Genomic DNA, 111,459 nt, shown 5'->3' with positions numbered 1-111,459 from the left:
CCGGCAGTGCGCGGGCGGGAGCGGTCACTCCAGGTGACTTTCTGACGTCACCTTTCGTCGCGAATATCCCTAACCTGGGGAGATGGGTGAGGACAGACGCCTCGCGGCCGTGGTGGGCCTGGCGCAGGGGATGGCGGCGGCGCGGACGCCCCGGGAGTCGTGGCGGGCCGCGGCGCTCGGCGCGTGCCGGGCGCTGGCCGGCGGCTTCGCCGCGCTCTCCGTGTGGGAGCGCGACCTGGGCCGGCTGCGGGTGCTGGTGAACGTGGGCGACCGCGCGGCCGACGAGGACGAGTTCCCCGAGGCCGAGGCTTATCCGGTGCACCAGTTCCCCGAGATCACCGAGTTCCTGCACGAACGCTGGGCGTCCGGGGGCGAGCCCAACGCCTGGGTGGAGACGGCGCGGGGGCCCGCCGCCGGACAGCCCGGCTCCTGCCATCTGGGGGCACCTCCCGGCGTCAGCTGGGGGAGGGTCGCCGCGCTGCGCCGCCGGGGCCGCGGCTCCTGCGTGGTCGCGCCGATCGTGCTGCACGGCCGCGCCTGGGGTGAGCTGTACGTGGCTCGCTCGGCCGGCACGCCCGTCTTCGATCGCGCCGACGCCGACTTCGCCACCGTCCTGGCCGCCGTCGTCGCCGCCGGGCTCGCCCAGACCGAGCGGCTGGAGGAGGCCCGGCGGCTGGCCTTCACCGACGCCCTCACCGGTCTCGCCAACCGTCGCGCCGTCGACGTGGGCCTGGAGGAGGCGATCGAGCGGCACCGGGCCGACGGGACGGCGGTCAGTCTCGTCGTCTGTGACATCAACGGGCTGAAGCGGGTCAACGACACCCGCGGGCACGCCGTCGGAGACCGGCTGCTGGAGCGGTTCGGCTCGGTGCTGTCCCTGTGCGGGGCGATGCTGCCGGGGGCGCTGGCCGCGCGGCTCGGCGGGGACGAGTTCTGTCTGCTGGCGGTCGGTCCGCCGGCGGACGACGTGGTGAAGGTGGCCGGCGACCTCTGCCGCCGCGCCGCCGAGCTGGAGCTGGGCGAGGGCGTGGCCTGCGGGGTCGCGTCCACCGAGGACCCGATCGGGCCGGTCCGCTCGGCCCGCCGGCTCTTCCGGCTGGCCGACGCGGCCCAGTACCGTGCCAAGGCCGTACGGGCCGCCCGGCCGGTCGTCGCGGGCCGGGAGGGGCCCGACGACCCCGTCGTGCGCCTCGCCGACGAGCCGTCCCGGGAGGGGACCGCCGAGCGCCGCCGCTTCCGTGGCCGGCCCTGAGGGTGTGACGTATTCGGTAAGGGGCGAACCGGGTCCCCACTGGTGACATCTCCGTCTTCACTGCGTACGCTCCTGAATATGGATATGCACACTGTGGTGGATGGGGAAGGCGCGAAGCGCGGCCTTGAAAGGGTGGTGGTGGGCGACGGGCGGGCGTCCGGGGTGACCGCGTCCGACGTGCTCGCCGTGGCGCGTGGCGGGGCCCGCGTCGAGCTGTCCGGGGAGGCAGTGGCGGCGCTCGCCGCGGCCCGCGGGATCGTGGACGCGCTCGCGGCCAAGCCCGACCCGGTCTACGGCGTCTCCACCGGATTCGGCGCCCTCGCCACCCGGCACATCAGCCAGGAACTGCGCACCCAGCTCCAGCGCAACATCGTCCGCTCGCACGCCGCCGGCATGGGCCCGCGCGTCGAGCGGGAGGTCGTCCGCGCGCTGATGTTCCTGCGGCTCAAGACCGTCTGCTCCGGACACACCGGCGTACGGCCCGAGGTCGCGCAGACCATGGCCGACATCCTGAACGCCGGCATCACCCCCGTCGTCCACGAGTACGGCTCCCTCGGCTGCTCGGGCGACCTCGCCCCGCTCTCCCACTGCGCCCTCACCCTGATGGGCGAAGGCGACGCGGAGGGCCCCGACGGCGTCGTACGGCCCGCCGGCGAGCTGCTCGCCGCGCACGGCATCGACCCCGTCGAGCTGCGCGAGAAGGAGGGCCTGGCCCTGCTCAACGGCACCGACGGCATGCTCGGCATGCTGGTCATGGCCCTCGCCGACCTGGACCGGCTCTACAAGTCCGCCGACATCACCGCGGCCCTCTCCCTGGAGGCCCTGCTCGGCACCGACAAGGTCCTCGCCCCCGAACTGCACGCCATCCGCCCGCACCCCGGGCAGGGCGACTCCGCCGCCAACATGCTGGCCGTGCTCGCCGGTTCCGAGCTGACCGGCCATCACCAGGACGACGCGCCCCGCGTCCAGGACGCCTACTCGGTGCGCTGCGCCCCGCAGGTCGCCGGCGCCGGCCGCGACACGATGGCCCACGCCCGGCTGGTCGCCGAGCGCGAACTGGCCGCGGCCGTCGACAACCCGGTGGTGCTGCCCGACGGGCGTGTCGAGTCCAACGGCAACTTCCACGGCGCCCCCGTCGCCTACGTCCTCGACTTCCTCGCGATCGCCGTCGCCGACCTCGCCTCCATCGCCGAGCGGCGCACCGACCGGCTGCTGGACAAGAACCGCAGCCACGGTCTGCCGCCGTTCCTCGCGGACGACGCCGGTGTCGACTCCGGCCTGATGATCGCCCAGTACACGCAGGCCGCGCTGGTCAGCGAGCTGAAGCGGCTCGCCGTACCGGCCTCCGCGGACTCCATCCCGTCCTCCGCGATGCAGGAGGACCACGTCTCCATGGGCTGGTCGGCGGCGCGCAAGCTGCGTACGGCCGTCGACAACCTCACGCGCGTGATCGCCGTCGAGCTGTACGCCGCCACCCGCGGCGTCGAACTGCGCGAGGGCCTCACCCCGGCGCCCGCGACCCGGGCGGTCATCGCGGCCGCCCGCGAGGCGGGCGTCCAGGGCCCCGGCCCAGACCGCTTCCTCGCGCCGGACCTCGCGGCGGCGGACGCCTTCGTGCGCGACGGCCGTCTCGTCGCGGCGGCGGAGACGGTCACCGGACCGCTCCGCTAGAACGAGCGGGGCCGACCGGAGAACAAAACGAGCGGGGCCGACCGGAGAACAACCGGTCGGCCCCGAACGTCTGTTGCGTGCCCTACTTGAGCTTGGCGACCTGCGCCTGGACCACGGCGGCCGGGATCTCCGTGGCCCCGCCGGTGCCGAACGAGGCGAAGTTCACCGAGTAGAACGTGGCGATGGTGTTGCCCTTGCGGACCACCTCGGTGTTGAAGGTGGCCGTGCCCTCGCCGTCCATGTCGACGTCCTCGGAGAACGCGACCGACTCGTCGCCGCCGCCGGTGGCCTTGATCGAGGCGACCTTGGTGACCTTCGAGGTCTCGCCGTCGGCCTTGAGGCCGTAGCCGCCCGAGCAGGCCGTCACGCCGTCGGAGACGGCCTTCATGGCCTTCTCCGCGCCGTCGCCGTCGTACGAGGACAGGCCCACGAACGTCAGGCTGACGTCGAAGGCGTCCGCGATGTCCGCCTCGCTGACGTCGTCCAGCGCGGTGGGGGCGTCCGACGCCTTGTCCTCCGCCACGGAGTTGCTGGCGTTCGCGTCCGTGTCACCCGGGGCGAGGCCGGCCGTCGCCCAGGCCAGCGGGTCGCACTCCGCCTTGTCCGTCTTCACCTGGGTCTTGGACTTCGGGAGCGTGTCGTCACCCGAGTCGACCTTGTACCCCTTGACCTCGCCCTGGGCGAGCAGCAGCTTCTCCAGCTCGGCCGCGGTCAGCGCCTTCGCGTCCGACGCGGTGTCCGACGAGGAGGAGGAACCCTTCGAGCCCCCGGAGTCCTTCGACCCCTCGTCCGACGATCCACACCCCGTTATGAGCGCGAGCGACAGCGCGCCCACCGCGGCAGTGGCGCACAGCCGCGCCCCCGATGATCTCTTCATGAGCGGACTATGAGGTCCCTGTCAAGGAAGAGTCAAGTCAATTCAAAAATCGAGACGTTCCCGGCGAACGGAATAGACCACGAACCCCGCGCCCAGGGCGAGCAGCGTGGTTCCGCCCACGACGTACGGGGTGGTGTCGAAACTTCCGGTGTCGGCGAGCCGGACGCCGTCGTCCGCCGTCGTGCCGGCGTCCTCGGCGGCCGTCGTGTCGGCTGCCGCGTCGGCCCTTGCCCCGGTAGGGGTGTCGTTCGTGGTGGAGGTCTTCGAGGTCGTGGACGCGGCTCGCGCCTGCGTCGTGACCTGCGTCGTCGTCTCCGTTCTGACCGAGGTGTCCTGGGACGCGTTGGCGGACGGGACGAACCACAGGGCACCCAGCAGGGTCCCCGCGGCGGTGGCGGTCAGCAACGGGCGGCGAGCGGATGACACGGAATATCGATCCCCTTGTGGCGCTGGCGAATTGGCCGTGTGGCCCGATGCTAATGAAAGTCGCGGGTCGCGGGAAAGTTGCAGGAGCTGTGAGCCGTACGCTCCGGGCATGAGTACTGAAGAGACATCACGTTTTGTCCGGCTTCGAGTGGAGCTCGTGCTGGAAATTCATGACGGCGACGCCGTGACGAAGACCGCGCTGCGCCGCATCGCCGACGACCCGGAGACCCCGGAGTCCGAGCGCGCCCACGCCGAGAGCGCCGTGACGGAGGACGCCGCCGAGGCCCTCGCCTGTCTCGTCGACCCGTTCGACCTGGTCAGTGAGGTGCCGGGGGTGGAGCTCCAGCAGGCGTCCTGGTCCAGCGAGCAGATCGACTACGACCCCGATTCGCCGGACTGGGACGTGGACGACGATGATGTCGAGGAAGATGAAGAAGACGGGCGCGACGGTGGCACCGGCTGATCGTCTTGGGGAAATCGTGACCCCGGACGGCAACCACCGCCCGGGGTTCCGTCGTCTCAAGGGGCGCACTGGACGACACCCGCGCCCCCCGTCCCGAGCGGCTCACCGCCCTCGCGAACGTGGCGTGCCCCACACATGGGGAAAATATGGAACGGGGCGAACCGGTCGTAGCGTTGATGTTCTTAACGGGGACTCTCGGTGTTCTGTGAAATCGGCAACGATGGAGAAGCGTGTGATGACGGACAGTAGGCGGCGCCGAGGTCTGATGACCGCGTCCGCACTGCTCGGCGGTGTTCTGGTGCTCTCTGCGTGTTCCGGCGGTGACAGCAGCGCGTCGGACGGCGGCAACAGCTCTTCGCAGGCCAGGGCCGACGAGGCGGCGGCGAAGAAGTCCTCCGAGGCACAGATCAAGATCACGCCTGCGGACGGCTCCAACAACGCCTCCATCAACAACTCCACCGTCACGGTGAGCAAGGGCACGCTCACCGAGGTGAAGATGACCACCGCGGACGGCACCGCCGTCGAGGGCGCGCTCTCCGCCGACAAGACCAGTTGGAAGCCCAGCGCCCAGCTGGAGCGCTCGACCACCTACAAGGTCGCCGCCACCGCGAAGGACTCCAAGGGCCTGGAGGCCCACGAGAACGCCTCCTTCACCACGGTCTCCCCGGACAACAGCTTCATAGGCAACTTCACGCCCGAGGACGGCTCGACCGTCGGTGTGGGCATGCCCGTGTCGATCAACTTCAACAAGGAGATCACCAACAAGGAGGCCGTCCAGAAGGGCATCACGGTCACCACCACCGGCGGTCAGGAGGTCGTCTGCCACTGGTTCTCCACGGTGCGCATGGACTGCCGTCCGGACGACTACTGGAAGGAGGACTCGACCGTCACCCTGAAGCTCGCGCTCGACGGCGTCGAGGGCGCCGACGGGGTCTACGGCGTGCAGCAGAAGACGGTCACCTTCAAGATCGGCCGCAACCAGGTCACCTACGTCGACGCGAAGACCAAGCAGATGAAGGTCACGCAGGACGGCAAGACCGTGCGGACGATCCCGATCTCCGCCGGCTCGCCCGACAACAAGACGTACGAAGGCCAGATGGTGATCTCCGAGAAGTTCAAGGAGACCCGGATGAACGGCGCGACGGTCGGCTTCACCGACGACGACGGCAAGGGCGAGTACGACATCAAGGACGTCCCGCACGCCATGCGCCTGACCACCTCCGGCACCTTCGTGCACGGCAACTACTGGGGCGCGAAGTCCATCTTCGGCGCGGTGAACACCAGCCACGGCTGTGTCGGCCTGTCCGACACCAAGGGCGCCAACGACCCGAACACGCCGGGCTCGTGGTTCTACGACAACTCCATCGTCGGTGACGTCGTGGTCGTCCAGAACACCGGCGACAAGACGGTGTCCCCGGACAACGGCCTCAACGGCTGGAACATGGACTGGGCCCAGTGGAAGGCCGGTTCGGCCGTCTGACCCTCGGTCGACTCACAGCTTCACGGTGCCGCCCCCAGGGGCGGCACCGGCATTTCCGGGCTCCGTCACAGCCTTCTCATCATTCTCTTATTTCAGCCTTATCGAGTCATCACACGCCGTACCTACCTTGCGGCGCATGTTCTTCACCTACCTGAGGCGCGAACTGCGCCGCCGCAGAAAAGCGGCCCTCGTCGTCGCCTCCGGACTCGCGCTGGGTATCGCGCTGGTCATCGTGGTCTCCTCCGTGTCCTCCGGCATGGGGAAGGCCCAGGACAAGGTCCTCCAGTCCCTCTACGGCCTGGGCACGGACATGACGGTCACCAAGGCCGCCTCGCCCACCGCGAGCGCCTCCGACCGTCCGCGCTTCCAGTTCGACGCGCAGGACGACGACTCCGACGAGGAGCAGAGCACCGACCGCGTGATGGTCCAGGGCTTCCAGACCCTGTCCACCTCGACCGTCACCAAGGTCGGCAAGCAGACCGGGGTCTCCGACGCGGTCGGCGGACTGAGCCTCCAGGTCATCAAGGTCAGCGGCCAGTTCACCCGCGGCCAGTTCCAGCAGGACGGCAGCGGCAACGGCGGCGGCCAGGGCGGCCCCGGGGGCGGCGGCAGCGGCCGGCCGCAGGGCGAAGTGCAGGGCGGCGGCGCCAACTTCGACGTCAACAACTACTCCGTCTTCGGCACCGACGTCACCCAGCCCGAGCTGGGCCCGCTGACCTCCTCAAAGATCACCAGCGGTCGTACGTTCACGTCCACCGAGACCAGCGGCAAGGTCGCCGTGCTCGACTCGGCGTACGCCAAGGAGAAGGAACTCAAGGTCGGTTCGACCGTCACCATCAAGAGCGTCAAGTTCAAGGTGATCGGCATCGCCACGGCCGACAGCGGCGACTCCGCCGCCAACGTCTACATCCCGCTGGCCCAAGCGCAGACCCTCAGCGACTCGAAGAACAAGGTCACCACGATCTACGTCAAGGCGACCGACTCCCAGAAGATCGACAGCGTCAAGTCGACCATCCAGAAGAACGTCTCCGGTACGACGGTGACAACCTCCGCCGACCTCGCGGACACCGTCTCCGGCTCCCTCTCCACGGCCTCCTCCCTCGCCACCAACGTCGGCAAGTGGCTGTCCATCGCGGTCCTCGTCGCCGCGTTCCTCGTCGCCGGTCTGCTGACCTCCTCGGCGGTCTCCCGCCGGGTGCGCGAGTTCGGCACGCTGAAGGCGCTGGGCTGGAAGTCCCGCCGGGTCACGGGGCAGGTGATCGGCGAGGCCATGGTCAACGGCCTCCTCGGCGGCGCCCTGGGCATCGCGCTCGGCCTCGCGGGCGCCTACGCCGTGACCGCCGTCAGCCCCACCCTGGAGGCCTCGCTGGGCGGCGGCGGTGGCGGCGGTGCCCAGGCCGGTCCCGGCGGCGGCTTCGGCGGCGGCCCCGGCCGACAGGCGGCCGCCAAGACGCTCGACGTGGCGCTGACCGCGCCGGTGAGCGTCACGACGGTGGCCATGGCGGTCGGCCTCGCCGTCGCCGGCGGTCTGATCGCGGGGGCGTTCGGCGGCTGGCGCGCCTCCCGGCTGCGCCCGGCCGACGCGCTGCGGCGCGTCGAGTAGCCAACCCCCTCACCTACTTCAGGAGTTGTTCTCCCCATGTACGAACTCAGAGGCGTCACCAAGCGCTACACCCGCGGCAAGGACACCGTCCACGCGCTCGACGGCGTCGACCTGACCATCGCGGACGGCGACCGGCTCGTCATCCAGGGCCCCACGGGCGGCGGCAAGTCCACCCTCCTGCAGATGCTCGGCGGCCTCGACCGGCCCTCCGAGGGCGAGGTCGTCCTCGACGGCACCGACCTGGCCAAGCTGTCCGAGGCCAAGCTGACCAAGGTGCGCAGCGAGAACATCGGCTTCGTCTTCCAGTCGTTCAACCTGATCCCGACCCTCACCGCGCAGGAGAACGTGGAGACGGCGCTCGTCCCGCTCGGCGTCAAGGTCAAGGAGCGGCGCGCACGGGCCGCCGAGGCGCTGCGGTCCGTCGGCCTCGGCGAGCGGCTCGGGCATCTGCCGTCCGAGATGTCCGGCGGCCAGCAGCAGCGCGTCGCCATCGCCCGCGCGCTGGTGAAGCAGCCGAAGGTGCTGCTCGCCGACGAGCCCACCGGCAACCTCGACGAGGGCATGCGCGACGAGATCATGGAGGTGCTGGAGAGCCTGTGGAAGGAGCACGGGCTGACCTTCATCATGGTCACCCACGACTCGTCGATCGCGAAGAAGGCCCCGCGGGTCGCCACGATCCGCAAGGGGAAGATCACGGTGAAGGAGAACGCCGCGTCCTCCTGATCACTCTCAAGTACCCCCCGGCGTGACGTACTTCTGACGTATTGAGGCGTAGGAACACCCCCCGGCATACTTCCCGTTCCGGGGGGTTTGCGCATGTCTGCGCGGGGACCGCCGCCCGGGTGCGACAAGGGGGGAACGTGCTCACACGAGTGAAGTGTGTCCGCGCGGCGGCCGTTGCCACAGCGGTCGTCGCCGCGCTCACCACGGGCTCGACGGAACCGGCGGCCGCCGGGCCCGGGAACGGTACGGCGGCCGGGGCCGCGGGCGAGACGTGGGTGGCCGGGGCCACGGGCGAAGCGTCGGCGGCCGGGCCCGGGCGCGGCACCGTCGCGACGGCCACCGGCCGGGTGGTGGCGATCTGGTGGTTCCGCTCCGCCCGCCCCTCCGGCGACGGCACCGTACGGCTCCCCGCGTCCACCGTCCGCTTCGGCGCGGCCACCGGCGCGGACAGCCGGGTCGAGGCGGGCCGGACGGTGTCCTTCCCGGTCACCGTGGAGGGCACCGCCCGGGGCGCGAACCTGCGCTCACTGGCGGTGCGGGTGTCGTACGACCACGGCAGGACCTGGCGCAAGATTCCGGTCACCGGCGGCCGTGTCACGGTCGTGAACCCGGCGGCGGGCCGGTCCGTCTCCTTCTCGGCCACGGTCGTCGACCGCACGGGCGACAAGGCGTCGATCACGGTGTACGACGCGTACCACGGCAGGTGAGAGCGGGGTTCGCTGAGCGCTGAGCGGACGGCCCGCCGGAAGAGCAGCTTCCGGAGAGCCGTCCGTGCTTGCCTGGCCCCATGACGGCACCCGAGACAGCCACACCCCGCACCACGGTGGAGTACGTCCGCTACCGCGTCCCCGAGGAGAGGGCGGCCGATTTCCTCGCCGCCTACACCCGCGCCGCGGTCCCGCTCGCGGCGTCACCGCACTGCGTCGACTACGAACTCACCCGCTGCGAGGAGGACTCCGCCCACTTCGTCCTGCGCATCACCTGGACCTCCACCGAGGACCACCTCAAGGGCTTCCGTGCCTCCGACCTGTTCCCGCCCTTCCTCGCCGAGATCCGGCCCTACGTCGGGGACATCGAGGAGATGCGGCACTACAAGGCCACCCCGGTGCGCGGGACGGGCTCCGCCGTGCCCACGCTGTACTCCTGGGCGGGCGGGGAGAAGGCCTTCGCCCGGCTGACCGAGGCGTTCTACGCCAAGGTCGTCGAGGACGACCTGCTGGCCCCCGTCTTCGCGGGCCTCGCCCCCGAGCACGCCGAGCATGTCGCCCTCTGGCTCGCGGAGGTCTTCGGCGGCCCGGAGGCCTACTCCGCGACCCAGGGCGGCCACAGCCACATGGTCGCCAAGCACTTCGGCCGCCGCATCACCGAGCCCCAGCGCCGCCGCTGGGTCAACCTCATCCAGGACGCGGCCGACGAGGCGGGCCTGCCGACCGACGCGGAGTTCCGCTCGGCGTTCCTGGCGTACGTGGAGTGGGGGACGCGGCTGGCCGTGTACTTCTCGGGCCCGGACGCGCAGCCGCCGGCGGAGCAGCCGGTGCCGAAGTGGGGCTGGGGGGCGGCGCCGCCCTATCAGGGCTGAGCGGCCCTTCCCACCGGCACACGGAACAGGTCAGGCGGACGGCACGGGGCAGCCGGAGGGCACGGGTCAGGCGGAGGGCACGGGGCAGGCGGACCGCACGGGTCAGGCGGACGGCGCCTGTGACCCCGCCCCCGCCCGTGTCGCATCCGCACCCCAGCTCGCCAGCAACCGCAGCGCCTCCGCCGAGGGCGAGCCCGGGTCCGCGTGGTAGGTCACCATCGTCTGGTCGCCGTCGCCCGCCAGCCGGAACCCCTCGAAGTTCAGGGAGAGATCGCCCACCAGCGGATGCCGCAGCCGCTTCACGCCGTGGCTCTTCTCCTTGACGTCGTGGGTCGCCCACAGCCGCCGGAAGTCCTCGCTCTTGACGGACAGCTCCCCGACGAGCGCGGACAGCCGCGGGTCGTCGGGGTAGCAGCCGGCGTCCATGCGCAGGACGCAGACGATGTCGATCGCCTTCTGCTCCCAGTCGACGAACAGCTCGCGGTACTCGGGTTTCAGGAAGACCAGTCGCGCCCAGTTCCGCTCGGCCGCGGGCAGCTCCGCCCAGTCGCCGAAGACCGCCGCCGCCATCCGGTTCCAGGCGAGGATCTCCGAGCGCCGCCCCACGATGTACGCGGGGACGCCGTCCATCGTGTCCAGCAGCTGCCGCAGCGCCACCCGCACCTGCTGCGGGCGCGCGGTCTGCTTCTTCTTGTGCTTCGGCTTCGCCAGATGCGTGAGGTGCGCGTGCTCGGCGTCGGTCAGCCTGAGCGCCCGCGCGATCGAGTCCAGCACCTCCGCCGACACGTTCCGCCCGTTGCCCTGCTCCAGGCGCGTGTAGTACGCCACCGATACCCCGGCCAGCTGCGCCAGCTCCTCGCGCCGCAGCCCGGGGACCCGCCGGTGCCGGCCGAAGTCCGGCAGGCCCACGTCCTCCGGCTTCAGCCGCGCCCGCCGGGTGCGCAGAAACTCGCTCAGCTCGGCCCGCCGGTCCAGGGGCGCGCCGGAGAGTCCGGGCTGTTCGTCCATACGTCCAGTATTCACGGTGGTACGACGGTGAGCCTGACCCCGCCAGTGGTAGGCACGCCAGTCGTACGAAAAGGCGTGACCTGGGTGAGTCGCGCGCCGCGGGGCAGGCTGGACGCCGTACCCGGTCCGAAGGCAGACCGGGCCACGAACCCCCCGCTGAGGAGACCCCGGCATGACCACCGTTGCCGCGTACGCCGCACCCGCAGCCAAGGCTCCGCTGGAGCGCACGACGATCGAGCGTCGCGCGGTCCGCGAGTTCGACGTCCTGATCGACATCAAGTTCGCCGGCATCTGCCACTCCGACATCCACCAGGCCCGCGAGGGCTGGGGCGAGGCCATCTTCCCGATGGTCCCCGGCCACGAGATCGCGGGCATCGTCTCCGAGGTCGGCCCCGGCGTCACGAGGTTCGCCGTCGGCGACCGGGTGGGCGTCGGCTGTCTCGTCGACTCCTGCCGTGAGTGCGACAACTGCAAGGCCGGCCTGGAGCAGTACTGCACCGGCGGCAATGTCGGCACGTACAACGCGGTCGGCAAGGACGGCGAGCCCACCTACGGCGGCTACGCCGAGAAGATCGTCGTCGACGAGAACTTCGTCGTCCGCATCCCCGACGCCCTGCCGCTCGACGTGGCCGCGCCGCTGCTCTGCGCCGGCATCACCACGTACTCCCCGCTCAGGCACTGGAACGCCGGCCCCGGCAAGAAGGTCGCGATCGTCGGCATGGGCGGCCTCGGCCACATGGGCGTGAAGATCGCGCACGCGCTCGGCGCCGAGGTGACGGTGCTGTCCCAGTCGCTGCGCAAGAAGGACGACGGCCTGAAGCTGGGCGCCGACCACTACTACGCCACCAGCGACGAGCAGACCTTCCAGGAGCTGCGGGGCACCTTCGACCTGATCCTGTCGACGGTCTCGGCCCCGCTGAACCTGGACGCCTACCTGTCCCTGCTGACGACGGACGGCGCGTTCGTGAACGTCGGCGCCCCCGAGGAGCCCGTCGCGCTCAACCTGTTCTCGGTGATCGCCGGCCGCAAGACCCTGGCCGGCTCCGGCATCGGCGGCATCCAGGAGACCCAGGAGATGCTGGACTTCTGCGCCGAGCACGGCCTGGGCGCCGAGATCGAGCTGATCGGCGCGCAGGAGATCAACGACGCGTACGAGCGGGTGCTGGCGAGCGACGTCCGGTACCGGTTCGTGATCGACACGGCGACGATCTGATCGTCGTATGCGCGAGTCCTATGTGTGAGTTGTACGTCTGAGTGGTACGTCTGAGCCGGACTCTGAGTGGTACGTCTGAGTGGTACGTCTGGGTCGGACGTCTGAGTCGTACATCCGAGTCGCGCGTGTGAGGGCCCCCGGTGTCTGCCGGGGGGCCCTTTCCCGGTTATGACCGTCAGGCCGCGCGCCGCGCCCCGCCGGGTTCCCGGCCCAGCAGCCACAGCAGATACGGCCCGCCGACCAGCGCGGTCAGCGCGCCCACCGGGATCTCCAGCGGCGGCAGCAGCGTACGGGCCGTCAGGTCGGCCCCGACGAGGACGACCGCCCCGGTCAACGCGCTGGCCATCAGCGGGAGTTGCGGAGCGCGGGTGAGGCGGCGGGCCAGTTGGGGCGCGGTGAGGGCGACGAACCCGATCGGACCGGCCGCCCCGGTCGCCGTCGCGGCCAGCACCACCCCGAGCACGGTCAGCGCGAGCCGCACCCGGTCCACCCGCACGCCCAGCGCGGCCGCGGTGTCCGCGTCCAGCCCGAGCGGCCGCAGCGCCCGGCTCGCCCACACCAGCGCGGGCAGGGAGCACAGCAGGACGACGGCCAGCGGCACCGCCTGCTCCCAGCCCCGCCCGTTGAGGCTCCCGGTCAGCCACAGCTTGACCTGCTCGGCGGCCTCCAGCTCGCTGTCGGCGATGTACAGCTGGACGATCGCGGAGAGCGCGACACCGATCCCCACACCGGTGAGCACGAAACGGTTCGGCTGCATCCCGCGCCGCCAGGCGAGCGCGTACACGACCGCCGCGGCCCCGAGCCCGCCCACGACCGACACGGCGGGCATCGCCCCCGGTGAGGCGACGGCCCCGGTGGCGAGCGCGACCACGGTCGCGGCGGCGGCCCCGTGCCCGACGCCGATCACATCAGGGCTGGCGAGCGGATTGCGCGTCACACTCTGCACCAGCGCCCCGGCCAGCCCGAGCGCGCCACCGACGAGCGCTCCGAGCACGATCCGGGGGACGCGCAGTTCGTTGACGATCAGGTCGTAGGGCCCCGCATCGCCCCGCACGGTGCGCCAGACCTCGCCGGGAGGGACGTGGATCTGCCCGAGACAGGCGGAGAGGATCATGACGGCGGCGAGCAGGAGCGCGAGGAGAGCGACGACGCAGAGGGATCGCCGGTGGAGGAGGAGGGAGGTGCGCGGGGTGGGCCGTAGCACGGTGAGCCCCGTCGGTCCGGGGGCACGCCTCATGAAGCGGCCCCTTTCCGCCGTACGAGAACGATCAGCACCGGCACCCCCACCAACGCCGTCATCACCCCGGCCGGCACCTCCGCGGGAGCCCGTACCACCCGCCCCGCCACATCGGCGAGCACCAGCAACGCGGCCCCGAGCAGCGCGGACAGCGGCAGCACCACCCGATGGGCGGCACTGCGGGTGATCCGCCGGGCGAGGTGGGGAACGGCCAGTCCGACAAAGGCGATCGGTCCCGCCGCGGCCACCGCGGAAGCGGTCAGCAGGGTCGCCCCGAGCGCCGCACATCCCCGTACCGTGTGCACCCGATGCCCCAGCGCCCGCGCCGTCTCGTCCCCGAGCGCCAGCGCGTCCAGCCCCCGCGCGCACGCGAGCACCAGCACCGCCCCCACCGCCAGAAACGGCAGCATCCGTACGACGGTGCCGGCGTCCCGTCCGCTGAGCGCGCCCACCTGCCAGAACCGGAACTGGTCGAGCGTGGCCGAACTCGAGGTCAGGACGACGGTCGTGGCGCCGGCGGTCATCGCGGACAGGGCCGTACCGGCCAGCGCCAGCTTCACCGGCGAGGCCCCGCCCCGGCCCCGGGCGGCGATGGCGTACACCAGGCACGCGGCGGCGACGGCGCCGGCGAAGGCGTACCAGACATAGCCGCCGAAGCCGTTCGCGAGCCCGAACGCGAGGGCGAGGACGACGCCGGCGGCCGCGCCCTGGCTGAGGCCGAGGATGCCGGGGTCGGCGAGCGGGTTGCGGGTGACCGCCTGGAGGGCCGCGCCGGCCAGCCCGAGCGCGGCGCCGGCCGTCAGCCCGATCTCGGTGCGCGGCAGCCGCAGGGACCGTACGACGAGGGCGTCCGGTGAGCCGCCGCCGTGCAGCAGGGCGTCGAGCACGGCGGACGGCGGGACGGCCCGGGTGCCGACGGCGAGGCTGAGCACGGCCGCGGCGGCCACCGCGAGGGCGGCCGCCGGCCAGGCGAGGTGCCTCACGTGCCGAGGTGTTCCGACAGCTCGGTGACGACCAGACGCGCGGCGGTCGGACCGGCGTTGAGGTACCACGGGTCGTCGTCGACCTCGACGGCCTGCCCGGCCTCGACCGCGCCCATCCCCTTCCACAGCGGCCCCGCCACCACGGCGGCCGCCTCCGTCTTCCCGGCGTCGCCCTGCACGGAGTAGAAGATCCAGTCACCGTCGGCGGTGTCGATCTTCTCGGCGCTGATGTCCTCCGAAATGGCGTTGAACCGCTGCGACTCGGGGCGGGACAGCCCCATGTCGACGGCGATCGACCCGGTGAAGGAGGAGACGCCGAACATCCGGGTGCGGTCGGGCGTGAACCGCACCATGGAGACGCTCGGATCGCCGCCGACGGCCTTCCCCGCGGCCTGCGCGTCGGAGACGATCCCGTCGAGCAGCTTCTGCGCGGCCCGACCCTTGCCGACGGCCTCCCCGACGAGCAGCAGGTCCCGCTTCCAGTTGATGCCCTGGCCGGCGGTGACCACGGTCGGCGCGATCTTCGAGAGCTTGGGATAGAGGTCGCCGAGCGAGTCGTTGACCAGGATGAGGTCGGGCTGGGCGGCGGCGAGCGATTCGAGGCTGGGTGCCTGGCGGGTGCCCGCGTCGGTCATCGCGGCGAGCTTCGCCTTGTCCCGCGGGAAGGCGTCCGCGAGGTAGTCGGGCACGAGGCCGGCGTTGTCGGCGCGGGTCGAGGCGGTCGGGACGACACCCAGGGTGAGCAGGTCGTCGAGCTGGCCGGTGCTGAGCACGGCGATCTTCTTCGGCTCGGCCTCGATCGTCGTACTGCCCTGGAAGTGCTTGACGGTCCGCGGGAAGTGACCGTCGGTGTCGGTGTCCGCGCCCATGCCGTCGGCGAGGGTGCTGGGGGCGGCCGAGGGGCCCTCGGAGGCGCCGGCGACGAGGTTGCGGTCGCCGTCCTTCTTCCCGGAGTTCGCGGCAGAGGTGTTGGCATCGTTGTCAGAGCCGGTGGAGCATCCCGCCAGCAGCCCTCCGACCACGACTGCCGCACCCAGGGCCGACTTCCACTTCGCCGTACGTACGTCATGACTCCCGATCACTTACTAAGGCGAGCCTTACCTTAACCCGTCGGGAGTATGTTGGTGACGAGGAGGCACCACGATGACCGTTCAGCTGAACCACACCATCGTCGCCGCACACGACAAGCAGGCCTCGGCCCGCTTCCTCGCCGACATCCTCGGCCTGGCGGTGAGCGACCCCTACGGCCCCTTCGTCCCCGTCGCGATCCCCAACGGTGTGACCCTCGACTACCTTGACGCGCAAGGGGAGATCACCCCGCAGCACTACGCGTTCCTGGTCTCCGAGGACGAGTTCGACACGATCTTCGCCCGCGTCCGCACCGCCGGCCTGCCCTACTGGGCCGACCCCTTCCACCACCACCCCGGTGAGATCAACCACAACGATGGCGGCCGGGGCGCGTACTTCGACGACCCGAACGGCCACCGCCTGGAAATCCTGACCCGGCCTTATGGAAGCGGGGGCGACTGAACCGAGGGGGGCCTGTCCTCGGCGCCCGGCTGTATTCCGGTGGGCGTCGGTGGTGCGGCTGCCGCAGACTGTGCGGGTGATCGTCGTGCGTCCCGTTCTGGAAGTTCAGCCCCGAGACGGCTTCTCCCTCTGGGAGCTGGACGGTTCGGAGACCTGGTCCTTTCTGCCCTTGCACGGGGGGATGGGCGAGGGGGAGATCGGGACGGCGGTGATGTCGATCGCCGCGTGCAACGGGGGCGAGGCGGAGACGGGGGCTGATGGTGAGGATCCGCTCGGCGGGTTTCTCCATGGTCTGCTCACCGGTGAGGACGTCATCGCATCCGGTGGTCTGCGGGTCACGGACACCGCGAGGGGTGTCACCTTCCGGCCCGGTTGCTGTGACGGCCTGGAGGAGTGGCGGGACTGGTGGGACCTTGTCGACGAGAACGGCACCGCCGCCACCACGGCCACCGTCTCCTTCGGTCACGACCCTTCTCCCTACGCCGAACGCCTCGGTGCCGTCGTGCGTCTGACGGTGGACGCGGAACGGGCCGACAGCCCGGTCATCCATGTGCCGGTCGCCGACCTCCGCGGGCACCTCGCAGGCGCGGAACAGGACCTGGCCGACTTCCTCGTGTCCGTCGGCGACTGGGCGGCACGGCGGTGGCCCGACCGGGGACCGGCGGTCACGGCGGCTGTCGCGCGGGCGGTGGCGATGGCGGGCGGCCGGTGACGGTCGCGGTGGTTCCACTTCATCACCTCGCCGGGAAACACGTTTGCGGTCGCTGGCCGCCTCCTGGTTCAGTCGAGGTGGGCGAGGCCTCGCAGGCGGCTCGCCGGAGGGGGCGGGGAACGTGCGTGAGCATCAGATCATCCTCAACCAGCTGGCCCAGGGCCTTCGGCCGACTCCCGACGGCGTGGACTGGTTCACCGGTCTCCCGGAGGACGAACAGCGGCTGATGCTTAAGGAGTTGGTGCAGTTCTGCGTGCAGGCGCGGGCGGTGGAGTCGGATGCCGAGGAGGCCATCGCGCTGTCCGGTCTGCGTCCCACGTACACACCGGCCGTGATGCTGACCCGGTGGCGGCTGAACATGACCCATCTCCCGCCCTACGACCGGGTCCGGGCGTTCCGTGTGCTGCTCGCCCTGTTCACCGTCGCCGACACCCGCCGACGCGAGCGGTACTGCGCCGACGGCTGCGGCCATGAGTGGCACAACATGGCCGCCGCCCCGTGAGAGCGCCGGTGGGTGCGCTGATGGGAGCGCCCCGCGGCGGCGGCCCGTCGGTCGGCGACCTCGGCCCGCCGCCTCAGGCGCGCAGACCCGTGAGCCCGTCCTGGGCGGCCATCACCAGTTCCAGCCCTCGGGTGTCCTCCGCCGGTTCGCGCATCTGGTTCGTCACGTAGGCCACGGCCATACGGCTGTCGGGCTCGATCATCACGAGGGAGCCGCCCCAGCCGCCCCAGCCGAGGGCGTTGCCGAACAGCCCGTAGCCGAGGCCGTACCGGGTGGGCATGCCCAGGATGCGGTCCTCGCCGCTGAACTGCTCCTCCCGCGCACGGTCGCAGCCCGCCCGCGACAGCAGCCGCGTGCCGCGCACCGCGCCCCCGCAGGCGATGGCCGACTGCACGAGCGCGACCGAACGGGCGTTGCCGAACCCGCTCGCCGCGGGGATCTCGGCGCGACGCCAGGCCACGCCGTTGCCGTCCCGGACGCGCACGGCGGTGCCGGCGGGGTCGGTGCTGACGCCGGACGCGCTCGCGGAGTAGTCCTCGTCCCGGGACGGCGGCGGCACCGAGAGCGCCACCCGGTGGTCGTGCTCGGCGGGCAGCCCGATGTGGAAGTCGGCGCCCAGCGGGCCGGCCACCTCCTCCGCGAAGAACTCGCCCAGGCTCCGGCCGGTGATCCGGCGGACGACCTCGCCCACGAGGAACCCCTGGGTGAGGGAGTGATAGCCGGCCGCGGTCCCCGGCTCCCATCGCGGAGCCCGCGCGGCCAGGCGCGCCGTGGCGGACGGCCAGTCGTAGAGGCCCTCGATCGGCCCGTCCCAGTCGGGCAGGCCGGCGGTGTGCGCGAGCAGGTGCCGTACCAGCACCTTCTCCTTGCCCGCCGCGGCGAACTCGGGCCAGTACCGGTCGACCGGCGCGTCCGGGTCCAGTGCGCCGCGGTCGGCCAGGACCAGCGCGGACAGCGCCGTCATCGTCTTGGTGACGGACCAGACGTTGGTGATCGTGTCCCGCTCCCACGGCACCGTACGCCCGGCGTCGGCGAACCCGCCCCAGACGTCGACGACCGGCTCGCCGTCCACGAACACGGCGACGGAACCGCCGACGTCCCCCTCGTCCAGCAGCGCGGCCAGCGCCTGGGGGACCGCCACGAACAGATCATCGTATGTGCCCTGGATATCGGCCATATACGGTATTCAGCGCGTCCGGCCCGACCGGAGGCAACCGAATTTCCGGCTCAGGCGGCGCGGCCCTCGACCGCCGCGGCGACCTCGTCGAGATCCTTGGCGATGCCCTTGCGTACCGCCCGTTCGCCCACGCCGCCCAGAATCTTGGCGAGCAGACCGCTGACGCCACCGGTCGGGGTGGCCGAGAAGGTCATCCGCACGGTCGTCGCCGAAGGCCCCTCCGCCAGCAGGTCCCACTCCGAGACGTAGTGGGACCCGTGCGACTCGGCCTCCACCACATACCGCTCGGGCGGCACGCTGGCCGTCACCCACATCTCCTCGGTGGCCTCCTTGCCGAACATCCGCCGCGTCTCGCGCCACCGCGTGCCCACCCCGAAGCCCCCTTCGGTGAGCACCTCGACCCCGGTGACCCCGCTGAGCACCCGTTGCATCCCGCGAAGATCGGTCAGCGCCTCCCATACGGCCCCCTGCCCGGCCCTGACCCGCCGCTCGACCACGACACTCCTGCTGCCCATACCCCCATGAAAGCACCGGCCACTGACAGTCGCCGCCGGAGCCTGGCCGGCCGGTCAGCCGGTCAGCGCCGTCAGCCGGTCGGCGCCGTCAGCCGGTCAGCGCCGTCAGCCGGTCAGCCGGCCAGAGGCAGGGCGGCCGCTATCTCGTTCCGCTCCTTGCGGCCGAGCAGCGGGAAGACGATCCTCAGGCCCTGCTCGCTGCCCGCCGACGAGACGACGAAGGACGAGTTGAGCACCCGCTCCTTGATCTCCGAGCGGACCAGACCCGCGCGCGGGATCGTCATCAGGTGTTCTTCCGGCCGGGCGAACGTCGGGTTGGCCCGGAAGATGAAGATGCGGCGGTCGGTCATCGCCAGATACATGGGGGTCGGCACCGGAACCACGGCCATCGCACCCCCGCTCAGGATCGCCGAGGCCGCCGCGAACGCCGCTGTCCGGCCCACGGTGACGGAACGCAGGTTCACGATGGTCGTCACCTCGACCTGCTCCCCGGGCTCGAGCAGGGGGTGGACGGCGGCCAGAAGAAGCCGACGGCGCTTTCCGTTCACGGACGTACTCCTGAAGGATCGGGCGGTGAACGGGACCGTCCCGACCACCTCGCGTCTGTCCGGCCCCCGCGCTGCCGCAGGAACCCTGTGCCCGAAAACCTCCGACCCGGACTCCCACGCGAGGCCCGGCCGCCGTGACTTGTCGGCATACCTTGCCATACGGATCCGATCGGGTACGACACCCCGGTCCCGCGATCGCGGGACGCGCGTTGCCGACCTCGACGGTGGCTTCTTCGTCCACCCTGCCGGGCACGGAATCGCCCGGAACCCTCGCGCGTTGAGGGGAGTGGCCAGGGGACGCCGGTGGTGTGCGCCGAGCAGCCCGAGTGACCGAGCTGACTGATATTGGAGGGGCCGTAATGGCTGCGCAGACGCAGAGGGCCGTGCTGGCGGGCGGATGCTTCTGGGGGATGGAGGAGCTGATCCGCCGTCTTCCGGGGGTGACGGCGACCCGGGTCGGCTACACCGGGGGTGACGTGCCGAACGCGACGTACCGTAACCACGGCACGCACGCGGAGGCCATCGAGATCCTTTTCGACCCCGCGAAGACCGACTTCCGCGCGATCCTGGAGTTCTTCTTCCAGATCCACGACCCGAGCACCAAGAACCGCCAGGGCAACGACATCGGCCTCAGCTACCGTTCGGCGATCTACTACGTGGATGACGAGCAGAAGCGGATCGCCGAGGACACGATCGCGGATGTGGACGCCTCCGGACTGTGGCCGGGCACGGTCGTCACCGAGGTGGAGCCGGTCGGCCCCTTCTGGGAGGCGGAGCCGGAGCACCAGGACTACCTGCAGCGTTACCCCGACGGGTACACCTGCCACTTCCCGCGCCCGGGATGGCGGCTGCCCGCCCGCACGCAGGGCTGACCGCGAGGGCGGCCCGGCGGCGGGACGGAACCTGTCGCAACGGGCGGCGGGCAACGGGCAACGGGCGGCGGGCGGCGGTATTCCGGTGACGGAGACCGCCCCCGCGCGGGCCGTGGGCCGCGGGCCGCGGGCAGGGGCCCGGTCAGTGCCGCAGTGTCGCCGGGCTGCCGCCGTTCGCCTCGAAGCCCGCCACCGCCATGGCCCGGTAGACGGCGAACTCCCCGGCCGGGTCCGCTGAGAGCGTCCACGGAAGGGCGCCGACATGGCCGTCCACGTGGATCAGCTGGCCCATGGCCTCCGCCCAGCGCTCGGAGCGGACCAGGAAGAACACGAGCAGATGGCGGACGTGCGCCAGCATCGGGTCGTCGGGACGGGCCGCGTGCACCGCGAACAGCGCGCCGTGTATCGCCTTCGTGACGACCTCGCTCTGGTAGAAGCTGCTGACCAGGTTCACCTCGGGCAGGTGCTCGAAGACCGCGAACAGCGGCATGGCCGCCAGCAGCGAGCCCCGCGGGGCGCGGGCCGCGGCCGCCTCCGCGAACGCGTTCGCCTGCTCCCGCGAACCGTGCCACTTCTCGCACCAGTAGTGCAGGGCCGCCAGATGCGCCCCCATGTGCGCCGGGGCGCGGTCCAGGATCTTCAGCCAGAGCTGCTCGAACTCCGCCTGCGGGTAGTTCAGGCCACGGGCCACCGACAGCTCGACGATGTACGGGATCGGGTCACCGGGGGAGAGCAGCGCCGCCTGGCCGCAGGCGTCCCTCGCCTCCTCCATGATGATCCGGAAGTCGTCCGTGCCCGGCGTCGACGTCCGCCACGCCTGCTGCACCAGGAACTCGGCGTGCACCGCGGCACCGCCCGCGTCCTTCGGCGCCTCCGTCCGCCACACCCGCAGCCACTGGCCGCCCGGCGCCTCGCTGACACCACCGGGCCGCTGCTGGAGTTCCAGGGCCGCCGCGCCGGCGAAGGCCTGGACGCGCTGCCAGCGCAGCTCGCCCTCCGTCTCCGTACCGGCCAGCAGCTGCTGCGCCGCGTGGTAGTCCTGCGTGTGCTGCACCACGTCCAGGACGTCCAGCAGGTCCTGGTCGGGGCCGGGCATGCGGATGTCCAGCTCCTCCGTGCGCACGAAGCCGTAGGTCGCCGGGTCCGCGCCGTCCGGGTGGCCCGCGGGGACCTGCTCGATCATGCCGCGCCGGCGCCGCAGCAACGGCACCACCACGAAGCCGAGCATGACCAGCGCCATCAGGACCCAGAGAATTTCCATGACTCAAGCGAACCAGACGGCGCCGACAATTGGCCAACCCGTCCCCGCACCTGTGGAAAACTCCCCGACCGCGGCCGCCGATCGCGCCCTTGGCGGGTTCCCACCGCACCCCACCCCACCCCACCGCACCGCGCCGCAGCCGAAACAGACCGCCCGGTCCGGCAGCAACCCCGCGGGCGCACTACGCTCGGTGCCCATGAGTGACAGGCATATCAGTCAGCACTTCGAGACTCTGGCGATCCACGCGGGCAACACCGCCGATCCCCTCACCGGCGCGGTCGTCCCGCCGATCTACCAGGTCTCGACCTACAAGCAGGACGGCGTCGGCGGCCTGCGCGGCGGCTACGAGTACAGCCGCAGCGCCAACCCGACCCGCACCGCCCTGGAGGAGAACCTCGCCGCCCTCGAGGGCGGACGCCGAGGCCTCGCGTTCGCTTCCGGACTGGCGGCCGAGGACTGTCTGTTGCGTACGCTGCTCAGCCCCGGCGACCACGTGGTCATCCCCAACGACGCGTACGGCGGAACGTTCCGCCTGTTCGCCAAGGTCGTCGCCCGCTGGGGCGTGGAGTGGTCGGTCGCCGACACCAGCGACCCCACCGCCGTCCGGGCCGCGATCACCCCGAAGACCAAGGCCGTGTGGGTGGAGACCCCCTCCAACCCGCTGCTCGGGATCACCGACATCGCCGTCGTCGCCCAGATCGCCCGGGACGCGGGCGCGAAGCTGGTCGTCGACAACACCTTCGCCACGCCGTACCTCCAGCAGCCGCTGTCGCTCGGCGCGGACGTCGTGGTGCACTCGCTGACCAAGTACATGGGCGGCCACTCCGACGTCGTCGGCGGCGCGCTGATCACGGCCGACGAGACGCTCGGCGAGGAACTGGCGTTCCACCAGAACGCGATGGGCGCGGTCGCCGGGCCCTTCGACTCCTGGCTGGTGCTGCGCGGCACCAAGACGCTGTCGGTGCGCATGGACCGCCACAGCGAGAACGCCACGAAGATCGCCGACATGCTGACCCGGCACGCGCGTGTGACGAAGGTGCTCTACCCGGGCCTGCCCGAGCACCCCGGTCACGAGGTCGCGGCCAAGCAGATGCGGTCCTTCGGCGGCATGGTGTCCTTCCAGGTCACCGGCGGCGAGGAGGCGGCGGTCGAGGTCTGCAACCGCGCCAAGGTGTTCACGCTCGGCGAGTCCCTGGGCGGTGTGGAGTCCCTCATCGAGCACCCGGGCCGGATGACGCACGCGTCCGCGGCCGGCTCGGCGCTGGAGGTCCCCGCCGACCTGGTCCGGCTCTCCGTGGGCATCGAGAACGTCGACGACCTGCTGCAGGACCTCCAGCAGGCCCTCGGCTAGGCCGACGTCCCCGTACCCGGGCAGGTCTCCGGGCCGGTCTTCCGGCCAATCTCTCGGCCGGTCCCCGGGCAGCCCGTCTCCCGGGTTCTCACCAGCCGGTGAGCGGTGGAGTCGTCTCCGACGGCGGCTCCACCCACGGGCGGGCCGTCACCGCCCAGACGACGAACGCCACGGTCGCCGCGAACATCAGCAGCCACAGCAGCCGCAGGGCGAGCGTCCGGCGCCGTAGCAGGCGGCTGCCCCGGCGGACGGCCTCCGCGTGGAGGTCCGTCGGTACGCGCGGCGCGGTCCGCTCCAGGATCTGCCGTACGGCGGCTTCCCGCTCGGGCCGGTTCACGACGCCGCGGCCTTCGCCCGCACGCGCGCGGGGGCCGGGCCGCGCGGCGGATGCAGCAGGGTCGCCGTCGCCCGGTCGCAGACCGAGTGCACCCGTTCCACGGGCAGTCCGAGCAGCGCCGCCACCTGCTCCTCGGCGACACCCTCGTAGAGCCTCAGGACCAGGACGAGCCGTTCCCGGGGTGCGAGCCCGGCCAGCGGGCCGGTGGCGTGCGTACGGGCGCGGCCGAGCGGCAGCCCGCCGTACCGGTGCCAGGTGCCGTGCGCGAAGCGGGTGGCCAGACACTCGCGGGCATGGTTGTACGGGTCCTCGCCGCGCAGCCGGTCCCAGCACGCGTACGTGTGCGCGAGGGCGAGCGTCAGCAGGCGGCGCGCACGCGGGTTGTCCTTCGGTCCCTCGGCCGTCAGCAGCGTGGCGGCGTGCAGCAGCCGGCCGCCCGCTCCGGCCACGAACGCCTCGAACTCCCGGGCCCGGCGGGCTTCCTGGACCGCACGCGTCTCACGCACACCGAGCCTCCCGCCGTACGGCGACCCCCTGGGAACCCTCGTACACCGCTCTCATATGAGGCCAGGCGTGGCCTTTCGGTCAAGAGTCGCGCACGCGCGGGACACGCGTCGGCGTCGTCGGCGCCGTGGTGTTACGACGCGGCCGGCGACGGCTCCGTGCCGGGGAGGCCCTGGGCGGCCATGCGGGAGGACAGGGCGGTGTTGAAGCGGGTGAGGAGGGAGCAGAACGCCTCGCGCTCCTCCGGTGCCCAGTCCTCGGTCAGCTCGGCCATCAACTGGCGCCGGGAGGACCGTACTTCCTCCAGCCGAGACTGTCCGCGCGGGGAGAGCTGGAGCACCACGGCCCGCCCGTCCTCGGGGTGCGAAGTGCGCTTGACCAGGCCGGTGTCGACGAGCGGAGCCACCTGCCGGGTGACGGTCGACGAGTCGATGCCCATGCTCGCGGCGAGCGCTTTGACGCCCATCGGGCCTTCCTTGTCGAGGCGGTTGAGCAGCAGGTACGCGGCGCGGTCCATGGAGTTGCGCACCTGCCCGACGCCGCCGAGCCGGGTCTGTTCGGCACGGCGCGCGAACACCGCGACCTCGTGCTGAAGCGTGTCGAGAAGACCGGTGTCACCGACGGTCGTCATGTCCATCGACATTTCAGGTGTTGTGGGCATGGCCGGGGGCTCACTTCATGAAAGGGCTGCTGGGTTGGGGGACAGGGTACGCGGCCGGAAGGCGGGTCGTACCGGCGCTGCGGAAACCGGTCTCGGTGGTTGGTCACAGCGGTCGTTCCCGCCTGTGAACTGCGATGCTTGTGTCATGAGCTACGGCACGGCTGACTCCTTGCGGCCCGTCACTCTCGACGACGTCCGAGGCGCCCAGAAGATGCTCTCGGACGTGGCGCGCACGACCGCGATGGAGGGCAGCCGGCACCTGTCCCAGCTCGTCGGCGCACCGGTGCACCTCAAGTGCGAGAACCTCCAGCGGACGGGTTCGTTCAAGCTGCGCGGCGCGTATGTGCGGATCGCCGGGCTGCTGCCGGAGGAGCGGGCGGCCGGTGTCGTCGCGGCCAGCGCGGGCAACCACGCGCAGGGCGTCGCGCTCGCCTCGTCGCTGCTGGGCGTGCGCGCCACCGTGTTCATGCCGAAGGGCGCGCCGCTGCCGAAGATCAGCGCCACCCGGGAGTACGGCGCCGAGGTGCGGCTGTACGGCCAGGTGGTCGACGAGACGCTGGCCGCCGCGCAGGAGCACGCGGCGCGCACGGGCGCGGTGTTCATCCACCCCTTCGACCACCCGGACGTGATCGCGGGCCAGGGCACGGTCGGTCTGGAGATCCTGGAGCAGTGCCCGCAGGTGCGCACGATCGTCGTCGGGATCGGCGGCGGCGGGCTCGCGGCCGGGATCGCGGTCGCGGTGAAGGCGCTGCGGCCGGACGTGCGGATCGTCGGCGTGCAGGCGGCGGGCGCGGCGGCGTACCCGCCCTCGCTGGCGGCCGGGCGCCCGGTGTCGTTGCGGGGCCCGGCGACGATGGCCGACGGGATCAAGGTCGGCAGGCCCGGCGATGTGCCGTTCGGGATCGTCGCGGACCTGGTGGACGAGGTGCGCACGGTGACGGAGGACGAGCTGTCCACCGCGCTGCTGCTCTGCCTGGAGCGGGCCAAGCTGGTCGTCGAGCCGGCCGGGGCGAGCCCGGTCGCGGCGCTGCTGAGCGAGCCCGGCTCCTTCGAGGGCCCGGTCGTCGCGGTGCTGTCCGGCGGCAACGTCGATCCGGTGCTGATGCAGCGCGTGCTGCGGCACGGAATGGCGGCGCAGGGCCGCTACCTCACGGTCAGCGTGCGGCTGACCGACCGGCCGGGCGCGCTCGCGACGCTGCTGGGGGTGTTGTCGGTGGTCGACGCCAATGTCCTGGACGTGAGCCATGTGCGGACCGATCCGCGTCTCGGGCTGACCGAGGCGGAGGTCGAGCTGCACCTGGAGACGATGGGGCCGGCGCACTGCGCCGAGGTCGGCCGGGCGCTGCGCGAGGCGGGTTACACCGTCGTCGACTGAGGTCGGGAGCCGTTCCGTCACTCGTTCGAGAAAGAGCATTGAGAGACGCGATACATCGCGTTATGGTGTGTCCCGGGCCACCCGTCTCGCGGCCTCGTCGCGCCCGTGCGTGCCGCCGCCCCTGGCGTCCGCCTCCTGCTCCCGTTCGGCTGGCGCACGCACGAGAACTTCGGCAAGGTGCTGGCCGGATTCGGCCTGCTGCTCCTGCTCGGCTACGCGTTCTCGTGGATCGGCGCGCTGATCGGCCTGTCCGTACGCACCCCCGAGGCGGCCACCTCCGGCGGCCTGATCTGGCTGTTCCCGCTGACGTTCATATCGAACGCGTTCGTGCCGTCGGAGAACATGCCCCCGTTCTTGCAGACCATCGCGAACTGGAACCCGTTCAGCGCCACCGTGCAGGCCTGCCGCGAGCTCTTCGGCAACCTCCCGGCGGGCTATCCGGTGCCGGACGCCTGGCCCATGCAGCACGCGGTGTGGGCATCGCTCATCTGGTCCGTGCTGATCGTCGTGGTGTTCCGAACGCTGGCGGTACGCAAGTACCGCTCGGCGGCTGCCTGACCCCGGGCATGACGAAGCCCCCGGCGGCGCGGGCGCCGGGGGCTTCGTCGGACGGAAAGGGAAGGGTTGCGGCGTCAGCCGCTGTAGGGCTCGGCCTTGAGGATCCGTACGGAGGCCTTCTTGCCGTTCGGCAGTTCGTACTCCGCGTCCTCGCCGACCTTGTGACCGATCACGCCGGTGCCCAGCGGGGACTGCGGCGAGTAGGTCTCGACGTCGGCGCTCGCGTATTCGCGCGAGGCCAGCAGGAAGGTCATCGTGTCGTCCTCGTCACCGTCGAAGGCGATCGTCACGACCATGCCGGGCGCCACGGCACCGTCCGCGGAGGCCGGAGCCTCGCCGACCTTGGCGTTCTCGAGAAGCTGGGTCAGCTGGCGCACACGGAGCTCCTGCTTGCCCTGCTCCTCCTTGGCCGCGTGGTACCCGCCGTTCTCGCGCAGGTCGCCCTCCTCGCGCGCGGCCGCGATCTTGGCGGCGATCTCCGTGCGCGCAGGACCAGTAAGGTGCTCAAGCTCGTCCTTGAGCTTGGTGTACGCCTCCTGGGTCAGCCAGGTGACGGACTCGCTGGTCTGGGTCACAGGTGCTCCTCGTCGGTACTGGGAATACAAAGCATCGCCCTACCCTCAAGCATGTTCCTCAGGGGATGGGCGAAACCACGAGCCTAACAATTCAACGGGCGAAGGGGGAGGACATAAGCCACCAGAATTACGTCGACGCAGGTCAGCGTGTACGTATTGGGGAGGGTCGAGTCCGTCAGCCGGCGTGGCAGCCGAGCAGCTCCGCCGTCGTCCCCCGTGCCGTCGTACGGAGCGTGACGACCTTGTCGATGCGTGTGTCCGCACCGGAGAAGCGGAAGTCCGCGCGGCCCACCTCGGCGCCGTTCTCGGCCTGCGAGCGCACCGTGCAGTAGCCGTCGGCCCCCGCGTCCTTGCGGACCTCGAGGTGCACCCGCACCGAATCGTCCGAGGTCGCCTCGAAGCTGATCACCTCGGCGCTGATCTTGTTCTGGCCGACGTAGTGGTAGGCGAAGTAACCGACCAGGGCCAGCAGGAACACGCCCAGCACGGTGCCGGTGATCTTGAGTCTGCGGTCGGCGCGCTCGTCCGAGACACGGCCGTAGCGGCCCTCGGGCGGTCGCGTGCTCGCCGTACTCATGATCGTCCTCTCGGCAGAACCGGTCCGGGCGTCCGGCGGGGGCGGACGAAGGTCCGAAAACGGGCCGCCCGCTCCGGACCCGGAATTATTCGCCCCCCGGTTCGGTCACTATAGAAGCCTGCGATCGCGCCGGTTCACACCGGGCGCCGACTTACCGAGGATTGAGTCTTGACTGACCAGCTGCGACTGATGGCCGTCCACGCGCACCCCGACGACGAGTCGAGCAAGGGCGCGGCCACCATGGCGAAGTACGTGTCCGAGGGGGTGGACGTGCTGGTGGTGACCTGCACGGGCGGGGAGCGCGGCTCCATCCTCAACCCCAAGCTTCAGGGCGACAAGTACATCGAGGAGCACATCCACGAGGTACGCAAGAAGGAGATGGACGAGGCTCGCGAGATCCTCGGCATCAAGCAGGAGTGGCTGGGCTTCGTCGACTCGGGGCTGCCCGAGGGCGACCCGCTGCCGCCGCTGCCGGAGGGCTGCTTCGCCCTGGAGGACGTCGACAAGGCGGCCGGCGAGCTGGTGAGGCAGATCCGCGCCTTCCGTCCCCAGGTGATCACCACCTACGACGAGAACGGCGGATACCCGCACCCCGACCACATCATGACCCACAAGATCTCGATGGTGGCCTTCGAGGCGGCAGACGACACCGAGAAGTACCCCGAGGCCGAGTTCGGCCCGGCGTACCGGCCGCTGAAGCTGTACTACAACCAGGGCTTCAACCGTCCCCGCACCGAGGCGCTGCACCAGGCGATGCTCGACCGGGGCCTGGAGTCGCCGTACGGGGAGTGGCTCAAGCGCTGGAGCGAGTTCGAGCGGGTCGAGCGCACGCTGACCACGCACGTTCCGTGCGCGGAGTTCTACGAGATCCGTGACAAGGCGCTGATCGCGCACGCCACGCAGATCGACCCCGACGGCGGCTGGTTCAAGGTCCCGATGGAGATCCAGAAGGAGGTCTGGCCGACGGAGGAGTACGAGCTGGCGAAGACCCTCGTCGACACCTCCCTCCCCGAGGACGACCTCTTTGCGGGCATCCGCGACAATGCCTGACATGAGCGCAAGCGTGAGCCTGGCAATGACGCATCTCGTTCCCCTCGCCAAGGAGGTCGACGAGAACAAGGTCACCCCCGGCGTCCTCGGCTTCATCGTCTTCGCGGCGATGGCGCTGGCGGTGTGGGCCCTGATGAAGTCCATGAGCAAGCACATGGGCAAGGTCTCCTTCGAGGAGACCCCGGCCACCGAGGACACCCCGGGCTCCGCCCCGGCGTCCACCGGCGGCACGACCGGCACGGGCCCCCAGGGCAAGGCCTCCCCGGCGAAGGGCTGACCAGGGCGCCGGGTACGCCCGGCGTACCCGGCGCACCAGAGGCCGGCCCCGCCCTACCCCGCATCCACCGCCACCCCCATGACCTCCCGTCCGTGCCGCCCCGGCACCAGGCCCAGGCGCCAGGCCTGCCAGCCGGCCTCCAGGCGTACGCCCCGTTCCAGGAGCACGCCGTACGCCTCGACGCACTCGGTGAGTCTGGGGTCACGCAGGGGATGGGCCGAGGCGGTGAGCTGGGTCAGTTCCTCCTGGGCGACCGCCGTGCCGACCTCCACACCTCCCGGTGCCGCGTACGGCAGCAGGCTGCACCGCAGGAAGCGGGCCCAGTCCTCGCCGCGACGGTCGCCGTAGGAGGCGAAGAGGGCCGCCGCCTCGTCGCAGAGGGCGAGGGCCTGCGGGGAGCGGCTGTTGCCCGCCTCGACGATCGCGAGTTCCAGGCAGGTCCAGGCCTCGCCGTGGGCGACCCCGATGCGCTGGAAGTCGGCGCGGGCGTCGACGAGGAGCTGCCGGGCGAAGCCGGAGTTGCGCAGCGAGCCGGTCTGGGCCGCGCGCTGGTCCCGGGTGACCCGCGCCGAGTGGTGCCGGGCGCAGGCCAGGCCGTAGACGTCCCGCATCCGGGAGAACAGGGACCGGGAGCGTTCCAGTTCCCGGACCGCGTGGTCCAGGTCGCCGGTCTCCTCCAGCGCCAGGCCCAGGTAGTACACGGTCCATGCCTCACCGCGCGCGTCCTCGTTGTCCCGGTGCCGGGCGGCCGCCGTGCGCAGGCCGTCCGCCGCCGCCGACGGATCCCCGGCGACCATCAGGGCCCGCGCCAGCTGCGTCAGCGCCCAGGCCTCGCCGCGGGCGTCGCGGGTACGGCCGTACAGATCGAGGGCGCGGCGCAGGTCGGCCTGTGCCCGCGGGACGTCGCCGCGGCGCAGGTTCAGCTGGCCCAGCTGGAAGTGGGCCCAGGCCTCGCCGTGCACGGAGCCGCCCTCGCGGTGCAGGACCAGGGAGCGGGTGAGCAGGTCCAGGGCCTCCGACAGCCGCGCCCGGTCCCGTTGCACCGCCGCCAGCGCGTGCATCGTCCAGGCCCGGTCCGTGGCCAGCTCGGGTGCCGCCTGGAGGTCCATCGCCTCGCGCAGTCGGGCCGCGGCCTCGGTGAGGTTGCCCTGGTGGTGCAGGGTGATGCCCAGCGAGCACAGGGCACGGGCCGCGCCGGCGTCGTGATGGGCCTGGAGATACAGGTCCACGACCGAGCTGAGCGTCGTACGGGCCTTGTCCAGCTCGCCCAGCTGGCGGGCCGCGATGCCCGTGCGCCACTGCACGGAGCGCACCAGCAGGTCCTGGCCGACCGACTGGGCCAGTTCGTTGATCTCGCCGAGGCGGTAGAGGTCGCCGCGCAGCAGGCAGTAGTCGCACAGGGCGCCCAGCAGGCTCAGTACGGCCCCCTGGTGCACGCCCTCCGCCTGCCGCAGGGTCGCCGTGATGAAGCTCGACTCGTCGTCCAGCCAGCGCAGCGCCTCGTCCAGGGAGGTGAAGCCGTGCGGGGTGAAGCGGTCCGAGCGGGTCGACATGTTGCCGTCGACCAGCCGCAGGACCGAGTCGGCCAGCTCGGCGTGGCTGACGATCAGCCGCTCCTGGGCGGCCGTGCGCTCGGCCGGCTCTTCCTCGTCCGCCAGCCGGGCCTGCGCGAAGGCGCGGACCAGGTCGTGCAGGCGGTAGCGGTCGCCGCGCACCCGGTCGACCAGTCCGGCGTCGGCGAGCGCCGCGAGATGCCGGGTGGCCTCCTCGCGGTCGGTGGCGAGCAGTGCGGCGGCCGCGGCCGCGCCGAGGGAGGCGCGCCCGGCCAGCGCGAGTCGCCGCAGCAGCCGCCGAGGCAGGTCGGGCTGGTCGGTGTAGCGCAGCCACAGCGCCCGCTCGACCGGTTCCACGGGCCCGTACGCCGCGAGGTCCGAGGCCAGGGCGCGTGGTGAGCGCGGGCCCAGCGAGGACCCCGCGATGCGCAGCGCCAGCGGCAGTCCGCCGCACAACTCCCGGATCCGGTCGGCGGATTCGGCGTCGTACGGCCCCGACGTGTCCTGCGCGGCCATGCCCAGCAGCTCCTCGGCGCCGGCCGCCTCCAGGGGGCGCACCGGTAGTTCGTGCACCCAGGCGGACAGGTCGGCGGGGAGGGCGAGCGGGGTCCGGGCCGTCACGAGGACCAGGCTGTCTGAGCGCTCCGGGACGAGCGCGCGGATCTGCTCGGGATCGCGGGCGTCGTCCAGGATCACCGTGACGGGCAGTCCGGTGAGGTGCCGCTGGTACAGCTCGCCGAGCCGTTCGACCTGCTGGTCGGGGGAGGAGCGCTCCCGGAAGAGCAGCTGCTCGCGGGGCGCGCCGAGCCGGTTCAGCAGGTGCAGCAGCGCGTCCCGGGTGGCGAGCGGCGCCTCCTCCGTGCTGTCACCGCGCAGATCGACCACGCAGGCGCCGCGGAACTGGTCCCGCAGATCGTGCGCGGCCCGTACGGCGAGCGCGCTGCGGCCGCTGCCGGGCGGGCCGTGCAGCACGACGACCACGGGCCGGGTCTGTGAACTGGCCCGGGCCGCCTGCACCCACTGCCGGATCCGCCCCAGCTCCGCGCGCCGTCCCGCGAACGGCCCGACCGGCTCGGGGAGTTGGCCGAAGGACTGCTCCAGCACCGTCCGCCCGCGCGCCGCCGCGCTCTTGTCCGCGCCGCGCAGCTGTGGGCCGGGCCGCTTCTTCGGGCCGGTCGTCGTGCTGAGCACCCGCTGCTGGTCCAGGTAGGGCCGGATCCCCCGGACCTCCAGCGCGGCCAGCCACGTCAGCCGCAACTGTTCGGCGCCGCCCGGCTGTCCGGCCCGGCCGGCGTGCCGGTGGGCGGCCGGCAGATGTGAGCCCGCGACCTTCACGACGGTCGTCGCGGCACCGACCACCCCGACGGCGACCCCGGCCCCGAGCGCCGTACCGGGGCCGGTGCCCAGGGCCAGGTCGGCGACGGCGGTGGTCACGGCGGCGACCCCGGCCACCAGCAGCGGGGTGCGTCCGCCCTCGCGCGCGTAGCGCCGGCCGAAGGTGACCCGGCCGGCCTCCGCCTCGTCCAGGGCGCGCGCGTACGCCTCGTACTCCTCGGCGGCGGTCCGGGCCATCGCGTCCAGCGCGCCGCGCGCCCGGGTCATCAGCGCCTGCCGGTCGGTACGGCCGCCGGAGCGCCGTACCTCCTCCTCCACGGCCCGCGCCAGCAACCGCTCGGCTTCCGTCCTGTGGCTGTCCCGCATGTCCCGTCCCCCTCCGGCGGTCACAGCTTTCGTCGCTCAAGTGTGCGGCGGCGGGCTGCGTGGCGCGAGGGTGCGGACGGGCTCCGGTCGCCGGAAGATCACGGCGAGCGGGACGACGTCCGACGCGTGACGGGCGGGGTACTGCGGCAGGATGGAACCCATGTCGAACCGACTGGCTCATGAGACGTCCCCGTATCTCCTTCAGCACGCCGACAACCCGGTCGACTGGTGGCCCTGGTCCCAGGAGGCGTTCGAGGAGGCGCGTCGGCGGGACGTGCCGGTGCTGCTGAGCGTCGGGTACTCCAGCTGTCACTGGTGCCATGTGATGGCGCACGAGTCGTTCGAGGACCGGGAGACCGCCGACTACCTCAACGCGCACTTCCTGAGCGTCAAGGTCGACCGCGAGGAGCGCCCGGACGTCGACGCCGTGTACATGGAGGCCGTGCAGGCGGCCACCGGGCAGGGCGGCTGGCCCATGACGGTGTTCCTCACGCCCGACGCCGAGCCCTTCTACTTCGGCACCTACTTCCCGCCCGCGCCCCGCCACGGCATGCCCTCCTTCCGGCAGGTGCTGGAGGGGGTGGAGCAGGCCTGGTCCGGGCGGCGGGACGAGGTCGCCGAGGTGGCGGGGAAGATCGTGCGGGACCTCGCGGGACGGGAGATCTCGTACGGGGACGGCCGCCCGCCCGGGGAGCAGGAGCAGGCGCAGGCCCTGCTGGGGCTGACCCGGGAGTACGACGAGCAGCGCGGCGGGTTCGGCGGCGCGCCGAAGTTCCCGCCGTCGATGGTGATCGAGTTCCTGCTGCGGCACCACGCGCGCACGGGCGCAGAGGGCGCGCTCCAGATGGCCCGGGACACGTGTGAACGCATGGCCCGGGGCGGGATCTACGACCAGCTCGGCGGCGGCTTCGCCCGCTACTCCGTCGACCGCGACTGGGTGGTGCCGCACTTCGAGAAGATGCTCTACGACAATGCGCTGCTGTGCCGGGTCTATGCCCACCTCTGGCGGGCGACCGGCTCCGAACTCGCCCGCCGGATCGCGCTGGAGACGGCCGACTTCATGGTGCGGGAACTGCGCACCGCCGAGGGCGGGTTCGCCTCCGCGCTCGACGCCGACAGCGACGACGGGACCGGCAGGCACGTGGAGGGCGTCTACTACGTGTGGACGCCCGGGCAGCTGGCCGAGACGCTCGGCGAGGACGACGCGAAGCTCGCCGCCCACTACTTCGGCGTCACCGACGAGGGCACCTTCGAGCACGGCGCCTCGGTCCTGCAACTTCCGCAGCACGAGGGCGTGTTCGACGCCGAGCGGATCGCCGGCGTCAAGGAGCGCCTGCTGGCCCGCCGCGCCGAGCGCCCCGCCCCCGGCCGGGACGACAAGATCGTCGCCGCGTGGAACGGGCTCGCGGTCGCCGCGCTCGCCGAGACCGGCGCCTACTTCGACCGGCCGGACCTGGTCGAGGCCGCGGTCGGCGCCGCCGATCTCCTCGTGCGCCTGCATCTCGACGAGCAGGCCCGGCTCTCCCGTACCAGCAAGGACGGGCGCGTCGGCGCCCACCCGGGGGTGCTGGAGGACTACGGCGATGTCGCCGAGGGGTTCCTGGCGCTCGCCTCGGTGACCGGGGAGGGGGTCTGGCTGGAGTTCGCCGGGTTCCTGCTCGATCATGTGCTCGCGCGGTTCGCCGACCCGGAGTCCGGCGCGCTGTTCGACACCGCCGCCGACGCCGAGCGGCTCATCCGCCGGCCGCAGGACCCGACCGACAACGCCGCCCCCTCCGGCTGGACCGCCGCCGCGGCCGCGCTGCTGGGCTACGCCGCCCACACCGGCTCCGAGCCGCATCGCACGGCCGCCGAGAAGGCCCTCGGGGTCGTCGCGGCGCTCGGCCCGCGCGTGCCCCGGTTCGTCGGGTGGGGGCTGGCCGCCGCGGAGGCGCTGCTGGACGGGCCGCGCGAAGTCGCGGTCGTGGCGGGTGAGTTCGACGACCCGGCGGCAAGGACCCTGCTCCGTACGGCACTTCTGGGCACCGCCCCGGGGGCGGTCGTCGCCTACGGCGCCACGGGGAGTGACGAGTTCCCCCTGCTCGTCGACCGCACGCTGCGCGAGGGTGAACCGACCGCGTACGTCTGCCGTAACTTCACATGTGACGCTCCGACGACCGATCCGGAGCGGTTGCGCACCGCTCTGAGCGGCTGAAACGGGCCGGTGAGAGCCCGTTCCGGTCGAAAAAAGTGAGCCGGTGTTCGGATAAGTCCGGTTACCGGCAGGTCAATTGCGAAACAAGCTATTTATCGGAAGATCCCCCGCGCTTCACGTTTTCCCCCTAACCTCCTCACAGTGACGCGACGCCTGTGACAGGCCGTCGCGACAGGGGGTAGTGAGATCTGGGGGGATCTTGTTTTGCTGACGTCTGTCTTCATCACCGCCATATCCCTGGCCTTGTTCTGGATGGCGGCCTTCACCCTGTGGTGGCAGATGCACGCGTGGCGTACGCCCGAAGTGCTTGCCTCCACCCGTTTCAGCAGCCCGGACGGCGACGAACACGTCTCCTTCTCGCTGCTGCTTCCGGCACGGCACGAACAAGCCGTGCTGGACCACACCATCCAGCGGCTGCTGGAGTCCACCCACACCGACTTCGAGATCATCGTCATCGTGGGGCACGACGACCCCGAGACCACGGCCGTGGCCGAGCGGGCGGCCGCCCGCGACTCCCGGGTCCGGGTCGTCGTCGACACCCATGAGAAGAAGAACAAGCCGAAGGCCATGAACACGGCGCTGCCCCACTGCCGCGGCGACGTCGTCGGGGTCTTCGACGCCGAGGACCAGGTCCACCCGGAGCTGCTCGCCCACGTCGACCACGCCTTCAGAACCACCGGGGCGGACGTCGTCCAGGGCGGTGTCCAGCTCATCAACTTCCACTCCAGCTGGTACAGCCTGCGCAACTGCCTGGAGTACTTCTTCTGGTTCCGCTCACGGCTCCATCTGCACGCGCAGAAGGGGTTCATCCCGCTCGGCGGCAACACCGTCTTCGTCCGCACCGACGTGCTGCGGGCCGCCGACGGCTGGGACCCCAACTGCCTCGCCGAGGACTGCGACCTGGGCGTGCGCCTGTCCAGCATCGGCAAGAAGGTCGTCGTCGCCTACGACTCCGACATGGTGACCCGGGAGGAGACCCCGGGCTCCCTGATGTCGCTGCTCAAGCAGCGCACCCGCTGGAACCAGGGCTTCCTCCAGGTGTACCGGAAGAAGGACTGGAAGCAGCTCCCGGGCTTCGGACAGCGGCTGCTCGCCCGCTACACCCTGATGACGCCCTTCCTGCAAGCCTTCTCCGGCGTCATCATCCCGCTCAACGTGGCGATCGCCCTCTTCCTCGACGTCCCCGTCGGCATCGCCTTCGTCACCTTCCTGCCAGCCGTCACCGCGCTCGTCACCTTCGTCTTCGAACTCGTCGGACTGCACGACTTCGGCAAGCAGTACGGCCTGCGCGTCCGGTTCGTCCACTACCTCAAGCTCGTCGTGGGCGGCCCCTTCTACCAGGTCCTCCTCGCGGGAGCCGCCCTGCGCGCCGTCTGGCGCGAGCAGCGCGGCCGCAACGACTGGGAGCTGACCGAACACACCGGCGCGCATCTGACCGCGGCACCCGAACCCGCAGTGACCCGAGAGGACGTTCCTGCGTGACCTCCACCCTTCCCGCGGTGACCGCTCCCCAGGTCCCCGCGCAGCGCCGACCTGCGCCTGATACGCGTTCGACGGGCCGAACAGCCCCGCCGAAGCGGCTGCGCACGTCCCGTCCCGACCTGCTGCTGTGCGGCGTCCTCCTGGTGGCGATCCTCGTCGTCCAGGGCTGGAACATCGCCGACTACCCGACCCTCAGCGACGACGAGGGCACCTACCTCGCCCAGGCCTGGGCCGTCCAGGAGGGCCGTGGCCTCGCCCACTACACCTACTGGTACGACCACCCGCCGTTCGGCTGGATCCAGCTCGCCCTGCTCACCTGGATCCCCAAGCTGATCAGCCCCGATGCGATGACCGTCGGCACCATGCGCGCCGCGATGCTCGTGGTCAGCGCCGTCAGCGCGGTCCTCGTCTACGTCCTCGGCCGGCGGCTGTCCCTGCCGCGCTGGGCGGCCGGCCTCGGCATGGCCCTGTTCGGGCTCTCCCCGCTCTCGGTCGTCCTCCAGCGCGAGATCTTCCTCGACAACCTCGCCGTGATGTGGACGCTGCTCGCGTTCACTCTGGCCGCCTCGCCCAGCCGTCACCTCTGGCACCACTTCGGCGCCGGCATCGCCGCCGCGACGGCCGTGCTGACCAAGGAGACGATGCTCTTCGTCCTCCCCGCGGTCCTCGTCACCATGTGGCGCCACAGCCACCGCGACACCCGCAAGTTCGCCGTCACCGGCGCGGTCACCGCCTGCGCCCTGATCGGCTTCTCCTACCCGCTCTTCGCCCTCCTCAAGGGCGAACTGTTCCCCGGCAGCGGCCACGTCTCCCTCTGGGACGGCATCAAGTACCAGATGACCAGGCCCGGTTCGGGCTTCATCCTCGACTCGGGCTCCGGCTCCCACGGCGTCCTTCAGTCCTGGCTCTACTACGACCGCGTCCTGATCGTCGGCGGCCTCGCCGGCGCGCTGCTGCTCCTGGTGACCTGGCGCTGGTCGGTCACCGCCCGCGCCCTCGCCGGACCGTCCCTCGCGGTGGCGATCCTCGCCGTCGTCGCGATGCGGCCCAGCGGCTACCTGCCCGCGATGTACGTCATCCAGGCACTGCCCTTCCTCGCCCTGGTCCTCGCCGCCGCCGCGGCCAGCGTCGCCCACGGCGTGCTGCGCAGACGGCGCCGGCCCGACGAGGTCCGCTGGAAGACCGGCGGCCGCTACGCCCTCGCCGCCGTCCTCGCCCTGGCCGCCGGCGCCTACGTCGTCCCGCGCTGGTACGACGGCGACCGCACCGCCGTCACCGCCGATGCCAACGCCCCCTACCGGGCCGCCTCGAAGTGGCTGGCCACCGAGGTCGAGGACCCGGCGGACACCCGGGTCCTGGTCGACGACGCGCTCTGGCTGGACCTCGTCCACGCCGGCTACCAGCCGGGCCTCGGCGCGATCTGGTTCTACAAGGCCGACCTCGACCCCGCCGTCACCAAGACCCTGCCGGGCGGCTGGCGGGACATCGACTACGTCGTCGCCTCCCCGACCGTACGGCGCGACGCCCGCGACCTGCCCGGCGTCGGCGCGGCCCTCGAACACTCGACGCCGGTGGCCACCTTCGGCACCGGCGAGGACCGGATCGAGATCCGGCGGATCCAGACCGACTCCGGAGGCGTCCGATGAGCCACGACCACACCGAGTCCACCGCCCCCGTCCCCGATCTGCGCACCGACGAACTCGCCGAGCCCGGCGCGGTCACCATCGTCGTACCGACCTTCAACGAGTCCGCGAACATCCGCCGGCTGCTGCGCCTGATCACCGAGTCGGTGCCCGCCCGGCTGCCCTGCGAGGTCGTCTTCGTGGACGACTCCACCGACGACACCCCCGAGGTCGTCCGGGACGCGGCGAAGGACTGCCCGTACCCGGTGACCGTGATCCACCGCGAGGAACCGGTCGGCGGACTCGGCGGCGCGGTCGTCGAGGGCATCAAGGCGGCCGGCTCGGACTGGATCGTCGTCATGGACGGCGACTGCCAGCACCCGCCGTCCCTGGTCCCCGAACTGGTCGCCACCGGCGAGCGGTCCGGGGCCGGCCTGGTCGTCGCCTCCCGGTACATCAAGGGCGGCAGCCGCGCCGGACTCGCCGGCAGCTACCGGGTCGCCGTCTCGCGCGGCGCGACCTGGCTCACCAAGTCCCTGTTCCCGCGCCGGCTGCACGGCATCAGCGACCCCATGAGCGGCTTCTTCGCGATCCGCCGCAGCGCCGTGACGGCGGACGTGCTGAAGCCCCTCGGCTACAAGATCCTCCTCGAACTCGCCGTCCGCAGCCGCCCGCGCAAGGTCAGCGAGGTCCCGTTCGTCTTCCAGGACCGGTTCGCCGGCGAGTCCAAGTCCTCGGCGCAGGAGGGCCTCAGGTTCCTGCGCCATCTGACCGGACTGCGCACCGCCTCACCCGTCGCCCGCATGGTCGGCTTCGGCCTGATCGGCCTGAGCGGCTTCGTGCCGAACCTGCTCGGCCTGTACGCCCTCACCGCCGCCGGAATGCACTACGTACCGGCGGAGATCCTCGCCAACCAGCTCGGCGTCGCCTGGAACTTCGTCCTCATCGAGCATCTGCTGTTCCGCGACCGCCGCGCCCACCGCCGCTGGTGGGACCGGGTCGGCCGGTTCGCGCTGCTCGCCAACGCCGATCTGGTGCTGCGCATCCCGCTGATCGCGCTGTTCGTGCACCGCTTCGGGATGGGCGCGCTGTCCGCGACCGCGCTGGCCCTGGTGACCACGTTCGTCCTGCGCTTCGCCGGAACCGAGGCGCTGGTCTACCTCCCGCGCAAGGGACTGCGCGGGGGGCGCCGTACCGCCGCAAGGAGCACTGTGTGAACAGACGCCGTAGAAGAACCGCCATCCTGGCGGTGACGGGCCTCACCTCGGGCCTGTTGCTGACCGGTCCACAGCCCGCGTCCGCCGCCAACCTCATCACCAACCCCGGCTTCGAGACCGCCGGCACGGACGGCATGCCGCACTGCTGGGAGAAGTCCGGCTGGGGCGACAACGACTTCACCTTCGAGCACACCTCCGACGCGCACACCGGGTCCAAGGCGATGAAGGTGACGCTGACCCGGCGGGTGGACGGCGACCGCAAGGCGCTGATCACCGAGTCGGCCGCGTGCGCGCCGACGGTGACCGCGGGCAAGCAGTACGACCTGTCGCTCTGGTACAAGTCGACGACCCCGGACACCTCCGTCACCCTGTTCCGGCACGACACCACGGCCGGCTGGCAGTACTGGACCGACCTCAAGACGCTGGAGACGGCCGCCGGCTGGACCGAGGCGTCGGTGCGCACCCCCGAGGTGCCCACCGGCACCGACCGGATCACCTGGGGCGTCTCCGTCTACGGCACCGGCTCGGTGACCACCGACGACTACACGATGGACCAGGTCCCCGACGTCCTGCCGCCGGCCGCCTGCACGGGCACCGCCGACGAGTGCGCCAACGGCCGCTGGGACGTGCTGCCCACCCAGAACCCGGTCCGCTCCATGCACTCCGTCGTCCTGCACAACGGCAAGGTGCTGCTGATCGCGGGCTCCGGCAACAGCGAGGAGCAGTTCGAGGCGGGCACGTTCACCTCCGCGGTGTACGACCCGGCGAACGGCAGCTACAAGGTCGTCCCCACGCCGAAGGACATGTTCTGCGCCGGTCACGTCCAGCTCCAGGACGGGCGTGTGCTCGTGATGAGCGGCAACAAGGCGTACCCGGTCGTGGGCGGGCACGGCTACGAGGGCTACAAGGACTCGTACATCTTCGACCCGGCCACCGAGTCCTACGTCAAGACCAACGACATGAACGACGGCCACTGGTACCCGTCGGCCACCGTCATGGGCAACGGTGACGTGCTGTCCTTCGGCGGGCTGCGCGAGGACTCCACCGGTTCGGTGACCGCCGAGCTGTTCTCGCAGGCGGAGCAGCAGTGGCAGCCGCTGTGGAAAGTCAACCAGACCTGGTCGTACTGGGGTCTGTACCCGTCGATGATCCTCATGCAGGACGGCCGGCTCTTCTACTCCGGCAGCCATGTCTTCGGCAACAACATCCCCGGCACCGGCGCGGCGATCTACGACTACGACGCCAACACGACGACGCAGATCCCGGGCCTCCAGAACAAGGACCAGCGCGACCAGTCGGCCAGCGTGCTGCTGCCCCCGGCGCAGGACCAGAAGGTCCTCACCCTCGGCGGCGGCAACATCGACTCCAACCCGGACGCCAACCGGCTGACCGACGTCATCGACCTCAAGCAGGCCGACCCGTCCTACGTCGCCGGCCCGCCGATCCCGCAGGGCACGGTCGACCTCGGCAACGGCAAGATCGCGCAGACCGGCAACCAGGGCAAGATGTACGTCTCCGCCGTGCTGCTGCCCGACGGCAAGGTCCTGGAGACCGGCGGGGCCCTGCACAACCGGGCCGATCCGGTCTTCGAGTCCTCGCTCTACGACCCCGACACCAACACCTTCGACCCCGTCGCCGCCGACCCGCAGGCCCGCGGCTACCACTCCTCCTCGTTCCTGCTGCCCGACGGCCGGGTGATGTCCACCGGCGACAACCCGGGCAACGGCACCTGGAACCACAACGTGTCGATCTACACCCCGCCCTATCTGCTCAAGGGCACCCGGCCGGCGATCACCTCGGTCATCGACACGGAGTGGAACTACGGCGACACCCAGCGGATCACGGTGGACCGGCCCATCGCCAAGGCGGAGCTGATCCGCCCGGCGGCGGTCACCCACTCCTCCGACCCGAACCAGCGCTATGTCGACCTGCCGCTGTCCGTCGACGGCAACAACGTCGACCTGAACGTGACGAGCAACCCCAACCTGGCCCCGCCCGGCTGGTACATGCTCTTCGCGGTGGACGCCAACGGGGTGCCGTCGGTGGCGAAGTGGGTGCACCTCCAGGGCCCGGCCGCGCTCAGCGCGGACACCCCGTCGACGTTCTCCGTCTCGGACGGCACGACGGCCGCCCCGCACGTGCACACCTTCGCCGACGACCTGTCCGGCAAGGTCACAGGACCCGGGAAGAAGCGGACCTCGCAGAAGGTCGCCCCGACCGTCTCCGGCTGCGACCGGCACTACGGCTCGATCAACGTCTGCGTGCCGACCGCGTTCCCGGCGAAGGTGAAGGCGACCGCGGCCGCCCGCTGCACCTGGCTCAAGGCGAACGACTACGGCCGCCTGGAGGTCAACGGCAAGGACGACCCGCTGCGCCTGGACCCCAACCGGGACGGCATCGCCTGCGGAAAGGGTGACGTGACGAAGAGCCGACGGCTCTCGTAGTCGCTAGCGGTCGCCGGCGAACTCCGCCAGGGCGCGCTCCACGATGGCCTCCAGCTGCTCGTGGTGCGCGCCCTTCCAGTACGCCCGGCCGCAGGCGGTGCACTGCGCGAACACGTCGTACGACCGCCGCGTGCCGTGCTCCAACTGGTCGGCGACCTCCTCCTTGGTGGCCTGGCGCAGCAGGCCGTTGCACGCGGTGCACCGCGTCCAGGGGCGCAGCTCGGGGGCGAAGCGGTCGAGGACGTCCCGGAGCTGTTCGTCCGGGCTGGTGCTGTAGACGAACGCCCCGGCCCACAGCTCGCGGCGGCGCAGCAGGCCCCGGTCGCGGCTGAGCATCACCCGCTGTTCGGCCGCCGAGCGGGCGGCGAGCGCCGGGTCGCCGATGTCCGTCGACTCGTAGGCCGTGTCCACGCCGAGCAGCCGCAGCCGGCGGGCGAGAGTGCCGAGGTGGACGTCGAGGAGGAAGCGCAGCGGGGCGCCGGCCACCTGCTGGGGGCGGTCGACCGGGCGTACGGTGACCGCCTCGCCGTCCGTCGGGATGTGGGAGACGGGGACCGAACGGCCGTCGACGAGCAGGGTGCCGACCTCGGTCAGCGGCACGCCGAGCGACTCGACGACATGGCCGAGCGTCGAGACGCCGTCGACGGCGAGAGGGGTGGCGCCGGCCCGCCGGGCGTGCGGGACGAACACGGCCAGCTCGGGGGCGACTTCGACGTGGATCTGTGCTGCGTTCACCCGGTCAGGATGGCACGGGGGAGGTGCCCGGCCTCAGCGGTTTTCCTTGAGCAGGCCGTGTTCCAGGACGGTCAGGGTGCGGTCGACGAGGGTCTCGAAGTCGTCCCGGTGGCCGTTCTCCGCCCAGTACAGGGACGTCTCCATCAGCCCGCCGATGAGGGACATCGCGTAGACCCGCACCTCCAGGCTGTCCGGGTCGCGGCCGGTGCGCTCGGCGATGGCGGTGCAGAGCATGCGGCCGGTGACCGACATGCTCTCCATCATCCGGGAGCGCACCGCGGGCACCTGGACCATCAGATGCGTGCGCAGCCGCGCCACCTCCGCGTCCTCCTCGACGCCCGTGCGGACCGCCTCCCGCATCACGTACCGGATCGTGTCCGGCCACGGCTCGTCCGCCGGGCGGGCCCGCAGCTCCTTCAGGAGGACCGGGTCGTACTCGTCGGTGAGGACGATGTCCTCCTTGGTCGGGAAGTACCGGAAGACGGTCGACGGCGACACCTCGGCCCGCTCGGCGATCTGGTCGATCGTCGTGGCGTCGTACCCCTGCTCCCGGATCAGCGCGTACGTCGCGGTGCGGATCGCCTCGCGCGTCTTGATCTTCTTGCGCTCACGCAGACTCAGCTGGGGGCGGTCGGCGGGGGAGGTGGTACGTGCGGCCGTCATGGGCCTCATTGTCGGGCATCGGCCTTCGGCGCGGCCATCTCGGGCCCGGGGCTTTCCGCGCGCCGCGCGCCCGTCGTCCCCGGCAGGAACGCGGCCGCCAGCAGCGCCGCGACCAGGGCGGCGACCCCGCACACCAGCAGCACGAGGGTCATGCCGTGGACGTACGCGTCGTTCGCGGAGGCGGCCAGCCGCGCGGCGCCGGCCCGCTCGGCGATCAGGTGCGCGGCGACCACGGAGTCCCCGGCGGTGGAGGCGGCGCCGGCGGGCAGGCCGGTGACGTCGAGGCGGTCGCGGAAGGCGCTCGCGAGCAGGCTGCCGAGCAGCGCGATACCGATCGCGCCGCCCACCTGCCGCAGGGTCATCAGCAGCCCGGAGCCGCTGCCGGCCCGGTCGGTGGGCAGGGTGGCGAGGGCGCCGGCCATCGCGGGCACGATCGAGAGGCCGAAGCCGACCCCGACGACGGACAGCCACAGCGCGGTGAAGCCGTAGCCGGAGTCCACCGTCGTACGGCTGCCCAGGAGCACGGCGAAGGCCATGATCACCAGGCCAGCGCTCACCGTGGCCCGTGCCCCGAACCGCTCGACGACCGGCTGGGCGGCCCGCGCGGCGACCATCAGCCCGCCCATCAGCGGCAGCAGCCGCAGCCCGGTGCCGAGGGCGTCGTGGCCGAGGACCGCCTGGAGGTACGGCGGCAGGACGAACATCAGGCCGGACAGCACGAACATCACCAGGGTCGCCGCGAGCGCGTTGAACAGGAACCCGCGGTGGGCGAGCAGCCCCATGTCGAGCATGGGCCGCGCCACGCGCCGCTCCCGCAGCACGAGAGCGGCGATCAGTACGGCCGCCGCGGCGAACACGGTGACGACCAGCGGGTCGCCCCAGCCGCGGGTGGGTGCCTCGATGATCGCGTAGATGAGGGCGCCGAGGCCGGACGCGGTGAGCGCGGTGGAGACGGTGTCGACCTTCGGGGAGGCGGGGTCGCTGGTCTCCGGCAGCAGCAGGACGCAGGCGACGATGCCGATCGCGGCCATCGGGAGGTTGATCAGGAAGACCGAGCCCCACCAGAAGTGGTTGAGCAGCCAGCCGCCGATGATCGGCCCGAGCGGCAGGCCGAGCGTGGAGCCGGCGGAGACGATGCCGACGGCCTTGGTGCGCTCGTCGGGCGCGAACAGCGAGGGCAGCACGGAGAGCGCGAGCGGGGTGACCAGCGCGCCCCCGACGCCCATCAGGGCGCGGGCGGCGATCACCCAGTTCACGTCCCCGGCGAGCGCGCCGAGCGCCGAACCGACCAGGAAGATCCCCAGCCCGACGACGAGCATCCGGCGCCGCCCGAACCGGTCGCCGAGCAGTCCGGCCGGGAGCATCAGGGCCGCGAAGACGACGATGTACGCGTCCGCCATCCACTGCTGCTCGCCGGTCGTGGCGCCGAGTTCGGCGGCCATGGTCGGCAGGGCCACGTTGAGGATCGTCATGTCGAAGCCGAGCGTCAGCATGCTCGCGACCAGGGCGCCCAGCGCCCACCAGCGGCGGGGGTGTGGAGTGCCGGGGTGTGAAGTGACAGTGGTCATGAAATGAGAGTAACTCTCAAAAAGTGGTTACTGTCAATCGACAGCCTCTCGGGAATGGGGGAGGGTATGAGGAAGGGCGTGCAAAGGGCATGAAAAATGGCCACGGCTCGGAAGCCGTGGCCAGGGAGAAGGCTGAAAAGCGACTACGCGTGCTGGTACGCCACCAGCGAGATGCCGACGTAGTGGACGACGAACGCGGCGAGCGTGAGGGAGTGGAAGACCTCGTGGAAGCCGAACCAGCGCGGTGAGGGGTTCGGCCGCTTGATGCCGTAGATCACGCCGCCCGCGCTGTAGAGGAGTCCGCCGACGATCACCAGGACCAGCACCGCGATACCGCCCGTGCGCATGAAGTCCGGCAGGAAGAAGACGGCCGCCCAGCCCATCGCGATGTAGCAGGGCGTGTAGAGCCAGCGCGGGGCGCCGACCCAGAAGACCCGGAAGGCGATGCCTGCCAGCGCCGCGCCCCAGATGCCCCACATCAGCCACCGGCCCTTGGTGTCGGGCAGGAGCAGCAGGGTGAGCGGGGTGTACGTGCCCGCGATGATCAGGAAGATGTTGGCGTGGTCCAGGCGGCGCAGGATGCCGTCCATGCGCGCGTTCCAGTTGCCCCGGTGGTAGAGCGCGCTCACGCCGAACAGCAGGCAGGCGGTGAATGCGTAGATGCCGCAGGCGATCCGGCCGCGGCTGGAGTCGGCGAGGGCGGTGAGCACCAGGCCCGCGACGAGCGCGGCCGGGAACATGCCGAGATGCAGCCAGCCGCGCAGCTTGGGCTTGATCTCGTGCGGCAGGGTGAGCGCGACGGAGCCGCGGCCGGCGGCCGGCGTGTCCGTGGGCGCGTCGGGGACGGGCGCAGTCATGGGCCGCATCGTACCTACGGAACCGTAAGTTGCGGATCAGCGCGGGCCGATGAGGGGCGAAGAGTGGCCATCATCTCACGCGAGCGGCCCCCCGGAACGGCTCGGGTTCATCCCAAAGAATCTTCAGCGGGACGCCAAGCGGACGCAAAGAAGACCCGTTATGCGTGGCGATCCTCACTCTGCTCACCTGTGACGCCGTCTGGACAGATGGGCGCGAGCGTCGGATGATCAGATGAGTGCGGTCGGCACCGGATGAGCGCCGAAGATCGAGTCCGTCAAGCATCCGGGCCGCAGCCCCCACGGGGCCTCCAACCAAGAACCCCTCACCTAGGAGCAAATCGTGGCGCGCGATATCGCGGCTCCCCCCGTCATCCCGACCAACCACCAGGAACTGATCTCGTGGGTGAACGAGATCGCCGAACTGACCGAGCCGGACAGCGTGGTCTGGTGTGACGGATCCGAGGCCGAGTACGAGCGGCTGTGCGAGGAGCTGGTCGAGAAGGGCACCTTCCGCAGGCTCGACCCGATCAAGCGCCCCAACTCCTACTACGCGGCCTCCGACCCCACCGACGTGGCCCGCGTCGAGGACCGGACCTTCATCTGTTCCGAGAAGGAGCAGGACGCCGGCCCCACCAACCACTGGAAGGACCCCGCCGAGATGCGGGAGATCTTCGCCGGGGAGAAGGGCCTGTTCCGCGGCTCGATGCGGGGCCGCACGATGTACGTCGTGCCCTTCTGCATGGGCCCGCTGGGTTCCCCGCTGTCCGCGATCGGCGTGGAGATCACCGACTCGGCGTACGTCGCCGTGTCCATGCGCACCATGACCCGCATGGGCCGCCCGGTCCTGGACGAGCTGGGTGACGAGGGCTTCTTCGTGAAGGCCGTGCACACCCTCGGTGCCCCCCTGGCGGAGGGCGAGGCCGACGTTCCGTGGCCGTGCAACTCCACCAAGTACATCTCGCACTTCCCCGAGAGCCGCGAGATCTGGTCCTACGGCTCCGGCTACGGCGGCAACGCCCTGCTCGGCAAGAAGTGCTACGCCCTGCGGATCGCCTCCGTCATGGCCCGTGACGAGGGCTGGCTCGCCGAGCACATGCTGATCCTCAAGCTCACCCCGCCGCAGGGCGGCTCGAAGTACGTCGCCGCCGCCTTCCCGTCCGCCTGCGGCAAGACCAACCTCGCCATGCTGGAGCCCACCATCTCCGGCTGGACGGTCGAGACGATCGGCGACGACATCGCCTGGATGCGCTTCGGCGAGGACGGCCGGCTGTACGCCATCAACCCCGAGGCCGGCTTCTTCGGCGTCGCGCCCGGCACCGGTGAGCACACCAACGCCAACGCGATGAAGACCCTGTGGGGCAACTCCGTCTTCACCAACGTCGCCCTCACCGACGACAACGACATCTGGTGGGAGGGCATGACGGAGGAGACTCCCGCCCATCTCACCGACTGGAAGGGCAACGACTGGACGCCCTCCTCGGAGACGCCGGCCGCCCACCCGAACGCCCGCTTCACCGTCCCCGCCTCGCAGTGCCCGATCATCGCGCCCGAGTGGGAGGACCCCAAGGGCGTGCCGATCTCGGCGATCCTCTTCGGCGGCCGGCGCGCGAGCGCGGTCCCGCTGGTCACGGAGTCCTTCGACTGGAACCACGGCGTGTTCCTCGGCGCCAACGTGGCCTCCGAGAAGACCGCCGCCGCCGAGGGCAAGGTCGGCGAACTGCGCCGCGACCCCTTCGCCATGCTGCCCTTCTGCGGCTACAACATGGGCGACTACATGGCCCACTGGATCGACGTGGCCAAGGACAAGGACCAGTCCAAGCTGCCGAAGATCTACTACGTCAACTGGTTCCGCAAGAACGACGAGGGCGCGTTCGTCTGGCCCGGCTTCGGCGAGAACAGCCGCGTCCTGAAGTGGATCGTCGACCGCCTCGACGGCCGCGCCGAGGGCGTCGAGACCCCGATCGGCGTGCTGCCGACCAGGGCGGCCCTCGACACCGACGGCCTCGAGCTGGCCGACGCCGACCTCGACTTCCTGCTCACGGTCGACAAGGAGGTCTGGCGCGAGGAGGCCGCCCTGGTCCCCGAGCACCTCAACACCTTCGGCGACCACACCCCGAAGGAACTGTGGGACGAGTACCGCGCGCTGGTGAAGCGCCTGGGCTGAGCCCCGCACAAGACTCCGCGGCCGGTCCGGATGTGCCCTGACCAGCGATCGTCACGACCGGCCGCGGTGCACACCGGCGAGGTCCCGCACAACGGCGTGGGGGACCCTGGGCCCGTCGCCGCGCTCCCGTCCGCCCCGACGGAAGCGCGCCGACGGGCCTTCGCCCGTCCCCGGCGATCTGCGGAACGACCTCCCTGCCGACCCCCGTACCGACACCCCTGCCGGTTGACGGCGCCCGTTGACGGCACCCCTACCGGTTGCGGTCCTCCAGGTACCGGGTGTGCGACTCCTGCCGCCGCGCCTCGGTCTCCCGCAGCCCGGCCGCCAGCCGCTCGGCCTCCTCCTGGAGCAGCGTCAGCTGCCGCTCCAGATGCCGTTCCGGAGAGTCCTGCCCCGGCGCGAGCCGCGTCCACCACCGGGTCCGTACGAAGGTGTCGACGGCCTCGGGAATGTCCTGCCGGACGGCCCGGGAGAGCACATGGACGCCCTCCGGGTCGTGGGTGAGCAGTTCGGCGCCCCAGCCCGGGTCCAGCAGCGCGGTCAGCAGCTCCGTCAGTTCGGCGAGCCGACCGGACGCGGCGGGCGGCAGTTCGACGTCCGCCAGATAGGTGCCCAGCCGCCCGAAGTCCTCCCGCACCTCGTCGAGGCGGGCCGACGGGTCGGCGAAGTCCGGCAGCGGCGGCCGCTCCGGCGGGGCGATCAGCGCGCCCGCGCCGTACAGGCCGACGACCACGACGGGCCAGTACGGGCCCGCCACCCCCGTGAAGGTCAGCACCAGCCCGGCGAGGCCGGCCGCGCTGCCCGCGATGTTCTTGCGGGACTCCAGATACCCGACGAACCTACTGGTAGCCACGGATCTCCTCGAAGGCGCCGTCCAGCGAGCCCTGCTGGGCGTCGAAGAGCCGGCCGCCGGTCAGCTCGGCGATGTGCTCCAGCTCGGAGCGGTCGGAGTCGCCGAAGAGGATGGGGAAGACGGGGATGTCCTGCCGTTCGCCGCTGAGCCTGTCGTAGAAGTCGTCGAAGTCGCCGGCGTCCGCCCCGGCGGTGTTCTCGCCGTCGGTCATCAGCACGATCGAGGTGAACGTGTCCCGGCCGGTGCCCAGGTGGTCGTAGGCCTTCTCCAGCGAGGTGTAGATCGCGGTGTCGCCGTCGGCCTCCAGTTCCTTGGTGTCCTCGCGGATCGCGGCGAGCCCGGTCCGCGGGTCGGAGGGGCTGACGACATGGGTGCGGACGCTCTTCACGTCCGACCCGAACGGCATCAGGGTGACCTCCTCGCGGTCACGGAAGTCGGCCGTGAGGTCGGTGAGCGCGTCCTTCAGGCCCTGGAGCCGGTCGCCCTCCATGGAGCCGGAGGTGTCGAGGACGTACACCGTCCGGGAGGGCCGGCGCAGTTCGTTCTCGTACGCGTCGAGCAGTCCGTCGGCCACGGAACGGCTGCCCGGGAAGGGCAGTTCGCGCCGCCGGGTGGTGTCCAGGCCGGCCGCGGGCGGCACGGAGGCCACGACCGGGCGGCGGTGGGTGCGGGTGGTGATCAGCTTCTGGACCGCGGGGGTGCGCAGGGCGTCGGCGACCCGCTTGACGTCCTCGCGGGTGCTCGCGTCGGTCGCGGCGAGGGAGGAGAGCGGGTAGTCGGCAGTGACCACGCCGTCCTTGGGCCGGACCACGGTCAGACCCGGGATGCCCTTCAGCACGGACTCGTAGTTGAGCAGCGCGTCGACGTCCCCGCGCCGCCGGTACGCGCTCGCCAGCCAGCCCGACGACCCCGAGGTCAGCTGCTGCCCCTTGAAGAACTCCGTCAGCCGCGGGGTCGCCTTCGTGACGTCCGCGTCGGTGAGCGCCGACTGGGCGCCGGAGAGCGCCGAGGCGACCGAGACCAGCGTGGCGAAGCCGGAGTTGGAGCGGGCCGGATCGGTCATGCCGTAGGTCAGCTTCCCGTCCCGCACGGCCTGTTCGATCTGCGCCCAGGTGACCTGCTCGGGCTTCCAGCCCAGCGAGTCCAGCGTCTGGGACTTCACGCCGAGCGCGACCGGGCTGGACATCACCGGAGTCTCGGAGACGACCTTCCTCGCGACCTCCGGCCGCAGCCGCAGGTAGTCGTTGGAGGACAGCCACACGGCGTCGTAGCGCTCGTCGGCGCTCTTCTTCGCCAGCAGGTCCACCGCGTCCAGGGTGCCCATGTAGGTGGGCCGGATCGTGACGCCGGTGTCCTTGCGGACCTGCTCCCACACCGGCTCCATGTCGGCGAGTTCGCTGGAGGCGAGGACCCGGAGGGTGCCGGGCGCGGGCGCGGCGGGGTCGTCCTTGTGCTCCTGCTCCGTGCAGCCGGTCAGCAGCAGGGCGAGCGCGGTCAGGGCGATGAGGGGCCGTCTCATCCGAGGCCCCCGTCCAGCGCGCCGCGCGACCGGCTGCGCTCCAGGTAGGTGCTCGCGCCCTGGAGTTCCACGGTCAGGCTCTCCACCGTCGACGCCATCGCCTCGGTCGCCCGCACCTTGTAGGTGTCGATGGCGTCGAGCGTGCTGTAGATCTGCTGGAAGGCCGCGCGCAGGGTCTCGGCGCCGACCGCCGGGTCGGCGGCGATGCGCTGGATCTCCCCGCTCTGCGTGGCCAGCATCTCGGCGTTGCCCCGGATGAGGTCCTCGGTCGTCCCGCGCAACGCGTTGACCTGCTCGATGACCTTCTTCTGGTTGTCCAGCGCGGAGGCCAGCATCACGGAGATCCGCAGCGCCGACACGGTCGTGGTGGCGGCCCGGTCGACGCCCTTGATCAGCTCGTCGTTGTTGCGGCGTACGACGTCCATGGCGAGGTAGCCCTGCGCGCACACCGCGAGCTGCGTGAGCAGGTCCTGGTGCTTCTGCCGGACCGGGAAGAGGACGTCGGCGCGCAGACTGTCGGCGCGCTCGGGGTCGGCGCCCGCGACGCCCGTGATGTGCTGCTCGACGGCCGTGTCCAGGGCGTCGGTGAGGACGACGTACTCCTGGAGCTTGCCCATGGTCTCCCAGAGGCGGACCCGCTCGGTCTGCAACGCGGCGTTGTCACGGCGGAGTTCGTCCTGTCCGCCGCGCAGCGAACCCACGATCTTGTTCAGTGTGCCCTGCGCGGAGGCGTACTTGGCGACGTGGTCGCGCAGCTTGTTGCCGCCGGGCAGCCGGGACAGGAACCTGCGCCCCTTGTTCGCGGGCAGGTCACGCGGGTCCAGGTCCTCCACCACCCGCCGCAGTTCCACGAGCGAGCCCGCGACCTGCGACGACGCGTCCCCGCCCTTGTCGGGCAGGCTCCGGACGGTCCGCTCCAGCATGCGGTTGGACTGCGCGGCGGCCGTGCGCATCTCGCCGGCGCCGAGCGCGGTGATCTCGCCGACCTTGCCCGCGAACTCGGGCGAGCGGGCGTCGAGGACGGCGAGTCCCTCGATGTACGCGGCGGCCTTGGCGGCCATGTCCGTGCGCACCCCGTCGTCCACCGGGACGAGTCCGCCGGCCTTCTCGCGCGGCACGGCGGTCACGGGCTCGGGCGGGGTGAGGGTGAAGGTGTCGTCGGTCGTGCTCATGTGCGTCCCCCTTGTCCGCGCGCCCGCCGCGCCAGCTCGTGCAGCACCTTGGAGGTGGGCACGGGCGCCTGGCGGACACCGGTCAGTTGCTGCTTGAGGTAGGTGCCGGCCGAGGCGAACTCGGCGGCGTCGCCCTGCGGGCGGAATCCGTGCCGGACCTCCAGCTTGCGCAGCCGCGGGTCCGTGGCGAGGAGTTCGGCGACGGCCTTGCCGTTCTCGGTGAGCGGTACGGCGGTGTGGTCGCTGTTGACCGTGGTGTCCGGGTAGAGGACGACCAGGTCGTCGGGCCGCTGTCCGTCCGCGAGGAGGGAGGCGACCTGCGACTCGTAGACCAGGACGAGCGGGTTGCCGGCGCCGCTGACGAAGTCCCGGAAGGCGGCGTCCGTGCTGGACTGCTGGGCGCCCTGCACACTGACCAGCTTGTGCAGCAGCGGACCGGTCCTCGCGATCTCGGCGTCGCTCGCGACGACCTTGCCGCCGTTGGCGACGTAGGAGGCGGCGGCGAGGTAGAGGGCACCGGAGTTGGAGGTCTCCGGGTCGGTGCTGGACAGGTACAGCGTGCCCGTCAGCTCCCCGTACTTCCCGGCCCCCTTGAGCTGCTGCCAGGTGCGGTCGGCGCGGGCCGCGTCGAGATAGGCGGCCATCTCGAACGTGCCGCGGTGCTCGGCGTCCAGGGTGGCCAGGCCGTTGCCGGCGAGCACGTCGGCGGCGTTCTTGTGCGCCACGACGACGAGCGGCGAGTAGAAGGGGCGGGGAAGGGTCCCCGTCACCTTGTACTTGGCCGCCAGCTCGACGGCGGGTGCCTGGCTGGAGGGGAGGGCGAGGTCGAACCCCTTGAGGTCCAGCCCTTCCATGGCCCAGGACCCGGAGGTCTCGGCCTTCACGGTGTAGCCCTTGGCGGCGAGGGCCTTCACCACGTCCGGGTCCGCGAAGAACTCCGCCTTCTCCGACCCGATCACCATCCGCACGGTCTTCGTTGCCGTGCCCGAGTCCTCGTTGTCCCGGCCCGCGACGACGGCGACCACCACACCCGTCATCAACAGGACCGCGAGGACGATTCCCATGATTCGTCTCACAGGGGCAGCGTGCTCGCGGAAGCACACATTCCTGGGTGGGCCGGGTGAACGGAGGGTGAAGGGGGTGACCCGGAACGCAACGGGAGCCCCCAACTCCCGTTGCGGATCAGGAAGGTGCGAACACCCAGTGCCTCAGCAGCAGGAAACGCACCCCTGTCGCGGCGGCGTTGGCCAGGATCAGGGCGCCGATCTCCACCTGGGGCGCGTCCGACAGGGTCCGGTGCGCCAGGGCGAGGGCACCGCCGCTGAGCGCGAGCCCGGCGGCGAAGGCCACCAGGCCCTGGAGGTGATGCCGGGCGGCACCCCGCGGGCCGTGCACCCGGAAGGTGAACCGGCGGTTGGCGGCGGTGTTCGCCACGGCGGTGACCAGCAGCGCGACCAGGTTGGCGGGCTGGGCGTCGAGCACCGGCCGGAGCGTCGCGTACAGGCCCAGGTAGGCGGCGGTGGACAGCACGCCGACGACCGCGAACACCGGCAACTGCCGGGCGGCCCGGGCGACCCCTTCGGCGCGGGGCGCGTGTGTCTGGACGGGCTGAGCCATTCCCGCACTGTACCGTAAGTGAGCAAATCTTACTGTATGCGAGCGAATCGGGCGACCTTCGTGTCCGCCCGCTCCTGGATGGGCTGGGACCGCCGAATGATCGATGTGAGCCCCGACCCGACCGACCGGCGCGAGCCGGCGGTCGTGTTGTCGGTCGTGATCCCGATGTTCAACGAGGAAGAGGCACTGCCGGCGCTGGTGGAGCGGCTGCGGCCGGTGGTGGACGGAACGGGGGAGGCGTACGAGGTCGTCGCGGTGGACGACGGCTCCACGGACGGGACGGCCGTACGGCTGGCGCGCCTGCGGGACGACTGGCCGCAGCTGCGGGTGGTGCGGCTGCGGCGCAACAGCGGACACCAGGCCGCGTTGACCGCCGGTCTGCACCACGCCCGCGGTCACTACGCCGTGAGTCTCGACGCCGATCTCCAGGACCCCCCGGAGAAGATCCCCGAGATGCTCGCCCTGGCCCGCTCCCGGCACCTGGACATCGTCTACGGCGTCCGCGCCAACCGCTCCAGCGACACCGGCTTCAAGCGCCGCACCGCCGGCGCCTACTACTGGCTGATGCGCCGTCTGGTCGGCACCCATGTCAGCGCCCAGGCCGGTGACTTCCGGCTGCTGTCGCGCCACGCCCTCGACGCCCTGAAGGCCCTGCCCGACCAGCCGCAGGTGTACCGGCTCCTCATGCCCTGGTTCGGCTTCCCCAGCGGGGAGGTCGGCTACCGCCGCGACCCCCGGGTCGCCGGCCGCACCAAGTACCCCCTGCGCAAGATGATCCTCCTGGCGGTCGACAGCGTCATCGGCTTCTCCGTCGCCCCGCTGCGGCTGGCCGTCTGGCTCGGCGCCCTCGCCTTCCTCGGCTGCCTCGCGATGCTCGGCTACACGCTGGCCGTGTACGCGGGGGGCGACACCACCCGCGGCTGGACCTCCCTGATCACCGCCGTGCTCTTCATCGGCGCCGTCCAGCTCGTCTGCCTGGGCGTCCTGGGCGAGTACATCGGCCGTCTCTACACCGCGGCCCAACGCCGCCCCACCTACTACGTCGCCGACGACACCGCCCAGCCCTCCACCCCCACCGTCCCCTGGCCGACCCCCGGCCGCGACCACCCGGACCTCCTCGGCGGGAGGGGGAACGGGTAGGGCTCCCAGCCCCTCCAGCCCCGGCCCCTTCAGCCCCGGCCCCTCCAGCCCCGGCCCCTTCAGCCCCCGCCCCTCAAGCTCGTGCCGGTTCAGTCGTGTGGTGGGTGGCGGTGCGGCGGTTCGGCAGGGAGGGGGGCCGGGGGGTGGGGTGCAGTTCGTGGGCGGTGGTGCGGAGTGCTGTCAGCAGGGCGAGCAGCATCAGGGCGCTGTGGGCCGGCATCGACAGGTACGGCGCCACCGTCGCGGAGTTGCACTTCAGGTAGCTGCCGAACGAGGCGAGCTGGACCAGGAGCGGGACGTACCAGAGGCGTCGGGGCAGGGCGAAGGCCGCGACCACCGTGAGGACGTCCGCGACGTAGAAGTACCGCTCGTGCATCGAGGGCAGCAGGAAGGGCACGACGATCGCCGAGCAGACGGCGAGCAGCACGATCCGGGTGTCCGTGAGGTCCGGCCCGCCGCGCCGGCGCAGGGACCACACGGCCGCCGCGGCCAGGAGCGCCACGAGGGTTACGGCGACCAGGACACCCGCCGTACGGACCGTGTCGGTGTCACCGGGCACCGACACGAACTCGTAGACGGACGGCGCGTTCACGGACAGCAGACGGTACGTGTTCGTCTGCCGGGCGTAGATCGTCAGCAGCTGCCACGGGTCGGCGCCGACCGCGAGAGCCGGTACGGCGAGCGCGAGGTACGCCGCGGGAACGGCGAGCAGGCCGCGCCACGGCACCCGCCCCACCAGCACCAGGACGAGCAGGAAGGGGAAGAGGAAGACGGCCTGGAACTTGAACGCCAGCGCGAACCCGAAGAACGCGCACGCCCACCCCGGCCGGTGCCGCAGCACGTGGTGGATCCCGCCGACGAGGAACACGGTGTAGAGCGCGTCGCACTGGCCCCACCACCCGCTGTTGGTGACGACGGTGGGCAGCAGGAGCACCACCGCGGCCGCGCCGACGCCCGCCCACGGCCGGTCCGGCCGCAGCCGGGACACGATCCGCAGGGCGAAGTACGCCAGTGCCAGGTCGGCCAGGATCGAGATCCCCTTGATGCCCGTGAGCGGTGTCACCGGCAGGTGGGTGAGCACGGCCAGCAGGTAGAGGTAGGGGACGTTGTAGTCCGAGAAGCCGGGGTCGGCGAGGGCCAGGAACCCGCCGTGGCCCGCGATGTGCTCGTACCACGGCCGGAGAAAGGTGAGGTAGTCCCCCGACTCGCCGGGCATCAGGAAGACGCGGGCCGCGAGGGCCACCGCCACCACGGTGTACGCGGCCAGCGCCGTCACCGTCGGATCGGCCGTGCGTCGGCGCGGCTCCTCGGCGGCTGTGTCGGGCATGGCGGACTCCGTTCGGTCGTGCGCGGTCTGCGTGGGTGGATGGCCGACGGGCTATTCGGGCGAGGAGCCCGGCATGGGGCCCAGGGACTTCCGGAAGCGTTCCGGTACCTGGGAGCGGAGCGAGGGATCGGCCGCGACGGCCCGGCGGAATTCGTCCAGGGCTTCCCGGTCGCGGTCCTTGCGTGCCCAGATCGCCCCGAGACGCAGATGCGTGGCGGCGTCCTGCGGGTTGATGCCGATGACCCGCTCCAGGAGTCCCATGGCGCGGTCGGGTTCGCTCTGCTCCAGCAGGAGCGCCTGGTTGAAGAGAGCCGACTGGAACGCCGGATCGATCTTCAGGGACTTCTCGTACGCCGCACGGGCATCGGCCGTCCGGCCGTCCTCGTGGGCGATGACTCCCAGGTTGTACCAGGCGAACTTGTTGCGCGGGTCCAGTTCCAGCACCCGCCGGTAGGTGCGGGCGGCGCCCTTGGTGTCGTTCAGCTCCTGCAGCGCGATGCCGGCCCGCAGCAGGGAATCGGGGTCCTGGAAGGTGCGCTGCACCGGCGGCCGGGCCGCGGACTCCGGGGGCCCCGTCGCGTAGGAGTGAACGGCCTGTCCCAGCGCACCGCTGGCAACCGCGGCCGCACCGGTGAGCACCACCAGCAATCGCCTGCGTTTCACTCCGCCGACGTTACGAGGCGGCGCGAGGGCACCGCCGTCGGGCGGCGGTCAGCAACGCGCGGTCCACCCGAATGCAGGCGGAAGAACGCCGAATGGAGGCGGAGGACGTCGAATGCGGGCGGAAGAACGCCGGGAAGAACATGGCGCCCGGTCCGCGCGTCGCTGCGGGTGCACGCGGACCGGGGCCGTCAGGGAACCCCGGGGAGGGGTCAGCCGGCCGTGGCCGTCAGTTCGGCCTCGGCCAGCGCGGCGGCGTGCGCGTCCATGCGCTGCGCCGCCAGGATCGCCGCCGCCGTGTCCGCGCGGGACGCGGCGACGAGCAGGGCGCGTCCGGCGAGGGAGTGCGCCCGTCGGTGCAGTGCCGTGCGCGGGGACGTGCGGTCGCCGGGGTTCGCCGCACGGGCCGGCGTCCTTCCTTCCCGCAGTCGGCTCACCTGCTGCGCGAGCCGGGCGGCCGCGTTGTCCAGGTCGGCGGACGGGGCCGGCGCACGCAGTTCGTCGGTGACGGCGAGCAGCGCCGCGAGGTGACCGGCGAGCTGGATGTCCAGCTCCTCCTCGCGGGTGCGGTGGGGGAAGTCGGAGGTGGTGCCGGCCATCGTGCTGTGGACGGACCCCTTGCGCGAAGAAGGGGTGCGGTTCGGCTCGTACATGAGGATGGCCTCCTGTGCTCTGACAGGAAGCCATCCTAGCTTAGATTTCGTCTAAAGTTGAGCCGTTCACAGAAGTGGAACCCCGTCCCACACAGGGTGACGTCAGGGCTGGCCGTAGCCGTCCAGGAAGCGGGCGATGCGGCCCACCGCGTCCCGCAGATCCGTCGCCGTCGGCAACGTCACCACCCGGAAGTGGTCCGGCTCGGGCCAGTTGAAGCCGGTGCCCTGGACGACCATGATCTTCTCCCGGCGCAGCAGGTCCAGGACCATCTGCCGGTCGTCCTTGATCTTGAACACCGTCGGGTCCAGGCGCGGGAAGAGATACAGCGCGCCCTTCGGCCGGACGCACGTCACGCCCGGGATCTGGGTCAGCAGCTCGTACGCCGTGTCCATCTGCTCCTTGAGCCGCCCGCCCGGCAGCACCAGGTCGTTGATGGACTGCCGTCCGGTGAGCGCGGCCACCACACCGTGCTGGCCCGGCATGTTCGCGCACAGGCGCATGTTCGCCAGGATCGTCAGACCCTCGATGTAGGAGTCGGCGTGCGCGCGCGGGCCGGAGACGGACATCCAGCCGACCCGGTAGCCGGCCGCCCGGTACGCCTTCGACATGCCGTTGAAGGTGAGCGTGAGCAGGTCGGGGGCGACCTTCGCGGTCGGGGTGTGCGTGGCGCCGTCGTAGAGGATCTTGTCGTAGATCTCGTCGGAGCAGACCAGCAGGTTGTGCCGGCGGGCGATGTCGGTCAGCCCCCTGACCATGGCCTCGTCGTACACGGCCCCGGTCGGGTTGTTGGGGTTGATGATGACGATCGCCTTGGTGCGGTCGGTGACCTTGCGCTCGATGTCGGCGAGGTCCGGCATCCAGTCGGACTGCTCGTCGCAGCGGTAGTGCACGGCCGTACCGCCGGACAGCGACACGGCGGCCGTCCACAGCGGGTAGTCCGGGGCGGGGACGAGCACCTCGTCGCCGTCGTCCAGCAGGCCCTGCATGGCCATCACGATCAGCTCGGAGACGCCGTTGCCGATGAAGACGTGCTCGACGTCCGTCTCGATGCCGAGGGTCTGGTTGTGCATGACGACCGCCCGGCGCGCGGCCAGCAGGCCCTTGGCGTCGCCGTAGCCGTGCGCCGTCGAGACGTTGCGGAGGATGTCCTCGAGGATCTCCGGCGGGCACTCGAATCCGAAGGCCGCCGGGTTGCCGGTGTTGAGCTTGAGGATGCGGTGGCCCGCCGCCTCCAGGCGCATCGCCTCCTCGAGAACCGGGCCCCGGATCTCGTAACAGACGTTGGCGAGCTTGGTCGACTGGATCACCTGCATGTCTGGGAGCTTACGGCGGGGTAACGCTCCGTGGGGCGTGTTTTCCACCACGCGAGACGTGCACTTTGGGGGGATTTCGCCGCGGGCTGTCCTCGGGGCCGCGCCGTCTCTACAATCCGCGCCCATGTCCAGCCCAGACGACCACGAGTACGGGACGAACGGTGCGGCCGCCGAGGAGGGTGCGGTTCCCCGGGTGCGCCCGGTCGTGTTTCACCCGTATGCCGAGGCCGACCCGTCCTCGTACACCCAGTACGCCGACCCGGCGGCCGCCCACGGCTGGCAGAACGCGTACGACGAGACCACCGAGCTGCCCCGCGTCGCGCCCGCCCCGGCGGACCAGCCCGTCTCGGCCGGCCGCGCCGACCGCCGCCGGGCCGCCCGGCGGACGGACGGACGGCTCTCGCGCCGGGTGATGGCCGCGGCGGGGGCGGCGGGGGTGATATCCCTGGCCGCGCTGGTGGCGAGCATGTCCTTCACCTCGGGCACCTCGGATCCCCCGGCGGGGGAGCGGCAGGGTGAGCGGGGAGACACGCTCACGGCGCCGGACGACACGGCGGGTACGGAGTCCGGGGCCCCGTCCGCGAGCGTCTCGGCCGGATCCTCGAACGCCAGTACGTCCGCGCCGTCCGACGCGAGTGCGGGGCCGTCCTCCGCGGCCACGACGTCCGAAGCGTCCTCGGCCGGTGCCGGCGACAGCCCGGCGGCGAGCGCGACGACGTCCGCTCCGGCCCCGGCCTCGGGGAAGGGCAACGGGCGGGGGAAGACGAAGGGGCCCAGGTAGCCGAGTCGGGCCCGCCCCGGGTCAGGGCAGCGTCCAGATCCTGGTCGTGACGACGTAGAAGACGGTGCCCCAGAACACGGTCGCCGCGGCGACGACGCCGAGGCCGAAGAGGTTGGTCCGCGCCGCCGGTGCGTCCGGTGCCGGCCGCAGCCACCGCCTGAGGAGCCGGTTCACGTAGTAGGGCATCGTGACGAAGCTCATGATGAAGCTCGACAGCAGGTTGCCCACGAGCAGCCCGAGCCAGAACGGCATCCCCAGCGGAGACAGGGCGAGCGTCAGCAGCACGACGGTCGGGTACAGGCCGACCCAGACCGCGAGGGCGGTCTTGGTCTCCGAGGGAGGCGGCGCTTCCCTGCCGTTCTCCTCGAAGGCGAACCAGCTGCCGAACGAGTTGTCGATCGTGCGCAGCTTGAAGGTGTCGAACCGCTCGCCCTCGGCGAGGACCTCCTGCCGCTTCGACGACGTCAGCCAGGCGTCGAGGTGCTCGGCGCTGTCGAATCGGTACAGCGTGGTCCACTCGTCCTGAAGGCCCTCGACCGGGCGGAAGATCTCGGTGCCGCGGAACCCTTCGAACCGGCTCTCCTCCTGGCTCATGCGCCGCTGCCAGGCGAGGAACTCGTCGACGTGCCGCGGGTGGACCCGGTGGCTGACCACCACGGTCACCAGCGGATCCGTCGGCTGTGTGCCGCCGCTGACCACCTGCTGGGTTCCGGGTCCGTCGAGATACCGGTCGCCGATGTCGAGGAGACGCTGCCGGGTCGCGCTGTTGATCCACGCCTGGAGATGGGCCACGGAGTCGAAGCGGTACACGACGACCCATTCGGGTTGCAGGGAGGTCGGCGGGGTGACCTCGGCGCCGAGGTATCCGGCGTAGTCGGCGGCGGCGGTGTTGACGTTCTCCTGCCACATCTCGTACTCGCGTTCGAGGCCGGGCAGGACCTTCTGGCTGATGATGGCCGTCGCCGCGGCGCCTTCGCGCTGTTCGGTGTTCATGTCCGCAGGCCCGTCGGCATCGACTGCTTCTCGTCGAGCCGGCTGTAGATCCGTTCCGGGGTCAGGGGCAGGGAGCGGTAGCGGACGCCCGTGGCGTCGTGGAGCGCGTTCGCCAGCGCGGGGGCCACCGGATTGATGCAGCACTCCGCCATTCCCTTCGACCGCATGGGGCCGACCGAATCCGTCGAGGCCACCAGGAGCAGCTCGGTGCGGGGGATGTCGGCGTAGGCGGGGATGCGGTAGTTGCGCAGATTCGGGTTGATCATGGCACCGTCCCCGTCGAGCTGGTAGTTCTCGGTCAGCGCGAAGCCGATCCCCTGGGCGACACCGCCCTCCACCTGGCCGCGGACCTGAGCGGGGTTGATGACCACGGCGGCGTCGGTCGCCTGGACGCTGTGGAGGATGCGGATCTCACCCGTCACCTGATGGACGGCGATGCGGAAGCCCTGCGTGTTGGAGAGGACGCCTCGGGGGGAGCCGTAGGCCTTGCGGGCGGCGGTGAACCGGATTCCGCGTGCCCGGGCGGACGCGACGAGTTCGGCCAGCGGTACGCGCCGGTCGCCGCAGACGACCTCCTCGTCGTCCATTGAGCACATCACGAGATGGACCCCGGTGTGCGCGGCGGCGTACTCCAGGATGCGGTCGCGTACGGCGCCCGCGGCTCGCAGCACCGCGTTGCCCGACACGAAGAGTCCCGCACTGGCGAAGGCGCCGGTGTCGAATCCCGTGCGGTCGGTGTCGGACTGCACCAGGCGGATCCGGTCCGGCGTCGTCCCCAACTGGTGGGCCGCGATCTGGACATGCGCGGTCGACGTGCCCTCGCCGAACTCGACCGTTCCGACGGCCAGCTCGTACACGAGGTCGTCGCCGAGCGTGACCCAGGCCTCGGACTGGTGCTCGGTCGGCGGCGCGGTCTCGTGCAGGGAACTCGCGACGCCGGTCCCGACGAGCCACCCGGGGCCGGGGGACGGCTGGTCGGCGGTGCGGGCCAGGGCGGCGTCCACCAGGTCGATGCACTGCGCGAGGCCGTCCTCGGTGAACGACACGTCGTCGGGGCCGTCGTGCAGGGCGACGAGCGGGTCACCCGGCCGCACGATGTTCCGGCGGCGCAGGGCGAGCGGATCGATGTGCAACGCGCGGGCCAGTTCGTCCATCGCCGACTCCACGGCGAACGCCGGCTGCGTCATCCCGTAGCCGCGCAGCGCCCCGCTGGGAACGGTGTTGGTGTAGACGGAGTAGGCGTCGTACTTCTTGTGGGGGCAGCGGTAGATCATGACGGCGGCGCCGCCCGCGTAGAGCGTTTCGCCGCCGTGGTTGCCGTAGGCGCCGGTGTTCGACACATTGCGGATCTGGACCGCCGTGAGGGTTCCGTCCGCCTTCGCGCCGAGCCTGACCGTCAACGTCATCGGATGGCGTGGCGAGGCGGTGGTGAACTCCTCCTCGCGGGTGTACTCGAAGCAGACGGGCCGCCCGGTGTCCAGGGTGGCGAGCGCGGCCAGATCCTCCGAGATCACCTCCTGCTTGCCGCCGAAGCCGCCGCCGACCCGCCGGCAGAACACCCGGAGCTGGTCCGGGCGCAGTGCGAACAGATGGGCGAGTTTGACCTTCGCGATCGACGGCGACTGCGAACTGGTGCGGACGTTCAGGCGGCCGTTCTCCATCCAGGCGATCGAGCCATGGGTCTCCAGATGCGCGTGCTGCACCCGGGGCGAGGAGTACGTGCCTTCGTGGATCACATCGGCCTCGGCGAACCCCGCGTCGACGTCACCGATGTGCGCGTGCACCTCGAGCAGGATGTTGTGGACGGGGTCGCGGACGAACGGATCGTCAGAGCCGTGCAGTTGGGGTGCGCCCTCCTCCATCGCCGCCTCGGGGTCGAACACCGCCGGCAGTACCTCGTACTCCACGACGACCCTCCGGCAGCCCTCCTCCGCCGCCCCGACCGTGTCGGCCAGGACCGCGACGACGCGCTGGCCGACGAAGCGGACCGTGTCGTCGAGGATGAACGTGTCGTCCGGATCGACGAGATGGTCGCTGTGGATCGCCGTGGTGAAGGGTCTGCGCGGCACGTCCTGCCAGGTGTAGACCCGGCGTACCCCGGGAACCGCGAGCGCGGCGGTCTTGTCGACCGACACGATCCGGGCGTGCGCGTGCGGTGAGTGCAGCACCTTGAGGTGCAGCATGCCGTCGATGCGGGTGTCCATCGTGAACTCGGCGCGACCGGTCACCACCTCGTCGGCCGCCGGCGCGCCGACGCTTCTCCCGACGGCCTTTCCCGGCGCGGCCGCCTCCACCCCGACGACGCCCCGCACGGCGTCCTCGATCCCCCGGTAGCCGGTGCAGCGGCAGAGGTTGCCCTTCAGCGCCCGGGGCAGGTCCGCTCTCTGGGCCTCGGTCAGCGCCGCCGCCGTCATGATCATCCCCGCGGTGCAGAATCCGCACTGGAACCCCGGGGCGTCGCGGAACCGCCGTTGCATCGGATGCAGGTCGCCCGGTGAGCCCAGGCCTTCGATGGTGGTCACGTCACGACCGTCGGCACGGAAGGCGGGGGTGATGCAGCTGTGCACCGGATCGCCGTCCAGCCACACCGTGCAGGCGCCGCAATCGCCCGCGTCGCACCCCTTCTTGACGCCGTGGTGGCCGAGCGAACGAAGGAAGGTGCGCAGGCACTGGCCGGGGGCCGGTTCCTCGTGGAAGGTCCTGCCGTTCACGGTGTAGGTCATGCCGGGTCCCCCGTCATGAGCTCGCGACGAATCTCTTCGGCGAAGTGCCGTGTCAGATGGCGGCGGTGGCCGGGGGTCCCGTTGGGATCGGCGAACCAGACGTCGGCGGGGATGGCGTCGATGCTCTGCCGCAGGGTCGGGGCATCGGGCATCGTGTCGAAGGCGAGGCGCACGGGCCGCGTGGTGCCCGCCGTGACGGTGAGCAGCAGGTCGCTCCGTCCCGGCGTGCGGGTACCGATCAGGAACACCGTCGAACGGCCCAGGCGGGTCAGCGCGAAGCGGCGGTGCGCGGTGTGTCTGCGCAGGGCGCGCGAAGGAATCCTGACCCGCCGCAGGATCTCCCCGGGGGCGAGGACGTTGCGCTGGTTCCCGGTCACGAAGTCGAGGGCGTCGACGACGCGCGCGGACCCGTCAGGAGCCCACAGTTCGTACCGCGCCTCGAGTGCGACCGTCAGCGTGATCATGGGGCCGGCGGGCAGGGACATGCAGATGTTGCCGCCGACGGTCGCCGCGTTCCAGACCTTGAACGAGGACAGGAAGGCCTCGCAGCTCATGGCGAGGAGGGAGCCCGCGATCCAGTCGTCCGGCGGCACGAAGGCGTACAGGTCGCGGATGGTGCACGTCGCGCCGAGTTCGAGGCCCGTGTCGCCGGGGACGAGGGGCTCCCAGCCCAGCGCCGTCAGGTCGACGAGCCGCCGCAGGTCCGGCTGCTCGGCGGAGAACAGCCAGGTTCCGCCCGCGAGCCAGGCGTCGCCTTCGCGCCAGTCGGCGCCCGGCCGCTCGGACGGTCGCCGGACGACTTCGGTGATGGTGTTGAGGTCCATGGGAGCCGGTCTCCCTCGCGACGACGAGCGGGCGACGAGCGGGCGACGGCCTCTGCCGACGGGGCGCGACACGCGCCGGGAGCGGACCTGCCGAGTGCGACGGATCGCGGTGCGGCCGCCCTGGTCGACCTGATGGGGGGGCAGGGCCGGTGGGCGCGGAGAGTCCTCTCCAGCGTATCCCCGCACGGGCCGGCCTCGCCTGGCGGAGCCGTGGGGCGAGGGCCGCGGCCGCGTGTGCCGGACGGCCTGATTCCGCCGCACACCTTCAGGGAGGGGCGCCGTCCCACGGCCGAAAACAGACCCTTGATCTCTTTCCCTGGGGCACTAACAATGCGCATGACAAATCAACGGGCGGCCGGAAGATCTCCGGTCGCCTTGTCGTAAGAGGGGACCCCCACATGAGAAAGCCTCTCGTCGCCGCCTTCATCGCCCTGGCCATCGCCGGGGCCGGTGCGGCACCCGCGGTCGCGGCGCCCGTGAGCGCCGCCACCGCCGAGACCAAGGCCGCCCAGACCAAGGCTGCCGAGACCAAGGCTGCCGAGACCAAGGCCGCCGTGCCCACGCTCCAGGCCGTCAGCCTCGCCGGGACCGTCGCGCTCAGCAACTGTTCCGGATCGGTCGTCCGCTTCCCGAACTCCCTGGACACCGACCCCGCGCTGGTGCTCAGCAACGGCCACTGCCTGACCACCGGCTTCCCGGAGCCCGGCGAGGTCATCACCAACCAGGCCTCCACCCGCACCTTCGGCCTGCTCAACTCCGCCGGCACCCGGGTCGCGACCCTGCGCGCCAGCAAGCTCGCCTACGCGACGATGACCGACACGGACGTCTCGATCTACCAGCTCACCAGCACCTACGCGACGATCCGCAACACGTACGGCATCTCCGCGCTGACCGTGCAGGACACTCACCCGGTCGCCGGCACCGCCATCACCGTGGCGTCCGGCTACTGGAAGCGGCTCTACAGCTGCAACATCGACGGGTTCGTGTACCGGATGAAGGAGGGCGACTGGACCTGGAAGGACTCGGTCCGCTACACCTCCGCCTGCCAGACGATCGGCGGCACCTCCGGCTCCCCGGTGGTCGACCAGTCGACCGGCAAGGTCGTCGCCGTCAACAACACCGGCAACGAGGACGGCGAGAGCTGCACGGTGAACAACCCCTGCGAGGTCGACGCGAGCGGCAACGTCACCGTCCGCCAGGGCATCAACTACGCCCAGGAGACCTACCTGATCCCGGCCTGCTTCACGACCGGCAACCAGCTCAACCTGAGCGCGAGCGGCTGCGCCCTGCCGAAGCCGTAGGGAAGGCGCCACCGGCGGGGCGTTCCGTCACATGGGACTGCGACGGACCGCCCGCCCCGCCAGCACGTCCGTGCGCCGGCCGTCCTCGATCACGAACCGGCCGTCGACCAGGACGTACGGGATGCCGGCCGGCAGGGCGCGCGGGGTGTCGTACGTCGAACCCGCCGCCACCGTCGCCGGATCGAAGAGGACCAGGTCGGCCCGGTACCCCTCGCGGACCAGGCCCCGGTCCGGCAGCCGCAGCCGGGCCGCCGGGCGGCCGGTGAGATGCGCGACGCACTCCTCCAGCGACAGCACCCCCGACTCCCGTACGTACTCCCCGAGATAGCGCGGGAACGTGCCGTACGCGCGCGGGTGCGGCTTGGCGCCCGTCAGGACGCCGTCCGAACCGCCCGTGTGGATCCGGTGGCGCATGATCGTGCGGACGTTCTCCTCGTGGCCCACGTGCTGGAGGATCGTGGGGCCGAGCCGGTCCGCCAGGAGCAGTCCGCGCGCCGTCGTCCACGGGCTCTCGCCGCGCAGCGCCGCCGACTCCCGCACCGTACGGCCCACGAAGTCGCCCAGTGCCGGGTCCGTCACGCCCGAGATCTCGATCGTCTCCCAGTCGACCGGCACGCCGTGGCAGCCGTCCGCGCCGGTCACCTCCAGGTGGTACCGGACGCGCTCGGCGGTCTCGTCGTGCGCGAGGCGGCGCAGGATCTCCCCGGGGCCGCCCTCGCTCGCCCAGCTCGGCAGGAGCGCCGCCAGCGTGGTGCAGCCGGGCGTGTACGGGTACGTGTCCAGGGTGATGTCGGCGCCCGCGTCCAGCGCCTCGTCCAGCAGCGCCAGCAGCTCGGGCGCCCGGCCCTCGTTCACGCCGAAGTTCATGGTGGCGTGGGCGAGATGGAGCGGACAGCCCGCCTCGCGGGTCAGGGCCACCATCGCCGCGTACGCCTCCAGCGCGCCCGCGCCGTACGAGCGGTGGTGGGGGCAGTAGTAGCCGCCGTACTCCGCCACCACCCGGCACAGCTCGGTGAGTTCGGCGTCCGGCGCGTACATCCCGGGGGTGTAGGTCAGTCCGGACGACAGTCCGACCGCCCCCTGTTCCAGGCCCTCCGCGACCAGCTGCCGCATCCGGTCCAGCTCCCGGGGCGTGGCCGGGCGGTCCGCCCAGCCGACGACGAGCGCGCGCAGCGTGCCCTGGGGGATCAGGTAGGCCGCGTTGACGGCGATGCCGCGGTCCAGCCGGTCCAGGTACTCGCCCACCGACCGCCAGTCGAAGTCGATGTCGTCGCCGTAGCCGTTCCAGCCGGTGACGGCCCGCCGGACCCCTTCGAGCGTGACGTCGTCGACGGGCGCGTACGACAGCCCGTCCTGGCCCAGGACCTCCAGGGTCACCCCCTGGGCGGCCTTCGCGCTGTGGTCCGGGTCGCGCAGCAGGGCGAGGTCGCTGTGCGCGTGCATGTCGATGAAGCCGGGGGAGAGGACCAGCCCCTCGGCGTCCAGCTCGCGCACGGCCTTCGGGCGTTGGCAGCCCGCCGCGGCCGCCTCCCGCACGATCGAGACGATCCTGCCGCCGTCGATCACCACATCCGCGCGGTAGGAGTCCGCGCCGCTGCCGTCGACGACGTCCGCGTCCCGGACGACGAGGTCTTCCATGCCCCTGCCTCCCGCTCAGAGCGACACGGATCAGAAGAACGTACGGATGTACTCCACGACCGTGCCGTCCGCCTCGGCGACCGGGATCAGCGGCCACTTGTCGAACGACGTGCACGGATGCGACAGGCCGAGGCCCACCCAGTCGCCGACCTCCAGGTCCGCCTCGGGCAGGGTGCGCAGCCAGGCGTGCTGGTCGGACAGGGCGGTGACCGAGACACCGGTGGCCGGGCGTTCCGTGCCGCCGCGGCGGATCACCTGGGCGAACGGCAGGTCCAGGTCGTAGGCCGCGTCGCGCTTGCCCGCGTTGACGAACGCCTGCTCGGGGGTGGGGAGGGAGACCACCTGCGTCCACAACCGGAAGGCCGGCTCCAGGGCCCCTTCCTCCGGCACCCGGTTGAACGGGGTCAGCTTGCGGTAGTGCCCGTCGTCGTGCGAGACGTACGCGCCCGAGCGCAGCAGCTTCAGGACGGGCAGGGAGAGTCCGGGGATCTCCGCGAAGACATCGGCGACCGCGTCGAACCAGGCGGAGCCGCCCGCGCTGACCACGATCTCCTCCAGGCCCGCGAAGCGTCCCGCCTTGTCGAAGTCGACGGCGAGCGCGACCAGCCGGCGCAGCCAGGAGTGCACCCGCTCCGGATCCGCCCGCGGCACCTCGCCCTCGTACCCGGCGACCCCGACCAGCCGCAGCGTCGGCACGGCGGCCACCGCGTCCGCGACCGCCGCGCACTCCTCCTCCGTACGGACCCCGGTGCGCGCCCCCTCGCCGGCGGCCAGTTCGACGACGACGTCCACCGGCCGCCCGGCCCCGCGCAGCGCCGCGTCCATCAGTTCCACCCCGCGTACGGAGTCGACGTAACAGACGAGCCGGAACTCCGGGTCGGCGTCCTGCTCGGCGGAGATCCAGCGCAGGGCCGCCGGATCCACCAGCTCGTTGGCCAGGAAGACCCGCCGCACGCCGTACGCCCGTGCCACCCGGACCTGGTGCGGGACGGCGAGGGTGATGCCCCAGGCGCCGCGGTCGATCTGCCGCTGGAAGAGCTGCGGGGCCATGGAGGTCTTGCCGTGCGGGGCGAAGGCCAGCCCGTGCCGGGTCGCGTACGTCTCCATGAGCCGCAGGTTGTGCTCCAGCCGCTCGGCGGAGAGCGCGAGGACGGGGGTGGCGAAGCCGTCGGTGAAGAGGTTGCGGCGCTGGGCGGCCAGCTCGCCGACCGTGAGGCCGTCGGCGTCCGGGGGGAGGCCCTTGAAACGGTGGTCGACGCGTTCCTCGGCGAGTCGGGCGAGCGCCTCGGTGCTCATGGATCCTCCCTGATCAGGAGCGTTGCAATACCTGCAACGTCCATTGCGTATATCGCTTACCGCTGTCTAACATCTCGGCCAACGCGGGGTCAACGGCCCGGCCTCGACGCTGGGAGCTACGACGATCGTGACCGCCACCGGACCCCGCAACGCCCCGGACGTCGTGGACGTCGTCGCGCTCGGCGAGTCCATGGTCACCTTCCTGCCCTCCCGGCCCGGCCGCCTCGCCGACGTGCCCTCCTTCGACCGGGCGATCGGCGGCGCCGAATCCAATGTGGTGTGCGCGCTCGCGGCCGCCGGGCACCGGGTCCGCTGGGTCAGCCGGGTCGGCGCCGACGGCTTCGGCGACCACCTCCTCGCCACCGTCGGCGGGTACGGCGTCGACGTGACGTCCGTCGGCCGCGACCCCGGCCGCCCCACCGGCGTCTACTTCCGCACCGCGGGCGACCGGGCCACCGACGCCCACGAGGTGGCCTACTACCGCGCCGGGTCCGCGGCCTCCGCGATGTCTGTCGACACCGTCCGCCTCGACGCCGTACGGGCCGGACGGGTGCTGCACCTCACCGGGATCACCGCGGCCCTCTCCGCGGACTGCCTCGGCCTGCTGCGCGAGCTGACGGCACCCCGGCCCGGCCGGCCCCTCGTCTCCTTCGACGTCAACCACCGGCCCCGGCTGTGGACGGACGGCAACAGCCCCCAGGTGCTGCTCGAACTGGCCCGCGGCGCCGACCTGGTGTTCGTCGGCGAGGACGAGGCGGCCGAGGTGTGGGGCCTGGACGGCGTCGACGCCGTGCGCGGCGCGTTCCCCGACCCCGAGGTGCTCGTCGTCAAGCAGGGGGCGCGCGGGGCGACCGTCTTCGACCGGGGGAACGCGCTGCACGTCCCCGCCCCGCACGTCGACGTCGTCGCCGCCGTCGGCGCCGGGGACGCCTTCGCCGCCGGCTTCCTCTCCGCCACCCTGCGCGGGCTGCCCGCGCGGGGCCGGCTGCGGCACGGCCATCTGATGGCCGCCGCCGCCCTCACCGTCCCCGGCGACCTCGCCGTCCCTCCTTCCCGCGACCACGCCGACCGGCTCGCCGCCCTCGACGACGCCGCGTGGGGGAGACTTCGACTCGGCCCCGGCTGGACCCGAGCCGCGCAGGCCCCGGAGGAGGTACCCACCCCATGAGCCAGACCGTCGACCGCGCCCTGAACATCCTGCCGCTGCTCGCCGAGGGACCCGCCGACCTCGGCCAGGTCGCCGACCGCCTCGGCGTCCACAAGTCGACGGCCCTGCGGCTGCTGCGCACCCTGCACGAACACGGCCTGGTCTACCGCCAGTCCGACCAGCGTTACCGCCTCGGCGCCCGCCTCTTCGCCCTCGCCCAGGAGGCGATGGAGAACCTCGACATCCGCGAGATCGCCCACCCCCACCTCGCCCGGCTCAACGAGCGTTGCGGCCACACCGTCCACCTCGCCGTGTACGAGGAGGGCGAGGTGCTCTACATCGACAAGGTGGAGAGCCGCTACCCGGTGCGGATGTACTCCCGGATCGGCAAGCCCGTCGCCATCACCGTCGCCGCCGTCGCCAAGCTGCTCCTGGCCGACCTGCCGGAGGGCGAGCGGCGGGCGGTCGCCGAGAAGCTCGACTACCCCCTCTACACGGCCCGTTCCACCCCCAACGCGCCCGCCTTCCTGCGGGAGCTGGAGAAGGTCCGCGAACAGGGCTGGGCCACCGACCTCGGCGGCCACGAGGAGTCCATCAACTGCGTCGCCGCACCCGTCCGGGGCGCCGACGGCCGAGTGGTCGCCGCGATGTCGGTCTCCGCGCCGAACGTCGTCGTCACCGCCGACGAACTCCTCACCCTGCTCCCGCTGGTGCGCCGTACGGCGGACACCATCAGCGGCGAGTACTCCGGCCGGACCCCGATCAAGCAAGCCCCAGAGGAATAGGTACAGCATGACCGAGAAGATCGCGCTCACCCCGAAGACCCACACCACGCCGCCCGCGAAGTTCTCCCACGGGGTGCGCAAGGGCAACATCCTCCAGGTCGCCGGCCAGGTCGGCTTCCTGCCGGCCGAGGAGGGCCGGCCGCCCACGCCCGCCGGCCCCACCCTGCGCGAGCAGACCCTCCAGACCCTCGCCAACGTCAAGGCGATCCTGGAGGAGGGCGGGGCCTCCTGGGACGACGTGATGATGATCCGCGTCTATCTGACGGACGTGGACCACTTCGCGGAGATGAACGCGATCTACAACGGATACTTCGAGGAGCAGGCCCTCACCGCCCCGCCCGCCGCCCGCACCACGGTCTACGTCGGCCTGCCCGCCGGACTCCTCGTCGAGATCGACGCGCTGGCCGTCCTCGGCTGACGCCCACTCGTCCCCCGCGAGGACCTGGTGCCCGGGCTCGTCGTGGCGGCCGGATCGGGCCTGTTCGTGTAGGCGTCTCATAACGAAGTTGGGGCTGGCTGTGTCCGGCACAGGATCTTCGACCATACTGCCCGCTGTGGAGCAGCGCATAGGTTCGAGCAGCCAGCCCCTGGAGGGCGCCGGATTCGACCCGGCATTCATCCCCGGGCTCACGTCGCCCGTGACCGCGGAGCCGAAGGACAGGGCGCCCGCCGACGACGTCGAGGACGCCGAGTCCGTCGAGAACGCCGACGCCGGCGAGGACGTCCGGGACGAGGCCGCCGGGTCCGAGGAGGTGCCGGCCCCGGCGGAGGAGACCCCCGCCGAGGACGAGCCGTCCGACGGTCCCGTCTTCGAGGCCTCCGACCGCCGCGCGCGGATCACCGCCGACGCCAAGGGAGTCCGCCTCCGGCTGGACGAGGAGGCGTGCGAGTTCCGCTGGGACGAGATCGGCGCCGTCGAGACGGAGGCGCCGCGTTTCGGCAAGCGGTTCACCATCACGGTGCACACCCCTGACCGCCGCTGGTACCCGATCGAGGTCGAGGCGACGGCCAGGAGCCGCTTCAAGGAGTGGGAGGACCAGCTGGACGCGGTCCTCGACGCCTACTTCGAAGAAGGCGACGCCGAGGACGAGGACGTCACGGACACCGACGTCAAGGACACCGACGTCAAGGACACCGACGTCAAGGAGAAGGACGCCGACTAGGCGCAGTACTGGGCCTGCTTGCCGATGGACCGGTACATGCAGTCCGCGTTCTCGAGAAGCTGGAGCACCGCGTCCTTGTTGCGGGACGTCTCCCGCTCGATGACCTCGTCGGGCGGGTAGAACCCACCTCCGGACGCCGATCCCGGGTACATCTCGAAGGTGTACGAGAAGATCTTGTGTGTACCCCAGAGATAGTCGTCGATCGACCCGTCCGTGATGTACAGGTCGCTCGCCTGCTCCGGTGTGTAGCCGTTGCTCGCGGCCATCGACCGTCCGACCGTGGCGAACGCGTTGCGGTCGTCGGCGGTCATCCCGGTGGTCGTGTCGGAGGTGGTGTACCCGAAGGGCCACAGCACCAGTTGGCTGTAGGTGTGGAAGTCGATCCCGGCGGTGATCTGCTGCTTGCCGCCGACGACCCGGCTGCGTACGAAGTCGGAGACGACCTTCACCTCGGGCGCGGACTCGGCCGCCGTCCCCCGGTAGGTCTCGGACGACGTCGAGCCCGAGGAGCCGCCGCAGCAGCCCCAGCGGTAGGCCCAGTTGCGGTTGAGGTCCGTACCGACGTACGAGGAACCGGAGTTGGGCTGGCGGTTCTTGCGCCATGAGCGGTAGGCGCCGGTGGCGATGTCGTACTCGCCGCCGTCCGGGTTGAGGTCCGGGACGATCCAGATCTCGCGGCCGTTCACCATGCTGGTGACGCGGGAGTCGGAGCCGTAGCCCGCGCCGAGTTCGCGCAGCAGATAGAGGGCCATCTCCACCGTGAGGTGCTCACGGGCGTGCTGGTGGTGGGTGAACAGCACCTCCGGCTCGGCCTCGTCGGTGGCGACGTTGTCACTGATCTTGACGGCGACGATGTCCCGGCCCTGGTACGACTTGCCGATCACCCGCTTGCTCATGATGCCCGGGTAGGCGGCGATGCGCTGGTCGATCTCCGCCGTCATCTCCGCGTAGTTGTGGTAGCGGGAGTCGGCGGACGGGAAGTCGAACAGCCGTACCTCGTCCTCGGCGACGCGGTTCGGCGCGGCGCCCAGCGCGGAGACCTCGAAGCCCTGGGCGCGCAGCTTCTTGATCTGGTCCGCGCGGCCGGAGACGACGACGGTCTCCTCGTCGGCCTCGTCGACGCTCACCCCGGACGCGGCGATCGCGGTGCGCATCTGCGGGGTGCTGTGGTGGATCTGGATCTCGTACTGCCGGATGTCGTCGGCGGAGGCCGCCGGCTTCGCGGCGCTGCCCGCCGCCGCGTCGGTGGCCGTGGCCGTCAGCGGTGCTGCGAGGGCGAGGGCCAGCAGGGCGGCGAGGGCGGCCGACCGTCTGCCGCGGGCGCTCGTGGCGCCGGTGCCTGAACCGCGGATGCGAAGTCGCATGAGATCTCCTTGTGGGGAGGGAAGTGTGGGGGGTCGTGCTGCTTCCGTGCGACGTGCTGTGCGCTTGCTGTGCGGCGGTACGGGTGCCGCTCATCGTGAGCGCATGGCATGTGCAGGTCAAGGGACGACAAAGAGCCGCTGGCCTGAATCATGCGGAAAGGGGGCCGCGCAGTGTACGCATGACCACGCCTTTCGGAGCGATCCGCGGCAAAGTGCACCCACCCGTGTGACCTGAACGTGCATATATGTACCTCCCGGGGAAGCCTGAGGGTCCGCATGAACCCATCCCCTCAGAGGACTGGCTGATCATGGGCGGATCAGCGCCGCGCCGGGACTGTCACCTGCCGGTGGAGACGACCAGCTTCGTCGACCGACGGACCGAACTGGCCGAAGGGCGCGAACTGTTGGCGAACGCCCGGCTGGTCACCCTGACCGGCCCGGGCGGCGTCGGCAAGACCCGGCTGGCCGGCCGGCTCGCGGCCCGCGTCGAGCGGGCCTTCCCCGACGGCGTGCGCTTCGTCCACCTCTCGGGACTGCACGACCCCGCCCTGGTCCCGCACGCCGTCGCCGACGCGCTCGGCCTCCACGACCACTCCGAACGCCCGCCGCTGGAGGCGCTCGCGCAGCGCGTCAGGGACCGGCGGCTGCTCCTGGTCGTCGACAACTGCGAGCACCTGCTGCCCGCCTGCACCACGCTGGCCGGCACGCTGCTGCGCGGCACCACCGGCATCCGCATCCTCGCCACCAGCCGCCACCGGCTCGGTCTGACCGAGGAACACCTCATGGACGTACGACCGCTGCCCGTCCCCGACCCGGACGGCGACCTCTCCGCCGCCGACGGCTACCCGGCGCTCGCGCTCTTCGCCGACCGGGCCGCCGCGGTGGTCCCCGGCTTCCGCCTCACCGCCGCGAACCGCGCCTCGGTCGCCCGCCTCTGCCGCCGCCTCGACGGCCTCCCGCTCGCCATCGAGCTGGCCGCCGTCCGGATGCGCGTCCTCGACGTCGACCAGCTCCTGGCCCGCCTCGACGACCGCTACCGCCTGCTCACCGCCGGCAGCCCCGCGGTCCTGCCCCGCCACCAGACCCTGCGGGCGGCGGTCGACTGGAGCCACGAACTCTGCGACCCCCGCGAACGACTGGCCTGGTCCCGTCTGTCGGTCCTGGCGGGCACCTTCGACCTGGAGACGGCGGAGGCGGTGTGCGCGGACGCGGATCCGGGCGCGGCGGCGAACCCCGGTGGCGGGGGCGAGGGCCCGGGCAGGGTGGCGAAGTCCGGTGGCGGGGGCGAGGACTTGGGTGCGGCGGTGAGGCCTGGCGGCGGGGGCGCGGACCCGGGCACAGGGGTGAAGTCCGGTGGCGGGGGCGCGGACCCGGGCACAGGGGTGAAGTCCGGCGGCGGGGGCGCGGACCCGGGCACAGGGGTGAAGTCCGGCGGCGGGGGCGCGGACCCGGGCACAGCGGCGGAGTCCGGCCGCGGGGGCGAGGGGAGTGGCGTCGTGCCCTCCGGGTCGCTCCACCCCCACGACGTCCTCGAAGCCGTCGCCGGGCTCGTCGACAAGTCCGTGCTGTGCCGGGAGAGCGGCCCGGACGGCGGGGTCCGCTTCCGTCTTCTCGACACCCTCCGCCACTACGGCCTGCAACGGCTCCGGGAGCACCCGGGGGAGGAGCGAGCCGCCCGCGCCCGGCACCGGGACTGGACCCAGCGCCGGGCCTCGGCCCACGAGCGCGCCTGGTTCGGCCCCGGCCAGCCCGCCATCGTCGCCCACCTGCGCGCCGACCGCGACAACCTCCGCGCCGCCCTCGACTTCAGCCTCACCACCCCCGGCGAGGCCCTCGCGGGACTGCGGCTCGCCGGCACCCTGTGGTTCCACTGGCACGCCTGCGGAGCCCCCCGCGAGGGCCGCTACTGGCTCGACCGCGCCCTGGAAGCCAACCCCGACCCCACCCCCGAACGGGCCCGCGCGCTCTGGATCGCGGGCCTCCTGGCCGGCTGCCCCGAGGACCTCACCCGCGGCCGGCGCCGTGCCGAACAGGCCCGCGACCTCGCCCACCGCCTCGGCGACACGGCGGAGGCGGCGCACGCCGAGTACGTCGTCGGCGTCATCCGCCTCTTCAGCGACGACCTCACCGGCGCCCTCGACCACTTCCGGACCGGTGTCGCCCGCGGCCCGCTGCCCGGCCAGCACCTCAGCCTCGTCGGCCTGGACCGCGTCGAACTCGCCTGCGCGCTGGCCTTGCTGGGCCGCGCCGACGAGGCCATCGACGTCTGCGAGGAGACCCGCAGGCTGTGCGCCGCGCACGGCGAGCGGTGGGTGCTGTCGTACGTGGAACGCATCCTCGCGCTCGCCCACAGCGTGAAGGGCGACGGGGACCGGGCGGAGGCGCACGGCAGGGAGGCCCTGCGGCTCAAGCTCGCCGTGCACGACGTGCTCGGCATGGGCCTCACCCTCGACCTGCTGGCCCGGATCGCGGCCGAGCGGGGCGCCCATCACCGGGCGGCCGTCCTGCTCGGCGGCGCCGACCGCGCCTGGGCCGACGTCGACAGCAACCGCTGGGGCTCGGCGGCCCTCAACGCCACCCGCCGGGCCGGCGAGGAGCGCGTCCGCGAGGCGCTCGGCCCCGCCGCCCTGCGCCGGGCGTACGACCGGGGTGCCGCCCTCGCCCTCCCGGACGTCGTCGCGTACGCCCTGGACGAGACCGGCAGCGTGCCGCCCACCGAGCCCGACCGGGCCGCCGCCGGACCGCCGCCCGGTGTCCGGCTCACCCGCCGGGAGGCGCAGGTCGCCGAACTCGTCGCGGAGGGACTCGCCAACCAGCAGATCGCCGACCGCCTGGTGATCGCCCGCCGCACCGCCGAAGGACATGTCGAACGCATCCTCAGCAAGCTCGGCCTCAGCAACCGCAGCCAGATCGCCGCCTGGGTGACGGCCCAACGCTGACCGCCCGCCCCGCCCGCCCGGCCACCACCCACCCGCCACCACGTATGGGGGACCCATGACAGCCCGCCCCGCCCAGCCGACCGCCACCCGCCAACCCTCCCCGCAAGGCACGTTCGACCACCGCATGAGCGTCTTCGGCACCGACGAGGCCTTCGTCGCCGCCGCCCTCCCCTTCCTCGCCGAGGGACTCGCCGCCCCCGACGAGCCGCCGCCCCTGGCGATCCTCGCCCCCGACAAGCTGGACCTCCTGCGCGACGCCCTCGGCACCGCCGCGAAGGACGTCGGTCTCCTCCCGCACACCGAGTGGTACACCGGCACCGCCGCCAACGCCGTGGCCCGCGCCGCCCGGCACCTCGCCACCCAGGCCGGCCCCGGCGGCCGCTGCCACCTCCTCATGGAACCGGTGTGGAACGGCCGCGCCGGCCGCTCCCCGCGCGAGAGCGCCGAGTGGATCCGCTACGAGGCCCTCGCCAACCTCCTCTTCGCCCCCACGGCGACCACCGCGATGTGCGTCTACGACACCCGCACCGCCGGTTCCGTCGTCGTCGAGGCGGCCCGCCGCGCCCACCCCGACAGCGGCGTCTACGCCGACCCGCTGCGGATCGCCGCCGAGCTGGACGCCGTACCGCTGCCGCCCGTGCCGCACGATTCGGAGCTGCTGCCCGAGCCGGTGCCGGAGGCCGTGCGCGGCTGGGCGGCCGCGCAGGGGCTGGGCGCCGCCGACGCGGAACTGTTCGCCACGGCCGTCGCGGAGGCGGCCGGCCTCGGCCCGGTCACCGGCGCGCTGCTGTGGGGCGAGGCCCCCGGCTGCGTCTGCGAACTGGGCCTGGCCCGGCGCCTCGACGATCCCCTCGCCGGGTTCGTACCGCCCCCGACCGCCACCGGCCCGGAGCCCGGCCAGGGCCTGTGGTTCGCCCGTCAGGTGTGCGCGTACGTCGACATCCGCGCCGCGGCCGGCGGGGGCACGTCGGTACGCCTTCAGTACGGGTGAGCCCCGCAGCCCTTAGACGATCTCCAGAGGCCGGTGCGGCCCGTCCGGCAGTTCGACGGTGATCGGGTCGCCGGGCCGCACCACGCCGCCGCTGAGGACGACGCTCATGATCCCGGACCTGAAGGCCGGCCGGCCGTCCGCGTCCCGCCCGACGACCTGCTTCATCAGTCCCTTCTGGAAGGCGTCGATCTGCGCGCAGGGATTCCGCAGGCCCGTCACCTCGACCACGGCCTCGGCGCCCAGCCGGAGCCGCGTGCCGACCGGCAGTCCCAGCAGATCGAGTCCCCGGGTCGTCACGTTCTCCCCGAGCTGCCCGGCCGCCACCTCGAACCCGGCCTCCCGCACCTCCTCGAACAGCTCCTCGTGGATGAGGTGCACCTGTCGGAGGTTCGGCTGCGAGGGATCCTTCTCCATCCGGAACCGATGCTTCACCGTCACCCCCGCATGCACGTCCCCCTCCACCCCGAGCCCCGCGATCAGCGTGATGCTGTCGCGGTTGGGCTTGGTGAAGGAGTACGTGCCGTTGCTGCTGACGGCGCTGACCGACCTGTCCATCTAGGAAGCCTCTCTCCCCGCTGCTCCTGGTGAATCGCAGGCCAGAGCCTACGGGAGGGCGTCGACATCGACCGGGGCCCGGCCAGGACGGGGGCGGGTACGGAATCGGGTAGTCCTCCCCGTGCGTGACCGGTCCGGGGAGGGCACGCTGTTGTCATGCTGCGACTCTCCGGGGGAGGACCGCTCCCGGACCCCCATCCTCAGTACGGCGCGTACCCCCAACCGCCCTTGGGGGCAGGGCATTCGAGCGTCGAGTACGAGCCCTGGCCCGCCGCCGTCCGGGAGGCCCGCGCGCAGGTGCGCGGGCAGCTGGAGCGGTGGGGGCTGGCGGACCGGGACGACCTGGTGGACACGGCCGAGCTGCTGGTCAGCGAGCTGACCACGAACGCCGTGCTGCACTCCGCGACTCGTTTCCGGCTCACCCTCTTCGCCGCGCACGGCACGCTGCGCTGCGAGGTGGCCGACACCGGCCGTCGTACCCCGGAGGTACGCCAGGCGGGCGGTGCGGAGAGCGGCCGGGGGATGTTCCTGGTGGACGCGCTCGCCCGGCGCTGGGGCTGTCTGAGGGACGGGCCGGGCAAGACCGTGTGGTTCGAGCTCGGCACGTGCGGGTGCGACGGCTGCGGTCGGCGGCAGCCGTCGCACTAGCAATCACTTCGGGTGGAGATCGTGCCCGCCCTCTTGCCGGACCGGGCTCCGTGGGCTTTCTTGACCTTCATGGCGGACACCACGGGAAACCCCACGGACACCGAGGCACCATCCGGCATCGACAACACCTCCCCCCGCAGAGCGAGTTGGAAGCACATCGGCCCCGGCATCGTCGTCGCCGCGACCGGTGTGGGCGCGGGCGACCTGGTCGCCACCCTCATCGCGGGCAGCAACTTCGGCTACACCCTGCTCTGGGCGGCGGTCGTCGGCTGCCTGGTGAAGATCTCCCTGGCGGAGGCGGCCGGCCGCTGGCACCTCTCCACCGGCCGCACCCTCTTCGACGGCTGGGCGAGCCTCGGCCGCTGGACGACGTGGTTCTTCGCCGTCTACGCGGTGATCTGGGGCTTCGTCTACGGCGCGGCCGCGATGTCGTCGAGCGCGCTGCCGCTCCAAGCCCTGTTCCCGGACGTGATGGACCTCGAATGGTGGGGCATCGCGTGCGGACTGGTCGGCCTGGTCTTCGTCTGGTTCAACAAGTACGCGGTCTTCGAGAAGGTCATGACGGTCCTGGTGGGCGTCATGTTCGTCGTCACCGTGTATCTGGCGATCCGGGTCACCCCGAACCTCCCCGACGCCCTGGCCGGCCTGCTCCCCGTCCTCCCCGACGAGAAGGACTCCGTCCTCAACACCCTCGGCCTGATCGGCGGCGTCGGCGGCACCATCACGCTGGCCGCCTACGGCTACTGGGTCAACGCCAAGGGCTGGACCGACACCGGCTGGATGAAGGTGATGCGGCTGGACAACCGCGTCGCCTACGCCACGACCGGCATCTTCGTCATCGCCATGCTCTTCGTCGGCGCGGAGCTGCTGCACTCGGCGAACGTGGCGATCGCGAGCGGCGACAAGGGGCTCGTCCAGCTGAGCGGCATCCTGGAGGCCGAGTACGGCGCGGCGACCGCGAAGTTCTTCCTGATCGGCTTCTTCGCGACCTCCTTCACCTCCCTCATCGGTGTCTGGCACGGCGTCAGCCTGATGTTCGCCGACTTCGTGGCACGGTTCCGGTCGAAGGCGGCGGCCCGCGGCGAGGAGGTCGCCTCCGGCCGGCGGGAGCGGTCCTGGCCCTTCCGCGCCTACCTGCTCTGGCTGACCTTCCCGCCGATCGTCCTGCTCTTCCAGGGCCAGCCCTTCCGCCTGATCATCCTGTACGGCGTCCTGGGCGCGGCCTTCCTGCCGTTCCTGGCGGGCACGCTGCTGTGGCTGCTCAACTCCTCTCGTACGCCGCGTGAATGGCGCAACGGGCTGCTGAGCAACGCGATGCTGGCGCTCGCGGGGCTGCTGTTCCTGGTGCTGTGCGTGAAGCAGGTCTGGGACCAGCCGTGGTCGGAGTTCTTCTGACCCTGCCTCCCCTGCATTCCCTGCCTCTTCCGCCTCCCTGGCCTCTTCCGGCCGCGTTGCTTGAGTTTCTCAAGCTTGAGTTTCGCAAGCACCTCTCCTGGGCTGCGTGCCGATCCCTAGGAGAGGTGCCCGCGCCATGGCCGTGACCGTGCTCGACGACAGGACCGCGCTCGTGCTGATCGACCTCCAGGCCGGCACGCTCGCCGCCCCGACGAAGCCGTACCCGGCGGCGGACGTGGTGGCCCGGGCGGCCGAACTCGCCGACGTCTTTCGGTCCTTCGGCGCCCCCGTCGTCCTGGTCCGCATGGCCACCTCGCCCGACGGCGCCGACGCGGCCCCCGGCCGCGGCGAGGCGGCCCGGCTGGCCGGCGGCCGCTCCCGCCCGTACGACCTCGGCCCGATCGCCGGACCGCTGACCGGCCACGACACGGACGTCCTGGTGACCAAGCGGACCTGGGGCGCCTTCCACGGCACCGATCTCGACCTCCAGCTGCGCCGCCGGGGCGTCACCCAGATCGTCCTCGCCGGTGTCGCCACCAGCCTCGGGGTCGAGTCGACCGCGCGGGCCGCCCACGAGCACGGGTACCACGTCACGTTCGCGGTCGACGCGATGACCGACATCAGCGAGGACGCGCACCGGCACAGCGTGTCGTACCTCTTCCCGCTGATCGGCGAGCCGGGCACGACGGAGGAGATCCTGGGCCTGCTGGCCGGGGCCCGATCCGGGGCCTGAGGGCCGGGGCCCGCCCCCGGTCCGCCTCCCGGTACCGCGCCGTCAGTCCTCGTCGCTCGTCCAACGGGGGCTGAGCGCGATCGCCCGCAACTGCTCCATCGTGAGGGCCGGCTTCGCCCGGGTCGCGTCCTTGTTCTGGTCGCCCGTGTTGAAGGCGCTGACGACCACGCGCATGCCGTCCTTCCGCAGGGTGTCGACGGTCCACATCACGACCCCGGCACGCCCCTTCTCGTCCGGCCCCTGCCGGAGTGCGACCAGTGTGCCGTCGGGGAGGGTCTCGGCGTCCTCGTCGTAGAGCTTGCCGGCGACGTCGGACATGTCGGGCTGCACGTTGACCTGGACCAGGCTCGGGCCCGTGCCGTCGTTGACGACGAAGGAGCCGTATCCGTCCTGGCTGTCGTCCGCGATGCGGCCGATGCCGTTCGGCAGCAGGAGGGCGAGCTTGCGCATGACCACGTAGCCGGCCATGTACGGACTCGACGGCGCGGTCACGGCGGTGGTCGGCCGCTTCTCCTCGGGCATGGCGGCGATGATCCGGCGCCACTCCGAGGCACTGGCCAGCGTCTTCAACTGGGCGGTGGTGAGCGGGGGTTCGGGCCGGGTGACCGGCTCGCCCTTCTCCGCCGGGGCGTTCCACTCGATGACGCTCACATGCTCACCGGCGGGGGTGACCAGATCCGCGCCCCACGACTTCGTCTCCTCGCGGCGGTCGGAATACACGTACCCCTGGTAGACGGTGACCGCCGAGCCGTCGGGCAGCAGACCGCTCTCGCAGCTGTCGAAGTCGCCCTGCCCGCTCTCCGGGCAGGGCATCACCTGGGCCGACGGATCGATCTCCCCCGCGTCCGCCGGGATCCGGTCCAGGCCCACGGAGACGGACCCCTCGCCCTTGCCGTCGTCGAACGCGCCCACCGCGAGCGGCGGCAGCTCCCCGTCCGTGCCCCGGGCCTCCGTCTTGCTGAACTTCCCTTCGGGGAGCAGCTGCCGGAGCGTACGGACCATCTCGTCGGCGGAGACGGCGGAGGCGGCGGAGAGGGCCGGCCCCGCGGTACCGCCGGCGCTCGCGGCGACCGAGGGGGGCCGCGCGTCGGGCGTACCGCCCGCGAGGAGCAGCGTCCCGCCCACCGCCACGAGGGCGAGGGCCGCCGCGCCCCCCACGATCGCGGCGCGGCGCTGCAACTGGAGCCGCCGGCCACGCGCCGCGCCGGCGGCGGTGAGTTCGGTGCGGGGGGAGTCGAAGGCTCCGCCCGCCTGGTGCAGGGCGGTCGAGAGGCGGTCCTCGAAGGGATCGCCGTGCTGGTCTACGGGCATGGGTGAACCACCGTTTCCACGAGCTGGGAATGAATCGAGGTGAGGGGGGTGTGCGGGGTGTGGTGTGTGGTGTGCGTGTGCGGTGTGCGCTCAGGGCCGCACGTAGTCGCCGATGTCCTCGCCGAGCAGCTCCCGCAGCCGGCCGAGGGCCCGGGTGCACCGCGTCCGGACGGCCGCCGAGCTGGCGTTCATCGCGCCGGCGGTCTCCTCGACGGAACGGTCCTCCCAGTACCGCAGGACCACGACCGCCCGGTCCTTCGCGGGCAGCCGGGCCAGGGCCTGGAGCAGGGTGAGCCGCAGCGGGGTGTCGGTACCGCCGCCGTCGGGCACGTCCGGGAACGCCTCCACGGCCCGCTCGCGGCTGCTGCGGCGCCGCCGGTGGGCGAGGAACGTGCGGGTCAGTACGGTCTGCGCGTAGGCGGCCGGGTTGTCGGCGCCCGACACCCGCCCCCACCGGACGTACAGCCTGCCGAGGGTCTCCTGAACCAGATCCTCGGCCAGGTGTGTGTCCCCCGCGGTGAGCAGACACGCGGACCGGTACAGATGCCCGGCGCGCGCCGCCGCGAACTCGGCGTACTCGTCCGCGCGGGCTTGCCTCATGCGTGTTCCCCCCAAGTCGGCTTTCGCTTCCGTCCTCACCTCATTGATGCGATGGGGCCGGGAAATGTTTCAGGGGGACGGAAAGAGGGCGCACAGGGAGGGCGGGGTAGGTTGCCGGGGTGACAGACCAGCCGCCTCCGCCACCGCTCCCGGCAGGCCCCCCGGGCTTCGGCCCGCCCCCGCCGCAGTACCTTCCGGAGGGACCCCAGTACCTTCCGCCCGGCCAGGCCCTGCCCGAGTTCCTGGCGGTCGACAGGCACAACTCGATCGTCGTCGACGCGTCGGGCGTGGCCTTCGAGATGTACGACATCACGGTCGAGTTCGCCTGGCCCGAGATCCGCAGCGTCCACTACAAGGCGAGCGACGACGGCAAGTCCCTCATGGTCGCCGTGGTCCACCTGGACGGCAGGGTCTACGAGGGCGTCGTCCGCGCGAAGCCGAAGGAGCGGTTGCGGGGCTGGTTCGCGCACTTGGCCTGGGTACTGGGGTACTACCGGCCGACGGGCTGAGTCACCACAGGTGGTCGGCCTTGCCCGGCTGCCGTAAGGCGGAGTTCGGATGCCCGTCGCCGGCCGTTCACCCGTCCTGCCGGTCCGGTACACCGAGCCCGACTGGGATACGGGGAGCGAACGACGGCAAACAGGCATGGGCGCAGTTCACAGCCGTGAACTCTTGACCCGTCCGGTGATCCCGGGCTTAGGGTGGCCGCCCCGAGCAGGAGCACCCGACCCATGACCAGCCTGTACGTACGGGAGATCACGCGCCAGGACCATCTGACCCACCTGCGGCGGTCCCCCGACGCGAGCCATCTCCAGATCCCCGAGTGGGGCGACGTGAAGCCCGACTGGCTGCCGGAGAGCGTCGGCTGGTTCGAGGGCGAGGCGATGGTCGCGACGGCGCTCGTCCTGTACCGGCCGCTGCCCGGGACGCGGCGCTACCTCGCGTATCTTCCCGACGGACCCGCGATCGACTGGCGGACTCCCCGGCTGGAGCGTTGGCTGGACCCGCTCGTCGCCCATCTGGAGCGGATCGGGGCGTTCTCGGTGCGGATCGGGCCGCCGCTGGTCGTACGTCACTGGGACGCGGCCACCGTGGCGGCGGGCATCGCCGCCCCCGACGTACGGCATCTGCACGATGTGCCCGCGGCCGGCATCGACGGGTTCGCGCTCGACGCCGCGGAGCGGCTGCGGCGGCTCGGATGGCGGCCCTGCGAGGAGGGCGACGGCAGCGGATTCGGCCTCGGCCAGCCGCGCTACGGCTGCTACATCCCGCTGGCGGGGCGCTCGGTGGACGACCTGCGCGACGCCCTCGCCCCGCACTGGGCACAGTCCTTGCACACGGCCGAGAGGTCAGGCGTCAATGTCGTGTGGGGCACGGCCGCCGACCTGCCCGAGTTCCACCGCCTGTACACCGCGACCGCTGCCCACGACGGCTTCAAGGCCCGCCCGCTGGACTACTTCGCCCGCATGTGGAAGGCCCTGAACGCCGAGGACAACGACCGGCTCCGCCTCTACCTCGCCGAGTACGACGACGAGGTGCTCTCCGCGGCCCTCATGATCAACGTGGGCTCCCGGGCCTGGCACTCGTACGCGGCGTCCGGGCGCCGAGGGCGCCTGCTGCGCCCCAGCAGCGCGCTGTTGTGGCGCATGCTGTGCGACGCACGGGCGGCGGGGGTCGAGACGTACGACCTGCGCTCCGTCACCCCCGCCCTCACCGAGTCCCGTCTCCTCGGCCGCCTCCGCTTCAAGACGGGGACCGGCGGCCGCGCCGTGGAGTACCTCGGGGAGTGGGAACGCCCGGTGGGCACCCAGGGCAAGGTGCTCCAGCGGGCGCTGGGGGTCTATCTCGGGCGCAGGTGACCTGGGCCGCCCTCTGAACGCCTGTCCGTCGGGGCGCTGGTCGACGCCTCGGTCGTCGGCCGGTGCGCCCGCGCGCTGCGCCGGGGCGGCCGCCCGGGGTCCTGAGACCGGTCCCCGGGCGGCCGTCCGCTCACCTCGTGCCGGGGTTCACAGCAGCGCGTGCACGTGCGGCCCCACCGCGTTCGACCACGCGTTGCCCGCGGTCGCGTCCCAGTTCGTCGACCACGTCATCGCGCCCCGCAGGTCGGGATACGTCCGCGACGGCTTGAAGGTGCCGCAGTTCGTGCCCTTCGCCAGGCAGTCCAGGGCGTTGTTGACCACCGTCGGGGAGACGTACCCGCTGCCCGCGCCGCGCGTGGAGGCCGGCAGTCCGAGTCCCACCTGGGACGGGGCGAGGCCGCCCTCCAGCTGGATGCAGGCCAGGGCGGTGAGGAAGTCCACCGAGCCCTGCGAGTAGACCTTGCCGTCACAGCCCAGCATCGAACCGCTGTTGTAGTACTGCATGTTGACGACCGTGAGGATGTCCTTCACGTTCAGCGCGGTCTGGAAGTACCCGTTCGACGTCGACTGCATGTCGATCGTCTGCGGCGCCATCGTCAGGATCATCGACGGCCCCGCCTTCGCGGCCAGCGACCGCAGCGCCTGGGTCATGTAGGTCGGGTTGAGACCGTTCTCCAGGTCGATGTCGACGCCGTCGAAGCCGTACGTCTGCATCAGCGCGTACACCGAGTTCGCGAAGTTCGTCGCGGACGTGGAGTCGTTCACCGACACGGTGCCGCGCTCGCCGCCCACCGACACGATGACCTTCTTGCCGGCCGTCTGCTTCGCCCGGACGTCCGCCTTGAACTGGTCGACCGTGTAGCCGCCGAGGCCCGCGGAGTCCAGGTTGAAGGTGACCGCGCCCGGTGTGGTCGTCGCGTCGGCGAAGGCCACGGCGATGATGTCGTACTGGGCGGGGACGTCCGAGATCTTCTGGACCGTGGCGCCGTTATTGAAGTTCTGCCAGTAGCCGGTCACGGCGTGCTTGGGCAGCGAGCCGCCCCCGCCACCGCCGGTCGCCGTCGTCGTCCCGGTCACCGCCGTCGACTTCACCGACTCACCGGCCGCGTTGGTCGCCGTGACCTGGAAGCTGTACGACGTCGACGCCGCGAGCCCGGTCACGGTCGCCGAGGTGCCGGTCACCGCCGTCACCTTCGTCCCGGCGCGGTAGACGTTGTAGCCGGTCGCGCCGGAGACGGCGTTCCAGGCCAGGGAGACGGACGAGGAGGTCGTGCCGGAGACGGCCAGGCCCGCCGGTGCGGACGGGATCGTCGGGGCGGGGCCGCCGCCTCCGCCGCCGTCGGGGCCGAACACCGAGACGTCGTCGGCGTAGTAGGCCGCCTGGCCGTACCAGCCGTGCGTGTAGACCGTCACGGAGGTGGTGGCGGAGCCCGTGGTGAAGGTGGTCGTCAGCTGCTTCCAGGACGACGAGTCGGGCGTCCAGGTCGAGACGTCCGTGGTGCCCGTGCCGGTCACGCCGAGGTAGGTGTAGCCGCCCTGCACCCAGGCGCCCAGCGTGTACGTCGAGTTGGGCTTCACGGCCACGGTCTGGGAGCACCGGGCGTTGTCCTGCCCGGCCGGGGTCGCCCTCAGCGCGGCCGCGCCGCCGTGCGCGGGGGAGGAGACGGTCGTGCCGCTGCCGGCCGAGCAGGTCCAGTTGGTCAGGCCGGACTCGAAGCCGGCGTTCTTCGCGTTGTTGACATCCGCGGCGGACGCCTGAGCCGCGCCCGCCAGGGTGAGGGCCAGGGCGGCGGTCACCGCTCCCGACCACAGTCGTGTCGATCTTTTATGTGGGGACATGACAACACGGTGGTCCAGACCAATTCCGTTGTCAAGGGATCCGTTTGTGGAGGGCCGGTGTGCGCAACCTGCCCCGATTTGCCGTGACTTGCGCGAAGAAGAGTTCCTTACCGGCTACGGAAAGCTGTTCTCCGGCCACAGGGGCGTGGATACAGTGCTGAGGTAGTCACGCAATGAAGTCACCCCGGTGCACCGGAGTAACCCCGGTGGGCCGGACCGCGGAATCGGGGAGCTGCGCGTGCCAACTGCCGTTGCCGTGACCGGCGCCGACCTGGCGCTGCCGCCGCAGGACGAACGGACCCTGCCCGCGACCGTGCTGGCCGGCCTGGACCGGCAGCCGCTGGACCAGGCGCTGGCCGCCGTCCAGACGCTCGTCGAACAGCACGGGCACGTGGTCGTGGTGTACTCGCGGGCCGTGCCCCCGGCCGTGGAACAGCGCCTGCACACCATCCGCTCGCTCCTGGAGAGCGACCGCATCGCGCTCTTCCGCCCGGACCTGCCCCCGCTCGGAGTCGCGGTCCTCGCCCGCCAGTTGCGCCAGCTCGCCTCCTGCGACCTCGGGCCCGGCGTGCTCGCCTCGGCCGGACGGCTGCTCACCCACTACCTCCACGCCGGCGCGCTGCTCGGGTCCGTCGCCCGCCTCGACCGCGTCCCCGTGGTCGGTCTGAAGTCGCATGCCAGATCATGGGTCCCGGGCAGTCAGTTCGGTGTGCTCGCCCATCCGCAGCCCGAACTGGTCAAGGCCGCCCCCGACGTCACCCTGCCGGGACCCGAGTTCGGCACCTGGCTGCTCGTCGGACGCGGCCAGCTCCAGTCCGACTGGGTCACCGGCACCCTCGCCCCCGCCTGGAAGGTGCAGGGCCTGCGCGAGACCGAGGCCCCCGCCGAGTCCGCCGACTGGTGGGGCACCGGAAAGCTGATCGAGTTCTGCGCCTACCTGCCCGACCTGTCGGTCCTCTACCAGCTGGTCGCCTCGGTGCGGCAGAGCGTCTGCCACTGGTGCGGCATCGACGTCATCGGGGACCGCTGCGTCTTCTGCTCCGCCACCCCGCCGCCCCCCTCCGAACTCACCGCCCGCCCCGTCCGCGCCCTCACCACGGGCTGAGACACCGGACCACCGTTCCGTTCCCGCTCGACCCGACCCCCAACGAGGTTGCACGGTTCATGAACTCCCGTCAGCGCCGCGGCGTGATTCTCCTGCTCCTGTCGGTGTTGTGCGCCCTCGGCGCCTTCGCCGGCGTCCTCTCCGTCATCGACGACGTGAACTCCAAGGTCGGACCCGAGGTCACCGCCTACGAACTCCGCTCCGACGTGGCGCCCTACACCGCCCTCAGCGCGGGCCAGTTCAAGAAGATCAGCATGCCGGAGCGCTGGCTGTCCGAGAACGCCGTCACCGACCTCGCCGCGATCCGCGGCAAGATCGCCGTCACGACGCTGAAGAAGGGCTCCCTGCTCCAGAGCGACATGATCGTCGACCAGCCCGCCCTGCGGCCCGGACAGCAGGAGGTCGCCATCATGATCGACGCGGCGACGGGCGTAGCGGGCAAGATCACCCCGGGGTCCTCGGTCAACGTCTACGCCACCTTCGAGGGCGCCCGTGACAGCGACCCCGACCAGTCGAAGATCATCGTCACCAACGCCCGGGTCCTCGACGTCGGCGAGCTGACCGCCCTCGAACCCGACGCGGACGACCGCGACCGGTCCGCCACCGAGGCCGTCCCCATCACCTTCGCGCTCTCCACCCTCGACGCCCAGCGCGTCACCTACGCCGAGTCCTTCGCCAAGCGCGTCCGCCTCGCCCTCGTGGCTCCCGGCGGCGACACCGCGGTCCCCGAACAGGACCGTACGTACGAACTCGCCACGGACAAGTGAGAGGCCGCCGCCCATGCCCACGAGGATCCTCCCGGCCGTCGGCGACGCGGACGCGGTCCGCGCCCTCACCACCCTGCTCAGCCAGCTCCCGGACGCCGAACCCGTCGCCCCCGTCGCCGACTCCACCCAGCTCGTCGACACCCTCGCCCGGCTCGCCGCCGAGTCCGTCGACGAACTCCCCGAGGTCGTCGTCGTCCATGAACGCATCGGCCCCGTCCCCGCGCTGGAACTGGTCCGCGAGGTCGCCCTGCGCTTCCCGGCGGTCGGCGTCATCCTCGTCACCACCGACGCCGGCCCCGGCCTCTTCCAGGCCGCCATGGACTCCGGCGCCCGCGGCCTGGTCACCCTCCCGCTGAGCTACGAGGAGCTGGCCAACCGGGTCCAGGCCGTCGCCCAGTGGTCCGTCGGCGTACGACGCCATCTCGGCCACGGCGCCGACGTGTTCACCGGCGCCGGCGGCACCGTCGTCACCGTCAGCGGCGCCAAGGGAGGCGTGGGCGCCACCCTCACCGCCGTCCAGCTCGCCCTCGCCGCCCAGGCGTCCGGCCGCCCCACCGCCCTGGTCGACCTCGACCTCCAGACCGGCGACGTCGCCTCCTACCTGGACGTCCAGTTCCGCCGCTCGGTGGTCGACCTCGCCGCCATCACCGACATCTCGCCCCGCATCCTCGCCGAGGCCGTCTTCCGCCACGACAGCGGCGTCGCCCTCCTCCTCGCCCCCGCCGAGGGCGAACGCGGCGAGGAGGTCACCGACCGCGCCGCCCGCCAGATCGTCAGCGCCCTGCGCTCCCGCTACGAGGTCGTCGTCGTCGACTGCGGCGCCCAGCTCGGCGGCGCCGGCGCGGCCGTCGTCGAAATCGCCGACACCGCCCTGCTCGTCACCACCCCCGACGTGGTCGCCGTCCGGGGCGCCAAACGCACCGTCCGCATGTGGGACCGGCTCCAGATCCGCAAGGCCGAGGAGACCATCGTCGTCGTCAACCGCCACACCCGCGCCACGGAGATCCAGCCGCCCCTCATCCAGAAGATCACCGGCACCGCCGTCGCCGCCACCGCGATCCCGGCGAACTTCAGGGAACTCCAGGCCGCCGTCGACGCCGGCCGCGTCCACGACCTCGACGGCAAGGGCGCCGTCCGCCAGGCCCTGTGGGCACTCGCGGCCGAACTGGACCTGGTCAAGGCGCCGGAGACCGCGCTGGTACGCCGGGGCGGACGCGCCCGGGACCGGGGCGCGGGCGGCTTCCGGCGGCGGAAGGAGTGAGCGCCATGACCGGACGCCGGACGCGTGACCGGGGCCAGGTCACCGTCGAGTTCCTCGGCATGACACCGCTGATCATCGTGACCCTGGTCGTGGTGTGGCAGTTCGTGCTCGTGGGATACACGTTCACGCTCGCGGGGAATGCTGCGGACGAGGCGGTGCGGGCGGGGACGGCGGCGCCCCGGGGGGAGCGCGACGCGGCCTGCGAGCAGGCGGGCCTGGACAAGCTGGGGGACGCGTGGAGGGGGAACGCCGAGGTGAGCTGCGGCGGCACCGGCTATGTCACGGCGGACGTCACCCTTCACGTCCCCGTCCTCTTCCCGGGCCTGATCGACTTCCCGTTCCGGGTGCACGGCCACGCCGGCGCCGTAGAGGAAGAGGACGGCGACTGAGATGCCCCACGGACGGAGCAGGCGTGACCAGGGCCAAGTCGCCCTGGAGTACCTGGGCTTCCTGCCCCTGCTGCTGCTGGTCGCCCTGGCCGCCGTACAGCTCGGACTCATCGCGTACGCCGCGCAGCAGGCGGGGACGGCGGCGCGGGCCGGGGCGCGCAGCGCCTCCCTCGACGGCGACGCGCAGGGCGACTGCGCGCGGGCGGTGAGCGGCTGGCTGAGCGTGAGCTGCCCGTCCGCCCACCTGGGCGACGAGGTCCGGGTCACCGCCGAAGTCACGATCCCGTCCGTCATCCCCGGCATCGGGGACTTCGGCACCGCCCGCAAGACGGCCACCATGCCGGTCGACCACTGACGTCCATGAGGAGGAACCGGAGATGAGTCTGCGGGCCCGCATCACCTCCCCCGAGGAGCAGGGCGGCCGGGGCGAGGACGGCCATCTGGTCTCCTCCTACCGGGCCAAGCTGCTGGAGGAGATCGACCTCGCCGAGATGAGCTCGCTCGCGGCCGCCGAGCGCCGGGCGCGCCTGGAGCGGGTGCTCGGGCACATCATCAGCCGCGAGGGCCCGGTGCTGTCGACCGCGGAGCGCGCGCAGCTGATCCGCCGGGTGGTCGACGAGGCGCTCGGCCTCGGCATCCTGGAACCGCTGCTCGAGGACGCCTCCATCACCGAGATCATGGTGAACGGCCCGGACGCGATCTTCGTCGAACGGGCCGGCCGGGTCGAGCAGTTGCCGATCCGCTTCGCCTCCAACGACCAGCTGATGCAGACGATCGAGCGGATCGTCTCGACGGTCAACCGCCGCGTGGACGAGACGAACCCGATGGTCGACGCCCGGCTTCCGTCCGGCGAACGCGTCAACGTGATCATCCCGCCGCTGGCCCTCACCGGCCCCACCCTCACCATCCGCCGCTTCCCGCGCTCCTTCACCCTGCACGAGCTGATCGGCTTCGGCTCCCTCGACGAGCCCATGCTGTACCTGCTCGCGGGCCTGGTACAGGCGAAGTTCAACGTGATCGTCTCCGGCGCGACCGGCACCGGGAAGACCACCCTGCTCAACGCGCTCTCCGGGCTGATCCCGGAGGGCGAGCGGATCATCACCATCGAGGACTCCGCGGAGCTGCAACTCCAGCAGTCGCACGTCATCCGGCTGGAGTCCCGCCCGCCGAACGTCGAGGGCAACGGCCGCATCACCATCCGCGACCTGGTCCGCAACTCCCTGCGGATGCGGCCCGACCGGATCGTGGTCGGCGAGGTCCGCGGCGGCGAGTCGCTCGACATGCTCCAGGCGATGTCCACCGGCCACGACGGCTCCCTGGCCACCGTCCACGCCAACAGCGCCGAGGACGCCCTGATGCGGCTCCAGACCCTGGCGTCCATGTCGGACGTCGAGATCCCGTTCGTCGCGCTGCACGACCAGATCAACAGCGCGGTCGACGTGATCGTCCAGCTCACCCGGTTCGCCGACGGCGCCCGCCGGATCACCGAGATCGCCCTGCTCGACAGCCACGGCGGAGAGCCGTACCGGCTGGCCACGATCGCCCGGTTCAATGCCCGGCCGATGACCCCCGACGGCCGGATCCACGGCGCCTTCGAGTACTTCCCCCTCCCGCGCCGTACCGCCGACCGCCTCTACATGGCGAGTCAGCCGATCCCGCCGGCCTTCGGAGTGGCGCACACGGCACACGAACTGACGACCAGGGAAGCCCGGTAACCGCCATGGACCTCGACGACCTCATCACCCTCACCACCGGCGTGACCCTGCTGACCTGCGCCCTGGCCGTCGCGGGCGTCCACGTGTACGCCAAGGGCCGCGCCCAGCGGGCCGCGCTGGTGGAACGGCTGTCGTACACGGGCCAGGCGCCCCTCACCGGCCGCCGGCGCCGCTTCCGCGACCTGGACCGGCGGCTGCGCCGCACCGGCGCCGGCCGACGGCTGGAGCTGAAGCTGGCGGCCACCGGCCTGGACGTCACGCCCGGCGAGTTCCTCGTGTACATGCTGGCGACGGTGACCGGCCTGTGGCTGGTCGGCCAGGCCGTCCTGGCGCCCTTCTTCGGCCCGCTGGCCGGCCTGCTGGGCATCTGGGCGGCGCTCCAGTTCCTCAACTGGCAGCGCCAGAAACGCATCGAACGGTTCATCAACCAGCTCCCCGAACTGGCCCGCATCCTGGCCAACGCCACCCACGCCGGCCTCGCCCTGCGCACCGCCGTCGGCATGGCCGCGGAGGAGCTGGAGGCCCCGGCGGGCGAGGAACTCGCCAAGGTCGCCAACCAGTTGGCCGTCGGCCACTCCATGGACGACGCGCTGGGCGAACTCGCCGAACGGCTGCCCTCCCGCGAACTGGTCGTCCTCGTCACCACCCTGGTCCTCTCCAACCGCGCCGGCGGCCAGGTCGTCGGCGCCCTGCGCAACCTCACCGAGACCCTGGAGGAGCGCAAGGAGACCCGGCGCGAGGTCCGCACCCAGCTGTCCCAGGTCAGCATGACCTCGTACGCCGTGCCCGCGCTGGGCGTGGGCGCCCTGTTCCTCATGGACAGCGTCTCGGACGGCACCCTGGACCGGATGACCGGCTCGGCGGTCGGCCAGGCCTGCGTCATCGTCGCCTTCGCGCTCTACGCCGTCGGCTTCGTCCTCATCCGCCGCATGTCCCGCATCGACGTCTGAACGGAGGCCCCGGACCATGGAACTGCTGCTCGCACTCGTGATGGGCCTCAGCGTCTGGGGGATCTTCGCCGGGATCCGGATGTACCGGGCCGACGCGAAGCTCCCCGGCGACCTGGCGCTCGCCCTGGAGGTCGGCGCGACCCGCACCAGCGCCGTCGGCTCCCTCGTCGACCGCCTGGGCATGCGCTACGCCCCCGCCGTCCTGCGCCTGATGGGCCCCAAGCAGGTCGCCCGCTACCGCCGCAGGATCGACCTCGCGGGCAACCCGGGCGGCCTGACCATAGACCGCTACGCCGCCCGCCGCGCGGTCTACGGCGCGATCGGCACCGTGGGCGCCCTGGCCGCGTTCCTCCAGGGCAGCCTCTTCACCGCCCTCCTCATGCTGGCCTTCGCGGCCTTCTGGTCCGAGGTCGGCATCTGGTCCGCGATCCGGGTCCGCAAGGACGCCATCGAACGCACCCTGCCCGACTTCCTCGACGTCCTCGCCGTCGTCGTCAGCGCCGGCCTCGGCTTCCGCCAGGCCCTCGACCGGGTCGCCTCCAAGTACGAGGGCCCCTGGGCCGACGAGATCCGCATCACCCTGCGCCAGATGGACCTCGGCATGAGCCGCCGCGAGGCCTTCGAGGAACTGCGCCGCCGTAACGACTCCGAACAGGTCGCCATGTTCGTCACCGCTCTCCAGCAGGGCGAGGAACTCGGCGCGCCGATCGTCGACACCCTCGTCGCGATCGCCAAGGACATGCGCCGTACGGACGCCCAGAACGCCCGCCGCAAGGCGGCCCGCGCGGTCCCCAAGGCCACGCTGATGATCACCACGTTCATGGTCCCGGCGACGATGCTCCTCCTCGGCGCGGGGATGCTGCTCGGCTCCGGCACGGACTTCAGCTCGATCACCGGGGAGTAGGCGGGCGCCATGACGGACGTGACGGCAACCAGCGCGGGCGAGGCCAAGGGCGAGGCCTCGATCCCCCTCCAGGTCAACGCCCTCCAGGCGATGTGCCGCCAGGTCTTCGGCTTCCGCCTCGCCATGATCGCCGTAGCCGCCCCCGCCGCCCTCCTCAACGCCTCCCCGGGCCTGGGCGTCCGCCTGGTCGGCGCGGCCGTGGTCGTCACCTTCATGGGCTCGTACGTCCTCTTCCGCGACTGGGAACGCTTCGGCCCCCTCCTGCTGCGCCACCCCGCCCTGCTGGCCGCCGACACGCTCTTCGGCACCCTGCTGCTGATCTCCGCCGGCCCGGACACCACCCTCGCCTACGTCAGCGTCTGCACCCCGCTGCTGGCCGGCATCGTCTACGGCTGGCGCGGCGCCGCCTGCTTCGCCTCCCTGGAGTCCCTGATCCTGCTGCTGGTCCACGCCACGCTGGAACGGTCACCGGACGTCGGTCTCGCCGAGAAGCTGCTGCTGCCCGGCCTCTGCGTCATCACCGGCGCGGTGGGCTCGACCCTGCGCGGCCTGATGCTCCGCTTCGGCGAGGCCACCCAGGCGCTGACCGCCGTACGGGCCCGGCTCGCCGTCACCGAGGCGCTCGCCGCCGAACGCGCCCGGCTCGCCCGCGAGATGCACGACTCCGTCGCCAAGACCCTGCACGGCGTGGCGCTCACGGCGGACGCCCTGGCCCTCTCGGCGGACCTGGACCCGGCTTTGGTCCGCCGGCACGCGGAACTGGTCGCCCGTTCCGCGCGCCGCGCCGCCGCCGAGTCCCGCGAACTCCTCACGGACCTGCGCCGCGAGCCCGACCCGGCCGACGGCGTGGACGTCCTGCCCGAACTCGCCGCCCGCACCAGCGACTTCGCCGACCGCACCGGCCTGCCGGTCACCTACCGCCCCACCGGCGACCGTACGACGCTCCCCGTCCCGCCGACCGTGGCCCGCCAGCTCCTCACCATCACCGCCGAGGCCATGGAGAACGCCCACCGGCACGCGGCCCCCACCCGGGTCGAGGTCAGCGCGGGCGTCCACGGCGAGCTGCTCACCCTCAGCGTCCACGACGACGGCCGCGGTCTGCCGCCCGGCACCACCCTCGAACACCTGCGCCGCACCGGCCACTTCGGCCTGGTCGGCATGGTGGAACGGGCGGCCTGCGTGGGCGCGCGGATCCGCATCGGCAGCGGGTGCGACGCGCGGGGCACGGAGGTGCGGCTGGAACTGCCGCTGGCGGGGCTGACGGGACGGCCACCACTGTGAACCGATCCCCGATCTTTGGCGCGACGACGAGAGGAGGCCCGGTGCCGAACCCGGACCGGACACCGCAGCACGCCACTTCGCCCGTCCGTGTGATCGTGGCGGACGACAACCCGGTGGTGCGGGCGGGCCTGACCGCCCTCCTCTCCGGGCGCGAGGACATCGCTGTCATCGCGGAGGCCACGGACGGCCGCGAGGCGTACGAGGCCGCCGTCCGCCACCGCCCCGACGTGGTCCTCCTCGACGTCCGCATGCCCGGCGTGGACGGCCTCGCGGCCCTGCCCCACCTCGCGCGGATCGCCCCGGTCGTGATGCTCACCTACAGCCACGAGACGGAGATCGTCCAGGAGGCGCTGCGGCGCGGGGCCGGGGGCTACCTGGTGCACGGGGAGTTCACGGTGGACGAGCTGCTGTCCGCCGTACGGGACAGTGCGCGGGGCAGGGCCCACTTCAGCCCGACGGCGGCGACGGCGGCGCTGGCCCAGATCAGAACCGATGCGACTGCACACGCTGGCCTGGATCCAACTCCCCTATTTTCCCCGACTTCTGCGAAACTGCTTTCGCAACTGCAACCGAATGTGGGACATTCAACGACGGGGGCCTCGCACCGGGAGAGGTTCCGGCTCAGCGCGAGGGAGGCGGAGATCATGGACCACATCGCGTCCGGCATGAACAACCAGCAGATCGCCGCCGCCTGCTTCATCAGCGAGAAGACCGTCAAGAACCACATCAACCGCATCTTCGCCAAGCTCCACAGCAGCAGCCGCTCCGAGGCCGCGGCCAAGTGGCTGGGCACGGCGGTGACCTCATGACCCCCCGCCGCGCCCCCGCCTGGGCCCGCAATTGGGCCCTGGGACCCTCGCGCCGTCCCCCCGTCCCCCCTTACGTTCCTCGTGCCAATGCCTCAGACCGGGAGGAACACCATGAGCGACCTGCTGCTGAAGACCGCCGTCGCGGCCAAGGTCCGGGTGAGCGACTGGACCCACACGACCACCGCGTCCCTACGCCGACGCTCGGCCGACGACAAGGGGCAGACGGCGGTGGAGTATCTGGGGATCATCGCGGTGGTGGTGGCGATTGTGGTGTTGATCGCGAATACGAACTTGGGGCAGACGATCGTGGACAAGCTCACCACTCAGATCGGCAAGGTGGCTCCCTGATCCGACGCCGCGCGTACGACGACTCAGGGCAGGCTTTCCCCATCTACATCATGGTGGTGGCGGGCCTGCTCTTTCTCGCGTTCGCGTACTTCGCGGTCGGCCAGGCGGCGGTGAACCGCAACGGCGCGCAGACGGCAGCCGACGCGGCGGCGCTGGCGGCGGCGCAGGAAACGCGGGACGAGCTGGCCGATCTATGGGTGCTGGACGTCCTCGACCCGGCGAGGTGGCAGGAGATCTTCGATGGCGTCGGAGGGAACAACGCGTGCGGGCGCGCGGATCAGCTCGCGGCGATGAACGACGCCGGCGACGTTGCCTGTTTCCGTGACGGGCTCCTGGCGTACGACGTCACCGTCCGGACGAACAAGCCGATCGGAGCTTCCGTCGTGCCCGGCACGGCGGACAGACGGGCACACGCCTCCGCCACGGCCGTGATCGAGCCGCTCTGCACGTTCGAGCTCCCGGACGAGGGCACCGAGGGCGAGGGCGAGGGCGAGGGGGACGGCGAGGAAGAGGTGGCTCTTCCCAGGCTCACCTGTGAGGACGGGGACGACTGGGAGCTGGACCCGGACGACCTCACCGATCTGCCCGGACCCGAGGACCTCTTCGACGTCCACCTGGCCACCGGCTGACGAGCGAACGACGAGTGGAGAAGGAAGCAGAGTGATGAGCATGCGGTGCACCGCGAAAGCCCGCAGGGGGATGGCCGCGCTGGCGGTTGTGGCCGGGCTGGCCCTCGGCACGGCTGCTTGCGGTGGAGGCGGGGGCGACGACGACAAGAAGCCCCAGAGTTCGTCGTCCACGTCCAAGGAAAGTGGATCGCAACCGAGCACGCAGGAAGGACAGTCCGAGGCGCCGATGGCCGAGCTCAAGGGCCCGAGTGGACTGCTTCTCCAGATCACCACCGCCGTACGGGACTCCGGCGGTTTCGTCACCGTGAACGGCTCCCTCAAGAACGACAGCGGGACGATGGCCACGATCCCGTCCGCGCTGAGCGGCAACGAGACCGAGATCATGAACAACGGCAGGTCCCTCGGCGGAGCCACCCTCGTCGACTCCAAGAGCAAGAAGCGCTACTACGTCCTGCGCGACACGGAGGGCCGTCCCCTGACGACGACCGGCTTCTCCACCCTCAAGCCCGGTGAATCGATCGACGTGTTCCTGCAGTTCCCGGCCCCGCCCGCGAGTTCCACGGACGTCACCTTCTCGCTGCCGCTGTTCCCCAGCGCGGTCATCAAGATCGCCGGGTGAGGCCGGCCATGACCCCACGTCTCACTCTGGCGATGGCGACAGCGACAGCCACCCTCGTGATCGTCGGCCTGGCCCCCGCCGCCCGGGCCGACGACAGCTCGCCGAGCGTGCCCCCCGGCACCGAGCCCACGGCGACCGCGCCCGTGGACGTCGACGCCAACGACCCGGACCTCAAGCTCCCCGAGGGCGGCACCCTGGCCGAACCGAAGGTGCTCGACATCAAGCAGGTCGTGGAGGACCAGTCCGGCGACGAACGCCGTGAGGACACGAACGCGGACGTGACGTTCGCCCTCCAGGCGGAGGTCCTGTTCGGCAAGGACAGCGCGAAGCTGGGCGCCGACGCGAAGGCCCGTATCGCCGTGATCGCGGACGAGATCAAGAAGCAGAACACCACCCTGGTCCGCGTCTTCGGCTTCACCGACAACCTCGGCTCCTCGGCCCACGGCGACGTCCTGTCGAAACAGCGCGCCGACGCCGTCCAGGCCGAACTCTCCGGCGACCTCAACAACCCGAACATCACCTTCGAGGTCCGCGGCTACGGCGAGCAGTACCCCATCTCCGACAACTCCACGGAGGAGGGCCGCAAGAAGAACCGCCGGGTGGAGGTCACGTTCCCGCGGACGGCGAGCTGACAGGCCGCGCCGCCGCTCACACCGCCACGGCGCGGACCGCGTCCCCGCAGAGCTTCTTCATGTCATCCGCGTCCGAGGTGACGACGATGCGCGGACCGGAGAAGCTCAACGCCGTCGCCGCCACCACCGAGTCGATCGCGTACTTGTGCCCGTGCAGGTTCGCGTTCCGCCCCGTGACGTTCGGGTCGTTGTCCATGAAGTTGCACAGCCCCTCGCTGTCGAGGAGCAGCACACCATGGCTCAACTGGATTTGTCCGCGCGCCGTTCCGTACTGCCGCTCTCCCCGTGGCCCGCTACGGCACGCTCACCGGACGTCAAGGCCTCAGCCTCGCGGAAGATCTCCGCAGCCCGCTCCTGGACCTCGGGCGAAGGCAGGCCGGTCTCCTTCTCCTTCGCCTGGAGCAACTCCTCTAGCAGATCGCGCTGTATCTGCCGCTCGACGGCAGCACTCACATACGCGGAGAATCCTCGCGAGCCCACCCGGGCCTTGACCGCCGCGATGAGGCCGGCGGGCATGGAGACGCTGGCTTTCTGGGCCGGGCCGTCCTCTTTGCCGTACTGCTCGACATCACCCATGTGGCGAGAGTAGTGAAAGATGTAGGAATCACGCCTTGCCCGTCAGGGCCCCTCGCCCTTGCTCGGGACGTCCGGAGCCGATTCGGGCACCGGGTCGGCGACGAAGGTTCCACGGCCGTGAACGGTCTCGATGAGGCCGCGGTCGCGCAGAGTCTGGGCCGCCCGTCGGACAGTGAGGTAGGCGACGCCGTACTCCTGCGCGAGATCGCGCTCGGAGGGCAGGCGGGCGCCGGGCTGGAGTTCTCCGGCTCGGATCCTCGCCTCCACGTGGTTGGCCAAGGCGACGTAGATGAGCTGGGAACCCCGCGGGTTGAAGTCGGGTACCTCGCTGTGGTCACTCACAAGAGCAACGTAGGTCGATGCCAAGCTACGCGAATCTTCAGAGAGCTATACATAGCTCTGCATGGCTTAGTAAGGTCGTGCACAGATGATGCCCCGGCGACCGCGCGAACGGCCCCGGGGCGTGGCCACCAACCCGATGGAGGTTGATGACAATGAGCATTATCCACGCGCTGCTGCGCTGGATCACGGGCGTGTTCGGGCCCGGTACCGGCAGGCGTCGTGCGGGCAGGCGCCCTGCTGCGGTGGCCGCCGGTATCCCGGCCAGCCCCACCCCGGTGACCGTACGGCTCCCCGCGCCCCGTTCCCCGTACGGGCTGCCCGAGCAGCTGGACGGCGCCGCCACCGCTCCCATCCGCCCGTACGTGCTCGCGGCGGAGCGGGCCGACCGGGAACGGGCGCGGCAGGCGCGGCGTCGCGCTGCCCTGGTCCTGGCGGCGGACGTCGGTGTCGACCTGGACCGGCATGTGATCGGTGCGGAGCGGGCGGCGTGACGGGGGCCGGGGACAGGGCGCCCCGCCCGCCGGTGCGGATGTGTGCGCGCTGCCAGGTGATCACGGAGACTCCGGTGGTGGTGGGTGTGGTCCACCAGAACTCGGGTCCCGGTTTCGTCGTGTACGCGTGCCAGGCATGCGCCGCGCACTACCCGCCGCAGCCGGACGTCCTCACCGTCCCGCACCCGACCGGTCGGGCGGGTGACGAGCGGTGAGCGTACGAGAGCTGTCACCGGAGTGCGCGCTGGGAAGCCGACCAGGATACGAGGACATACACGTCGCGTGCCGCCGCCTGCGGGACATCCCGCTCCCGCACAGCCGGGGCCTACTGCTGCTGAGTCGCTGCGGCTGCGCCTGCCACCGCCCGCCGTCGAGGGAGGAGGCACGGTGAACGCCGGTACCTCGCCCGAGCCGCGCCCTCCCGCCTGACGCAGCGCACCACCCGTGGTGCGCCGGCCCGGACCCGCGCTCACGACGGTGGCGGAGACCCGACCGTACGGGGCCTCGTATGTCCGGTTCGATGTCGATCCATCCGGAGCGGCCTCCCCGGCAGACCTCGTAGATGCCTTGGTCGGAGTGTCCCGGGCGGCGGGGAGTGCACGACGACGCGAACCGCCAGGCCCACCGGCAGCCTTGTCGCTCACAGCGCCTGTCGGTGGGCTGTGCCCAGTGCTCTCCGGATCGTGGCGATGACCATCGCCGGAGAGTGGAACACATCCTCCGCGGTAAACCGCAGGACGATCCGTACCTCGGCGCATTGCTGGAGGTCGTTGAAGCGGACGATGTCACGGCGGTGGTCGTCGCGGTAGCCGTGGTAGGCGTACCCCTCGATCTCGACGGCGACGCCCTGCGCCCGGAACAGGAAGTCGGGGCGCAGGAGTCGTCCGCCGGGGGTGATGAGTTCGGCCTGCGTCTCGGGATGCAGATCGGCGTCGTACATGCGCAGTCGGGCGACCGTCTCCGCCGGTGACCCGGAGACGGGGTCGGCGAGTGCCAGCCAGTCGCCGGCGCGGACGGCGCCGCGCGGCCGGTGGGAGAGGGCGGAGGTGACCGCGTCGAGGCGGGTGAGCGGTGCCCGGCGGACCCGCCTCTCACCCACCGCCACTGTGCGGTACGACAGCGCGGAGTCGACCGCCACCAAGGCTTCGTCCCGGGGCCCGGAGAGCAGCAGGTCGGCCAGGGTGCGGGCGGCGCCGGTGACGCGCAGCCCACCGCACGAGGCGAGCTCGACCACCTCATCGGCGCTCAGTGCACCGCGATGGACTCGTACCCCGTTGCGCTGTCGAATGCCGTCGAGATCGGTGAACTCTGCCTTGACCTTCAGCAGTTCGATCCTCCATGCCCAGGCCGCCGCCCGATGACTGACCACGAGCTCCGGCGCCGCAAGCTGCACCGCACGTAGCCGTGTCGCAAAGTCCGGCCGCACCCCCGGCTGCACCCACACACCGCCGCCGAGGGACCCCCACCCCTCCTCCCTCAGCCGCCGAAACACAGTGGCCCGTGCCCATCCCGCGTCAACGGCCCACGCCACCACCAACAACCCACCCACGGCCACATCCCGCAACGCCCGCATCACCCAAGCTTTCCACCCCCCGCCAACGCCCCGTTCTCCTCTGTGGATAACCGGCAAGTGTGTTCCGAGTCTCAAGGGCGCTCACGGTCATGCTTCCCCGACCTGTGAAAAGGCGCATTCGGCGGTGGAGTCCCTGAGACGGAAGACACACTTGACCCACGAGAGATGCTCTTGGGGCGTGGCTCACCCACCGATCGGCAGGACGTCCGGAACCTCGGGCTTGTTCGTGCATGCCAGTTGGTCCGCCAACGTGCGTATCAGGCGGACGGTCAGCTTTTGGTGGAACTCATCCGTGAACTTGGCCGTGCTGGGCTTGGCGACCCTGACCTCGATGAGAACTTGCGCCTGCCTCGTTGCGCCCGGGATGTCGCAGCGGAAGTTGACCACGGCATCCACTGATGAGCGGTCGGCGACGTAGACGTCCGTAGCCGCTCGATGCCAGCGGTCGGTGTAGGTCTGCATTGCCTTCAGGGTGTCCGCGGACCAGGCCACCATGGCGGAGAATCGATGCTCGCCCGAGAGTCGGCAGACGTCGTACTCGTCGAGCCTTCGAACTTGTTGTAGGGCTCGGTCGCTTCCTTTGTCAGCCCGTGCATGATCGCGGCGGCGGAGATCGCGCTGTTCGTGAACTTGAGCTCGTCGGGCCCGAGGATCTCCTGCAGAGACTCCATGTTCCCGGCTCCGAACAGCGTGTCGCAGGTTTTCGTCTGCGTGGGGTATCTTTTTTGCTCAGGGACCGCTCCTCCGAACAACCTGTCGACAATGCCAGCGCCGCTGTCGCTCCGCACCAGGCAACCCGGCTCAGAGACTTCATTGTTCGCGATGGCCGTCTCCCGGCCAGGTAGGACTGTTCGACGCTCGCCATCGTCACAGCACGCTCGGAATCTCGGGGCCGTTGGCGCAGGGCAGTCTCTTGGCCAGGCTGCGGGCCAGTCCGGCGGTCAGCTCGCCCAGGAGCTTGGTGTCGAAGCCGGGGACGTTCCTCACCTCGGTCTCCACTTCGAGGGGGAGTTCGGCCTCCTGCTCCTGGCGGGACCCTTCGACCTTGCAGGGAAACACGGCGGTGAGGTGCAGGCCGGAGTCCTCGCGCAGCAGGTGGACGTCGCTGCCTGCCGACTGCCAGCCCTTCCTGGACGCGATACCGTCCTCGATATCCTTCGGAGTGTCGAGAGACCAACGGACGTATGAGGTGAACCGCGCACTCGTTCCGTCGAGGCCCAGCTCGCAGGGATGAGCGGTATTGGCGTAGTGCCCTTGGCTGCCGGGCTCCCAGGCCTTCGCGACATCCGCCCGTTCGGACAGTACCTCGTCCATCGGGAACGTCTGGTTCCGTATAGCCAGGGTGCCCTCGCCCATCTCGTCCTGCAGCGCATCGATCCTCTCGGCGCCGAACAGGGCGTTGCAGGTGCTCCAGCCGATCGGAGCATCGCTTCGGTCCTTGGCGTCCTTCTCCGCGCAACCGGAGAAGGCTGACAGCACGACCACCGTCGCGACCACCATGCCGAGTCTCCCAGAGGCTTTTCCGGCCGACATCACTGCGACACCTTCTCCGCGTCGGAGATGGCGTCCTTGCCATCTCTGTAAGAACCCTCGATCTGTGGGACGAGAGCGTCCTTCTCCTGCTGGGTCATACCGACGGCATCGGCATAGTTGGACACGGGCACCCAGACTCCGCGCTCCCCGACCTTCTCGAGACGCTGAACCTCCTGCAGTGCTTGGGGATCGTTCTTGTACTCGTTGTCCTGCAAGTACTGCATCGTGTGGTTGCCGTAGGCCGTGCTGATCGTCGAGGCGCCCGACTCCAGCACGATCGGGACGACGGTGGTGGCGACGACGCCGGCGGCCGGTCCCAGGACCAGCGCCGTGCCACCGGCGGCGGCCGCCGTGACGACTCCGGTCATCAGGCTCTTGCGCCATTCGCCCTGCTTGCCCAACTCCAGGTTCTCGGCGGTCTCGTCGTCCTTGAACTCCTCCCGGATCCCGTGGGACCGGGACTCGTCGAGGATCCCGTTCACCTTGGCCGAGTTGTGCGCGAAGGAGATTCCGTCGTCACGGTCGCCTTCGAGCGCCGCGAGTCCGCTCGCCGAGTAGACCTGTTGGGCGGCGGACAAGGTCTGGTAGCCGTCCTGGTCCGCGGCGACCAGCATCATGAAGTTCCGCGCCTCCTCCTGCCCGAACGAGGCACGCGTCGAACCGTCGCTGCTGTTCGCGAAGATGCGGCCGCGGCCCGTTTCGTCACCCGAGGCGCCGAAGTCCTTGATGGAGTAATTGAGGTCGTCAATGTACGCCGCACCCATGCGGGCCAGACTGTCCTTCATGACCTCATGTGGGGGCCCATCGTCGGAGGCGACGTTGTAGCGGTCGATCACCTTGTCCATGATCTTCCACGTCTCCCCGTCCCGGTGCAGCACCGGCGGATCCGCGTCCCACGCCGCCCCCGTCGTCGCCGCCTCCAGCGCGTGGCCCAGGGCGTCGGGGCCCATGTCGCGGGCGTGTTTCGCCTCGTCGCTGCCCGGGTGGACGAGGCTGTCCGGGGCCCACTCGAAGTCCTTCTTGTTCAGCTCGTCGAAGTACGAGTCGAAGTCGAGCGTGCCGTCCTTGTCGACCGTGCCGTCCTCGTTGTACGCCGTCGGCGGGTCGGTGAAGAACTTCTTCGCGGCCTCGGGGCTGTGCCCGAGCCCCTCCAGGACGCTGGTCAGCGGGTCGTATCCGGCACCGGTCTTTCCGGACGGGTTGAAACCCCAGTCGAGATCGGCCCCGCCGGTCACGGGCTTGCCCTCCATGAACCGGTTCGGGTCCTTCTTGTGCAGCTGGACGATGTGCTCGGCGATCGGGTTGATGAACCGCGCGTCGTAGTTGCCGTAGCGCAGCAGACCGCCGAGCACCTGGTAGCCGTAGTAGGAGTTGGTCGACGCGGGGTCCAGCACGATCGGCTGGGTGCCCAGCTTGCGGAACTCCGACGACCAGCTCGCCGGCAGGTGCGACCTGTTGTCGGGGTCGGTCGCCGAGGCCAGGGCCAGGCCCATGTTCCGCTGGAGTTGACGCGTGAGGGCGAGCCGTTCCTTGTTGTCGCCCATGGTGCCGTCCAGAGACATCCGGCCGTAGAACTCCAGCGCTTCCTTCGGACCGCCGAGCGACTTGTAGAAGTCCGTGGAGAAGTCGGCGTCCTTGGCGTTGAACTTCATGATGGAGTTCAACTCCATGTACTGCTTGTCGCTCATCTCCGGGCCCAGCTTGGCCAGTTCGGCCGCGCGCTCGGCCTGGGCGTCGTCCAGGGACTCGTAGGACCGGTGACCGGCGTTGTGCTTGTCGTTGCCGTGGCTCTTGGCCAGCGCGCGGGCCAGCGAGGTGTCGATCTCGGAGGCGTGCGCGACCAGCCGGTTGACGCGGTCCTCCAACTCCTGCTTGGCGTCGAGCTGTTCCTGCGTACGTTCGTCGGTGTCGCCCCGGATGTGCGCGAAGAAACAGCGGACCCTGCCCTCGCCGATGTCCTCGACGCGGACCCCGAGGTTCGCGGCGTCCTGCTGGACCGCGGTCCTGATCTTCTTCTGGAGCGCGACGAGTTCCGTGTGGCCGTCGACGAGCAGCTTGTGGATGCTGTCGGCCTCGGTGTGCAGGTCGGAGATCTCCTTCGTCGTCTTCGTGACGAACTCCCGGGTCACCGTGGCGTTCACACCGGCCCACCGGGCCGCGTCCGACTTGGTCTGCATGCCCTTGCGGGCTGCCTCCGCGGCGGTCTTGAGCGCGTCCACGCTCTTCTGCCAGTCCGAGACCGCGGTGCCGAGCTTGCCGAGGTCGACCTCGACAAGGTCCGTGTACGTGAGGGCCATCGGGCTGCTCCTACTGGAAGTACTTGCTGATCTGCGACACGGGCAGGGCGGAACCGCCGCTGTCGAGGATCACCGCACCGATCTTGACGTCGTCGTCGGCGTGGAGCTTCTTGGTGAAGTCGAGGTGATCGGAGATGTGGGCGCAGGCCTGGAGGACCGTCTTCAGCTGCGACGTCCAGATCTCGACCGTCGTCTCCAGAGCGCCGCCCGAGGCGAACCCGTGCGACTTCAGCGTGGCGGCGGCCTGGCTCGAGGACCCCACACCCTCCTTGTTCGCCCCCGCGCCGGCGATGTCCGCCCCGGCTTGGAGGTCCTCGTACAGGAGGTACGCGTCGTGGCCGACGGCGCCGAGGTCGTCCTGGTTGACCACCAGGTCACCGCTGCCGCCACCCTGGTCCGCCGGGATCTGGTTGAGCCGCATCCGTGTCGACCCGTGCTCGGCGGCGTCCGCCTTCAGCTGCTCCCATTCGTCCCAGGCCATGCCAGTGCCCTCCCCGTGGGTCCCCCATGGTGGTCGCGACCTGCGCGGCGTGCCGGGAAAACATTGCCGGGCACGTCGGGTCGCGGGTCTTCGCCCGGACTTTAACGGACGGCACGGGCGGCAGAAGGGGCGGCAGAGGTGTCAACCCCGGTTGTGGCCGGAGAAGATGGCCGAATGGCTGGAGATCGTCACAGCACGCCGACGCCGTCCAGGCGTCACTCTCTCCTCGCACATCTCGCCCCAAGATCAGCCGTTCTTGTAGCGGGGCAGTCTCTCGGGAAACTGACGGGGAGTCGTGCATTCGGCCAGCTTGTAGGCGTGCTTGGTGAGTTGATAGGCGAAGTCGGTCAGGATCTGTCGCAGCTCCACACCGGTGAGCCTGACATCTCCGTCGCTACTTACCTCGGTGAGGATCGCGTAGGTCTCGGACGCGCTGTCGGAGGGGACGAAAGGGGGAACACATGACACGTACACGCGTGCGACGGCATCCTCGTCGGCATCGAGGTGAGCCAGGGCCTCGACGCCGTCGACGGACACACGGATGATTCCGTGCTCGTCACCGGCCTCCCGGTAATAATCGACCCATTGATCCTTGGTGACGGGTTGGACCTCGGCCTGGCCCCACAGGGAAGAGTTGCCGCTCGTGTGCACGTAGCAGTAGAAGCTGAAGCTCTCTCCGGTGCCTCTGTGGCTGGAGCCGTCTTCCGCTGATTGCACCTTCGGCAGTATTCGAGTCACCACGCCCCGCTCGAGCGTGCCCTCGCACACCTTCTCCGGCAGAAGGTAGAGCCCCTTGATGGTGAAGAGCCAGGTACCACCACCCACCAGGCAAAGAATAAGGAGGCCGAGCAGGAAGCCTTTCCCGCTCTGCCAGGTGGCGTCGGTTCCCTGACTCCGCTGAGCCGTGTTCACGGGGGGCGCTCCTTCGTCCTGCTCAACAATTCACCAGCGGCGTCACAGCCGTGTCCGGAAGCTGTGAACGGCGCGGCTCCCCTGTGATGCGTCGACACGCTATCGGCAGCCGTCGGCCGCCCGTCCGGGGCGGATGCGTGGACTGGCTGGAAGTGAACGGCTCGCTGACCGTTGTGCCGTCAGCGGTCGTCCGGTGTGGTCTCCACCCGCACCTCCACGCGCCCGCCCGCCCGCACTCCCCACCCCGCCATCGCCCCCGCCGCCGCCTCCAGCACATGCCGCGACCGCAGCCGGGGCAGTCCCAGGCGGCCCGGGCGCATGGTGCGAACGGCGATCACGGTCAGCCGGTGGTCGAGATACGCGACGTCGATCGGCATGCGCATACGGAAGGTGTGCACGCTGCCCGCCGGTGTCAGGAGCATCGCCCCCTCGACGGAGTCCCGCCCGAGCAGCCCCTTGGTGCGGGCCCGGTAGGAGGCTGCGATCTCCAGGGGGACCCGGAGTCCGTCCTCCCCTCCCACGACCAGTTCTCCCCGGCCGTCCTGCCAGCGTGCCATCCCCGTCTTCCCTCCGCCGCGTCGCTACCCTCAGCACGGTAGCGAGCCGGGATGAAGAGGTGACCGTCGTATGCGGAAGATCGTCCTGATGATGGGGGTGTCCCTGGACGGGTACATCGAGGGCCCGGACCGTGACATCTCCTGGCATGTGGTCGACGAGGAACTGCACCAGTACTTCAACGACACGATCCGGCAGATGGGCGGCCTGCTCGGCGGGCGCGTCACCCATGAACTCATGGCCGGTTACTGGCCCACGGCCGACGCCGACCCGGACGTCTCCGCCATCGAAGCCGACTTCGCGGCCATCTGGCGGGACATGCCGAAGTACGTGTACTCGCGGACGCTGGAGAGCGCCGACTGGAACACGACGATCGTCCGGGAGGTCGTCCCCGAGGAGGTCGAGGCCCTCAAGAACCAGCCCGGCACCGGCGACCTGGGCCTCGGCGGCGCCGACCTCGCCGCCGTGTTCCTCGGTCACGGCCTCGTGGACGAGATCCACCTCTGCGTCCATCCCGTGCTGATCGGCCGGGGCAAGCCGCTCTTCCCCGAGACCGACACCGAATCCCTGACCTCGCTCCGGCTCATCGAGACACGCCGTTTCGGCAACGGCGTCGTCCTGCTGCGGTACGCGATCCAGCGCTGATCGCGTCGGTCCGGCGCGGGGCCGCCACGTGACCGTGGGGGCAGGGAAAATCCGCGGCACCCCACACGCCCCCTCTGCCACCATCCCCCCATGACAGACACCGGCCCCGATCCGAAGCCCACCTTCGAAGACCTTCTCGCCGAAGGCGCCGCCGTCCCCACCGAAGGGTGGGACTTCTCGTGGTTCGAGGGGCGGGCCAGTGAGGCGCGGCCCTCGTGGGGGTACGCCGTGGCGTTGGGGGAGCGGCTGGGGCGGGCGGCGGCCGCGCTGGACGTCCAGACCGGGGGCGGGGAGGTGCTCGACTTCGCGCTCGGGCGGGCGGACAGGGCGCCCGGGCTCGTCGTCGCCACCGAGGGGTGGCCGGCGAACGTCGCCAAGGCCACCGCACTGCTGCGGCCGCGCGGTGTCGCCGTCGTCGCGTCCCCGGAGGACGGCCCGTTGCCGTTCGCCGACGCGAGCTTCGACCTCGTCTCCAGCCGGCATCCGGTGCGGCCCCTGTGGGACGAGATCGCGCGGGTGCTGGAGCCGGGCGGGACGTACGTCGCGCAGCACGTCGGGCCCCGGAGCGTCTTCGAGCTGGTGGAGTGGTTCCTGGGACCGCAGCCGGAGGCGGTGAGCGGCGCCCGGCACCCCGACCGGGAGCGCGCCGATGCCGAGGCGGCGGGGCTGGAGGTCGTCGAGCTGCGGGCGGAGCGGCTGCGGGTGGAGTTCCACGACATCGCCGCCGTCGTCCACTTCCTGCGCAAGGTGGTCTGGATGGTGCCGGGCTTCACCGTGCCGGCGTATCTGCCCCGGCTGCGGGAGCTGCACGAGCGGATCGAGGCCGAGGGCCCCTTCGTCGCCCACAGCAGCCGTCATCTGATCGTGGCGCGCAGGCCCGCCGGGTGAGCCGGCGGCGGCTCACGCGTGCGGGCCGGTCGTGACCTTGCCGATCACCAGTTCCGCCGTCGCTTCCAGGACCTCCCCGACCCGCTCGGCCCGCTCGCCCAGCTCCCGTGTCTGTCCCGTCGCCAGCCGGGTCAGCGGCTCCACCGTGACCGTTGTACGGCGGCCCCGGCGCCGCTGGTGCCAGACGCCCGCCACCACACCGTCGACCAGCAGCACGGGGTGGTTGCCCGCCTGTCCGCCGGCCAGCGCCCGCTGCCACGCCGCCCCGGGGAAGAGCAGCTCGCGCGGCTGGGCGGCGACGGCGTACGCGTCGAAGTACGGGAGCAGGTGCACGCCCCGGACGTCCGCCGCCGGGTCCGGGAAGCCGGTGTCGCCCGCCGCCACCCACGCCGGGGCGCCCTCGAACAGCACCTCCTCCACCTCGCCGTCCGCCGCGAGCCGTGCGAAGAGGTCCGCGGCCCAGCCGCCGGGCGCCGCCAGCCACTTGGCGAAGTGCCGCGGCGTCGCCGGACCGTAGGCGGCGAGGTAGCGGCGGACGAACCGCCGCAGGGCCTCCTCCGGGGCCAGGGGGTCGAAGAGCGGCGGGCGGGTGTACGTCACCTTGCGGCCGCGGTTCGGGGCGAAGCACAGGGCACCCGACTGGCCCGCCCGGTGCAGGACCTGCCGCCAGCGCGGCCACAGGTCCTGGAAGGCGGGCATCACCAGGTCCCCGGCCCAGGGCCCGGTGCGCGCGACGACCTCCTCGCCCAGTTCCTCCACCGTCAGGGACACCCCGTCGAGCGCCTCCCCGATCGCCGCCACCACCTGCGTCGCCTGCTCCCCGGTCAGCCGGACGCCGGGCGGGAAGGGGCTCGGGCCGGCCGGGACCGCCGTCAGCGCCGCGCACCACAGGGGGAGTTCGGCGGCGGGCAGCAGATGCACCGTGCCGCGCGGGCCGTGGGTGCGCACCAGCGACCGGTCCTCCCACAGCGCGGCCCGTACGTCCGCCCGGGTGACCCCCTCGGTGCGCACGCCCACCGACAGCTCCGCCGCGGACGGCACCTGCGCGTGCGCCCCGAGCATCGCCGCGACGGCCTGCGCGGGCCGCCCGGAGCCGGTCGCGAGCGGATTGGCCAGGAACTGCCGCTCGAGCCGGCGCGCGGAGGCCTCTCGCCACGTGATCCTCACGGTCATGGCGCCGACGCTAGAACGCGAAGAGGTCGGATCCTGTCCTCTTCACCCGCCCGGCGTGTGGCCCGGGGCACCTCCCCTAAAAGGGCATTACCTGCCACTCCGTCGCAGAACGCCCGGCGTCTTCACGGGGTTTCCGCATCGTTATCGCCATCGGTTCGCATACGGCGTGGGCCTCACGTAAGTTCATGCCCAGGCAATTCGCGTGAGCAAAGCTGCGTGGACGTCACCGCGCAGTGGAGGGGGCTGCGCGGTGCCGTTCGCGTCAAGCCGGCGTTCGCGGCCGGGTTAGCCCGTCGGGGGGACGGGCGGGCAACTGGTCGACCGTCGTCCAAGTCGTGCGAAAACCTCCACTTCTCCAGGCAGGTGGCCTTGTTCCCCTGGGATTCCGTTGTGTTCCGGCCATGAATCACCCATGAACGATGCCGTGAGCGGTCATCACGGCGTCGCCGGGCGACTCCGGAGAGTAGTTGTCGTGCGCCGATGTACGCGACATCACTTACGAAGGGTTATGGTGGAAACCCCCCCTCGGGCCGGTCCGTCTCCCCCCCACGGACCGGCCCGTTTTTTTGTGCTCCCGGGCCCCCGGTGACGCTCCCGCGACGCTCCCGCGCCCCCACCCCGCTCAACGCCCGGAGCCTCGCGGGGGTAGGCTTCGCCGTCGTCGGGGGACCGCACCGTACGGAGGGGCTGACAATCACGTGAACCTGCGCGACAAGCTGCGCGGCCTTCTGGTCAGGCTGTACGCACGCCGGGTGGAAGGTCACCTGGACCACGCTCAGGTGCCCAAGCACATCGGCGTCATCATGGACGGCAACCGACGCTGGGCGAAGGCCGCGGGTTCCACCACCGAGCACGGCCACCGCGCCGGTGCCGACAAGATCGAGGAGTTCCTCGGCTGGTGCTCCGAGACGGACGTCGAGGTCGTCACCCTCTGGCTGCTGTCGACGGACAACCTCGACCGCGCCCAGGAGGAGCTCGTCCCCCTCCTCGGCATCATCGAGGGCGTCGTACGCACCCTCGCCGCCGACGGCCGCTGGCGCGTCCACCACGTCGGCACCCCGGACATCCTCCCCTCCCACGTCCAGACCGCGCTGAAGGAGGCCGAGGAGGCCACCGCGCACGTCGACGGGATACTGGTCAACGTGGCCATCGGCTACGGCGGCCGCCAGGAGATCGCCGACGCCGTGCGCTCGATGCTCGTCGACGCGGCGGACCGGGGCACCTCGCTGGAGGACCTCGCCGACTCTGTCACCGTCGACCTGATCGGCCGCCACCTCTACACCGGCGCCCAGCCCGACCCCGACCTGGTGATCCGCACCAGCGGCGAACAGCGGCTGTCCGGATTCATGCTCTGGCAGACGGCGCACTCCGAGTACTACTTCTGCGACGTCTTCTGGCCGGCCTTCCGCAAGGTCGACTTCCTGCGCGCCCTGCGCGACTACGCGGCCCGCCACCGCCGTTACGGCGGCTGACGCACGGACACCCCTCCCCGCGGGGAGCTGCGACGAGTACCCCGGTTTGGGACGCAAGTAACAAGGAGTTCACCGGCGCGCCGTCATATGCCCTGGCATGGTGGCGCATCTTCGAGGGCATAAGCCAAGCAGGTCGACGCCCGAACCACGGGTGTCGGATCTCAGCGGGCGGCACGGGGCCGTCCGCCCGGGAGGCCCCTTGCACCAGCCCGACCGTGCGGTCACGGCACGGAAGAAGCAGCGGGAGGCCGGTCCTCGGCCCGTGCATCGGGGCCGTCGACCGGTCCAGCTCCACTCCGTCGCTCCCCGACCTCATCCGAGGGGGTACGTCCTTCCGTGGTGACCAGCACAAAGCGCCGTATGCCAGACCGGCGCACCTATGTTCTCGACACCAGCGTCCTGCTGGCCGATCCGAACGCCCTGACCCGCTTCGACGAGCACGAGGTCGTGCTCCCCATCGTCGTGGTCACGGAGCTGGAGGCCAAGCGGCACCATCCCGAACTCGGCTACTTCGCCCGGCAGGCGCTGCGCCTGCTGGACGACTACCGGGTGAAGTTCGGTCGCCTCGACGCCCCCATCCCGATCGGGGAACTCGGCGGGACCGTGCGTGTCGAGCTCAACCACTCGGATCCCAGCGTGCTGCCGTCCGGCTACCGCCTGGGGGACAACGACTCACGCATCCTCGCGGTCGCGCGCAACCTCCAGGCCGAGGGGTTCGACGTCACCGTCGTATCGAAGGACCTCCCGCTGCGGATCAAGGCGTCGTCGGTCGGTCTTCTCGCCGAGGAGTACCGCGCCGAACTCGCCATCACGGACTCCTCCGGCTGGACCGGAATGTCCGAACTGACCCTGCCCGCCGAACAGGTGGACGTCCTCTTCGAGGAAGGACACGTGTACGTCGCGGAGGCCGCCGAGCTGCCCGTGCACACGGGGCTCACCATCCAGTCGGAGCGCGGCAAGGCGCTCGGCCGGGTCACCCCGGAGGGCAACATCCGGCTGGTGCGCGGCGACCGGGAGGCGTTCGGCATCAAGGGCCGCAGCGCCGAGCAGCGCATCGCGCTCGACCTGCTGCTCGACCCGGACATCGGCATCCTGTCGATGGGCGGCCGGGCCGGCACCGGCAAGTCGGCGCTGGCGCTGTGCGCGGGCCTGGAGGCGGTCCTGGAGCGCCGTCAGCACCAGAAGGTGATGGTCTTCCGGCCGCTGTACGCGGTGGGCGGGCAGGAGCTGGGCTATCTGCCCGGTTCCGAGGCCGAGAAGATGAGCCCCTGGGCGCAGGCGGTCTTCGACACGCTGTCGGCCGTCACCTCCCGCGAGGTCATCGAGGAGGTCACCGCCCGCGGCATGCTGGAGGTCCTGCCCCTGACCCACATCCGGGGCCGCTCCCTGCACGACGCCTTCGTGATCGTCGACGAGGCCCAGTCGCTCGAACGGAACGTCCTGCTGACCGTGCTCTCCCGGATCGGCGCCAATTCGCGGGTGGTTCTCACCCATGACGTGGCACAGCGGGACAATCTGCGCGTCGGCCGGTACGACGGTGTCGTCGCCGTCGTCGAGAAGCTGAAGGGGCACCCGCTCTTCGCCCATGTCACGCTGAACCGGTCCGAGAGGTCCCAGATCGCGGCGCTTGTGACCGAAATGCTGGAGGACGGGCAGATCTGACCGCTGACGGCACAACTTCATAAGCTTTGAGCGCCACTTGGCGTCGTCCGGCAAAGGCTGTGAGCCTAGCCGGGCGGCGTCGGCGCATGTGGGGGTTTGGCGAAATATCCGGGGCCCCATGAGGTGTGAGCTTTCACACGCAACCCGGAATTGCCTTGCGGTGGCGGGGTACGGCAGAGTCTCACTCCTGTCAGGCCCCGCATACGGCACACCTGTACCCCCAGAGGTACGGAATCGCACGTGCACCACCTTCAACTCCATAGCGTCGCCGTATGCCGCCCGAGCACCATGCGGCGCTCCCCTCCGGGGAGTTGCCCACCGGGCCCGTGCCTCCCGTGACCCCGCAGTTGGGAGGCCAGCGTCCAGGGGCACGATTGCGTCCGCCAGGGTCACCGAAGCGGGCGATGCTGGAAGGAAACCGTGTGAGCCGGATCTCGGTCCGGGGATTCGCAGTGGCCTCGGCCACGGCGGTCACCGCTGTCGGAAGCGTCGTCGGCGTTGCCTCGGGCAGTGTCGCGCAGCCCAACGACGCAGAGGCGACGGCGAGCGACGCGACGCTCCTCGCTGACATACCTGTGGGCCAGCAGGCCCAGGTGCAGACCGCGTCCCTGGCGCAGCAGGCCGATTTCCAGGCCATCGCCGCGGACGAGGGTGCCAAGAAGGACGCCGAGGAATCGGCCCGCAAGGCCGCCGCCGAGACCGCGGTCGCGAAGAAGGCAGCCGCCGAGAAGGCGGCCAAGGAGCGCGAAGAGGCCAGGACCAAGGCCAGCCGCAGCGCCGGCGACTTCCCGGTCCAGAGCTCCTACAGCGTCGCCCAGATCCAGGCCATGGCGGCCCAGATGGTGCCGAGCGGCCAGTTCCAGTGCTTCAGCAACATCGTGAGCCACGAGTCCACCTGGAACTACCAGGCGGTCAACCCGTCGTCCGGCGCCTACGGCCTCTTCCAGGCCCTCCCCGCCGGCAAGTACGCGTCCGCCGGTTCCGACTGGCGCACCAACCCGGCCACCCAGATCAAGTGGGGCCTGAACTACATGAACGAGCGCTACGGCAGTCCGTGTGACGCCTGGTCGTTCTGGCAGGCCAACCACTGGTACTAGGACACTGTCCGGCCGGGGCCCGGGGGGGGGGGGGGGGGGGGGGGGGGGGTGGGGGGGGGGGGGGGGGGGGGGGGGGGGGGGGGGGGGGTGGGGAGGGGGGGGGGGGGGGGGATGCG

At 71.3% G+C, this 111,459-nt stretch carries 108 protein-coding genes and 1 pseudogene; 59 read left to right on the top strand and 50 right to left on the bottom strand.

All coding sequences use genetic code 11. From position 1 onward, the window contains the following. Nucleotides 1-82 precede the first annotated feature (82 nt). Complete coding sequence (locus tag ACZ6D7_RS12085; protein WP_469487781.1) at nt 83-1,252, top strand: GGDEF domain-containing protein; 1,170 nt, start codon at nt 83-85, stop codon at nt 1,250-1,252. Nucleotides 1,253-1,330: 78 nt separating this feature from the next. After that, a complete protein-coding gene (hutH, locus tag ACZ6D7_RS12080) occupies nt 1,331-2,923 on the top strand; it encodes a histidine ammonia-lyase (RefSeq protein WP_469487778.1) in 1,593 nt (530 codons plus the stop codon). Between the two features lie 82 nt (nt 2,924-3,005). Here hutH and ACZ6D7_RS12075 read toward each other — a convergent pair whose 3' ends face one another. Both ACZ6D7_RS12075 and ACZ6D7_RS12070 read right to left on the bottom strand, forming a co-directional pair. Beyond that, nucleotides 3,006-3,800 (bottom strand): hypothetical protein, encoded by a 795-nt coding sequence (locus ACZ6D7_RS12075; RefSeq protein ID WP_469487773.1) that lies wholly within the window; start codon nt 3,798-3,800, stop codon nt 3,006-3,008. Nucleotides 3,801-3,842: 42 nt separating this feature from the next. Continuing rightward, entirely contained in the window at nt 3,843-4,226 is a 384-nt protein-coding gene (locus tag ACZ6D7_RS12070; protein WP_469487770.1) for an LPXTG cell wall anchor domain-containing protein, read from the bottom strand. Between the two features lie 157 nt (nt 4,227-4,383). Here ACZ6D7_RS12070 and ACZ6D7_RS12065 point away from each other — a divergent pair, with 157 nt between their 5' ends. The 6 genes from ACZ6D7_RS12065 (at nt 4,384) to ACZ6D7_RS12040 (ending at nt 10,074) form a co-directional block, all read left to right on the top strand. Continuing rightward, complete coding sequence (locus ACZ6D7_RS12065; RefSeq protein ID WP_469487764.1) at nt 4,384-4,689, top strand: hypothetical protein; 306 nt, start codon at nt 4,384-4,386, stop codon at nt 4,687-4,689. 235 nt (nt 4,690-4,924) lie between these two features. Further along, nucleotides 4,925-6,169: a L,D-transpeptidase gene (locus ACZ6D7_RS12060; protein ID WP_469487761.1), complete on the top strand. Its 1,245-nt coding sequence runs from the start codon at nt 4,925-4,927 to the stop codon at nt 6,167-6,169. Between the two features lie 136 nt (nt 6,170-6,305). Then, entirely contained in the window at nt 6,306-7,772 is a 1,467-nt protein-coding gene (locus ACZ6D7_RS12055) for an ABC transporter permease (RefSeq protein ID WP_469487758.1), read from the top strand. A 36-nt stretch (nt 7,773-7,808) separates the two neighbouring features. Beyond that, nucleotides 7,809-8,495 (top strand): ABC transporter ATP-binding protein, encoded by a 687-nt coding sequence (locus tag ACZ6D7_RS12050; RefSeq protein WP_469487756.1) that lies wholly within the window; start codon nt 7,809-7,811, stop codon nt 8,493-8,495. A gap of 137 nt (nt 8,496-8,632) precedes the next feature. Continuing rightward, nucleotides 8,633-9,202 (top strand): hypothetical protein, encoded by a 570-nt coding sequence (locus ACZ6D7_RS12045; protein ID WP_469487752.1) that lies wholly within the window; start codon nt 8,633-8,635, stop codon nt 9,200-9,202. Between the two features lie 80 nt (nt 9,203-9,282). Further along, nucleotides 9,283-10,074: a globin domain-containing protein gene (locus tag ACZ6D7_RS12040; protein WP_469487747.1), complete on the top strand. Its 792-nt coding sequence runs from the start codon at nt 9,283-9,285 to the stop codon at nt 10,072-10,074. Nucleotides 10,075-10,176: 102 nt separating this feature from the next. Here ACZ6D7_RS12040 and ACZ6D7_RS12035 read toward each other — a convergent pair whose 3' ends face one another. Next, nucleotides 10,177-11,082 (bottom strand): helix-turn-helix domain-containing protein, encoded by a 906-nt coding sequence (locus ACZ6D7_RS12035; protein ID WP_469487744.1) that lies wholly within the window; start codon nt 11,080-11,082, stop codon nt 10,177-10,179. A gap of 172 nt (nt 11,083-11,254) precedes the next feature. Here ACZ6D7_RS12035 and ACZ6D7_RS12030 point away from each other — a divergent pair, with 172 nt between their 5' ends. Further along, a complete protein-coding gene (locus ACZ6D7_RS12030; RefSeq protein WP_469487741.1) occupies nt 11,255-12,295 on the top strand; it encodes an NAD(P)-dependent alcohol dehydrogenase in 1,041 nt (346 codons plus the stop codon). 175 nt (nt 12,296-12,470) lie between these two features. On the opposite strand, the gene ACZ6D7_RS12025 is transcribed toward ACZ6D7_RS12030, so the two are convergent. From ACZ6D7_RS12025 to ACZ6D7_RS12015, 3 genes are read right to left on the bottom strand one after another with little or no spacing between them, the layout of a single operon-like run. Further along, nucleotides 12,471-13,532 (bottom strand): FecCD family ABC transporter permease, encoded by a 1,062-nt coding sequence (locus ACZ6D7_RS12025; protein WP_469487738.1) that lies wholly within the window; start codon nt 13,530-13,532, stop codon nt 12,471-12,473. After that, complete coding sequence (locus ACZ6D7_RS12020; protein ID WP_469487735.1) at nt 13,529-14,515, bottom strand: FecCD family ABC transporter permease; 987 nt, start codon at nt 14,513-14,515, stop codon at nt 13,529-13,531. Before ACZ6D7_RS12020 ends, ACZ6D7_RS12025 begins: the two co-directional genes overlap by 4 nt. Next, nucleotides 14,512-15,597: an ABC transporter substrate-binding protein gene (locus ACZ6D7_RS12015; RefSeq protein ID WP_469487732.1), complete on the bottom strand. Its 1,086-nt coding sequence runs from the start codon at nt 15,595-15,597 to the stop codon at nt 14,512-14,514. Before ACZ6D7_RS12015 ends, ACZ6D7_RS12020 begins: the two co-directional genes overlap by 4 nt. A 61-nt stretch (nt 15,598-15,658) precedes the next feature. Between ACZ6D7_RS12015 and ACZ6D7_RS12010 the strand changes: the two genes are divergently transcribed. The 3 genes from ACZ6D7_RS12010 (at nt 15,659) to ACZ6D7_RS12000 (ending at nt 17,259) form a co-directional block, all read left to right on the top strand. Continuing rightward, nucleotides 15,659-16,045 (top strand): VOC family protein, encoded by a 387-nt coding sequence (locus ACZ6D7_RS12010; RefSeq protein WP_469487729.1) that lies wholly within the window; start codon nt 15,659-15,661, stop codon nt 16,043-16,045. 76 nt (nt 16,046-16,121) lie between these two features. Then, nucleotides 16,122-16,757, top strand: a complete 636-nt coding sequence (locus tag ACZ6D7_RS12005) for a hypothetical protein (protein ID WP_469487726.1) — start codon at nt 16,122-16,124, stop codon at nt 16,755-16,757. A 121-nt stretch (nt 16,758-16,878) separates the two neighbouring features. Then, nucleotides 16,879-17,259 (top strand): DUF5958 family protein, encoded by a 381-nt coding sequence (locus tag ACZ6D7_RS12000; RefSeq protein ID WP_469487723.1) that lies wholly within the window; start codon nt 16,879-16,881, stop codon nt 17,257-17,259. A 73-nt stretch (nt 17,260-17,332) separates the two neighbouring features. On the opposite strand, the gene ACZ6D7_RS11995 is transcribed toward ACZ6D7_RS12000, so the two are convergent. From ACZ6D7_RS11995 to ACZ6D7_RS11985, 3 genes are all read right to left on the bottom strand, one after another. Further along, nucleotides 17,333-18,436 carry a serine hydrolase domain-containing protein gene (locus tag ACZ6D7_RS11995; protein WP_469487717.1) on the bottom strand — a complete coding sequence of 368 codons (1,104 nt, stop codon included), beginning with the start codon at nt 18,434-18,436 and terminating at the stop codon, nt 17,333-17,335. 50 nt (nt 18,437-18,486) lie between these two features. After that, nucleotides 18,487-18,951: an SRPBCC family protein gene (locus ACZ6D7_RS11990; protein ID WP_469487712.1), complete on the bottom strand. Its 465-nt coding sequence runs from the start codon at nt 18,949-18,951 to the stop codon at nt 18,487-18,489. A gap of 113 nt (nt 18,952-19,064) precedes the next feature. Then, entirely contained in the window at nt 19,065-19,499 is a 435-nt protein-coding gene (locus ACZ6D7_RS11985; RefSeq protein WP_469487707.1) for a hypothetical protein, read from the bottom strand. 359 nt (nt 19,500-19,858) lie between these two features. Between ACZ6D7_RS11985 and msrA the strand changes: the two genes are divergently transcribed. Continuing rightward, a complete protein-coding gene (msrA, locus tag ACZ6D7_RS11980) occupies nt 19,859-20,371 on the top strand; it encodes a peptide-methionine (S)-S-oxide reductase MsrA (RefSeq protein WP_469487704.1) in 513 nt (170 codons plus the stop codon). 142 nt (nt 20,372-20,513) lie between these two features. On the opposite strand, the gene ACZ6D7_RS11975 is transcribed toward msrA, so the two are convergent. Further along, complete coding sequence (locus ACZ6D7_RS11975; protein WP_469487701.1) at nt 20,514-21,632, bottom strand: hypothetical protein; 1,119 nt, start codon at nt 21,630-21,632, stop codon at nt 20,514-20,516. A gap of 196 nt (nt 21,633-21,828) precedes the next feature. Here ACZ6D7_RS11975 and ACZ6D7_RS11970 point away from each other — a divergent pair, with 196 nt between their 5' ends. Beyond that, nucleotides 21,829-22,983: a cystathionine gamma-synthase gene (locus ACZ6D7_RS11970; protein ID WP_469487698.1), complete on the top strand. Its 1,155-nt coding sequence runs from the start codon at nt 21,829-21,831 to the stop codon at nt 22,981-22,983. 88 nt (nt 22,984-23,071) lie between these two features. Here ACZ6D7_RS11970 and ACZ6D7_RS11965 read toward each other — a convergent pair whose 3' ends face one another. The 3 genes from ACZ6D7_RS11965 to ACZ6D7_RS11955 all read right to left on the bottom strand — a co-directional run bounded on the left by ACZ6D7_RS11965 (nt 23,072) and on the right by ACZ6D7_RS11955 (nt 24,467). Continuing rightward, nucleotides 23,072-23,320, bottom strand: a complete 249-nt coding sequence (locus tag ACZ6D7_RS11965; RefSeq protein WP_469487691.1) for a hypothetical protein — start codon at nt 23,318-23,320, stop codon at nt 23,072-23,074. Beyond that, nucleotides 23,317-23,826, bottom strand: coding sequence for a sigma factor-like helix-turn-helix DNA-binding protein (locus ACZ6D7_RS11960; protein WP_469487687.1), 510 nt, complete (start codon nt 23,824-23,826; stop codon nt 23,317-23,319). The genes ACZ6D7_RS11965 and ACZ6D7_RS11960 overlap by 4 nt, the downstream gene beginning before the upstream one ends. A gap of 131 nt (nt 23,827-23,957) precedes the next feature. Continuing rightward, nucleotides 23,958-24,467: a MarR family winged helix-turn-helix transcriptional regulator gene (locus ACZ6D7_RS11955; RefSeq protein ID WP_469487680.1), complete on the bottom strand. Its 510-nt coding sequence runs from the start codon at nt 24,465-24,467 to the stop codon at nt 23,958-23,960. Nucleotides 24,468-24,630: 163 nt separating this feature from the next. Between ACZ6D7_RS11955 and ilvA the strand changes: the two genes are divergently transcribed. After that, complete coding sequence (gene ilvA, locus ACZ6D7_RS11950; RefSeq protein WP_469487677.1) at nt 24,631-25,860, top strand: threonine ammonia-lyase; 1,230 nt, start codon at nt 24,631-24,633, stop codon at nt 25,858-25,860. Nucleotides 25,861-26,007: 147 nt separating this feature from the next. Further along, nucleotides 26,008-26,418: pseudogene (locus tag ACZ6D7_RS11945) on the top strand (ABC transporter permease); the annotation flags it as partial. 74 nt (nt 26,419-26,492) lie between these two features. On the opposite strand, the gene greA reads toward ACZ6D7_RS11945, so the two are convergent. Then, nucleotides 26,493-26,993: a transcription elongation factor GreA gene (gene greA / locus ACZ6D7_RS11940; RefSeq protein WP_469487674.1), complete on the bottom strand. Its 501-nt coding sequence runs from the start codon at nt 26,991-26,993 to the stop codon at nt 26,493-26,495. A gap of 175 nt (nt 26,994-27,168) precedes the next feature. Beyond that, entirely contained in the window at nt 27,169-27,570 is a 402-nt protein-coding gene (locus ACZ6D7_RS11935) for a DUF4307 domain-containing protein (protein ID WP_469487672.1), read from the bottom strand. Nucleotides 27,571-27,738: 168 nt separating this feature from the next. Here ACZ6D7_RS11935 and mca point away from each other — a divergent pair, with 168 nt between their 5' ends. Next, nucleotides 27,739-28,620, top strand: coding sequence for a mycothiol conjugate amidase Mca (mca, locus tag ACZ6D7_RS11930; protein ID WP_469487666.1), 882 nt, complete (start codon nt 27,739-27,741; stop codon nt 28,618-28,620). Beyond that, a complete protein-coding gene (locus ACZ6D7_RS11925) occupies nt 28,613-28,897 on the top strand; it encodes a hypothetical protein (protein WP_469487663.1) in 285 nt (94 codons plus the stop codon). The genes mca and ACZ6D7_RS11925 overlap by 8 nt, the downstream gene beginning before the upstream one ends. 53 nt (nt 28,898-28,950) lie before the next feature. On the opposite strand, the gene ACZ6D7_RS11920 is transcribed toward ACZ6D7_RS11925, so the two are convergent. Further along, nucleotides 28,951-32,151: a tetratricopeptide repeat protein gene (locus tag ACZ6D7_RS11920; RefSeq protein WP_469487660.1), complete on the bottom strand. Its 3,201-nt coding sequence runs from the start codon at nt 32,149-32,151 to the stop codon at nt 28,951-28,953. Between the two features lie 160 nt (nt 32,152-32,311). Between ACZ6D7_RS11920 and ACZ6D7_RS11915 the strand changes: the two genes are divergently transcribed. The 5 genes from ACZ6D7_RS11915 (at nt 32,312) to ACZ6D7_RS11895 (ending at nt 41,110) form a co-directional block, all read left to right on the top strand. Next, on the top strand, nt 32,312-34,345 hold the full coding sequence (locus ACZ6D7_RS11915; protein WP_469487657.1) for a thioredoxin domain-containing protein: 2,034 nt from the start codon (nt 32,312-32,314) through the stop codon (nt 34,343-34,345). A 204-nt stretch (nt 34,346-34,549) separates the two neighbouring features. Continuing rightward, a complete protein-coding gene (locus tag ACZ6D7_RS11910) occupies nt 34,550-35,827 on the top strand; it encodes a glycosyltransferase (protein WP_469487654.1) in 1,278 nt (425 codons plus the stop codon). Next, the gene (locus tag ACZ6D7_RS11905) at nt 35,824-37,473 is read left to right on the top strand and encodes an ArnT family glycosyltransferase (RefSeq protein ID WP_469487652.1); all 1,650 of its coding nucleotides are present in this window, start codon (nt 35,824-35,826) and stop codon (nt 37,471-37,473) included. The genes ACZ6D7_RS11910 and ACZ6D7_RS11905 overlap by 4 nt, the downstream gene beginning before the upstream one ends. Continuing rightward, nucleotides 37,470-38,666, top strand: coding sequence for a glycosyltransferase (locus tag ACZ6D7_RS11900; protein ID WP_469487648.1), 1,197 nt, complete (start codon nt 37,470-37,472; stop codon nt 38,664-38,666). The genes ACZ6D7_RS11905 and ACZ6D7_RS11900 overlap by 4 nt, the downstream gene beginning before the upstream one ends. Then, nucleotides 38,663-41,110 carry a galactose oxidase-like domain-containing protein gene (locus tag ACZ6D7_RS11895; protein ID WP_469487645.1) on the top strand — a complete coding sequence of 816 codons (2,448 nt, stop codon included), beginning with the start codon at nt 38,663-38,665 and terminating at the stop codon, nt 41,108-41,110. The genes ACZ6D7_RS11900 and ACZ6D7_RS11895 overlap by 4 nt, the downstream gene beginning before the upstream one ends. A 3-nt stretch (nt 41,111-41,113) precedes the next feature. Here ACZ6D7_RS11895 and ACZ6D7_RS11890 read toward each other — a convergent pair whose 3' ends face one another. The 4 genes from ACZ6D7_RS11890 to trhA all read right to left on the bottom strand — a co-directional run bounded on the left by ACZ6D7_RS11890 (nt 41,114) and on the right by trhA (nt 44,933). Continuing rightward, complete coding sequence (locus tag ACZ6D7_RS11890) at nt 41,114-41,845, bottom strand: Mut7-C RNAse domain-containing protein (protein ID WP_469487642.1); 732 nt, start codon at nt 41,843-41,845, stop codon at nt 41,114-41,116. A gap of 33 nt (nt 41,846-41,878) precedes the next feature. Next, nucleotides 41,879-42,508, bottom strand: coding sequence for a TetR/AcrR family transcriptional regulator (locus ACZ6D7_RS11885; protein ID WP_469487639.1), 630 nt, complete (start codon nt 42,506-42,508; stop codon nt 41,879-41,881). A 5-nt stretch (nt 42,509-42,513) separates the two neighbouring features. Further along, the gene (locus tag ACZ6D7_RS11880; protein ID WP_469487635.1) at nt 42,514-44,076 is read right to left on the bottom strand and encodes an MFS transporter; all 1,563 of its coding nucleotides are present in this window, start codon (nt 44,074-44,076) and stop codon (nt 42,514-42,516) included. 143 nt (nt 44,077-44,219) lie between these two features. Then, the gene (gene trhA, locus ACZ6D7_RS11875; RefSeq protein ID WP_469487632.1) at nt 44,220-44,933 is read right to left on the bottom strand and encodes a PAQR family membrane homeostasis protein TrhA; all 714 of its coding nucleotides are present in this window, start codon (nt 44,931-44,933) and stop codon (nt 44,220-44,222) included. A 340-nt stretch (nt 44,934-45,273) separates the two neighbouring features. Here trhA and ACZ6D7_RS11870 point away from each other — a divergent pair, with 340 nt between their 5' ends. Beyond that, nucleotides 45,274-47,097 (top strand): phosphoenolpyruvate carboxykinase (GTP), encoded by a 1,824-nt coding sequence (locus tag ACZ6D7_RS11870; RefSeq protein ID WP_469487629.1) that lies wholly within the window; start codon nt 45,274-45,276, stop codon nt 47,095-47,097. Between the two features lie 250 nt (nt 47,098-47,347). Here ACZ6D7_RS11870 and ACZ6D7_RS11865 read toward each other — a convergent pair whose 3' ends face one another. The 5 genes from ACZ6D7_RS11865 to ACZ6D7_RS11845 all read right to left on the bottom strand — a co-directional run bounded on the left by ACZ6D7_RS11865 (nt 47,348) and on the right by ACZ6D7_RS11845 (nt 52,258). After that, nucleotides 47,348-47,950: a hypothetical protein gene (locus ACZ6D7_RS11865; protein WP_469487627.1), complete on the bottom strand. Its 603-nt coding sequence runs from the start codon at nt 47,948-47,950 to the stop codon at nt 47,348-47,350. Then, nucleotides 47,937-49,469 (bottom strand): substrate-binding and vWA domain-containing protein, encoded by a 1,533-nt coding sequence (locus tag ACZ6D7_RS11860; protein ID WP_469487624.1) that lies wholly within the window; start codon nt 49,467-49,469, stop codon nt 47,937-47,939. The genes ACZ6D7_RS11865 and ACZ6D7_RS11860 overlap by 14 nt, the downstream gene beginning before the upstream one ends. Next, nucleotides 49,466-50,641 (bottom strand): toxic anion resistance protein, encoded by a 1,176-nt coding sequence (locus ACZ6D7_RS11855; RefSeq protein ID WP_469487620.1) that lies wholly within the window; start codon nt 50,639-50,641, stop codon nt 49,466-49,468. The genes ACZ6D7_RS11860 and ACZ6D7_RS11855 overlap by 4 nt, the downstream gene beginning before the upstream one ends. After that, the gene (locus tag ACZ6D7_RS11850; RefSeq protein ID WP_469487618.1) at nt 50,638-51,717 is read right to left on the bottom strand and encodes a hypothetical protein; all 1,080 of its coding nucleotides are present in this window, start codon (nt 51,715-51,717) and stop codon (nt 50,638-50,640) included. The genes ACZ6D7_RS11855 and ACZ6D7_RS11850 overlap by 4 nt, the downstream gene beginning before the upstream one ends. 106 nt (nt 51,718-51,823) lie before the next feature. Continuing rightward, complete coding sequence (locus ACZ6D7_RS11845; RefSeq protein WP_469487616.1) at nt 51,824-52,258, bottom strand: GtrA family protein; 435 nt, start codon at nt 52,256-52,258, stop codon at nt 51,824-51,826. Between the two features lie 96 nt (nt 52,259-52,354). Between ACZ6D7_RS11845 and ACZ6D7_RS11840 the strand changes: the two genes are divergently transcribed. Further along, entirely contained in the window at nt 52,355-53,398 is a 1,044-nt protein-coding gene (locus ACZ6D7_RS11840) for a glycosyltransferase family 2 protein (RefSeq protein WP_469487960.1), read from the top strand. A gap of 73 nt (nt 53,399-53,471) precedes the next feature. Here ACZ6D7_RS11840 and ACZ6D7_RS11835 read toward each other — a convergent pair whose 3' ends face one another. The 4 genes from ACZ6D7_RS11835 to ACZ6D7_RS11820 form a co-directional block, all read right to left on the bottom strand. Further along, nucleotides 53,472-54,725 (bottom strand): glycosyltransferase 87 family protein, encoded by a 1,254-nt coding sequence (locus ACZ6D7_RS11835; RefSeq protein WP_469487613.1) that lies wholly within the window; start codon nt 54,723-54,725, stop codon nt 53,472-53,474. 51 nt (nt 54,726-54,776) lie between these two features. After that, nucleotides 54,777-55,388, bottom strand: coding sequence for a tetratricopeptide repeat protein (locus ACZ6D7_RS11830; RefSeq protein WP_469487610.1), 612 nt, complete (start codon nt 55,386-55,388; stop codon nt 54,777-54,779). A gap of 209 nt (nt 55,389-55,597) precedes the next feature. Next, on the bottom strand, nt 55,598-56,038 hold the full coding sequence (locus ACZ6D7_RS11825; RefSeq protein WP_469487606.1) for an SCO4983 family protein: 441 nt from the start codon (nt 56,036-56,038) through the stop codon (nt 55,598-55,600). Between the two features lie 102 nt (nt 56,039-56,140). Further along, nucleotides 56,141-57,352, bottom strand: coding sequence for a pyridoxal phosphate-dependent aminotransferase (locus tag ACZ6D7_RS11820; RefSeq protein ID WP_469487601.1), 1,212 nt, complete (start codon nt 57,350-57,352; stop codon nt 56,141-56,143). A gap of 124 nt (nt 57,353-57,476) precedes the next feature. Here ACZ6D7_RS11820 and ACZ6D7_RS11815 point away from each other — a divergent pair, with 124 nt between their 5' ends. After that, a complete protein-coding gene (locus ACZ6D7_RS11815) occupies nt 57,477-58,133 on the top strand; it encodes a hypothetical protein (RefSeq protein ID WP_469487597.1) in 657 nt (218 codons plus the stop codon). Between the two features lie 21 nt (nt 58,134-58,154). Here the strand turns inward: ACZ6D7_RS11815 and ACZ6D7_RS11810 are convergent, their stop codons facing one another. From ACZ6D7_RS11810 to ACZ6D7_RS11800, 3 genes are read right to left on the bottom strand one after another with little or no spacing between them, the layout of a single operon-like run. Continuing rightward, entirely contained in the window at nt 58,155-59,126 is a 972-nt protein-coding gene (locus ACZ6D7_RS11810) for an antibiotic biosynthesis monooxygenase (RefSeq protein WP_469487595.1), read from the bottom strand. Further along, nucleotides 59,123-61,849, bottom strand: coding sequence for a molybdopterin-dependent oxidoreductase (locus ACZ6D7_RS11805; protein WP_469487592.1), 2,727 nt, complete (start codon nt 61,847-61,849; stop codon nt 59,123-59,125). Before ACZ6D7_RS11805 ends, ACZ6D7_RS11810 begins: the two co-directional genes overlap by 4 nt. Further along, entirely contained in the window at nt 61,846-62,673 is an 828-nt protein-coding gene (locus ACZ6D7_RS11800; protein ID WP_469487589.1) for an FAD binding domain-containing protein, read from the bottom strand. The genes ACZ6D7_RS11805 and ACZ6D7_RS11800 overlap by 4 nt, the downstream gene beginning before the upstream one ends. A 398-nt stretch (nt 62,674-63,071) precedes the next feature. Between ACZ6D7_RS11800 and ACZ6D7_RS11795 the strand changes: the two genes are divergently transcribed. Continuing rightward, nucleotides 63,072-63,974 (top strand): S1 family peptidase, encoded by a 903-nt coding sequence (locus ACZ6D7_RS11795; protein ID WP_469487586.1) that lies wholly within the window; start codon nt 63,072-63,074, stop codon nt 63,972-63,974. Between the two features lie 27 nt (nt 63,975-64,001). On the opposite strand, the gene ACZ6D7_RS11790 is transcribed toward ACZ6D7_RS11795, so the two are convergent. Both ACZ6D7_RS11790 and ACZ6D7_RS11785 read right to left on the bottom strand, forming a co-directional pair. After that, complete coding sequence (locus tag ACZ6D7_RS11790; RefSeq protein WP_469487582.1) at nt 64,002-65,612, bottom strand: N-acyl-D-amino-acid deacylase family protein; 1,611 nt, start codon at nt 65,610-65,612, stop codon at nt 64,002-64,004. A gap of 30 nt (nt 65,613-65,642) precedes the next feature. Beyond that, nucleotides 65,643-66,908 (bottom strand): amino acid deaminase, encoded by a 1,266-nt coding sequence (locus tag ACZ6D7_RS11785; RefSeq protein WP_469487579.1) that lies wholly within the window; start codon nt 66,906-66,908, stop codon nt 65,643-65,645. Between the two features lie 127 nt (nt 66,909-67,035). Between ACZ6D7_RS11785 and ACZ6D7_RS11780 the strand changes: the two genes are divergently transcribed. The 4 genes from ACZ6D7_RS11780 (at nt 67,036) to ACZ6D7_RS11765 (ending at nt 70,003) form a co-directional block, all read left to right on the top strand. After that, entirely contained in the window at nt 67,036-68,076 is a 1,041-nt protein-coding gene (locus ACZ6D7_RS11780; protein WP_469487576.1) for a sugar kinase, read from the top strand. Further along, the gene (locus tag ACZ6D7_RS11775; RefSeq protein ID WP_469487573.1) at nt 68,073-68,840 is read left to right on the top strand and encodes an IclR family transcriptional regulator; all 768 of its coding nucleotides are present in this window, start codon (nt 68,073-68,075) and stop codon (nt 68,838-68,840) included. The genes ACZ6D7_RS11780 and ACZ6D7_RS11775 overlap by 4 nt, the downstream gene beginning before the upstream one ends. 7 nt (nt 68,841-68,847) lie before the next feature. After that, a complete protein-coding gene (locus ACZ6D7_RS11770; RefSeq protein WP_469487569.1) occupies nt 68,848-69,258 on the top strand; it encodes a RidA family protein in 411 nt (136 codons plus the stop codon). 136 nt (nt 69,259-69,394) lie between these two features. Next, nucleotides 69,395-70,003, top strand: coding sequence for a hypothetical protein (locus tag ACZ6D7_RS11765; protein WP_469487566.1), 609 nt, complete (start codon nt 69,395-69,397; stop codon nt 70,001-70,003). Here the strand turns inward: ACZ6D7_RS11765 and ACZ6D7_RS11760 are convergent. Continuing rightward, nucleotides 70,000-71,367: a M14 family metallopeptidase gene (locus tag ACZ6D7_RS11760; protein WP_469487561.1), complete on the bottom strand. Its 1,368-nt coding sequence runs from the start codon at nt 71,365-71,367 to the stop codon at nt 70,000-70,002. The two genes, ACZ6D7_RS11765 and ACZ6D7_RS11760, sit on opposite strands and share 4 nt — an antisense overlap. Nucleotides 71,368-71,675: 308 nt before the next feature. On the opposite strand from ACZ6D7_RS11760, the gene ACZ6D7_RS11755 reads away from it, so the two are divergent. After that, on the top strand, nt 71,676-74,306 hold the full coding sequence (locus tag ACZ6D7_RS11755) for an ATP-binding protein (RefSeq protein ID WP_469487558.1): 2,631 nt from the start codon (nt 71,676-71,678) through the stop codon (nt 74,304-74,306). A gap of 55 nt (nt 74,307-74,361) precedes the next feature. Next, on the top strand, nt 74,362-75,297 hold the full coding sequence (locus tag ACZ6D7_RS11750) for an anti-sigma factor RsbA family regulatory protein (RefSeq protein WP_469487556.1): 936 nt from the start codon (nt 74,362-74,364) through the stop codon (nt 75,295-75,297). A 12-nt stretch (nt 75,298-75,309) separates the two neighbouring features. On the opposite strand, the gene ACZ6D7_RS11745 is transcribed toward ACZ6D7_RS11750, so the two are convergent. Beyond that, entirely contained in the window at nt 75,310-75,852 is a 543-nt protein-coding gene (locus tag ACZ6D7_RS11745) for an MOSC domain-containing protein (RefSeq protein WP_469487554.1), read from the bottom strand. A gap of 156 nt (nt 75,853-76,008) precedes the next feature. On the opposite strand from ACZ6D7_RS11745, the gene ACZ6D7_RS11740 reads away from it, so the two are divergent. From ACZ6D7_RS11740 to ACZ6D7_RS11730, 3 genes are all read left to right on the top strand, one after another. After that, nucleotides 76,009-76,500, top strand: coding sequence for an ATP-binding protein (locus ACZ6D7_RS11740; RefSeq protein ID WP_469487551.1), 492 nt, complete (start codon nt 76,009-76,011; stop codon nt 76,498-76,500). A 69-nt stretch (nt 76,501-76,569) separates the two neighbouring features. Further along, nucleotides 76,570-77,895: an Nramp family divalent metal transporter gene (locus ACZ6D7_RS11735; RefSeq protein WP_469487548.1), complete on the top strand. Its 1,326-nt coding sequence runs from the start codon at nt 76,570-76,572 to the stop codon at nt 77,893-77,895. A gap of 136 nt (nt 77,896-78,031) precedes the next feature. Continuing rightward, nucleotides 78,032-78,628 (top strand): isochorismatase family protein, encoded by a 597-nt coding sequence (locus ACZ6D7_RS11730; RefSeq protein ID WP_469487545.1) that lies wholly within the window; start codon nt 78,032-78,034, stop codon nt 78,626-78,628. A 42-nt stretch (nt 78,629-78,670) separates the two neighbouring features. Here ACZ6D7_RS11730 and ACZ6D7_RS11725 read toward each other — a convergent pair whose 3' ends face one another. Both ACZ6D7_RS11725 and ACZ6D7_RS11720 read right to left on the bottom strand, forming a co-directional pair. Next, entirely contained in the window at nt 78,671-79,939 is a 1,269-nt protein-coding gene (locus ACZ6D7_RS11725; RefSeq protein ID WP_469487542.1) for a hypothetical protein, read from the bottom strand. Nucleotides 79,940-80,029: 90 nt separating this feature from the next. Next, nucleotides 80,030-80,539: a SigE family RNA polymerase sigma factor gene (locus tag ACZ6D7_RS11720; protein ID WP_469487539.1), complete on the bottom strand. Its 510-nt coding sequence runs from the start codon at nt 80,537-80,539 to the stop codon at nt 80,030-80,032. Between the two features lie 119 nt (nt 80,540-80,658). Between ACZ6D7_RS11720 and ACZ6D7_RS11715 the strand changes: the two genes are divergently transcribed. Both ACZ6D7_RS11715 and ACZ6D7_RS11710 read left to right on the top strand, forming a co-directional pair. Continuing rightward, nucleotides 80,659-81,048: a hypothetical protein gene (locus ACZ6D7_RS11715; protein WP_469487536.1), complete on the top strand. Its 390-nt coding sequence runs from the start codon at nt 80,659-80,661 to the stop codon at nt 81,046-81,048. Between the two features lie 222 nt (nt 81,049-81,270). Beyond that, a complete protein-coding gene (locus ACZ6D7_RS11710) occupies nt 81,271-82,398 on the top strand; it encodes a lipid II:glycine glycyltransferase FemX (protein ID WP_469487534.1) in 1,128 nt (375 codons plus the stop codon). 147 nt (nt 82,399-82,545) lie between these two features. Here ACZ6D7_RS11710 and ACZ6D7_RS11705 read toward each other — a convergent pair whose 3' ends face one another. Beyond that, nucleotides 82,546-84,237: a chitinase gene (locus ACZ6D7_RS11705; RefSeq protein WP_469487529.1), complete on the bottom strand. Its 1,692-nt coding sequence runs from the start codon at nt 84,235-84,237 to the stop codon at nt 82,546-82,548. A 238-nt stretch (nt 84,238-84,475) separates the two neighbouring features. On the opposite strand from ACZ6D7_RS11705, the gene ACZ6D7_RS11700 reads away from it, so the two are divergent. From ACZ6D7_RS11700 to ACZ6D7_RS11635, 14 genes are all read left to right on the top strand, one after another. After that, complete coding sequence (locus ACZ6D7_RS11700) at nt 84,476-85,342, top strand: hypothetical protein (RefSeq protein WP_469487526.1); 867 nt, start codon at nt 84,476-84,478, stop codon at nt 85,340-85,342. 59 nt (nt 85,343-85,401) lie between these two features. Then, nucleotides 85,402-86,109 carry a Flp pilus assembly protein CpaB gene (gene cpaB / locus ACZ6D7_RS11695; protein ID WP_469487523.1) on the top strand — a complete coding sequence of 236 codons (708 nt, stop codon included), beginning with the start codon at nt 85,402-85,404 and terminating at the stop codon, nt 86,107-86,109. Between the two features lie 13 nt (nt 86,110-86,122). Further along, nucleotides 86,123-87,370: an AAA family ATPase gene (locus ACZ6D7_RS11690; protein ID WP_469487519.1), complete on the top strand. Its 1,248-nt coding sequence runs from the start codon at nt 86,123-86,125 to the stop codon at nt 87,368-87,370. 5 nt (nt 87,371-87,375) lie between these two features. Then, a complete protein-coding gene (locus tag ACZ6D7_RS11685) occupies nt 87,376-87,759 on the top strand; it encodes a TadE/TadG family type IV pilus assembly protein (RefSeq protein ID WP_469487516.1) in 384 nt (127 codons plus the stop codon). Nucleotide 87,760: 1 nt separating this feature from the next. Continuing rightward, a complete protein-coding gene (locus ACZ6D7_RS11680) occupies nt 87,761-88,114 on the top strand; it encodes a TadE/TadG family type IV pilus assembly protein (protein ID WP_469487513.1) in 354 nt (117 codons plus the stop codon). A gap of 22 nt (nt 88,115-88,136) precedes the next feature. Then, on the top strand, nt 88,137-89,474 hold the full coding sequence (locus ACZ6D7_RS11675) for a CpaF family protein (RefSeq protein ID WP_469487510.1): 1,338 nt from the start codon (nt 88,137-88,139) through the stop codon (nt 89,472-89,474). A 5-nt stretch (nt 89,475-89,479) separates the two neighbouring features. Beyond that, on the top strand, nt 89,480-90,424 hold the full coding sequence (locus ACZ6D7_RS11670) for a type II secretion system F family protein (RefSeq protein ID WP_469487506.1): 945 nt from the start codon (nt 89,480-89,482) through the stop codon (nt 90,422-90,424). Nucleotides 90,425-90,440: 16 nt separating this feature from the next. Further along, on the top strand, nt 90,441-91,328 hold the full coding sequence (locus ACZ6D7_RS11665; protein WP_469487501.1) for a DUF5936 domain-containing protein: 888 nt from the start codon (nt 90,441-90,443) through the stop codon (nt 91,326-91,328). 9 nt (nt 91,329-91,337) lie between these two features. Beyond that, entirely contained in the window at nt 91,338-92,609 is a 1,272-nt protein-coding gene (locus ACZ6D7_RS11660; RefSeq protein ID WP_469487497.1) for a sensor histidine kinase, read from the top strand. 41 nt (nt 92,610-92,650) lie between these two features. Next, nucleotides 92,651-93,418, top strand: coding sequence for a response regulator (locus ACZ6D7_RS11655; RefSeq protein WP_469487494.1), 768 nt, complete (start codon nt 92,651-92,653; stop codon nt 93,416-93,418). 111 nt (nt 93,419-93,529) lie between these two features. Next, complete coding sequence (locus tag ACZ6D7_RS11650; protein ID WP_469487490.1) at nt 93,530-93,766, top strand: Flp family type IVb pilin; 237 nt, start codon at nt 93,530-93,532, stop codon at nt 93,764-93,766. Beyond that, entirely contained in the window at nt 93,766-94,395 is a 630-nt protein-coding gene (locus ACZ6D7_RS11645; protein WP_469487955.1) for a pilus assembly protein TadG-related protein, read from the top strand. The genes ACZ6D7_RS11650 and ACZ6D7_RS11645 overlap by 1 nt, the downstream gene beginning before the upstream one ends. A 34-nt stretch (nt 94,396-94,429) precedes the next feature. Then, the gene (locus ACZ6D7_RS11640; RefSeq protein WP_469487486.1) at nt 94,430-95,014 is read left to right on the top strand and encodes a hypothetical protein; all 585 of its coding nucleotides are present in this window, start codon (nt 94,430-94,432) and stop codon (nt 95,012-95,014) included. A 32-nt stretch (nt 95,015-95,046) separates the two neighbouring features. Next, nucleotides 95,047-95,646: an OmpA family protein gene (locus ACZ6D7_RS11635; protein WP_469487481.1), complete on the top strand. Its 600-nt coding sequence runs from the start codon at nt 95,047-95,049 to the stop codon at nt 95,644-95,646. Between the two features lie 16 nt (nt 95,647-95,662). On the opposite strand, the gene ACZ6D7_RS11630 is transcribed toward ACZ6D7_RS11635, so the two are convergent. The 3 genes from ACZ6D7_RS11630 to ACZ6D7_RS11620 are packed head-to-tail and all read right to left on the bottom strand — an operon-like array spanning nt 95,663 to nt 96,564. Beyond that, nucleotides 95,663-95,890, bottom strand: coding sequence for a hypothetical protein (locus ACZ6D7_RS11630; protein ID WP_469487478.1), 228 nt, complete (start codon nt 95,888-95,890; stop codon nt 95,663-95,665). After that, a complete protein-coding gene (locus ACZ6D7_RS11625) occupies nt 95,887-96,222 on the bottom strand; it encodes a hypothetical protein (protein ID WP_469487472.1) in 336 nt (111 codons plus the stop codon). Before ACZ6D7_RS11625 ends, ACZ6D7_RS11630 begins: the two co-directional genes overlap by 4 nt. A 42-nt stretch (nt 96,223-96,264) precedes the next feature. After that, nucleotides 96,265-96,564, bottom strand: coding sequence for a GntR family transcriptional regulator (locus ACZ6D7_RS11620; protein ID WP_469487469.1), 300 nt, complete (start codon nt 96,562-96,564; stop codon nt 96,265-96,267). A 152-nt stretch (nt 96,565-96,716) separates the two neighbouring features. On the opposite strand from ACZ6D7_RS11620, the gene ACZ6D7_RS11615 reads away from it, so the two are divergent. Both ACZ6D7_RS11615 and ACZ6D7_RS11610 read left to right on the top strand, forming a co-directional pair. After that, entirely contained in the window at nt 96,717-97,055 is a 339-nt protein-coding gene (locus ACZ6D7_RS11615; protein WP_469487464.1) for a hypothetical protein, read from the top strand. 56 nt (nt 97,056-97,111) lie between these two features. Beyond that, the gene (locus tag ACZ6D7_RS11610; RefSeq protein WP_469487458.1) at nt 97,112-97,270 is read left to right on the top strand and encodes a hypothetical protein; all 159 of its coding nucleotides are present in this window, start codon (nt 97,112-97,114) and stop codon (nt 97,268-97,270) included. Nucleotides 97,271-97,695: 425 nt separating this feature from the next. Here the strand turns inward: ACZ6D7_RS11610 and ACZ6D7_RS11605 are convergent, their stop codons facing one another. The 7 genes from ACZ6D7_RS11605 to ACZ6D7_RS11575 form a co-directional block, all read right to left on the bottom strand. Beyond that, the gene (locus ACZ6D7_RS11605; protein WP_469487455.1) at nt 97,696-98,424 is read right to left on the bottom strand and encodes a hypothetical protein; all 729 of its coding nucleotides are present in this window, start codon (nt 98,422-98,424) and stop codon (nt 97,696-97,698) included. 387 nt (nt 98,425-98,811) lie between these two features. Continuing rightward, nucleotides 98,812-99,090, bottom strand: a complete 279-nt coding sequence (locus tag ACZ6D7_RS11600; protein ID WP_469487452.1) for a hypothetical protein — start codon at nt 99,088-99,090, stop codon at nt 98,812-98,814. A 405-nt stretch (nt 99,091-99,495) separates the two neighbouring features. Beyond that, nucleotides 99,496-100,128 (bottom strand): hypothetical protein, encoded by a 633-nt coding sequence (locus tag ACZ6D7_RS11595; protein ID WP_469487448.1) that lies wholly within the window; start codon nt 100,126-100,128, stop codon nt 99,496-99,498. A gap of 32 nt (nt 100,129-100,160) precedes the next feature. Then, the gene (locus ACZ6D7_RS11590; protein WP_469487446.1) at nt 100,161-102,458 is read right to left on the bottom strand and encodes a hypothetical protein; all 2,298 of its coding nucleotides are present in this window, start codon (nt 102,456-102,458) and stop codon (nt 100,161-100,163) included. Between the two features lie 10 nt (nt 102,459-102,468). Further along, nucleotides 102,469-102,939, bottom strand: a complete 471-nt coding sequence (locus ACZ6D7_RS11585) for a hypothetical protein (protein ID WP_469487443.1) — start codon at nt 102,937-102,939, stop codon at nt 102,469-102,471. A gap of 246 nt (nt 102,940-103,185) precedes the next feature. Then, nucleotides 103,186-103,851, bottom strand: a complete 666-nt coding sequence (locus ACZ6D7_RS11580) for a hypothetical protein (protein ID WP_469487440.1) — start codon at nt 103,849-103,851, stop codon at nt 103,186-103,188. Nucleotides 103,852-104,030: 179 nt separating this feature from the next. Beyond that, complete coding sequence (locus ACZ6D7_RS11575; protein ID WP_469487438.1) at nt 104,031-104,408, bottom strand: DUF192 domain-containing protein; 378 nt, start codon at nt 104,406-104,408, stop codon at nt 104,031-104,033. 70 nt (nt 104,409-104,478) lie between these two features. Here ACZ6D7_RS11575 and ACZ6D7_RS11570 point away from each other — a divergent pair, with 70 nt between their 5' ends. Next, the gene (locus tag ACZ6D7_RS11570; protein ID WP_469487436.1) at nt 104,479-105,051 is read left to right on the top strand and encodes a dihydrofolate reductase family protein; all 573 of its coding nucleotides are present in this window, start codon (nt 104,479-104,481) and stop codon (nt 105,049-105,051) included. Between the two features lie 90 nt (nt 105,052-105,141). Beyond that, on the top strand, nt 105,142-105,939 hold the full coding sequence (locus ACZ6D7_RS11565) for a class I SAM-dependent methyltransferase (RefSeq protein WP_469487434.1): 798 nt from the start codon (nt 105,142-105,144) through the stop codon (nt 105,937-105,939). A gap of 12 nt (nt 105,940-105,951) precedes the next feature. Here ACZ6D7_RS11565 and ACZ6D7_RS11560 read toward each other — a convergent pair whose 3' ends face one another. Then, a complete protein-coding gene (locus tag ACZ6D7_RS11560; protein WP_469487430.1) occupies nt 105,952-107,112 on the bottom strand; it encodes a winged helix DNA-binding domain-containing protein in 1,161 nt (386 codons plus the stop codon). A 698-nt stretch (nt 107,113-107,810) separates the two neighbouring features. Between ACZ6D7_RS11560 and ACZ6D7_RS11555 the strand changes: the two genes are divergently transcribed. The 3 genes from ACZ6D7_RS11555 to ACZ6D7_RS11545 all read left to right on the top strand — a co-directional run bounded on the left by ACZ6D7_RS11555 (nt 107,811) and on the right by ACZ6D7_RS11545 (nt 111,343). Next, nucleotides 107,811-108,584, top strand: coding sequence for an isoprenyl transferase (locus ACZ6D7_RS11555; protein ID WP_469487426.1), 774 nt, complete (start codon nt 107,811-107,813; stop codon nt 108,582-108,584). Between the two features lie 336 nt (nt 108,585-108,920). Further along, complete coding sequence (locus ACZ6D7_RS11550; RefSeq protein WP_469487424.1) at nt 108,921-110,246, top strand: PhoH family protein; 1,326 nt, start codon at nt 108,921-108,923, stop codon at nt 110,244-110,246. Between the two features lie 422 nt (nt 110,247-110,668). Then, nucleotides 110,669-111,343 carry an aggregation-promoting factor C-terminal-like domain-containing protein gene (locus tag ACZ6D7_RS11545; protein ID WP_469487421.1) on the top strand — a complete coding sequence of 225 codons (675 nt, stop codon included), beginning with the start codon at nt 110,669-110,671 and terminating at the stop codon, nt 111,341-111,343. Nucleotides 111,344-111,459 lie beyond the last annotated feature (116 nt).

Source organism: Streptomyces sp. NPDC041784, from assembly GCF_055591025.1.
Note: the sequence above shows the minus strand (reverse complement) of the source record. Positions and strands in the feature narration are given on the sequence as shown.

Excerpts from the sequence above, each read along its gene's own strand:
- ACZ6D7_RS11860 (WP_469487624.1), bottom strand. The coding sequence starts at position 49,469 with ATGAGACGGCCCCTCATCGCCCTGACCGCGCTCGCCCTGCTGCTGACC.
- ACZ6D7_RS11760 (WP_469487561.1), bottom strand. The coding sequence starts at position 71,367 with ATGCGACTTCGCATCCGCGGTTCAGGCACCGGCGCCACGAGCGCCCGC.
- cpaB (WP_469487523.1), top strand. The coding sequence starts at position 85,402 with ATGAACTCCCGTCAGCGCCGCGGCGTGATTCTCCTGCTCCTGTCGGTG.
- ACZ6D7_RS11805 (WP_469487592.1), bottom strand. The coding sequence starts at position 61,849 with ATGACCTACACCGTGAACGGCAGGACCTTCCACGAGGAACCGGCCCCC.
- ACZ6D7_RS11640 (WP_469487486.1), top strand. The coding sequence starts at position 94,430 with ATGAGCATGCGGTGCACCGCGAAAGCCCGCAGGGGGATGGCCGCGCTG.
- ACZ6D7_RS12075 (WP_469487773.1), bottom strand. The coding sequence starts at position 3,800 with ATGAAGAGATCATCGGGGGCGCGGCTGTGCGCCACTGCCGCGGTGGGC.
- ACZ6D7_RS11995 (WP_469487717.1), bottom strand. The coding sequence starts at position 18,436 with ATGGCCGATATCCAGGGCACATACGATGATCTGTTCGTGGCGGTCCCC.
- ACZ6D7_RS11635 (WP_469487481.1), top strand. The coding sequence starts at position 95,047 with ATGGCGACAGCGACAGCCACCCTCGTGATCGTCGGCCTGGCCCCCGCC.
- ACZ6D7_RS11705 (WP_469487529.1), bottom strand. The coding sequence starts at position 84,237 with ATGTCCCCACATAAAAGATCGACACGACTGTGGTCGGGAGCGGTGACC.
- ACZ6D7_RS11935 (WP_469487672.1), bottom strand. The coding sequence starts at position 27,570 with ATGAGTACGGCGAGCACGCGACCGCCCGAGGGCCGCTACGGCCGTGTC.
- ACZ6D7_RS11770 (WP_469487569.1), top strand. The coding sequence starts at position 68,848 with ATGACCGAGAAGATCGCGCTCACCCCGAAGACCCACACCACGCCGCCC.
- ACZ6D7_RS11975 (WP_469487701.1), bottom strand. The coding sequence starts at position 21,632 with ATGGAAATTCTCTGGGTCCTGATGGCGCTGGTCATGCTCGGCTTCGTG.
- ACZ6D7_RS12035 (WP_469487744.1), bottom strand. The coding sequence starts at position 11,082 with ATGGACGAACAGCCCGGACTCTCCGGCGCGCCCCTGGACCGGCGGGCC.
- ACZ6D7_RS11560 (WP_469487430.1), bottom strand. The coding sequence starts at position 107,112 with ATGACCGTGAGGATCACGTGGCGAGAGGCCTCCGCGCGCCGGCTCGAG.
- ACZ6D7_RS11600 (WP_469487452.1), bottom strand. The coding sequence starts at position 99,090 with ATGCAGACCTACACCGACCGCTGGCATCGAGCGGCTACGGACGTCTAC.
- ACZ6D7_RS11920 (WP_469487660.1), bottom strand. The coding sequence starts at position 32,151 with ATGCGGGACAGCCACAGGACGGAAGCCGAGCGGTTGCTGGCGCGGGCC.
- ACZ6D7_RS11915 (WP_469487657.1), top strand. The coding sequence starts at position 32,312 with ATGTCGAACCGACTGGCTCATGAGACGTCCCCGTATCTCCTTCAGCAC.
- ACZ6D7_RS11615 (WP_469487464.1), top strand. The coding sequence starts at position 96,717 with ATGAGCATTATCCACGCGCTGCTGCGCTGGATCACGGGCGTGTTCGGG.
- ACZ6D7_RS11785 (WP_469487579.1), bottom strand. The coding sequence starts at position 66,908 with ATGAGCACCGAGGCGCTCGCCCGACTCGCCGAGGAACGCGTCGACCAC.
- ACZ6D7_RS11750 (WP_469487556.1), top strand. The coding sequence starts at position 74,362 with ATGACAGCCCGCCCCGCCCAGCCGACCGCCACCCGCCAACCCTCCCCG.
- ACZ6D7_RS11725 (WP_469487542.1), bottom strand. The coding sequence starts at position 79,939 with ATGCCCGTAGACCAGCACGGCGATCCCTTCGAGGACCGCCTCTCGACC.
- ACZ6D7_RS12060 (WP_469487761.1), top strand. The coding sequence starts at position 4,925 with ATGACGGACAGTAGGCGGCGCCGAGGTCTGATGACCGCGTCCGCACTG.
- ACZ6D7_RS11900 (WP_469487648.1), top strand. The coding sequence starts at position 37,470 with ATGAGCCACGACCACACCGAGTCCACCGCCCCCGTCCCCGATCTGCGC.
- ACZ6D7_RS11845 (WP_469487616.1), bottom strand. The coding sequence starts at position 52,258 with ATGGCTCAGCCCGTCCAGACACACGCGCCCCGCGCCGAAGGGGTCGCC.
- ACZ6D7_RS11825 (WP_469487606.1), bottom strand. The coding sequence starts at position 56,038 with ATGTACGAGCCGAACCGCACCCCTTCTTCGCGCAAGGGGTCCGTCCAC.
- ACZ6D7_RS11740 (WP_469487551.1), top strand. The coding sequence starts at position 76,009 with ATGCTGCGACTCTCCGGGGGAGGACCGCTCCCGGACCCCCATCCTCAG.
- ACZ6D7_RS11775 (WP_469487573.1), top strand. The coding sequence starts at position 68,073 with ATGAGCCAGACCGTCGACCGCGCCCTGAACATCCTGCCGCTGCTCGCC.
- ACZ6D7_RS11590 (WP_469487446.1), bottom strand. The coding sequence starts at position 102,458 with ATGGCCCTCACGTACACGGACCTTGTCGAGGTCGACCTCGGCAAGCTC.
- ACZ6D7_RS11595 (WP_469487448.1), bottom strand. The coding sequence starts at position 100,128 with ATGGTGGTCGCGACGGTGGTCGTGCTGTCAGCCTTCTCCGGTTGCGCG.
- ACZ6D7_RS11625 (WP_469487472.1), bottom strand. The coding sequence starts at position 96,222 with ATGGGTGATGTCGAGCAGTACGGCAAAGAGGACGGCCCGGCCCAGAAA.
- ACZ6D7_RS11790 (WP_469487582.1), bottom strand. The coding sequence starts at position 65,612 with ATGGAAGACCTCGTCGTCCGGGACGCGGACGTCGTCGACGGCAGCGGC.
- ACZ6D7_RS11585 (WP_469487443.1), bottom strand. The coding sequence starts at position 102,939 with ATGGCCTGGGACGAATGGGAGCAGCTGAAGGCGGACGCCGCCGAGCAC.
- ACZ6D7_RS11820 (WP_469487601.1), bottom strand. The coding sequence starts at position 57,352 with ATGCAGGTGATCCAGTCGACCAAGCTCGCCAACGTCTGTTACGAGATC.
- msrA (WP_469487704.1), top strand. The coding sequence starts at position 19,859 with ATGGCTGCGCAGACGCAGAGGGCCGTGCTGGCGGGCGGATGCTTCTGG.
- ACZ6D7_RS11710 (WP_469487534.1), top strand. The coding sequence starts at position 81,271 with ATGACCAGCCTGTACGTACGGGAGATCACGCGCCAGGACCATCTGACC.
- hutH (WP_469487778.1), top strand. The coding sequence starts at position 1,331 with ATGGATATGCACACTGTGGTGGATGGGGAAGGCGCGAAGCGCGGCCTT.
- ACZ6D7_RS11955 (WP_469487680.1), bottom strand. The coding sequence starts at position 24,467 with ATGTCGATGGACATGACGACCGTCGGTGACACCGGTCTTCTCGACACG.
- ACZ6D7_RS11650 (WP_469487490.1), top strand. The coding sequence starts at position 93,530 with ATGAGCGACCTGCTGCTGAAGACCGCCGTCGCGGCCAAGGTCCGGGTG.
- ACZ6D7_RS11685 (WP_469487516.1), top strand. The coding sequence starts at position 87,376 with ATGACCGGACGCCGGACGCGTGACCGGGGCCAGGTCACCGTCGAGTTC.
- ACZ6D7_RS11835 (WP_469487613.1), bottom strand. The coding sequence starts at position 54,725 with ATGCCCGACACAGCCGCCGAGGAGCCGCGCCGACGCACGGCCGATCCG.
- trhA (WP_469487632.1), bottom strand. The coding sequence starts at position 44,933 with ATGACTGCGCCCGTCCCCGACGCGCCCACGGACACGCCGGCCGCCGGC.
- ACZ6D7_RS11660 (WP_469487497.1), top strand. The coding sequence starts at position 91,338 with ATGACGGACGTGACGGCAACCAGCGCGGGCGAGGCCAAGGGCGAGGCC.
- ACZ6D7_RS11745 (WP_469487554.1), bottom strand. The coding sequence starts at position 75,852 with ATGGACAGGTCGGTCAGCGCCGTCAGCAGCAACGGCACGTACTCCTTC.
- ACZ6D7_RS12025 (WP_469487738.1), bottom strand. The coding sequence starts at position 13,532 with ATGAGGCGTGCCCCCGGACCGACGGGGCTCACCGTGCTACGGCCCACC.
- ACZ6D7_RS11810 (WP_469487595.1), bottom strand. The coding sequence starts at position 59,126 with ATGAACACCGAACAGCGCGAAGGCGCCGCGGCGACGGCCATCATCAGC.
- ACZ6D7_RS12085 (WP_469487781.1), top strand. The coding sequence starts at position 83 with ATGGGTGAGGACAGACGCCTCGCGGCCGTGGTGGGCCTGGCGCAGGGG.
- ACZ6D7_RS11885 (WP_469487639.1), bottom strand. The coding sequence starts at position 42,508 with ATGACGGCCGCACGTACCACCTCCCCCGCCGACCGCCCCCAGCTGAGT.
- ilvA (WP_469487677.1), top strand. The coding sequence starts at position 24,631 with ATGAGCTACGGCACGGCTGACTCCTTGCGGCCCGTCACTCTCGACGAC.
- ACZ6D7_RS12055 (WP_469487758.1), top strand. The coding sequence starts at position 6,306 with ATGTTCTTCACCTACCTGAGGCGCGAACTGCGCCGCCGCAGAAAAGCG.
- ACZ6D7_RS11855 (WP_469487620.1), bottom strand. The coding sequence starts at position 50,641 with ATGAGCACGACCGACGACACCTTCACCCTCACCCCGCCCGAGCCCGTG.
- ACZ6D7_RS11675 (WP_469487510.1), top strand. The coding sequence starts at position 88,137 with ATGAGTCTGCGGGCCCGCATCACCTCCCCCGAGGAGCAGGGCGGCCGG.
- ACZ6D7_RS12030 (WP_469487741.1), top strand. The coding sequence starts at position 11,255 with ATGACCACCGTTGCCGCGTACGCCGCACCCGCAGCCAAGGCTCCGCTG.
- ACZ6D7_RS12050 (WP_469487756.1), top strand. The coding sequence starts at position 7,809 with ATGTACGAACTCAGAGGCGTCACCAAGCGCTACACCCGCGGCAAGGAC.
- ACZ6D7_RS12010 (WP_469487729.1), top strand. The coding sequence starts at position 15,659 with ATGACCGTTCAGCTGAACCACACCATCGTCGCCGCACACGACAAGCAG.
- ACZ6D7_RS11680 (WP_469487513.1), top strand. The coding sequence starts at position 87,761 with ATGCCCCACGGACGGAGCAGGCGTGACCAGGGCCAAGTCGCCCTGGAG.
- ACZ6D7_RS11755 (WP_469487558.1), top strand. The coding sequence starts at position 71,676 with ATGGGCGGATCAGCGCCGCGCCGGGACTGTCACCTGCCGGTGGAGACG.
- ACZ6D7_RS11720 (WP_469487539.1), bottom strand. The coding sequence starts at position 80,539 with ATGAGGCAAGCCCGCGCGGACGAGTACGCCGAGTTCGCGGCGGCGCGC.
- ACZ6D7_RS11735 (WP_469487548.1), top strand. The coding sequence starts at position 76,570 with ATGGCGGACACCACGGGAAACCCCACGGACACCGAGGCACCATCCGGC.
- ACZ6D7_RS11840 (WP_469487960.1), top strand. The coding sequence starts at position 52,355 with ATGATCGATGTGAGCCCCGACCCGACCGACCGGCGCGAGCCGGCGGTC.
- ACZ6D7_RS11925 (WP_469487663.1), top strand. The coding sequence starts at position 28,613 with ATGCCTGACATGAGCGCAAGCGTGAGCCTGGCAATGACGCATCTCGTT.
- ACZ6D7_RS11575 (WP_469487438.1), bottom strand. The coding sequence starts at position 104,408 with ATGGCACGCTGGCAGGACGGCCGGGGAGAACTGGTCGTGGGAGGGGAG.
- ACZ6D7_RS11665 (WP_469487501.1), top strand. The coding sequence starts at position 90,441 with ATGGAACTGCTGCTCGCACTCGTGATGGGCCTCAGCGTCTGGGGGATC.
- ACZ6D7_RS11990 (WP_469487712.1), bottom strand. The coding sequence starts at position 18,951 with ATGGGCAGCAGGAGTGTCGTGGTCGAGCGGCGGGTCAGGGCCGGGCAG.
- ACZ6D7_RS11565 (WP_469487434.1), top strand. The coding sequence starts at position 105,142 with ATGACAGACACCGGCCCCGATCCGAAGCCCACCTTCGAAGACCTTCTC.
- ACZ6D7_RS11815 (WP_469487597.1), top strand. The coding sequence starts at position 57,477 with ATGTCCAGCCCAGACGACCACGAGTACGGGACGAACGGTGCGGCCGCC.
- ACZ6D7_RS11800 (WP_469487589.1), bottom strand. The coding sequence starts at position 62,673 with ATGGACCTCAACACCATCACCGAAGTCGTCCGGCGACCGTCCGAGCGG.
- ACZ6D7_RS11690 (WP_469487519.1), top strand. The coding sequence starts at position 86,123 with ATGCCCACGAGGATCCTCCCGGCCGTCGGCGACGCGGACGCGGTCCGC.
- ACZ6D7_RS11880 (WP_469487635.1), bottom strand. The coding sequence starts at position 44,076 with ATGACCACTGTCACTTCACACCCCGGCACTCCACACCCCCGCCGCTGG.
- ACZ6D7_RS11570 (WP_469487436.1), top strand. The coding sequence starts at position 104,479 with ATGCGGAAGATCGTCCTGATGATGGGGGTGTCCCTGGACGGGTACATC.
- ACZ6D7_RS11670 (WP_469487506.1), top strand. The coding sequence starts at position 89,480 with ATGGACCTCGACGACCTCATCACCCTCACCACCGGCGTGACCCTGCTG.
- ACZ6D7_RS11730 (WP_469487545.1), top strand. The coding sequence starts at position 78,032 with ATGGCCGTGACCGTGCTCGACGACAGGACCGCGCTCGTGCTGATCGAC.
- ACZ6D7_RS12040 (WP_469487747.1), top strand. The coding sequence starts at position 9,283 with ATGACGGCACCCGAGACAGCCACACCCCGCACCACGGTGGAGTACGTC.
- ACZ6D7_RS11970 (WP_469487698.1), top strand. The coding sequence starts at position 21,829 with ATGAGTGACAGGCATATCAGTCAGCACTTCGAGACTCTGGCGATCCAC.
- ACZ6D7_RS11795 (WP_469487586.1), top strand. The coding sequence starts at position 63,072 with ATGAGAAAGCCTCTCGTCGCCGCCTTCATCGCCCTGGCCATCGCCGGG.